The sequence below is a fragment of the Streptomyces sp. NPDC057900 genome, assembly GCF_042887885.1.
Lineage (GTDB): Bacteria > Actinomycetota > Actinomycetes > Streptomycetales > Streptomycetaceae > Streptomyces.
On the sequence record NZ_JBHVOI010000009.1, the window covers coordinates 172,239 to 264,868 of the forward strand.

At 71.1% G+C, this 92,630-nt stretch carries 70 protein-coding genes, 4 pseudogenes and 1 riboswitch (1 of these 75 only partly in view); of the genes and pseudogenes, 30 read left to right on the forward strand and 44 right to left on the reverse strand.

Features of this window, described 5'->3' with window-relative positions:
* Both ACFVQ0_RS28110 and ACFVQ0_RS28115 read right to left on the reverse strand, forming a co-directional pair.
* Positions 1-1,008, reverse strand: partial view of a hypothetical protein gene (locus ACFVQ0_RS28110; RefSeq protein ID WP_390091983.1) — the 5' portion only. Its footprint begins 75 nt before the window's first position; the window shows 1,008 of its 1,083 coding nt (coding positions 1-1,008); the start codon lies at positions 1,006-1,008; its stop codon lies beyond the left edge, outside the window.
* A 248-nt stretch (positions 1,009-1,256) separates the two neighbouring features.
* Entirely contained in the window at positions 1,257-1,529 is a 273-nt protein-coding gene (locus tag ACFVQ0_RS28115; protein ID WP_095710962.1) for a YrhB domain-containing protein, read from the reverse strand.
* Between the two features lie 58 nt (positions 1,530-1,587).
* On the opposite strand from ACFVQ0_RS28115, the gene ACFVQ0_RS28120 reads away from it, so the two are divergent.
* Positions 1,588-2,355: a transposase gene (locus tag ACFVQ0_RS28120; RefSeq protein WP_390091984.1), complete on the forward strand. Its 768-nt coding sequence runs from the start codon at positions 1,588-1,590 to the stop codon at positions 2,353-2,355.
* A 27-nt stretch (positions 2,356-2,382) separates the two neighbouring features.
* On the opposite strand, the gene ACFVQ0_RS28125 is transcribed toward ACFVQ0_RS28120, so the two are convergent.
* The 4 genes and pseudogenes from ACFVQ0_RS28125 to ACFVQ0_RS28140 form a co-directional block, all read right to left on the reverse strand.
* Entirely contained in the window at positions 2,383-3,030 is a 648-nt protein-coding gene (locus ACFVQ0_RS28125; RefSeq protein WP_356452001.1) for a hypothetical protein, read from the reverse strand.
* Positions 3,031-3,647: 617 nt separating this feature from the next.
* Positions 3,648-5,450 (reverse strand): annotated as a pseudogene (locus ACFVQ0_RS28130) (BTAD domain-containing putative transcriptional regulator); the annotation flags it as partial.
* Between the two features lie 393 nt (positions 5,451-5,843).
* A pseudogene (locus tag ACFVQ0_RS28135) lies at positions 5,844-6,059 on the reverse strand (multiprotein-bridging factor 1 family protein); the annotation flags it as partial.
* A 9-nt stretch (positions 6,060-6,068) separates the two neighbouring features.
* Positions 6,069-6,335, reverse strand: a complete 267-nt coding sequence (locus tag ACFVQ0_RS28140) for a hypothetical protein (RefSeq protein WP_390091985.1) — start codon at positions 6,333-6,335, stop codon at positions 6,069-6,071.
* Between the two features lie 477 nt (positions 6,336-6,812).
* On the opposite strand from ACFVQ0_RS28140, the gene ACFVQ0_RS28145 reads away from it, so the two are divergent.
* The 6 genes from ACFVQ0_RS28145 to ACFVQ0_RS28170 all read left to right on the forward strand — a co-directional run bounded on the left by ACFVQ0_RS28145 (position 6,813) and on the right by ACFVQ0_RS28170 (position 22,635).
* Positions 6,813-6,986 (forward strand): hypothetical protein, encoded by a 174-nt coding sequence (locus ACFVQ0_RS28145; RefSeq protein WP_390091986.1) that lies wholly within the window; start codon positions 6,813-6,815, stop codon positions 6,984-6,986.
* Positions 6,987-7,448: 462 nt separating this feature from the next.
* On the forward strand, positions 7,449-7,610 hold the full coding sequence (locus tag ACFVQ0_RS28150; protein WP_390091987.1) for a hypothetical protein: 162 nt from the start codon (positions 7,449-7,451) through the stop codon (positions 7,608-7,610).
* A 143-nt stretch (positions 7,611-7,753) separates the two neighbouring features.
* Complete coding sequence (locus tag ACFVQ0_RS28155) at positions 7,754-8,026, forward strand: hypothetical protein (protein WP_390091988.1); 273 nt, start codon at positions 7,754-7,756, stop codon at positions 8,024-8,026.
* Positions 8,027-8,184: 158 nt separating this feature from the next.
* Positions 8,185-14,733, forward strand: a complete 6,549-nt coding sequence (locus ACFVQ0_RS28160) for an SDR family NAD(P)-dependent oxidoreductase (RefSeq protein ID WP_390091989.1) — start codon at positions 8,185-8,187, stop codon at positions 14,731-14,733.
* A 64-nt stretch (positions 14,734-14,797) separates the two neighbouring features.
* Positions 14,798-20,959: a type I polyketide synthase gene (locus ACFVQ0_RS28165; RefSeq protein ID WP_390091990.1), complete on the forward strand. Its 6,162-nt coding sequence runs from the start codon at positions 14,798-14,800 to the stop codon at positions 20,957-20,959.
* Positions 20,960-21,051: 92 nt separating this feature from the next.
* Positions 21,052-22,635, forward strand: a complete 1,584-nt coding sequence (locus tag ACFVQ0_RS28170; protein ID WP_390091991.1) for a class I adenylate-forming enzyme family protein — start codon at positions 21,052-21,054, stop codon at positions 22,633-22,635.
* Between the two features lie 519 nt (positions 22,636-23,154).
* On the opposite strand, the gene ACFVQ0_RS28175 is transcribed toward ACFVQ0_RS28170, so the two are convergent.
* The 3 genes from ACFVQ0_RS28175 to ACFVQ0_RS28185 all read right to left on the reverse strand — a co-directional run bounded on the left by ACFVQ0_RS28175 (position 23,155) and on the right by ACFVQ0_RS28185 (position 25,083).
* The gene (locus ACFVQ0_RS28175; protein WP_390091992.1) at positions 23,155-23,667 is read right to left on the reverse strand and encodes an alcohol dehydrogenase catalytic domain-containing protein; all 513 of its coding nucleotides are present in this window, start codon (positions 23,665-23,667) and stop codon (positions 23,155-23,157) included.
* A 167-nt stretch (positions 23,668-23,834) separates the two neighbouring features.
* The gene (locus ACFVQ0_RS28180) at positions 23,835-23,990 is read right to left on the reverse strand and encodes a hypothetical protein (protein WP_390091993.1); all 156 of its coding nucleotides are present in this window, start codon (positions 23,988-23,990) and stop codon (positions 23,835-23,837) included.
* 46 nt (positions 23,991-24,036) lie between these two features.
* The gene (locus ACFVQ0_RS28185; protein ID WP_390091994.1) at positions 24,037-25,083 is read right to left on the reverse strand and encodes an NAD(P)-dependent alcohol dehydrogenase; all 1,047 of its coding nucleotides are present in this window, start codon (positions 25,081-25,083) and stop codon (positions 24,037-24,039) included.
* A gap of 149 nt (positions 25,084-25,232) precedes the next feature.
* On the opposite strand from ACFVQ0_RS28185, the gene ACFVQ0_RS28190 reads away from it, so the two are divergent.
* A complete protein-coding gene (locus ACFVQ0_RS28190; RefSeq protein WP_390091995.1) occupies positions 25,233-26,093 on the forward strand; it encodes a helix-turn-helix transcriptional regulator in 861 nt (286 codons plus the stop codon).
* Positions 26,094-26,185: 92 nt separating this feature from the next.
* Here ACFVQ0_RS28190 and ACFVQ0_RS28195 read toward each other — a convergent pair whose 3' ends face one another.
* The 4 genes from ACFVQ0_RS28195 to ACFVQ0_RS28210 form a co-directional block, all read right to left on the reverse strand.
* Positions 26,186-27,055: a carbohydrate ABC transporter permease gene (locus ACFVQ0_RS28195; RefSeq protein WP_390091996.1), complete on the reverse strand. Its 870-nt coding sequence runs from the start codon at positions 27,053-27,055 to the stop codon at positions 26,186-26,188.
* Positions 27,048-28,037, reverse strand: coding sequence for a carbohydrate ABC transporter permease (locus ACFVQ0_RS28200; RefSeq protein ID WP_024490181.1), 990 nt, complete (start codon positions 28,035-28,037; stop codon positions 27,048-27,050). The genes ACFVQ0_RS28195 and ACFVQ0_RS28200 overlap by 8 nt, the downstream gene beginning before the upstream one ends.
* Positions 28,037-29,335 (reverse strand): ABC transporter substrate-binding protein, encoded by a 1,299-nt coding sequence (locus tag ACFVQ0_RS28205; RefSeq protein ID WP_390091997.1) that lies wholly within the window; start codon positions 29,333-29,335, stop codon positions 28,037-28,039. The genes ACFVQ0_RS28200 and ACFVQ0_RS28205 overlap by 1 nt, the downstream gene beginning before the upstream one ends.
* 417 nt (positions 29,336-29,752) lie before the next feature.
* Positions 29,753-30,436, reverse strand: coding sequence for an alpha/beta fold hydrolase (locus tag ACFVQ0_RS28210; RefSeq protein WP_390091998.1), 684 nt, complete (start codon positions 30,434-30,436; stop codon positions 29,753-29,755).
* A 516-nt stretch (positions 30,437-30,952) separates the two neighbouring features.
* On the opposite strand from ACFVQ0_RS28210, the gene ACFVQ0_RS28215 reads away from it, so the two are divergent.
* From ACFVQ0_RS28215 to ACFVQ0_RS28230, 4 genes are all read left to right on the forward strand, one after another.
* Positions 30,953-33,997, forward strand: a complete 3,045-nt coding sequence (locus ACFVQ0_RS28215) for a tetratricopeptide repeat protein (protein WP_390091999.1) — start codon at positions 30,953-30,955, stop codon at positions 33,995-33,997.
* A gap of 119 nt (positions 33,998-34,116) precedes the next feature.
* Positions 34,117-34,308 carry a hypothetical protein gene (locus ACFVQ0_RS28220; protein WP_390092000.1) on the forward strand — a complete coding sequence of 64 codons (192 nt, stop codon included), beginning with the start codon at positions 34,117-34,119 and terminating at the stop codon, positions 34,306-34,308.
* Between the two features lie 109 nt (positions 34,309-34,417).
* Positions 34,418-35,185 (forward strand): proline hydroxylase, encoded by a 768-nt coding sequence (locus ACFVQ0_RS28225; RefSeq protein ID WP_390092001.1) that lies wholly within the window; start codon positions 34,418-34,420, stop codon positions 35,183-35,185.
* A 99-nt stretch (positions 35,186-35,284) separates the two neighbouring features.
* A complete protein-coding gene (locus ACFVQ0_RS28230; RefSeq protein WP_390092002.1) occupies positions 35,285-36,124 on the forward strand; it encodes a PhzF family phenazine biosynthesis protein in 840 nt (279 codons plus the stop codon).
* A 35-nt stretch (positions 36,125-36,159) separates the two neighbouring features.
* Here ACFVQ0_RS28230 and ACFVQ0_RS28235 read toward each other — a convergent pair whose 3' ends face one another.
* Positions 36,160-36,627 carry a RidA family protein gene (locus ACFVQ0_RS28235; RefSeq protein WP_390092051.1) on the reverse strand — a complete coding sequence of 156 codons (468 nt, stop codon included), beginning with the start codon at positions 36,625-36,627 and terminating at the stop codon, positions 36,160-36,162.
* A gap of 261 nt (positions 36,628-36,888) precedes the next feature.
* Positions 36,889-37,050: pseudogene (locus ACFVQ0_RS28240) on the reverse strand (DUF3696 domain-containing protein); the annotation flags it as partial.
* A gap of 111 nt (positions 37,051-37,161) precedes the next feature.
* On the opposite strand from ACFVQ0_RS28240, the gene ACFVQ0_RS28245 reads away from it, so the two are divergent.
* The 4 genes from ACFVQ0_RS28245 to ACFVQ0_RS28260 are packed head-to-tail and all read left to right on the forward strand — an operon-like array spanning position 37,162 to position 42,451.
* A complete protein-coding gene (locus ACFVQ0_RS28245) occupies positions 37,162-38,529 on the forward strand; it encodes an MFS transporter (RefSeq protein ID WP_390092003.1) in 1,368 nt (455 codons plus the stop codon).
* A 48-nt stretch (positions 38,530-38,577) separates the two neighbouring features.
* Positions 38,578-39,882 carry a hydantoinase/oxoprolinase family protein gene (locus tag ACFVQ0_RS28250; protein WP_390092004.1) on the forward strand — a complete coding sequence of 435 codons (1,305 nt, stop codon included), beginning with the start codon at positions 38,578-38,580 and terminating at the stop codon, positions 39,880-39,882.
* On the forward strand, positions 39,879-40,940 hold the full coding sequence (locus ACFVQ0_RS28255; RefSeq protein WP_390092005.1) for a DUF917 domain-containing protein: 1,062 nt from the start codon (positions 39,879-39,881) through the stop codon (positions 40,938-40,940). Before ACFVQ0_RS28250 ends, ACFVQ0_RS28255 begins: the two co-directional genes overlap by 4 nt.
* The gene (locus tag ACFVQ0_RS28260; protein ID WP_390092006.1) at positions 40,937-42,451 is read left to right on the forward strand and encodes a PucR family transcriptional regulator; all 1,515 of its coding nucleotides are present in this window, start codon (positions 40,937-40,939) and stop codon (positions 42,449-42,451) included. Before ACFVQ0_RS28255 ends, ACFVQ0_RS28260 begins: the two co-directional genes overlap by 4 nt.
* Before the next feature lie 70 nt (positions 42,452-42,521).
* Here ACFVQ0_RS28260 and ACFVQ0_RS28265 read toward each other — a convergent pair whose 3' ends face one another.
* From ACFVQ0_RS28265 to ACFVQ0_RS28300, 8 genes are all read right to left on the reverse strand, one after another.
* Positions 42,522-44,198, reverse strand: coding sequence for a hydantoinase B/oxoprolinase family protein (locus ACFVQ0_RS28265; RefSeq protein WP_390092007.1), 1,677 nt, complete (start codon positions 44,196-44,198; stop codon positions 42,522-42,524).
* Complete coding sequence (locus tag ACFVQ0_RS28270) at positions 44,195-46,240, reverse strand: hydantoinase/oxoprolinase family protein (protein ID WP_390092008.1); 2,046 nt, start codon at positions 46,238-46,240, stop codon at positions 44,195-44,197. Before ACFVQ0_RS28270 ends, ACFVQ0_RS28265 begins: the two co-directional genes overlap by 4 nt.
* A 116-nt stretch (positions 46,241-46,356) precedes the next feature.
* Entirely contained in the window at positions 46,357-46,872 is a 516-nt protein-coding gene (locus tag ACFVQ0_RS28275) for a nuclear transport factor 2 family protein (RefSeq protein WP_390092009.1), read from the reverse strand.
* A gap of 280 nt (positions 46,873-47,152) precedes the next feature.
* Positions 47,153-47,995, reverse strand: coding sequence for an endonuclease/exonuclease/phosphatase family protein (locus ACFVQ0_RS28280; RefSeq protein ID WP_390092010.1), 843 nt, complete (start codon positions 47,993-47,995; stop codon positions 47,153-47,155).
* Between the two features lie 119 nt (positions 47,996-48,114).
* On the reverse strand, positions 48,115-49,734 hold the full coding sequence (locus ACFVQ0_RS28285; protein ID WP_390092011.1) for an ABC transporter permease: 1,620 nt from the start codon (positions 49,732-49,734) through the stop codon (positions 48,115-48,117).
* Positions 49,734-50,648 (reverse strand): ABC transporter ATP-binding protein, encoded by a 915-nt coding sequence (locus ACFVQ0_RS28290; protein ID WP_390092012.1) that lies wholly within the window; start codon positions 50,646-50,648, stop codon positions 49,734-49,736. The genes ACFVQ0_RS28285 and ACFVQ0_RS28290 overlap by 1 nt, the downstream gene beginning before the upstream one ends.
* Before the next feature lie 166 nt (positions 50,649-50,814).
* Positions 50,815-52,032: a sensor histidine kinase gene (locus tag ACFVQ0_RS28295; protein WP_390092013.1), complete on the reverse strand. Its 1,218-nt coding sequence runs from the start codon at positions 52,030-52,032 to the stop codon at positions 50,815-50,817.
* 33 nt (positions 52,033-52,065) lie between these two features.
* Positions 52,066-52,755, reverse strand: coding sequence for a response regulator (locus ACFVQ0_RS28300; protein ID WP_390092014.1), 690 nt, complete (start codon positions 52,753-52,755; stop codon positions 52,066-52,068).
* A gap of 164 nt (positions 52,756-52,919) precedes the next feature.
* Between ACFVQ0_RS28300 and cbiE the strand changes: the two genes are divergently transcribed.
* Both cbiE and cobM read left to right on the forward strand, forming a co-directional pair.
* Positions 52,920-54,230, forward strand: a complete 1,311-nt coding sequence (cbiE, locus tag ACFVQ0_RS28305; RefSeq protein ID WP_390092015.1) for a precorrin-6y C5,15-methyltransferase (decarboxylating) subunit CbiE — start codon at positions 52,920-52,922, stop codon at positions 54,228-54,230.
* On the forward strand, positions 54,227-54,976 hold the full coding sequence (gene cobM, locus ACFVQ0_RS28310) for a precorrin-4 C(11)-methyltransferase (protein WP_390092016.1): 750 nt from the start codon (positions 54,227-54,229) through the stop codon (positions 54,974-54,976). The genes cbiE and cobM overlap by 4 nt, the downstream gene beginning before the upstream one ends.
* Positions 54,977-55,015: 39 nt before the next feature.
* Here cobM and ACFVQ0_RS28315 read toward each other — a convergent pair whose 3' ends face one another.
* Positions 55,016-56,131, reverse strand: coding sequence for a cobalt-precorrin-5B (C(1))-methyltransferase (locus ACFVQ0_RS28315; RefSeq protein WP_390092017.1), 1,116 nt, complete (start codon positions 56,129-56,131; stop codon positions 55,016-55,018).
* A gap of 11 nt (positions 56,132-56,142) precedes the next feature.
* Between ACFVQ0_RS28315 and ACFVQ0_RS28320 the strand changes: the two genes are divergently transcribed.
* Entirely contained in the window at positions 56,143-56,904 is a 762-nt protein-coding gene (locus ACFVQ0_RS28320) for a cobalt-precorrin-6A reductase (RefSeq protein ID WP_390092018.1), read from the forward strand.
* Here the strand turns inward: ACFVQ0_RS28320 and ACFVQ0_RS28325 are convergent.
* The 3 genes from ACFVQ0_RS28325 to cobG form a co-directional block, all read right to left on the reverse strand.
* The gene (locus tag ACFVQ0_RS28325) at positions 56,889-58,394 is read right to left on the reverse strand and encodes a precorrin-2 C(20)-methyltransferase (protein ID WP_390092019.1); all 1,506 of its coding nucleotides are present in this window, start codon (positions 58,392-58,394) and stop codon (positions 56,889-56,891) included. The two genes, ACFVQ0_RS28320 and ACFVQ0_RS28325, sit on opposite strands and share 16 nt — an antisense overlap.
* A 2-nt stretch (positions 58,395-58,396) precedes the next feature.
* Positions 58,397-59,023, reverse strand: a complete 627-nt coding sequence (locus tag ACFVQ0_RS28330; RefSeq protein WP_371630797.1) for a precorrin-8X methylmutase — start codon at positions 59,021-59,023, stop codon at positions 58,397-58,399.
* A 68-nt stretch (positions 59,024-59,091) separates the two neighbouring features.
* A complete protein-coding gene (gene cobG / locus ACFVQ0_RS28335; RefSeq protein WP_390092052.1) occupies positions 59,092-60,447 on the reverse strand; it encodes a precorrin-3B synthase in 1,356 nt (451 codons plus the stop codon).
* 209 nt (positions 60,448-60,656) lie between these two features.
* Positions 60,657-60,732: riboswitch (cobalamin riboswitch) on the forward strand.
* A 91-nt stretch (positions 60,733-60,823) separates the two neighbouring features.
* Here cobG and cobN point away from each other — a divergent pair.
* From cobN to ACFVQ0_RS28350, 3 genes are all read left to right on the forward strand, one after another.
* A complete protein-coding gene (gene cobN, locus ACFVQ0_RS28340) occupies positions 60,824-64,420 on the forward strand; it encodes a cobaltochelatase subunit CobN (RefSeq protein WP_390092020.1) in 3,597 nt (1,198 codons plus the stop codon).
* A 145-nt stretch (positions 64,421-64,565) separates the two neighbouring features.
* Positions 64,566-65,624, forward strand: coding sequence for a VWA domain-containing protein (locus ACFVQ0_RS28345; protein ID WP_390092021.1), 1,059 nt, complete (start codon positions 64,566-64,568; stop codon positions 65,622-65,624).
* Positions 65,625-65,735: 111 nt separating this feature from the next.
* Entirely contained in the window at positions 65,736-67,112 is a 1,377-nt protein-coding gene (locus ACFVQ0_RS28350) for a rhodanese-like domain-containing protein (RefSeq protein ID WP_390092022.1), read from the forward strand.
* 85 nt (positions 67,113-67,197) lie between these two features.
* Here ACFVQ0_RS28350 and ACFVQ0_RS28355 read toward each other — a convergent pair whose 3' ends face one another.
* Entirely contained in the window at positions 67,198-67,476 is a 279-nt protein-coding gene (locus ACFVQ0_RS28355; RefSeq protein ID WP_073737603.1) for a metal-sensitive transcriptional regulator, read from the reverse strand.
* A 96-nt stretch (positions 67,477-67,572) separates the two neighbouring features.
* On the opposite strand from ACFVQ0_RS28355, the gene ACFVQ0_RS28360 reads away from it, so the two are divergent.
* Entirely contained in the window at positions 67,573-68,154 is a 582-nt protein-coding gene (locus ACFVQ0_RS28360) for a rhodanese-like domain-containing protein (RefSeq protein WP_390092023.1), read from the forward strand.
* 128 nt (positions 68,155-68,282) lie between these two features.
* Here ACFVQ0_RS28360 and ACFVQ0_RS28365 read toward each other — a convergent pair whose 3' ends face one another.
* The 7 genes from ACFVQ0_RS28365 to ACFVQ0_RS28395 are packed head-to-tail and all read right to left on the reverse strand — an operon-like array spanning position 68,283 to position 73,700.
* Positions 68,283-69,515 (reverse strand): cytochrome P450, encoded by a 1,233-nt coding sequence (locus tag ACFVQ0_RS28365; protein WP_390092024.1) that lies wholly within the window; start codon positions 69,513-69,515, stop codon positions 68,283-68,285.
* 9 nt (positions 69,516-69,524) lie between these two features.
* The gene (locus ACFVQ0_RS28370; RefSeq protein WP_390092025.1) at positions 69,525-70,739 is read right to left on the reverse strand and encodes a cytochrome P450; all 1,215 of its coding nucleotides are present in this window, start codon (positions 70,737-70,739) and stop codon (positions 69,525-69,527) included.
* Positions 70,736-71,365 carry an ATP/GTP-binding protein gene (locus tag ACFVQ0_RS28375; RefSeq protein ID WP_390092026.1) on the reverse strand — a complete coding sequence of 210 codons (630 nt, stop codon included), beginning with the start codon at positions 71,363-71,365 and terminating at the stop codon, positions 70,736-70,738. Before ACFVQ0_RS28375 ends, ACFVQ0_RS28370 begins: the two co-directional genes overlap by 4 nt.
* Positions 71,343-71,696: a DUF742 domain-containing protein gene (locus ACFVQ0_RS28380; RefSeq protein WP_390092027.1), complete on the reverse strand. Its 354-nt coding sequence runs from the start codon at positions 71,694-71,696 to the stop codon at positions 71,343-71,345. The genes ACFVQ0_RS28375 and ACFVQ0_RS28380 overlap by 23 nt, the downstream gene beginning before the upstream one ends.
* Positions 71,693-72,115, reverse strand: coding sequence for a roadblock/LC7 domain-containing protein (locus ACFVQ0_RS28385; protein WP_390092028.1), 423 nt, complete (start codon positions 72,113-72,115; stop codon positions 71,693-71,695). Before ACFVQ0_RS28385 ends, ACFVQ0_RS28380 begins: the two co-directional genes overlap by 4 nt.
* 2 nt (positions 72,116-72,117) lie before the next feature.
* Complete coding sequence (locus tag ACFVQ0_RS28390; protein ID WP_390092029.1) at positions 72,118-73,551, reverse strand: ATP-binding protein; 1,434 nt, start codon at positions 73,549-73,551, stop codon at positions 72,118-72,120.
* Positions 73,539-73,700, reverse strand: a complete 162-nt coding sequence (locus ACFVQ0_RS28395) for a hypothetical protein (protein ID WP_390092030.1) — start codon at positions 73,698-73,700, stop codon at positions 73,539-73,541. The genes ACFVQ0_RS28390 and ACFVQ0_RS28395 overlap by 13 nt, the downstream gene beginning before the upstream one ends.
* A 468-nt stretch (positions 73,701-74,168) precedes the next feature.
* Between ACFVQ0_RS28395 and ACFVQ0_RS28400 the strand changes: the two genes are divergently transcribed.
* The 4 genes from ACFVQ0_RS28400 (at position 74,169) to ACFVQ0_RS28415 (ending at position 78,224) form a co-directional block, all read left to right on the forward strand.
* Entirely contained in the window at positions 74,169-75,074 is a 906-nt protein-coding gene (locus ACFVQ0_RS28400; RefSeq protein WP_390092031.1) for a helix-turn-helix domain-containing protein, read from the forward strand.
* Positions 75,075-75,087: 13 nt separating this feature from the next.
* Complete coding sequence (locus ACFVQ0_RS28405; protein WP_390092032.1) at positions 75,088-75,291, forward strand: DUF397 domain-containing protein; 204 nt, start codon at positions 75,088-75,090, stop codon at positions 75,289-75,291.
* Between the two features lie 221 nt (positions 75,292-75,512).
* Positions 75,513-76,817, forward strand: coding sequence for a helix-turn-helix domain-containing protein (locus ACFVQ0_RS28410; protein ID WP_390092033.1), 1,305 nt, complete (start codon positions 75,513-75,515; stop codon positions 76,815-76,817).
* A 189-nt stretch (positions 76,818-77,006) separates the two neighbouring features.
* Positions 77,007-78,224, forward strand: a complete 1,218-nt coding sequence (locus ACFVQ0_RS28415) for an FAD-dependent monooxygenase (protein ID WP_390092034.1) — start codon at positions 77,007-77,009, stop codon at positions 78,222-78,224.
* A 59-nt stretch (positions 78,225-78,283) separates the two neighbouring features.
* On the opposite strand, the gene ACFVQ0_RS28420 is transcribed toward ACFVQ0_RS28415, so the two are convergent.
* From ACFVQ0_RS28420 to ACFVQ0_RS28450, 7 genes are all read right to left on the reverse strand, one after another.
* Complete coding sequence (locus ACFVQ0_RS28420; RefSeq protein WP_390092035.1) at positions 78,284-79,012, reverse strand: ABC transporter ATP-binding protein; 729 nt, start codon at positions 79,010-79,012, stop codon at positions 78,284-78,286.
* An 11-nt stretch (positions 79,013-79,023) separates the two neighbouring features.
* Entirely contained in the window at positions 79,024-79,851 is an 828-nt protein-coding gene (locus ACFVQ0_RS28425; protein WP_390092036.1) for an ABC transporter ATP-binding protein, read from the reverse strand.
* On the reverse strand, positions 79,848-81,842 hold the full coding sequence (locus ACFVQ0_RS28430; protein ID WP_390092037.1) for a branched-chain amino acid ABC transporter permease: 1,995 nt from the start codon (positions 81,840-81,842) through the stop codon (positions 79,848-79,850). Before ACFVQ0_RS28430 ends, ACFVQ0_RS28425 begins: the two co-directional genes overlap by 4 nt.
* Position 81,843: 1 nt before the next feature.
* Positions 81,844-83,046: an ABC transporter substrate-binding protein gene (locus ACFVQ0_RS28435; protein WP_390092038.1), complete on the reverse strand. Its 1,203-nt coding sequence runs from the start codon at positions 83,044-83,046 to the stop codon at positions 81,844-81,846.
* Between the two features lie 89 nt (positions 83,047-83,135).
* Positions 83,136-83,540, reverse strand: coding sequence for a roadblock/LC7 domain-containing protein (locus ACFVQ0_RS28440; protein WP_390092039.1), 405 nt, complete (start codon positions 83,538-83,540; stop codon positions 83,136-83,138).
* Entirely contained in the window at positions 83,537-85,891 is a 2,355-nt protein-coding gene (locus ACFVQ0_RS28445) for a nitrate- and nitrite sensing domain-containing protein (protein ID WP_390092040.1), read from the reverse strand. The genes ACFVQ0_RS28440 and ACFVQ0_RS28445 overlap by 4 nt, the downstream gene beginning before the upstream one ends.
* A 706-nt stretch (positions 85,892-86,597) precedes the next feature.
* Positions 86,598-87,413 carry an SAM-dependent methyltransferase gene (locus ACFVQ0_RS28450; protein WP_390092041.1) on the reverse strand — a complete coding sequence of 272 codons (816 nt, stop codon included), beginning with the start codon at positions 87,411-87,413 and terminating at the stop codon, positions 86,598-86,600.
* A gap of 213 nt (positions 87,414-87,626) precedes the next feature.
* Between ACFVQ0_RS28450 and ACFVQ0_RS28455 the strand changes: the two genes are divergently transcribed.
* The 3 genes from ACFVQ0_RS28455 (at position 87,627) to ACFVQ0_RS28465 (ending at position 91,320) form a co-directional block, all read left to right on the forward strand.
* Positions 87,627-88,976: a lipase family protein gene (locus ACFVQ0_RS28455; RefSeq protein ID WP_390092042.1), complete on the forward strand. Its 1,350-nt coding sequence runs from the start codon at positions 87,627-87,629 to the stop codon at positions 88,974-88,976.
* A gap of 253 nt (positions 88,977-89,229) precedes the next feature.
* Positions 89,230-89,871: a CatB-related O-acetyltransferase gene (locus tag ACFVQ0_RS28460; protein ID WP_390092043.1), complete on the forward strand. Its 642-nt coding sequence runs from the start codon at positions 89,230-89,232 to the stop codon at positions 89,869-89,871.
* Between the two features lie 267 nt (positions 89,872-90,138).
* Complete coding sequence (locus ACFVQ0_RS28465) at positions 90,139-91,320, forward strand: macrolide family glycosyltransferase (RefSeq protein WP_390092044.1); 1,182 nt, start codon at positions 90,139-90,141, stop codon at positions 91,318-91,320.
* A gap of 71 nt (positions 91,321-91,391) precedes the next feature.
* On the opposite strand, the gene ACFVQ0_RS28470 is transcribed toward ACFVQ0_RS28465, so the two are convergent.
* Positions 91,392-92,354: an electron transfer flavoprotein subunit alpha/FixB family protein gene (locus tag ACFVQ0_RS28470; RefSeq protein WP_390092045.1), complete on the reverse strand. Its 963-nt coding sequence runs from the start codon at positions 92,352-92,354 to the stop codon at positions 91,392-91,394.
* A gap of 60 nt (positions 92,355-92,414) precedes the next feature.
* A pseudogene (locus ACFVQ0_RS28475) lies at positions 92,415-92,630 on the reverse strand (electron transfer flavoprotein subunit beta); the annotation flags it as partial.

Sequence of the window (92,630 nt, forward strand, 5' to 3'; positions counted from 1 at the left end):
GCCGCAGCCCAGGCACGTGGGCTGCGTGGGCGAGACGTCGGCGCAGAAGAAGCACAGCGCAACCAGAGCGCCGTCCTCATCGTCGTACGCCGCGGTCATGACCCCGTGCATCACGGTGTCGCAGCCGCAGTTGCCGCACCGCTCTCCCAGGCCGAGGCTCCCCGTCTGTAGATCGGAGAACGCAGCATCGACGACGCGCCGATTCAACTCGATCAGGGCGTGGTGAGCGAGAGCGTAGGCCACGGACGGGTTGTTCCAGCAGAAGTGACACCGCGGCCGGGGGCCACCGATGACGAGGGCGAACTGCCAGCACTCGCCGCACCGCACGGTGTGCGCGCGGACCGGATCGAGCTCGGCGCGCAGCCGCTGCATCCGTTTCTTCGCGAAACTCGTGATCGATTCGAGGCGGCTGCGGATCGCCGTCATCTCCCCCTGAACGGACCGGCGTTCGCCCGCAGTGAGCGCCGGCAGTAGCTCCTCGTCGAGGAACCGAATGAGGAAGTCGAGCACTGCCGCGGTGCGCGCCTCCACGGCGGGTGCCTCGGTCGACGGCCCGGTCAGGCCGTAGTGCTGCAGCGCGTTGCGGTGCTGCGCCAGCTGCGTCAGGGTCTTCGAGTCCTTGTCGCCGATGACCACGTCGGCGATGTCGCGCAGGCGCTGCAACGCCTCGCCGGGCGTGCAGCTGATCAGGGTGCCGCTCTCGAGAGCCTTGCGGGTGGCCTGGCCGGGGTCCTTGAACACCAACGACCAGTGCTCTAGCTGGAGGCGGGCCTTGAGGAGGACTTCGGCGCCGGCGGCGAGGTGAAGGATGGCGTACTTCAACGCGCGCTCTGTGACGGGGTCTTGGGCCAAGTGCTCGGTGGCGCTCAAGAGGTAGTCCAGGCCGTTGGTGATCGGAGGGAAGTGCACCCTGCCGACCGTCTCCACGGAGGCGACCCCTGCCGGCCGCTGCCAGCTCTCGGGCCCGCGCGCTGCGGGGATGCTCGCGGCCTCGGTGTGCTCAACCACCTGACACCTCCGCGCAGGCCACCGCGGCGGAAGCGTGCGCCTCGCGGTCAGCGGGAAGGAACGTATGGGTGCTGTCCCGGTGAGTGGTCATCATCCAAGGCTATCGGCATCACTCACCATAAGGGCCTCATAATACCTTCACGCTTTCGAAGCCTTTCGCGGAAATAAATCCGCACCTCCTCGGTGTTGATGAGCTCCGAGCCTAAGGGTTGTCCCGTAACTGTGATTGCGGGGCAGCCGCAGCCTCGTCAGGTGCTCGGCGTCCTCCAGAGATGCCGCTCGTCCAGGGTCCCGAACCGCACGTCTCCGCGTTCAAGGTCGACGAGGATGGGCCAGCAGTCCAACAGCTGCTGTCCCACATCGCGCGAGGCGAGGTACTGCACGGAGTTGTAGGGCACGATCAGGAGCCCGTTACTCTCACGGACCCGCTCTGCGTCGATGGCGAGAGGCGGCTCGTCATCGCGCTGGCTGCGCGCGAGAAACGCCACCGCGAGTTGCAGGGCCTCGTCCGGCTCCATCATCCGTCTCCAGTCCGTTGGCTCGGAGAAGGCACCCTAACCGGCCTGGGATGATCTTGGTGTGGTTGGTGTGATCACGGCGTCAGAGCCGTCTTGGATACGTCCGTTCACCGGGCTGAGCCCGCGCTCCTTCGGCAAGTTGGTGACCGCGGTGCAGCGCGAGAGTGCAGCCGAACCACGGACTGGTCGTCCGTGGGGCCTGTCGCTTGAAGACCGTATTCTCCTGGTCGCGGCCTACTGGCGAACCAACTTGACCATGCGCCAACTGGCCCTGCTATTCGGGGTTTCGAAGTCGGCGGCCGACCGGGTCATCGACCACATCGGCCCGCTGCTGGCCTTGCCGCCCCGACGCCGCTTCGCGAAGGGCACTGTGTTGATCGTGGACGGCACGTTGGTGCCCACCCGCGACCATGCGGTGGCCGAGCAGTCGAAGAACTATCGGTACTCCACCAATCACCAAGTCGTCATCGATGCCGACATCCGCCTGGTCGTTGTGGTCGGTCGGCCGCTGCCCGGCAACAGGAACGACTGCAAGGCGTGGGAGGAATCGGGGGCCAAGGCAGCGGTCGGCCGGACGACCGTGTTAGCTGATGGCGGCTATCCAGGGACCGGATTGATCATGCCTCACCGCCGCACCCAGGGCGAGGAACTGCCCGGCTGGAAACGGGAGCACAACCGCTCACACAAGCAGGTCCGTGCGCGAGTGGAGCACGTCTTTGCCCGGATGAAGACCTGGACAATCCTCCGCGACTGCCGGCTTAAGGGCGACGGTGTCCACCACGCCGTGCGCGGCATCGCCCGACTACACAATCTCAACCTTGCTGGATAGGGCCATGGCCGAACTCAGGCAGGTCTCTCACCCGCGTCCGCCAGCGGGGTGCGGCGTGTGCCGCGGCCACTGCGCGCCCACCTGTTCCACCACAGCGGCCCGGAACGCTTCCAAAAGGACGTATCCGGGATACGTCCCAAACGCTCCGTACTTCCAGCGGTAGTAGCACGACCAGTAGCTCACCACGCGCCGCTCAGTGCGAGCGAAGAAGGCCGGATTCCGAGCGATGAACTCCCCGTAGAGGCGGCGCTGGGCCGAGCCCGGGACGGCGAGTCCTGGAAGACCGCGGCCGATCGCCTCGATGATCTCCAGCACGTATTCGCCAGCCAACTGCACCACGAACGGCACCACCCACGGCTCGCCCGACGCCACAATCTGCTCAAGGTGCCGCTGGCGGACCCGGCCATCACTGTGCCGGGAGTACAGGCAGTGCAAAATCACCTGCTGAGTTCCGGCCAGGGGCGGCCGTTCCGAGTCAGGGCTCGGCTCCTCGTAGTAGATGCGCGACGGGATGGCGACGGTCTCGCCCTGCACCTCGACCTCGAAGGGCATCGTCGGCGCGATCCTGGCCTCCGGCATGACCGCCAGGACGCTCTTTACGTCACCGGCAAGACGGGTCGGAAACGCTGCCACCAGGGCATAGGCGACGTTCGACGGATCCCGAGGCAGCTGCACAACAGGAGGATAAGCGGCGGACCTCTCGGTCTCTCAACCGCCCGCCTCAACGTTGCGGGACAGCCCTTAGGGCCACTGCAGACGTTTCGTGTGCAGTGGTGCTTCGTACGGGTGAATCGGGCTGTCAACCACCACGGCCGTTACGACGGCGACGTATAAGGCCGCAGGGATCTTCCCCGCTTCGTTAATACGACGGTCGTGACGCTCATTTGACGCTCCAAGCCCCGTATGTCTCCGTGGGCGAGTCGAAAAACGACGTCTGACCTGCGGTTTCGTGCACGGTCGTCCAGGCCGACATTCTTCCGATGACGCATCATGTGGAGTGCGTGGCGATTCTGGAGCCGGCGAAGAAGGACGACTGACCTGCGGTTCTGTGGTCCAGGGAGCGGGTTGAGCGGACGGATCGGCCCTCGTGGGCCACGTGACCTCGGCATGGAGACCGAGCGACTCCTCTCGGCGGCGAGACCCGTCCTGGCGGGCAATCGGGCGTGCTGGGCAAGGGGGCTCACCCCTGATTCCAGCAGATGTGTCCATGGCCCGAACCCGGGCCCAGCACACCTCGACCCGGCTGTCTCCCCAGGCCGTTGGAGTCCGAGTCATGGAGAGCGGAGGGAGAACGCGAAGAGTCGTGCCAGAGCGTGTACTTGATAGTGCCCCGGCCCTACGGGCATGAGCAGACCGGCATCGATCAGTCCCTCCAGGAGAGCCTGTACCTGTAGGGGGTTCCGGTCGAGAAGACCTGCCGATTCGGACAGGGACAGGAAGACGCCGGTTGATGCGCTCAACAGCCGGAAGGCACGCGCCTGCTCGGCGTCCAGCTGGGCGTAACTCTGCTCCATGACAGGTCGCACGGCCAGGTCGCCGGCCTGTAGTTGAGCGAGCCGTCCGGACTCATCCGCGAGCAGCGCTGCCAGTCTCGCGATCGTCCAGGCGGGGCGGGCCGCCATTCGGGAGGCGGCAATGCGGATGGCCAGCGGCAGGAAGCCGCAAGCGGCGACCACATATCGGGCCGCGCCGCGTTCCGCGTCGACTCGTTCACGCCCCACGATCCTGGTGAAGTGCTTGAGCGCTTCCGCGGGGGACATCACGTCGAGGTCGACGAGGTGCGCGCCGGCCAGGTCGACCATCCGGACCCGGCTGGTGACCAGGCTGGCGCAGCCCGGCGTGCCGGGCAGCAGGGGGCGGATCTGCGCTGCGTCGTGGGCGTTGTCCAGGAGGACCAGGACGCGGCGGCCGTCCAATGCGGACCGGTAGAGCGCGGCGCGCTCGTCCAGTGAGTCAGGGACCACTGAATCCGGCACGCCGAGCGCCCGCAGGAACGCCCCGAGGACCGTCCTGGGCTCGGCGGACCGGGAGCCCGCGCCCTGGAGGTCTACGTAGAGCTGCCCGTCTGGAAAGTGCTGGCGTGCCCCGTGTGCCACGTGGATCGCCAGGGTCGTCTTGCCGACGCCGCCGATACCAGAGACGGCGGAGAGGCTCTCCGCGAAGGCGAGGCGATCGCCGAGCTCCCGGATGAGCGCGGTGCGGCCTGTGAAGTCGGGCACAGTTGCGGGAAGTTGTGCGGGACGGACCGGGAAAGCCGTCGGATCGGATTCGTCCGCAGGGCGGTTCAGTTCCTCGTCGGCGCGCAGGATGCTCTGCTGGAGCCGGGCCAGTTCGGGGCGCGGATCCACACCAAGCTCATCGGCGAGCAGCCGGCGGGTGTCCGCGTAGACGGCCAGTGCCTCCGCCTGCCGCCCACTGCGATACAGGGCCACCATCAGCAGTTCGCGCAGCCGCTCGCGCAGCGGGTGCGCTGCGGTGAGTGCGGTGAGTTCGGAGACCGTCTCCGCGTGCCCGCCGACCTCCAGATCCAGATCGAGACGGGTCTCGGTGAGCTGAAGCCGCCATTCCTCCAGCCGGGTGCGCTGGTTTTCGGCGTACGGACCGGGCAGTGAAGTCAGTGCTTCTCCACCCCAGAGGGCGAGCGCCCCGTTGAGGAGGGCCCTGGCCCGGTGACGGTCGCCGGAAGCCCGAACCTTCTCCGCCTCAGCCGCCAGGTCCTCAGCCATGGTCAGGTCGAGTGCCTCGCGTTCGATCCGCATCGTGTACCCGCCCGATTCGCTCGCCAGGACGAGCGGGCCAAGGGTCTTGCGGAGCCTGGAGGCGTAGGTACGTAGCGCCGCCAGAGCCTGGGAAGGCGGCTCCTCGCCCCAGATGGCGTCGATCAGTTCGGCGGCCGTGGCGGTACGCCCGTGCCTCATGAGCAGGGCCGCGAGCAGGGCACGCTGTTGCGGTGAGCCGGATGGCAGCGACTCCGTGCCGCGCCGGACCCGTACCGGACCGAGTACGGAGAACTGCAGGTTCGGCTGTGGCGCCGCGAGTCCCGCCGCCACTTCGACGGGCCCTTCACTGGCGCGTGTCCCGGATCGAATCGTCATGGCCGGCGATTCCGCACCGGCCGGTATCTGCGGCGGCAGAGGCGGCGCAGGGAGGACTTCCCCGCCGAGCACACGCTGCCATGCGTCGATCCACAACGGATGCTCCGCCGGTCCGATCGAGCAGGCCTTCAGAAAACCCGTCAACTGATGGACATCGCGTGGCACGGTCCGGCCCCGCACGATGCGGTGCGCAGTGCTGTGCGGAAGACAGCCCGTACCCGCCTGCTTCTCCATCTCACGCATCGACGGCCGGCCGGCCAGCTCGTACAAGGTACGCAGCCCGGCTTTGAACGAGCCGATGCCATCGATCGCCAGGGGATTCGGTGCACCTCGTGGCGGGCCGCCGGAGCCGCGGACACAGGCCAGCCGCCACAGTTCCACGGCCCTGTTCTCCGACGCACCGCAAGCCCGCGCGTACATCTCCACGCTCTGCTTCGTGGGGATCGACCGGCCCGATGCAGCCCGTTGAAGGGTTGTCGCATGGCATGCGGAACGTGCAGCCAGATCCGCATACGAGTATCCGCGAGCCGATCGTTGGTCGCGCAACCATTGGGCCAACGCGACCAGCGCCTTGTTCGACGAGGCGATCGGCCTCTCCGTACGTCCCACCAGCAATGCTCAGGCTGTGGTGAACACTTGCAGGACGCGGGCGAGTACGCGGCCGGGCGTCCGGCTTCCTCCCCGTACGGTCATCAGCGTGCCGGCAGCCACCACGCCGGCGCCGCTCAGTACGGACAGGACCGACGGCAGTCCCATGCCAGCAGTGGACAGCCCACACGCCAGCACGGCGATGACCACGATGACGACGGCATCGGCGGTGGTGAGCTGGTTGCGGCGGGGCTCACCGTGCACCACACAGAGGGCCGGAACGGACGGATGCGACATGGTCGTGTCTCCTGATATCGAGAGGCCCCCACGCGTCACGGCGCGAGAGCGATTGCGGGCTCCAAGTCCTGCTGTCCGAAGGGCGTTTGCCGACGCCGGTCGGACCTGCATCGTGCCATTGGGCCGACCGTTCGAGGGATACCCTTCAAGTCGGTTGATGCATGGGCGTCCACGCCGGTGCTTTCCGTTGACGCAGCAGTTCCGCAAGTTCTCGCAGACTTGACCAGCAGATTTGCGTCATGAACCGGAATCGCCGCCGAGTGGGCGGCGTTTAGATGCGGGGATCATCCCAATATCCTGGGCGCGAGTTCATCAATCATTCAGGGCCGGGCGGCACGCTTGCCCAGCGCAGATACACCCTCCTGACCGTTGCGGGCTCCACCGACGACAATCAGGAACCCCGGCGCGATCACGTTGCCGCGTGAGACCGTCTCCGGCCGGCGCCCTCAGCTGAGGGCGCCGACCGTGAAATCCGCTGTGATCACCTTCTACTCGCTCACCGAGCGGCGCGCGGCGCGCGTCACGGTGCTCGTTTCCGGGGCGCTGATTGCGGCAGGTGCCGCCGCCTCGGTGGCGCGGATCGCCGTCGAAGCCGTATCCGCAACGCCTCGGCGCAGCCTGTGGCCGCCCAGGGGACGGCGTCGGGCTTGACGCTCGTCTGATGCTCCGAGCCTTGAAAGTCTGCCCGCAGAGACGAGGAAGCCCACCTGACTTGCAGCTTCTCGCGCGTCAGGGCGTGGTGCATGCTTCCCATGACCCATCACGTGGAGTGCGTGGCGATTCTGGAGCCGGTCGCGAAGGCGGCCCGACCTGCTGTCTTGCGGGTGGGCTGGATGCGCGGTGTGGGCGTTTCGGGCGATGTCCTGACGCTGAGACGACGCTCGTGACGCTCATTCGGCGCTCGTTCTGACGGGGCGCCATATGTGTTGCGTCGCCCTTCAGCCAGTCCGCTGGAAGAGCGCGAAGCCATGATCCCGGGCGTGCTCAAGCGTGCCGCCGGGCGTGAACATCCTTGAGTCCCGAGATCGCCAACTGCTGCCCGAACCAGTAGACAGACGCTGCTGCTGAAAGGGAACGAAGCCACATCCCACCGAGCGGCAGATCGACGAGCTCATGGCCATCGTGCGGGTCGGCGGCCGACTGCTGGGCATCGAGGACAAGTGCAACCCGCAGACCATCGAGCGGGCCAACCAGGTCCTCGCCGACGCCGCCGCGCACCGCCGGCCCGCCTCCGACGAGGGCACCGACTGGCACGCAACATGCTGGACCGGATGATCTTTCCCGGTGCCGGCGCCATCGGAGCGCCCATGGTGCGGATGCCGGAGCGCGACGCGGGCTGCGGGTTCTCTCCCTCCCACGTGGCGGTGGCCCGCTCGACTGCCGCACGCGGCTCTTGGTCTGGGCCCGGTCGGGGCACTATGGCCACCGAGCCCTGGCCCGCCACCGAGAACCCGCGTATCGCTGAGGGCATCACCTCGCCGGGTATCGGCGGCACTTCGGGACACCGCGTCGGGACGCCCGTACTCGACGTGCTGGTCATGGAGGCGCCGCTCCCGCTGAACGGGAACACCGTCGTCCAGCACCGGGTCGTCGTCGGGCAGAGCGCGCCGGACGGCCGACGTGAAGTCACCCTCTACTCACGGTCTACTCACCCTCCGACGGCAGTGCGGAGGATGAGGGCCGCGAAGTGACCTGCCACGCCCGCGGAACCCTGCCCGGCGGAGACGTACGCCGTGCGGTTGCGAGGTTCGCTCCGGACGGTGGAGGGCGGCTCCGGTGGAGACGGCCTTGAGGTGGCGACCGACGACGAACTCCTTGCGGCACTCGACAATGAACTCGGTAGGTAGGCATGGACAACGAGCAGAAACTTCGCGACTACCTCAAGCGGGCGACGGTCGATCTGCGGGCGAGCCGTCAGCGGGTGCAGGAGCTTGAGGAGCGCGCTCATGAACCGATCGCGATCGTGGGCATGGCGTGCCGGCTCCCGGGTGGCGTTGCTTCCCCGGCTGACCTGTGGGAGTCGCTGGGTGCCGGACGGGACGCGGTCGGTCCGTTTCCGGAGGGCCGTGGCTGGGACCTGGAAGGTCTGTATGACCCGGACCCCGGGCACCTGGGGACTTCGTACTGCCGCGAGGGCGGATTCCTGTACGAGGCGGACCGGTTCGATGCCGAGTTCTTCGGCATCAGCCCCCGTGAGGCTGCTGCGATGGACCCTCAGCAGCGGCTGCTCCTTGAGTCGGCCTGGGAGGCCTTCGAGCACGCGGGTATCGACCCGACCGCGCTGCGGGGGACTCGTACGGGGGTGTACGCGGGTGTCATGTATGACGACTACGGGTCGCGGACCCCGAAGGAGCCCGAGGACTTCGAGGGCTACCTGCTGACCGGCAGCGCCGGCAGCATCGCGTCGGGCCGGTTGTCCTACACCTTCGGTTTCGAGGGGCCGGCGGTGACGGTTGATACGGCGTGTTCGTCGTCGTTGGTCGCGCTGCACCTCGCCGCGCAGTCGCTGCGTCATGGGGAGTGCTCGATGGCGCTCGCCGGCGGTGTGACGGTGATGGCGACGCCGGGTACGTTCGTGGAGTTCTCCCGGCAGCGCGGGCTGGCGCCGGACGGGCGCTGTAAGGCGTTCTCCGCTTCGGCGGACGGTACGGGCTGGGCCGAGGGTGTCGGTCTGCTGGTGCTTGAGCGGTTGTCGGACGCGCGGCGCGGCGGGCACCGGGTGCTGGCGGTGCTGCGTGGCTCCGCGGTGAACCAGGACGGTGCGAGCAGTCAGCTGACCGCGCCGAACGGGCCGTCGCAGGAGCGGGTCATCCGGGCTGCGCTGGCCGACGCGCGGCTGTCGGCGTCCGAGGTGGATGTGGTGGAGGCGCACGGTACGGGCACCAAGTTGGGGGATCCGATCGAGGCGCGGGCTCTGGTGTCCGCGTACGGGAAGGGTCGCGAGGAGCCGTTGTGGCTGGGCTCGCTGAAGTCGAATATCGGTCACACGCAGGCTGCGGCGGGTGTCGCGGGTGTCATCAAGATGGTTATGGCGATGCGTAACGGGGTCATGCCCGCGACGCTGCACGTGGACGAGCCGACCCCGGAGGCCGACTGGTCGGCGGGCACGGTGCGGCTGCTGACGCGAGCTCAGCAGTGGCCGGAGCTCAACCGTCCGCGGCGGGCGGGTGTGTCGTCGTTCGGGATCAGCGGGACCAACGCGCACGTCATCCTCGAAGAGCCCTCGGCGCTTCCGGAGCAGCCGGAGCCGGCGGGCACCGCCGGCACGGACACCGCTGCCGAAGCGGCCGCCGGGGCCCCGCGGGCTCCCGGCGCCCCTGTCCGCGAGCTGCCCGCCGCGCCCGTCCTGGTCTCCGCCCGCAGCGACGCCGCCCTGCGCGCCCAGGCCGACCGCCTGCGCGCCCACTTGATCGCCGAGCCCGGTCTCACCGTGACCGACGTCGCCTTCTCGCAGGCCACCACTCGCGCCCACCTGGAGCACCGAGCCGCCGTCGTCGCCACCGACCGGAGCGCGCTGCTGGCCGGCCTGGCCGCGCTGTCCGCGGCCGAGCCCGCCGCCCACGTCTTCCAGGGCCGCCCCGGTGGAGACGGGACCGTGTTCGTCTTCCCGGGTCAGGGTGCCCAGTGGGAGCGGATGGCCGTCGAACTCCTCGACTCCGCGCCCGTGTTCGCCGAGGAGATCGCCGCCTGCGGCGAGGCCCTCGCACGCTACGTGGACTGGGACCTTGAGGACGTCCTGCGCGGCGCACCCGGCGCGCCGACCCTGAAGCGCGTCGACGTCGTCCAGCCCGCGCTGTTCTCCGTGATGGTGTCCCTGGCGAAACTGTGGCGTTCCCACGGCGTCGAGCCCTCCGCCGTCGTCGGCCACTCCCAGGGCGAGATCGCCGCCGCCTACGTGGCGGGCGGCCTCAGCCTCGACGACGCCGCCCGTGTGGTCGCCCTGCGCAGCCGTCTCGTACGCGAACACCTCACCGGGCAGGGCGGGATGATGTCGGTTCTGCTGCCCCTGGATCGCGTCGAGAAGTATCTGGAGCGGTTCGACGGCCGGATCTCGGTAGCCGCCGTCAACAGCCCCGGTGCCGTCGTGGTCGCGGGTGAGCCCGCCGTACTCGACGAGCTCCAGTCGGTCTGCGAGCTGGACGGGGCCCGTGCCCGCCGCATCCCCGTGGACTACGCCAGCCACTCCGTGCAGGTCGAGAGCGTCCAGGAGGAGCTGCTGCGGCTCCTGGCCCCGATCACCCCGCGCAGCGGCACAATCCCCTTCTACTCCACCGCCCGCGGCGAGTTCCTCAACACCACAGAGCTCGACGCTGCGTACTGGTACGGCAACCTCCGCGGCCGGGTCGGCTTCGAACCCGCTGTCCGAGCCCTCGTCGGCAACGGCGCGAACCTCTTCGTCGAGCTCTCCCCGCACCCCGTCCTCACCATGGCCGTCGACGAGACCGTCCACGACCTCGACGCCACCGACCACGTCCGGTCCGTCGGCTCGCTGCGTCGCGGCGAGGGCGGCCCGGCCCGCTTCGCCACGTCCCTCGCCGAGGCCCACGTCGGCGGGGCCTCCATCGACTGGCACACCCTCTTCGCCGGTACGGGCGCGGAGCGTGTCCAGCTCCCCACCTACGCTTTCCAGCGCGAGCAGCACTGGGTGACCCCCAGCACCGGCACTGGCGACATCACCGCCACCGGACCCGGCTCCCTCGGCCATCCGCTGCTGTCCGCCACCGTCCAGGTCGGCGACCGTGACGAGTGGATCTTCACCGGTCGTCTCGCTCGTACCTCGCAGCCCTGGACCGAGGACCACGCCATCCTCGGTACGGTCCTGCTGCCCGGCGCTGCCCTGGTGGAGGCCGCCCTCACCACGGGCCGCCATGCGGGTACGCCCGTACTCGACGATCTCGTGCTGGAGGCGCCGCTCGTCCTCGACGAGGACTCCGCCCGGCAGCTCCAGATCACCGTGGGGCGCCTCGGCGAGGACGGCCGCCGTGAACTCGTCGTCTACTCGCGCCCCGAGACCTCCGATGAGGACGGGGACCGCCCGGCCACCCGTCACGCCCATGGCTGGCTCACCGCCGACGCCGAACCGGCACCCGCGTTCCCGGCCGCATGGCCGCCCACCGGAGCCCGGCCCGTCGCCGTGGACACCCTCTACGCCCGCCTCGCCGAGGCCGGTTACGACTACGGTCCGCTCTTCCAGGGCGTCCGCGCCGCCTGGAGGGTGGGCGACGACATCTGCACCGAGATCTCGCTGCCGCAGGACGCGCGCACCGAGGGCTTCACCTTCCACCCCGCCCTCTTGGACTCCGCCCTGCACGGCGGCCTCCTCGACAAGGAGCCCGGCGCCACCGCCGATCTGCCGTTCTCCTGGTCCGGCGTCCGTGCTGGCCCCGCTGCCGGCGGCACGCGGGCCCGGGTGCGGATCGGCCCCGCCGGGGACTCCGCACTGCGCATCGCCCTCGCCGACGAGGACGGTGTCCCGCTGCTGACCGTGGAGACCATGGCCGTCAGGCCCGTGGACCTGGCCCAGCTGGAGTCCGCCCGGCGCGGGGGCCGGAACTCCCTCTACCAACTCGACTGGCTGCCTGTACCGGCCGCCGCCGGGACTCCGGCCGCCGACCTGGCCGGTGTCGCCGTCCTCGGCGAGCTCGCCGCCGCCCCCGCGGAGTGGGACCGCCACCCCGACCTGACGGCCCTGGAGAAGGCCCTTGCCGAGGGCGCCCCGGTACCCGGGACGGTCCTCGCCGCCCTGGACGCCGAGCCGGTGGCCGACGAGGCGAGGACCGCGGAGTCGGTGCACGCGAGCGCCGCCCGCGCCCTCGTTCTGCTCCAGCAGTGGCTGGCGACGGAGGCCTTCGCCGACTCCCGGCTGGTCGTGGTCACCCGGAACGCCGTCGCCGCAGGCGGCAGGGCGCCCGAGCCGGCGCAGGCCCCCGTGTGGGGGCTGGTGCGCAGCGCGCAGTCCGAGCACTCGGGACGGTTCGGCCTCATAGACCTCGACTCCGACGGCGACCGGGCCGCCGGGAGCGAGGAGAACACCCTCGACTGGGCGGCGCTGGCCTCCCTGGACGAGCCGCAGATCGCGGTCCGGGCGGGCGAACTCCTCGTACCCCAGCTGGGCCGTGCAGAGCTCTCCGCCCTCGCCGGGGACACCTGGCGGCTGGGCGTGACGCGCAAAGGCTCGCTGGAGGGCCTGGCGCTGATGTCCTCGGACGCCGACCGGCCGCTCGGTGTCAACGAGGTGCGGGTCGGGGTCCGGGCCGCGGGCCTGAACTTCCGCGATGTACTGGTCGCCCTGGGCATGTACCCGGGTGAGGCCGCGCTCGGCAGCGAAGCCGCCGGCGTGGTCCTCGAAGTCGGCTCGGCCGTCACCGACCTGGCCCCCGGGGACCGGATCATGGGCCTGATTCCGGACTCCTTCGGACCCCGCGCGATCACCGAACGTCCCATGATCGTCCCCATGCCCGACGGGTTCACCTTCGCCCAAGCCGCAGCCGTACCCATCGTCTACCTGGCTGCCTACTACGGCCTCGTCGACCTGGCCGACCTGCGTGCTGGTGAGCGGCTGCTGGTCCACGCGGCCGCCGGTGACGTCGGCATGGCGGCCGTGCAGATCGCCCACCACCTCGGCGCCGAAGTCTTCGCCACCGCCTCCACACCGAAGTGGGACGCCGTGCGCGCCCTCGGTGTGACCGATGACCACATCGCCGACTCGGGTGACCTCGCCTTCCGCGAACACATCATCACCACGACGGACGGCAGCGGTGTGGACGTCGTACTCGACGCACTCGCAGGCGAGGTCGTCGATTCCACCCTCGACCTGCTGCCCCGCGGCGGCCGCTTCATCGAAGTGGGCAAGGCCGACATCCGGGACCCCGAGGTCATCGCCGAGCAGCAGCCCTCAGTCCGCTATCGCTCCTGCGACCTGTTCGAAGCGGGACCCGACCGCATCCAGGAAATGCTCCGCGAGATCGTCGCCCTCTTCGAACAGGGCGCCCTCGCCCACACGCCTGTCCGCACCTGGGACGTGCGCCGCGGACAAGACGCCTTCCGCCACCTCCACGAAGGCCGCAACACCGGAAAGATCGTCCTCACCGTCCCCACCCCCTTCGACCCCAACGGCACCGTCCTCATCACCGGCGGCACCGGCGGCCTCGGCGCCCTCTTCGCCAAGCACTACGCGAAGGCGTACGGAGCCAAGCACCTCCTGCTGCTCAGCCGCCGCGGCATGAACGCCCCTGGAGTCGCTGAACTCGCCGCGGAGCTCGCCGAACTCGGCGCCCAGGCCGACATCGTCGCCTGCGACGTCACCGACCGGGCCCAACTCGCCAAGGTAATAGGTGCGTTGGAGTATCCCCTGACCGCCGTAGTCCACGCCGCGGGCGTGCTCAGCGATGGGCTGGTGGAGGGACTCACCCCCGAACGGCTCGACCGTGTGATGCGGCCCAAGGTGGACGCGGCCCTGCACCTGCATGAGCTGACGGCCGGTCTGGAACTGTCCTCCTTCCTCCTGTTCTCCTCCGTGGCCGCCCTCATCGGCAGTCCCGGCCAGGGCAACTACGCCGCGGCCAACGCCACCCTCGACGCCCTCGCCGCCCACCGCCGAGCCCTCGGCCTGCCCGCCACCTCGCTCGCCTGGGGCCTGTGGGCCGACGCCACCGGCATGACCGGCGAGCTCGACGCCGCCGAACTGGCCCGCGTGGAGCGCATGGGATTCGGCGGCATCTCCAACGAACTCGGCCTTGAACTCTTCGACCAGGCCCAGAAGTCGGACGCCGCACTCGTGGTGCCCGTACGTTTCGAGCAGGCCGCGTTGCGCGCCCAGGCCCGGGCCGGCCTGCTGCCCGGACTGCTGCGCGGGCTCGCCAAGGTGCCCGCCCGCCGCTCCGACTCCGGCGCGGGCTCGCTTGCCCAGACCCTGGCCGCGGTACCGCAGGAGGAATGGGAGCGCGTCGTACTGGCCCTCGTACGCGGCCACGTCGCGGCCGTGCTCGGACACTCCTCACCCGAGGCCATCGAGCCCGAACGTGCCTTCAAGAGCCTCGGGTTCGACTCCCTTGCCGGTGTCGAACTGCGCAACCGCCTCACCCAGGCCACCGGGCTGCGGCTGCCCACCACCCTGGTGTTCGACCACCCGAACCCGACCGCCGTCACCCGCTACCTGGTCCCCCTGGCCACCGAAGGCGCCACCACCGGAAACCAGTCCTCCGAAGAGGACCGGATCCGCGAGGCCCTCGCCGCCATCCCGCTTGGCCGTCTGCGCTCCGCGGGCCTGCTCGACGCCCTCCTCGAACTCGCCGTCGGCGGCCCGGAGGAGACCGGGCAGAGCGCCGAGGTCTCCGAGTCCATCGACGAGATGGACGTCGAGGCCCTCATCCGCATGACCACGGTGGGCGCGGCGTGAGCGCCACGCCCATCACGGCCCGGGCGTCAGCCGCAGCACGACCGTACAAGGAGCGTTAGCACCCATGGCAGACCAGAACGACCTCATCGTGGCGCTCCGCAACTCCTTGAAGGAGACCGAGCGCCTCCGTCTCCAGAACCGGCGGCTCCTCGGCCAGTCCACGGAACCGCTGGCGATCGTGGGCATGAGCTGCCGCTACCCGGGCGGGGTCTCCTCGCCCGAGGAGCTGTGGCAGCTGGTCGCGGAAGGCCGCGACGCCATCACCCCGCTGCCGGACGACCGCGGCTGGGACCTGGCGAACCTGTACGACCCCGACCCCGAGCAGCGCGGCAAGGTGTACGCCACCGGCGGCGGCTTCGTCGACGGCGTCGGTGACTTCGACGCGGACTTCTTCGGGATCAGTCCTCGTGAGGCCCTCGCCATCGACCCGCAGCAGCGCCTCACCCTTGAGGCAGCCTGGGAAGCCCTGGAGGACGCGGGTATGGACCCCACCTCCCTGCGCGGTTCGAACACCGGTGTGTTCTGCGGCGCCCTGGCCTCCGACTACGGCGGCCGGATGCCGTCCGATCTGGAGGGGTTCCGCCTCACGGGCGGCGCTGCCAGCGTCCTTTCGGGCCGGGTGTCGTACACCCTGGGCCTGGAGGGCCCGGCCGTGTCCGTGGACACAGCCTGCTCCTCCTCGCTCGTCGCCCTGCACCTGGCGGCGCAGTCCCTGCGCTCGGGTGAGTGCTCCCTGGCCCTCGCCGGCGGCGTCACGGTCATGTCCGGCCCGTTCCTGCTCACCGAGTTCAGCCGCCAGCGCGGCCTCGCCGCCGACGGGCGCTGCAAATCGTACGCGGCCGGAGCGGACGGTACGGGCTTCTCGGACGGCCTGGGTCTGCTGGTCCTGGAGCGCCTCTCGGACGCCCGCCGCAACGGCCGCCGCATCCTCGGTGTCATCCGGGGCAGCGCCGTCAATCAGGACGGTGCCTCCAACGGCCTCACCGCTCCCAACGGTCCCTCGCAGGAACGCGTCATCCGCCAGGCTCTCGCCAACGCCGGGCTCGAAGCCAAGGACGTCGACCTCGTCGACGGTCACGGAACGGGCACCCGGCTCGGTGACCCGATCGAGGCGCAGGCGCTGCTGGCCACCTACGGACAGGGCCGCGAGCACGGCCCGCTGCGGCTGGGCTCCGTCAAGTCCAACATCGGCCACACCTCCGCCGCCGCCGGCGTCGCCGGCGTGATCAAGATGGTCATGGCGATGCGGAACGACACCATGCCCGCGACCCTCCACGTGGATGCCCCGTCCCGGCAGGTGGACTGGTCGGCGGGTGAGGTGCGCCTGCTGGCCGAGGCCGAGCCCTGGCCGGCCGCCGAGAGTCGTCCGCGCCGCGCGGGCGTCTCCTCCTTCGGCATCAGCGGCACGAACGCACACCTGATCCTTGAGGAGCCCCCGGCCCGCCCGCCAGCAGAGACCACGGGGACCACCGGGACCGGGCAGAGCCCGCCCGTCCTGCCGGTGATTGTGACCGGCCACGACGTGCCGGCGTTGCGTGCTCAGGCGGAACGCCTTCGGGGGCACCTGGCGGCCCGGCCCGAGTCCGGCCTGTTGGACACCGCGTACTCCGCCGCGACCACCCGAGCTCAACTGGAGCACCGTGGTGTGGTCGTTGCCGGTGGTAGGGAGGAATTGCTCGCGGGGCTCGCGGCGCTGGCTGCCGGGGAGTCCGGAGCCGGTGTGCTTCGGGGGCGGCCGGTAAGTGGCAAGACCGCCTTCCTGTTCACTGGGCAGGGTGCGCAGCGCGCCGGAATGGGTCTGGAACTCGCTGCCGCCTACCCGGTGTTCGACGCCGCGCTCGACGGGGTGTGCCGGGAGCTTGATCCGCTCCTGGGCCGTTCGCTGCGCGAGCTGCTCGCCGCGGAGGATTCGACGCTGGATGCCACCGAATACACCCAGGCCGCGCTCTTCGCCATCGAGGTTGCTCTGTTCCGGCTCGTGGAATCCTTCGGGATCCGGGCGGACTACCTGATGGGGCATTCGGTCGGTGAGATTGCTGCCGCGCATGTCGCGGGTGTTCTCTCCCTCGCGGATGCGTGTGTGCTGGTTGCCGCGCGTGGCCGTCTGATGGGCGCACTGCCTGCCGGTGGTGGTATGGCCGCTGTGCAAGCCGAAGAGTCCGAAGTTGTCGAGGCTCTGGCCGGGTGTGAGGGCCGTCTGGAGATCGCCGCGGTCAACGGACCCAATTCGGTAGTCGTTTCCGGTGATCTCGATGTTCTGGACCGGTGGCTTCCGCGCTGGGAGGATCTCGGCCGTAAGACCACCCGCCTGCGGGTCGGTCATGCTTTTCATTCTCCGCGTATGGAACCGATGCTCACCGAGTTCCGTAAGGTCGCCGAAGGGCTGGCCTTCAGTCGGCCGCGCATTGCGGTTGTCTCGAATGTCACGGGTGAGGTCGTCACCGACGCGCTGACCGACCCCGGGTACTGGGTCCAGCACATCCGCAGCGCCGTCCGCTACCACGACGGCGTACGCACCCTCCAGCGCGAGGGCGTCACCCGCTATCTGGAACTGGGCCCCGACGGCATCCTCACGGCGCTCACGCGTCAGTGTCTCGATGGCGAAGACAGTCTTGTTCTCGCCCCCGCGCTGCGCGCACGCCACTCCGAGGCCAGTGCCTTCGCCACCTTCCTCGGTCACGCCCACACCGCCGGTGTCCCCATCGACTGGAACGCCTACTACGTCGGCACCGGCGCCCGCCCCATTGACCTTCCCACCTATGCCTTCCAACACGAGCACTACTGGCTCTCGCCCGGCTCCGGCAGTGGCACGGGCGACGTCACGGGCGCCGGGCTCGGGCAGGTGGATCACCCGGTGCTCGCTGCCTGTGCGCAGATCGGTGACCGGGACGAGTGGCTCTTCACCGGCCGTGTCTCCAGCGAGACGCTGCCCTGGGTGGAAGACCACGTCGTCCTCGGGTCCGTCGTCGTCCCCGGCACCGCGCTGGTGGAGCTGGCGCTTGCCGCGGGACATCGCGTCGGGACGCCCGTACTCGACGAGCTGGTCATGGAGGCGCCGCTCCTGCTGGACGGGAACACCGGCGTTCAGCTCCAGGTCGTCGTCGGGCAGAGTGCGCCGGACGGCCGACGTGAAGTCACCCTCTTCTCACGTTCCGATGACAGTGCGGAGGACGAGGGCGGCGAAGTGACCTGCCACGCCCGCGGAACCCTGTCCGCCGCGACGGAGCAGCCGGTGGTCTGGGCGGCGCAGTGGCCGCCCGCCGGGGCCGAGCCCTTCACGGCCGAGGCACTGTATGACCGCCTCGCCGGTATCGGATTCGACTACGGACCGGTCTTCCAGGGCGTGCAGGCCGCCTGGCGTGCCGAGGACGCGGTGTACGCCGAGGTTGCCCTGCCCGCGGGGTATGCCGAGGTCGCGGGCGGATTCGGCATACACCCCGCTCTCTTCGACGCCTCTCTGCACAGCGGTCTGGACTGGCTGCTCCAGGGCGACGGACCCTCGGTTGGACTGCCGTTCTCGTGGGCGGGCATCCGGCTCGGCGAGACCGGCCGGGCCCGGGACCGGGTGCGGGTACGGATCAGCCCGGCCGGTGAGAACGCGCTCCGTGTCGACGTCGCGGGAGAGCAGGGCGAGCCCGTCGTCAGCGTGGCAGAACTCGCCTTCCGTCCAGCGGGCCGGGAACAGTTGGAGGCGGCCCAGGCCGGTCGTCAGAACTCTCTGTTCCGGATCGACTGGACGGCCGTACCCGCCTCCCGTGAGGTGGCGAGGACCGAAGTCGCCGTGCTGGGGGAGGAGTACGGGGATCTGGCCGCGCTCGGCACCGCGGTGGCGACGAGAGAGCTGGTGCCGGAGTTGGTGGTCACGGTGGTGGAGTCCACCGGTGCCACGGTCCGGGAGGTCACCCAGCGGACCCTCGCTCTGCTTCAGCAGTGGCTGGCGATGGAGGTTTTCGCCGACTCCCGGCTGGTCGTGGTCACCCGGAATGCCGTCACGACGGCCGAAGGCGAGGTCCCCGAGCTGGCACAGGCGCCGGTCTGGGGACTGGTCCGCAGCGCCCAGTCCGAACACCCTGACCGCTTCCTCCTTATCGACACCGAGGGCGGCACCGACACCACCACCCTCGACTGGGCCGCTCTCGCCGGCCTCGACGAACCCCAGCTCGCCGTCCGTGCCGGAGGACCCCTGGCCCCCGGCCTCGCCCGCGCTGACACGGCCGCGGTCACCCCACGCCCCACCCTGGATCCGGAGGGCACGGTCCTGATCACCGGTGGCACGGATGGTCTGGGCGCGCTGTTCGCCAAGCACTACGCGAAGGCGTACGGGGCCAAGCATCTGCTGCTGCTGAGCCGCCGCGGCACCACCGCGCCCGGGGTCACGGAACTCGTCGCGGAGCTCGCCGAACTCGGCGCCCAGGCCGACGCCGCCGCCTGCGACGTCACCGACCGCGCTCAACTCGCGTCCCTCATCGGCTCGCTGACACGCCCGCTCACCGCCGTCGTCCACGCCGCCGGGATCCTCGACGATGCCACCATCGAAACCCTCACCCCCGAACAGCTGGAACGAGTCTTCGCCCCGAAGGTGGACGCGGCCCTGCACCTGCATGAGCTGACGGCCGGTCTGGAACTCTCCTCCTTCGTCCTGTTCTCCTCCGTGGCCGCCCTCATCGGCAGTCCCGGCCAGGGCAACTACGCCGCGGCGACCGCCACCCTCGACGCCCTGGCCGCCCACCGCCACGCCCTCGGCCTGCCCGCCACCTCCCTCGCCTGGGGCCGGTGGGCCGACGCCACCGGCATGACCGGTGAGCCAGATGCCGCCGAACTGACCCGCATGGGCATCACCGCCCTCCCCACCGAACTCGGGCTCCGCCTCTTCGACCGGGCGCGGCGGATGGGGGCCGCCCTGCTGGCACCCGTTCTGTTCGACCGGTCGGTCCTGCGCGACCAGGCCCGCTCCGGACTGCTCCCCACCCTGCTGCGCGGACTCGTACGGATGCCCGCACGCCGCACCCAGGCCGCCGACGGCTCCCTCACCCAGCGCCTCGCCGACGTCGCGGAGGCGGACCGTTCGCATCTCGTCCTGGAGCTGGTCCGGACCCAGGCCGCCGCCGCACTCGGCCACACCTCAGCAGCCACGGTCGACCCCGGCCGGGCCTTCAAGGACCTGGGCCTCGACTCGCTCGGCGCCGTCGAACTCCGCACCCGCCTCACCCAGGCCAGCGGCATACGACTCCCCGCCACCCTCGTCTTCGACCACCCGACCCCCCAGGCAGTGGCCGAGTTCCTCCTCACCGAGGCCGACGACACCATCACTACCGCGGGCACCTCCGACGAGGTCCCGGTGTCCCTGGCGGCGGCCGGGCCGAGTGGTTCGGAAAGCCGGTCCGGCCTGGGCACCCTGGGTACCCTGATGTGCCGCGCACACACCTCGGGTTCGATCCAGCACACGGTGCCACTGCTGATCGAAGCCTCGCGCTTCCAGAGCTCGTTCGCCTCTGCGGCGGAGCTCGGGGACGCTCGTGGATACGTCGTCCAACTCGCAGCCCGCCAGGCCGTGGACAGCGCCGATGACGCGGACGGGAAACGGCTGAAGATCGTCTGCGTTCCGTCCTTCGTGGTCGGCTCGGGCCCGCACCAATTCATGCGGTTCGCGGCCCACTTCGAGGATCGGCGCGACGTTTACGTCTGCACCCTGCCCGGATTCCGCGGCGGAGAGCCCGTACCGGCCAGCTGGGAAGCGGCCACCGAGGTCCTTGAGCAGGCCATCCGGCAGGCGGTGGGCGAGGACCCCTTCGTCCTCGTCGGACATTCCGCCGGCGGAGTGGTCGCCCGCTCCCTCGCGGCCCGGTTCGAGGCCTCCGGGGACTCCCCGGTGCCCGTCGTGATGATCGATACCGCTACCCCGGACGGCGAGGAGGAGACCAACCGGGTCTTCTCGATGGTGATGACGGAAATCCTGGGCCGTGAGGACAAGGCCATCGTCGTCGACGACGCCAACTGGCTCTCCATGGGCACGTACCTGAGGCTCCTCGCAGAGCGCCCGACTGCCCGCATCACGTCCCGCAGCCTCCTCATCCGTGCCGGTGAACTCTTGGGTGACAGCGGCCGGCCCTGGCCGGCCTGGGAGATCGCGGACGATGAAGTAGAAGTCGCTGCCGACCATTTCACCCTGATCGAGTCGGCCGCCGCGGACACGGCAGACGTGACGGAAAAATGGATCAAGGCATGAGCCCGCACCGCACTACGGGCCGGCCAACTCCGGCCTGCTCTCAATTGCTTCGGCGAGTTCCGCCGCCTCCCGAAAAAACCAAAGGAGATCGAATGATTCCGCCCGAGAATTGGTGGCGCGCAAGTCAAGGATACGCCTCGGAGATCCTTACTCTGCTTGCGGATGCGCCTGACCGGGATGTCCTCTATTGGCGTGGCGAAACCTTCTCGCGTGGTGACTTGGTCCGTTCCGTGACCGAAGTGTTCTTGGCACTGCGTAAGCGCGGGGTGGGCAAGGGCGACGTTGTAGCGGTTCTTGTCGCATCCAACAGTCCTGAGATGCTCATCGTGCGGTACGCGGTGAATCTCCTCGGCGGCGCCGTGTGCTATCTGCGCACGACCAATCCCGGCACCGGCAGCACGGTCCTTCCTGTGAATCACCAGATCCAGATGCTCCAGGAAACCGAAGCCGTCACCGTCTACGCCGACGCCGAAGGTGCGGAGCGCGCGACAGAGCTCGCGGAGCGTACCGGGATACCGGTAACGCGGCTTCACCACATGGGCCGCACGGAAGCCGTCCTTGCCGACGTTGACGATGTTCCGGAATCCGCGGCATGGGACCCGGGCGCGCTGGCCGTCATCAACTTCACGAGTGGCAGCACCGGACGGCCCAAGGGCATCCGATTGTCCGGCCGTGCGTGGGAAGCCACGATGCGCGCATGGATAGACATCGCTCGTCAACACGACTGTGCCTCGATCCTGCTGTCGACCCCGCTGAGTCACACCGTCGGCGCGCTGGCAGACGCGGTCTTCGCCCTGGGCGGCACGATCCATCTCCAGGAGAGCTTCGACGCCGAGAAGTTCGTGGAAACGGTCTCCGCGGAGAAGGAGATCTCGTGGTCGTTCATGGCGACGGCCCACGTCTTCCAATTCGTCGACCATCTGCTTGAGCGGGGAATCCGTGACCCTGATGGAGTGGCAGCCGCAGGTCTGTCCGGGCTAAAAACCATTGCCTATGGCGGTAGCCCCGCCGCACCCGCCAGAATTGCCCAGGCCTTTGAGCTCCTCGGCCCGGTTCTGTCGCAGGGATATGGGACGAGTGAGTCCGGGCACATCGCGAACCTGGCACACATGGATCACGGCGACCCGAAGCTTGCGGGCACCGTCGGGCGGCCCTTCCCCGGGGTGGAAATCATGGTCTGCAACGCGGACTCGGGTGTGCAGCTGGCGGCAGGTGAGATCGGTGAGGTCCGCGCTCGCTCGGCCCAGATGATGGACGGCTACAACAAACTTCCGGAGTTGACCGCACAGGTCCTCCGGGACGGCTGGTATGTCACAGGAGATATCGGATACATCGACGAGAGAGGATATCTGACCCTCTTGGGGCGGGTGGCCGACGTCATCAAGGTGGGTGGCGTCAAGGTTCACCCCATCGTGCTGGAGGCGGAGATTCTTGCGCACCCGGGTGTCCGGCATGCCGCCGTATACGGCGTGCCGGACGAGGATGGCGGTGAGCATGTCCACGCGGCCATGGAATGCGACCCGGGTGCGGTGGTCGACGTGGAGGAGATCCGCGCGGGAATTGCTGAGTCGCTGTCTCCGATTCATGTGCCCGAGAAGATGCACGTGTTGGACGTGCTGCCGATGAACAGCAACGGAAAGCCCGATAAGGTGCTTCTGCGATCCAAGTACGTTTAAGGTGTTCAGCGTCCACCAGCGTCTCGCGCATGACCGGGCCCGCGCCGAGCCCTTCCTGCCACACGGCGAAGGCCGCGAACAGGCCGGCCATCAAGCCGGTCGCGAGGGCACTCAGTATCAGGGTGATCTGCTGGAGGCGCCGTCCCCACGGCATGTCGCCGATGCGTAGGCCGAGGTGGAAGGCCGGTCCTTCCGCAGGCACCCGGAAGATCTCCTCAGCGCTCAACAACTGCGTATAGAAGCCGAGCAGAACATCGCGATGGGCAGTCAGGATCACCGGCTGAATGGCGGACATGGCACTCCTGTCGGGAACGGTCGTGTCGCCGGACAGACCGTTCGAGGACGGGGAACTCATCGACGTCTCAGCCCTGCCGATCCCGAGCGGCGGGCAAGCGCCTCACATTGCCTGAACCCTGGCTGCACGGGTTGCACATGCCCACACAGCGGGGCGAAGTCCGGGCCGGGGTATTCCGAGCGGGATGGGCAGCTTCGGAATGCCCCGGCCCGTACGCTCGCCGACTATCTGATCTTGATGATCACCTTGCCGGACGGGCCGGCCGTTGCGTAGTACCCGTACGCCGCCGCGGCCTGTTCGAACGGGAACGTCCGGTCGAGGACTGGTCGGAGCCGATGCGCGGTGATGACGTCGTTCATCGCGATGAACTGCGCGCGGCTGCCGACGGCCAGTTCGGTCAGCATTCCGTCGAGCGAGCCACCCAGTTGCGGCAGGTAAGACGGTTCCAGCGGGCCGTCCAGCCACCGCGGGAACAGTGCGGCGGTGACGCGGTCGCCCGGGCGCACCCGCCGGACGTCCGGCCCGACGGCGACGACCTCACCGGCACCGTCCGAGACAGGTATGACGTCCGGTTCGACAGGCAGTACGTACTGTCCACGCAGCACCAGAAGTTCGCGGAAGCTGAGCGAGGCGGCATGGACCGCGACCTCCCCCGCCCCGGGGGCGCGGGGCGTGTGCGTACGCAGTGACAGGCCATCGATACCGCCGCCGGTGGTGAGGTGGTGGCTGCGCACCATCGACGGGCGCGCGGCCGTCGACGCGCATCCTCGACGGACAGTCCGCTCACGCGGCTCGTCGGGGGTGTTGCGAGGACGCCGTCCTGGGACCACCCTGTGCGCTGGGTCAAAAGAAACGGGCCCGTGGCCTTCGGCAATCATGTGCCGCAGGCCACGGGCCCGTCGCTTCACGATGTTTCGCGAGAGTTGTGACCGGTCAGGTCAGAAGAGGCCGAGCCGGGCGGACTGCCGTCGTTGCAGGCGCCTTCGATCTGCTCCGCGGTCTTCACGTCGCGGCTCTTGAAGCGGTCCGCCGACAGGACCTCGGCTGTGGTGTCGGCCAAGGCGGCGGCGATGAACCGGATGATGCGTCCGGCCGGGGGACGGACGTCAGATGGTGGCGGTGTCGATCACGAAGCGGTAGCGCACGTCGCTGGCGAGCACCCGCTCGTACGCCTCGTTGATCTGGTCGGCGCGGATCAGTTCGATCTCGGCGCCGAGGGAGTGCTCCGCGCAGAAGTCGAGCATCTCCTGCGTCTCACGGATGCCGCCGATGCCGGAGCCCGCAAGGGTCTTCCGGCCGCCGATGACGGAGAACAGGTTCAGCGAGACCGGCTCCTCCGGTGCGCCCACGTTGACCATCGCGCCGTCCGTCTTGAGGAGCGCGAGGTATGTGTCCAGCGGCAGCGGCGCGGAGACCGTGGAGATGATCAGGTCGAACGAGCCCTTGAGCTGCTCGAACGTCTTCGGGTCGCTGGTCGCGAAGTAGTGGTCCGCGCCCAGCTTCAGCCCGTCGGCCTCCTTGCGCAGCGTCTGGCTGAGCACGGTCACCTCGGCGCCGAGCGCGTGGGCGATCTTGACGCCCATGTGACCGAGACCACCCAGGCCGACGATGGCGACCTTCTTGCCGGGACCGGCGTTCCAGTGGGCGAGCGGGGAGTACGTGGTGATGCCGGCGCAGAGCAGCGGAGCGGCCTCGTCGAGGGCGATGCCCTCGGGTATGCGCAGGGTGTAGTTCTCGTCGACCACCACGTGGGTGGAGTACCCGCCGTAGGTGGGCTCGCCGTCCTTGCCGATGGCGTTGTACGTGCCTACGTTGCCCGCGGAGCAGTACTGCTCAAGGCCGGCCTCGCAGTTCTCGCACTCGCGGCACGAGTCGACCATGCAGCCGACGCCGACCCGGTCGCCGACGGCGAACTTCGTGACTCCGGGACCGACCTCGGCGACCACGCCGGCGATCTCGTGGCCGGGAACCATCGGGAAGATGCCTTCGCCCCAGCCGTTACGGGCCTGGTGGATGTCCGAGTGGCAGATCCCTGCGTACTTGATGTCGATCAGGACGTCGTGCTCGCCGACCGGGCGGCGCGGCACGGTCGTGCGCTCCAGCGGGGCCTTGGGGGTGGGGGCGGCGTATGCGGCGACGGTGGTGACAGTCATCCGGGAATGATCTCCTCAAAGGTGGGGTGGTTCTTCAACTGTGCCTCATGCCCCGACAAACGCCCAGGTCCCCGCTGTGCCTACGTCTGCTGTGCGTACTACTGGCAGGGTCACGGTGGGTACCATGCCGTACCCGGATACTGGAATACATGGACCAGCGCGCCGAACTCAGCGAATTCCTCCGCCTCCGGCGGGCCCGGCTCAAGCCGGAGGACGTGGGTCTGCCCAATGTGGGACGGACCCGGCGAGTACCGGGGCTGCGGCGCGAGGAGCTGGCCCAGCTCGCCGGCGTGTCCGTGGCCTACTACACACGTCTGGAACAGGGGAACAGCGGGAACGTCTCCGGTGAGGTGCTGGACGCGATCGCCCGTGCACTGCGGCTGTCGGACACCGAGCACGCACACCTCACGCATCTGGCGAACCCGAAGGCGAAGAAGAAGCGCGCCGCCGCCCGCCCGCAGCGGCTGCGGGCGGAGCTCCAGTACCTGATCGATGCCATGGACGGAGTGCCCGCGTACGTGCTGGGGCGGCGGATGGAGATCCTGGCGTCGAACCGGATGGCGCGGGCGTTGCTCGGCGACGAGACGACGCTGCCGCCCGAGGAGCGGAACATGGCGCGGATCGTCTTCCTCGACCCGAACTCGCGAGATCTGTACGTGGACTGGGAGTGCAAGGCCGTCGAGTTGGTGAGCGCCCTGCGGCTGTGCGCGGGCTGTTGGCCCGACGATCCGCTGCTCTCGGCTCTGGTGGGGGAGCTCTCGGTGAAGAGCGAGGAGTTCCGGACCCTGTGGGCCGCGCACACGGTCCAGGAGAAGGGGTACGGCACCAAGCGGCTGCACCATCCACTGGTGGGCGACCTCACCCTGTCCTACGAGACGCTCAAGCTGCCCGCCGACCAGGACATGTCCCTGATCACCTTCCACGCCGCGCCCGGCTCGGCCTCCGAGGAGTCGATGAGGCTGCTCGGCAGCTGGGGCCTCGACACCGACACCCGGACCGCACACCACTGACCGGGTGTCGGTGTCGAGGCCCCGCCCGTTGCCGCACAGTGGGAGGTCTCCAGCCGACCCTCCGTACGGACGGACGTGTCGGTCAGGCGTGCTCAGCCCTTCATGCCGGAGAAGGCGATGCCCTGGATGAACTGGCGCTGCATCGCGACGAACACGACGATCACCGGGAGAGTCGCCAGGAGGGAGCCGGCCATCAGTACCGGGTACTCGGTCAGGTGGGCGCCCTGGAGCGAGGCCAGGCCGGCCGACAACGGCATTTTGGCCGGGTCGGTGTTCACGATCAGCGGCCACATCAGGTCGTTCCAGGACCACAGGAACGTGAGGATGCCCAGCGCCAGGAGCCCGGGGCGGGCCAGCGGCAGGGCGATGCGCCAGAAGACGGTGAACGGATTGGCGCCGTCCAGGCGGGCCGCCTCCTCCAGCTCCTCCGGCAGCCCCATGAAGAACTGGCGCAGCAGGAAGGTGCCGAAGGCGGAGAACATGCCGGGCACCACGAGGGCCTGCATGGAGTCCAACCAGCCGAGGTTCTGCATGATCTGGTACTGCGGGAGCAGGAAGAGCTGTCCGGGCACCATCAGCACGGCGAGGAAGGCCAGGAAGATCGCCCCGCGCCCGGGGAAGCGGATCCGGGCGAAGGCGTAGGCCGCCATCGAGCAGAGCAGCAGCTGGGCCGCGGTGCGCAGCAGCGCCATCACGACGGTGTTGATGAACTGCCGGCCGAAGGGGATGCCGTCGAAGACCTTGCTGTAGTTCGACCAGTCCCAGTGCGCGGGCAGGATCGTCGGCGGCACCTGCACGGACTCACCGAAGCTCTTGAAGGAGGTGAGCAGCTCCCACACCAGGGGGAACACGGTGATGACCGCGCCGAGGGTGAGTAGGACGTGGGCGGGCCACATCCTGCCTTCGCGGCTCGCCCGCCGCGCCGGCTTACGCGCAGCGTCACGCACAGTCGCCTCACGCATAGTGGACCCACCTCTTCTGCAACCGGAACTGGACGGTGGTCAGCGCCATGATCAGGACGAACAGCACGCAGACGATGGCCGCGCCGTAGCCGCGCTGGTTGTCGAAGAACGCCTTCTGGAAGAAGAGCATCACGACGGTCTGGCCCTCGCCGTAGGCGGGGTTCTGGAGCGAGTTCGTCGTGTTGGCACCGATGATCAGGTACACGAGGTCGAAGACCTGCAGGGACTGGATGATCGAGAGCACGGTGGTGAAGAACAGGGTGGGACTCAGCAGCGGCAGGGTGACCGAGAAGAACTGCCGCACCCGTCCCGCGCCGTCGAGTGCCGCCGCCTCGTAGTAGTCGCCGGGGATGCTCTGGAGGCCGGCGAGCAGCAGGATCATGTTGTAGCCGACGGTCATCCACACGCCGACGACCGCTACCGCGAAGCGGATGGTGTGCGGATCGGACACCCAGTAGGTGCCGTCGATGCCGATCGAGGACAGCGCGTGGTTGAGGATGCCGACGTCGCCGTTGTAGAGCCAGCGCCAGACCACCGCGACGGCGGCTGGCATCGTGACCACCGGCAGGAAGTAGAGCGTGCGGTACACGCCGGTGCCGCGCAGGCCCTTGATGTTGAGCAGCACGGCGAGCGCCATCGACAGCGGAATGCCGAGCAGGACCAGCCCGGTGTAGATGCCCGTGTTGCCCAGCGAGTGCCAGAACTCCGGGTCGCCCACCAGCGTGCGGTAGTTGGACAGGCCGATCCAGGTGGTCCCGCCGAAGGCGCCCCACTCGGTGAAGCTGTAATAGAGCGTCTGCACCACCGGCCACAGGTAGAAGACCGCGAGGCCGAGGCCGGCCGGGGCGATCAGGGCGTAGCCCCACCACTTGTCCCGGTTCCTGAAGCGGCGCTCGCGCCGGCGCAGCTCCCGCTGGTCCAGGACGTCCGGCCCGGAGCGCTGCGCCGGTACGGCGGACCGCGTACGCACATCGAGGCTCATCAGGACCGGCCCTTCCTCTCCTGGGCGAGCAGCTGGTTCATCGCATCGGTCAGGGAGTCGGTGGCGCCCTTGAGGGTCGCGTCGCCGCTCCACGCCTTGGCGAGCCACATCTGTTCCTTGTGCTGCCAGGCGGCACTGTTGGCGGAGCCGGGGAAGGGCACCGCGTAGTCGAGCGCGTCCAGGTGCACCTGGAGGTCGAAGCGGGGCATTCCGGCCGCCCAGGGCTTCGCGGTGCCGTTGCGGGCAGGGATGGCGGTGCCGTACTTGCCCTGGAGGAGTGAGGCCTGCTCCCCGCCGAGGAACCGTACGAACTCACGGGCCAGCTCGGGCCGCGGGGTCCGGGCGTAGACGACGTTGGCCAGGCCGTGCAGGACGGTGGCACGGCGGCGGCCCTTGGGCATCGGCGCGACATCCACCTTGGCCCGCAGCTCGGGGTCGGCGTAGAACGTGGCCGCGTTGTACGACGCCTCGTAGGTCATGGCCAGCGTTCCCGACTGGAACATCTGGGTGGGGTCCGTGTCGGTCATCTGCTGCAGGGACGGGGCGGCGCGGTAGCGGTGGATCAGGTCGATCCACAGCTGCAGCCCCTCCCGCGTGCGGTCGTCGGAGTAGCCGGAGTGCTCCTTGTCCTGGGAGATGACCCAGCCGCCGGCCTGGGGTATCGAGTTGTAGTAGTTCTCCTGTGCGCGGACCGGGGCCCCGACGCCGTATATCCCGCGCTTGCGGTCGGTGAGCCGCTGGGCGGTGGCGATCAGGTCCTGCCAGGTCCAGGAGGCGTCCGGGTAGTCGGCCTTTGCCCGGTCGAAGATCTCCTTGTTGAACCACAGCGCGACCGTGTCGAAGTCCTTGGGGGCGCCGTACTGGGTGCCCTTCCAGCGGTAGAGGGAAACCAGGTCGGCCGGGAAGTCGGCGGGGCGCAGCACGGCGTCGGACCCCTCGGTCTCCAGCGGGAGGAGCTGCCCGGCATCGGCGTAGAGGCCGAAGTTGGGCCCGTTCATCCAGAAGACGTCCGGTGCGGCGCCGCCGGTGCAGGCCGTGCGCAGTTTGGTCCAGTACGTCCCGTTGGGGGTGAGCTGCACATCGACGGTGACGCCCGGCCGTGTGCGCTCGAACTCCCGCGCCGCCCGGTTCATGGCCGGTACCTGGTAGACGTCCCAGACGCCGTAGGTGAGATGGCCACGCCGGGAGCCGTCGCCAGAGGAGGGCGAGGGCGAAGAGGAGGAACTGCAGCCGGACGCGAGCGGGGCCGCCGCGAGCGTCGTGGCGGCAGCCGCCGTGAGGAGGGAACGTCTGCGCACGCGGAGCCTTCCTGGGGTGGGGGTCGCAGCCTCACCGCGCGGGAGAAGCCATGGGAACCGACAGGGTCCGTTCCGTGGGGGACGCTGCCCTAAAACCGGAACGCCAAGACGTTATTTGCTCAAAGTTGTTGGGTCAATGGTGTTTTGAATCATCTTTACGCACGTCTCGATCCTCTGTGAGCACTTTTCGCGGCATCGGAGCAGCGGCAGAGGCATCCGCGGAGGGTGGCGGCACACCGTTCGTCCGCGTGGATCCGTACGATCCCGACGCCGGCCGCACCCGCCGGCCCCGCCTCGGGCGGAGCTGAGCGGGTGGGAGGCCGTGGCCGGGCGCAGCGGCCAGGCGCGTGGCGACGGGATGCCGAGGACGTAGGCGCGGGCGAGGAGGGCGGGCCCGGTCGCGGCGCCGAGGCGCCGTTAGTAGCTGGCAGCCTTTGCCAGTACTTGGGCGAGTTCGCGGGGGCGGGTGGTCATCGGCCAGTGGCCCGAGTCGAGGTCCACGTACTCAAGGTGAGCAACGCGGGCGAGCTCAGGGCTCTCACCGGCGGCGATCCACTCCTCGGCCTGGGCGGGGGTGAACTCGGGACAGACAACTACAACGGGGACGTCGAAGCGGCGCTCGTCGGTCAGGCGGACGACTCCCCTGGCGACCGCCTCGGGGACAGGAACGGCGGCGGACGCGAAGCGGTCCCGGGCCTGCTGGTCCAGGTCAGCGGCGTCCGCGCCCTCGAAAGTACTCCAACCCGGAAAGGGCATGGCGCCGCCCTTGATCGCGAAGTGGTCGGCGTAGGCCCGCCCATCGGCGGCGGGGAAGCCGCCGATCAAGGCGACCTTGGCCACCTTCTCCGGCCGTGCGTCGCCAGCCATCCAGGCCAGGGTCGATGCTGCGGAGTGCCCTACAACCAGAGGCTTTCCGGGCGCCGCATCAACCGCGGCAAGCACTGCTGCGAGCTGGTCATCCAGCGTCGCGGAGTCGGCGCCGTCACCCTGGCCCGGGAGGGTGAGCGGCACGGGGCGGTGGCCGAGCGTGATGAGTTCGGGCACGACGTCGTCCCACGCGGATCCGTCGAGCCACAAGCCGGCGATGAGCAGGATGTCCACGGTGGTTCTCCCGGAGAGTGGTGAGATCTGGTTGCCGGCACGCTAGCGGGAGGCTCTGACACCGGGCTCCGGTCAGACTGCGATCTTTGAAGAGTGCGGCTGGGCGTGCGTGTCCGGATTCACGGTACGGGCGCAACACGCCGTGCGCTGGCGGGCCACCCGCGCCCGCCCCGCCGCCTGCCGCGCTTCAAGTGCCCCGAACAACGAGCCCATCCGGCACCGCCTCGCGGATCCCGCTCGTCGTTCAGCTCGCACACGGCTCCTTCGCCCACCGCCGGTGTCCCATGAGCGTGGTTTCGTCGGCGGTGTGTTCGGCCTTGGAAGAGCAGACGCGCGGCGGCCGGAGCCGGGGCCGGTCAAAAAATGAAGAGCCGCCGACGGCACCAGTGACGGAGGGCCGCCCCGTCTCGTTGTGGCCCGACCAGTCGCCCCTCGTGCATCATTGAGGCGACAACCAATCCATCTGTGACCGAACTTGCTCTGTTTCAGCATCCTCTCTGACTGCGGAGGTTCGCGATGGTGTCCACGCGCGTCGACCTCGTTCTGGTGCACGGGCTGTTCTCCTCCGCCAAGGTGTGGCAGGCGTTCGAGGCGCTCATCGCGGACGACCCGGAACTCGCCGGCTGGGTGAGCGTCCACACCTTCCAGTACGACTCCCCGTTGATTCGGCTGCGGCCCGACCGCCGGGTCGCCGAGACCGACGACGTCGCCGACCAGTTGGGGACGTTCCTGGAGAACGGGCTCCCTGACGCCGAACGGATCGTCCTGGTCACGCACAGCCAGGGCGGGTTGGTCGTGCAGCGGTTCCTGGCCCGGAAGCTGTGGCACGGGGAGGGACGGGAGCTCACCCGGATCAAGCACTTCACCATGTTCGCCTGCCCCAACACCGGGTCCGGGTTCTTCCTCACCGTCCGCAAGGCCCTGCCGCTGTGGCGCAACCCGCAGGAACGTCAACTGCGCCCCTTCGACCGCGCGGTGACCGAGGCGCAGCGGACCGTGCTCAGTTCGGTGGTGCATGCCCGCGAGTACTCGGACCAGGAGTGCCCGATCCCGGTGCTGGCCTACGGGGGCACCGCGGACGACGTCGTACCGCCGGTCGTGGCCCGTGGAGTCTTCCCCAAGGGCGGGGTGGTCACCGCCGACCACTTCAGCATCGTCCAGCCCGCCGACCGGAGCGCCGCCGCCTACCAGTCTGTGCGGCGCGCCCTGATCAAGGTGGCCGAGGAAGCCCGGCGGGAACCGGGGGAGCAGGTGGCGCGGGCGGCGGCGGACGAGCCCGGTCAGGACGGCGCCGCCACCCCAGAGGCTGCCCCCCGCTCCACCGGCGGACCCGGCCGGTCGCCCGCTCCGGGCGCCGGGTCCGTCCCGGAGCCCCGGCAGCAGGACGTGCCGGGGCCCCGCCCCGGCTCCGCCGTTCCCGCGACACCACTGCTCCCGGACTCCGTGGCCTTTCCCCCGCCGCCGTTCGGGCAGCTCGCCGACGGACAGCTGAAGGGCAGGGACCGGCTGGCCCTGGTCGCGCATCTGCTGTCCGAGGAGGCACGGCAGCACGTCCATGTGGTGGCCGGGCTCGGCGGTTCCGGAAAGAGCCGGATCGCACTGGAAGCGGCGGACCGGGCCCGGCGGGCCGGGTACCGGGTCTGGTGGGTGTCGCCGCCCGAACTCAACCTGCGCATGCGGATGATCGCCCGCGATCTCGGCGCCCCGTCGATCACCGTGGAGCGGGCCTGGCTCGTCGGAACGGCCATGGACCTCGTCTGGACCCTGCTCGACGACTGCCCCGATCCGTGGCTGCTGATCTTCGACAACGCCGACGACCCGGAACGGCTCGGCCCGCCCGACGGACCGGTGTCCCGGGGAACCGGCTGGCTGCGCACACCGAAGAACGCCAACGGGACGGTGCTCGTCACCAGCCGGGTGCGCAGCCGGAACGCCTGGGGTACCGCCGGCCGCATTCACCAGGTCCTGCCGCTCGATGAGGTAGACGGTGCCTCCATGCTGCTCGAACGGACAGGGGGCCTCGGCGGGACCAACGAGGACGCCCGTCGGCTCTCCCGGCAGCTCGGCGGACTCCCGCTCGCCCTCCGCCAGGCGGCCGACGTGATCAAGGCCGTCCACGAGAGCCGGATCCGGCTCGACAGCGACATCAGGGACTTCGATACCTTCCGCCGCGTCGTGGAGCCCGGGGCCTGCGCCGCCCCCGGCCAGGACGGGCCGCACCTCGGCGAACTCCTGGGCCGGGAGATCGTGGAGAAAGTCTGCGGCATCGGCATGGACCTCCTCACCCAGCACGACCTTCCGCAGGCGGCGACGCTGCTGAAGGTGTTCGCCTGCCTGAGCATCGCCCCGATCCCGTACCGCCATCTGCTCTCCGGACCCGCTCTCGCGGAGTCCCCTCTCTTTACCGGCGCGGCCGGGACGCTCAGCCCCGCCCTGAAAGGACTCGAAGAACTCGGCCTCGTGGACCCCTATGAACACGAGGACGTACCCGACCTTGATCTCGCCGGCCTGCTCACCCTGCACCCCGTCGTGCACGGTGTCCTGCGCGAGGACAAGGAGGTCCGTGAACGGCCTGGCGACTACTACGGTCTGGCCCTGCGTATGGTGCTCGCGGCCACGCACGCGCGGAACCCGGACCACCCCGCCAACTGGCCGCTGTGGGCCGCCCTTTCCCCGCACGCCCTTGAGGTGGCGCGGACCTGTCTGCTGGGCGACCTCAAGTTGAACGACCGCACTGTGCGCACCGACGCCCTCGAACTCGCCCGGCTGACCGCCCGCTACCTCATCGCCGCGGGGCTGCTCAGCCCCGCGTACGCGCTGGTGCTCCCGCTGATCGAGTGCTGCGACTCGTACGGCTTCGACTGCGACGACCGCGAGATCCTGGGCCTGCGCCACGAACATGGCCGCATACACCTCGACCGGGAGCAGCTCGGCGAGGCGGAGGAGGTCCTTGCCCTGGTCGTGGCGGCGCGTACCGCGATCCTCGGCGAGAACCACGCGGACACCCTTGCCAGCCGGCACAAGCTGGCCCGTGCCATCAACGAGCAGGCGGGACGCGAGGGCGAGGCGGAGGTCCTGCTGCGCTCCATTGTCGAGGCGGAGAACCAGGTCCGCGGACCCGAGCACTATGACACCCTCGTGGTGCGCCACACCCTGGCCCGGACGATGCTGTCCCTCGGCACCCACCGCGAGGCTGAGGCCGAGGCCCGGGAGATCCTCGCCATCAGCCGCCGCGACCACTGGCCGCCGGCCACGCCCGAGACTCTCCGGGTCCGGGAGACCCTGACGCACGCGCTGCTCGCACAGGACCGCGCCGTAGAGGCCGAGGAGGTCATCGTCGGCGCCTTGGACGACGCCTCTCAGCCGCAGGACTCCAACCTCGTAATGCGGCTGCGCTACACGTACGTTCTGGTCCTCCTGGGTATGCGCGGGCGTACCCCCGAGGCGGTGAACACGCTACGGGCCCTGGTGCACGACCTCGACCGGGTGGTGACCTCGGACCATCCCTTGTCGCTGCAGGCCAGGGCACTGCTCGACCGGCTGCGGGAGATGCCGACCTGAAACCTCCGCGCCCCGGTGGATGTCGGGAATCCCCACCGGCCCGGGCGGGCTTGCGCGTAGCCTGACGTTGCTTCACGCTGTGTGACGCGTCCCTTGCCGAAACGTTCGGAGGTCAGCTCATGACTTCTCACCCCGCCGACTCCTATGACGACGAGTCCCTGACGTGGGGTGCACCGGGGAGCGACCTGGAGGAGATGCAGGCCGAGTTCGGCCGACAGGTCGCGATGGAAGCTCTGGAAACCGGACGTCAGGCACTCGAACTCGACGCGAAGACCGCGTTCCGCACCACCAGTGGAGCTCATCCAGGATAGGCGCAGTCGTTTTCCGTTGCTTTCCAGAACGCCGGGGGGCCGACCAGTGACCACAGGGAACTTCACGCAGGACCCGCCGTCCGCGGCTTTGCATGATCCGTTCTTCCGCGTGGCCGGCGCGTCCGCGTTCACCCGCGAACTGCTCACCGATCTCGCCGCCGGCCGGTACGCGGCCGTACGCGTGCCCGGGTTCCTGTCCGGCGAGCGGTGCACGGAGGTGCTCACCTCCCTGGAGGAACAGGCCTTCGACTCGTACGGCAACGCCCGCGTCCAGCCGCGGGTGATGCGGTTCGGCGTCGGCATCAGCGATCACATGGTGGACGGCAGCGTCGCCGACAGCTACTGGACGGAGCTGGAACGTCATCACGAGGTCTGGCAGGGCCTCGGCCTCTCCTTCGACCCTTTTGCGCTCTGCCGGGAGGGGCTCGGCGCCCACTGGCCAGGTGGTGTGGAGGTCGGCCGGAGGGGAGGGCGCGAGCTGGGAGCCGGGGTGGCCAGGGAGCCGAACCAGGGCTTCCGGGTGCACTTCGACGACTCGCTGCGCGAGTACGAGCACGACCTCCTCGACACGCCCCTGATCGGCCAGTTCGCCTTCAACCTCTATCTCAGCGTGCCCCCTTCGGGCGGTGAGACGGTCCTGTGGCGGCACCGCTGGCAGCCGGAGGACGAGGCCTACCGGCTGCCCGCCTCCTACGGCTACGACGAGGAGGCCGTGCGGGACGCCGAGTCACTGGAGATCACCCCGAGGGTCGGCGAGGCCCTGCTCATCGACCCCCGCTACTTCCACGCGGTACGCCCGAGCCGGGGCGCACGCAGAATCGCACTGGGATTCGCGGTGGGCGTCGCGGTGACCGGGCAGCTGCTCACCTGGGCCTGAATCGCCCCTTCGGCGGGCCATTTGCATGTGACATGCCATCACTTCATCTACTCTGCCTCAGTTTTGACGCTCGCTCGGCGAAGCCGATACGTTCGCTCGATGGACATCCTGCGTTACGTGGCCTTCAGCGCCGACCCGCTCGGCGGGAACCCGGCGGGCGTGGTGCTGGACGCCGCAGGCATCGACGAGGCGACCATGGCCGCCACCGCGGCGGAGGTCGGCTACTCGGAGACGGCGTTCGCCGCCCCGCGCGTCGATGGGACGCTCGACATCCGCTACTTCAGCCCGCGGACCGAGGTCCCGTTCTGCGGTCACGCCACCATCGCCACTGCCGTCGCGCACGCGCACCGGCACGGAGTCGGCGAGCTGCTCCTGCACACCAAGGCCGGGCCGGTCCCGGTATCCACCTCGGCCCGCCCGGACGGCTCGATCGTCGCCACCTTGGTCAGCGTCGCACCGCGCACCGAGGAGATCGACGACGCGGACCTGGTCGAACTCCTGGCAGCCCTGCGCTGGTCCGAGGCCGACCTCGATCCGGCCCTGCCGCCCCGGGCGGCCTACGCCGGCGCCTGGCACCCCGTGATCGCTGCCGCCACTCGCGCCCGGCTCCGCGGTCTCGCCTACGACATGGCGGCGCTGGGTCTCCTGATGGCGCGCCGCGACTGGGCCACGGTCGCGCTCGTCCACCGCGAATCGGACACCGTCTTCCACGCCCGCAATCCCTTCCCGCCCGGCGGAGTCGTTGAGGACCCCGCGACGGGTGCCGCGGCCGCCGCGCTCGGGGGCTATCTGCGGACCCTCGGACTCGTGGACACACCCTCCGTCCTGACGGTGCACCAGGGCGTGGACATGGGCCGCCCGAGCCTCCTCACCGTGGGCGTCCCGGCGGAGGCGTCGAGTGGCATCGAGGTGACGGGCACAGCCGTCCTCATCGGCTGACGGAGCCGGGCGAGCGGGGTGCGCCATCTTTCACGTCATATGACTGCGGCCTCCAGCACGATCTCGATCTCGACGGGCGCGTCCAGCGGCAGCACGGCCATGCCGACGACGCTGCGTGCGTGCCGGCCGGCGTCGCCGAAGACATCGGTCAGCAACTCGCTCGCCCCGTCGACCACCGTCTGCTGCCCCCGGAAGTCAGGAGCGGAGGACACGTATCCGATCAGCTTCACCACCCTCGTCACCGCCTCCAGGGGTACCACCAAGTCCGCCGCCGCCAAGGCCGCCAGCGCGCACTGGCGGCTCAGCTCCTTCGCCGCTTCCGGCGACACTCCCGCGCCGACCTGCCCGGTCGCCGTCAACACGCCGTCAGTCAGCGGGATTTGGCCCGCTATGAAGATCAGAGTTCCACTGCGCACGGCGGGTACGTAGGCCCCCTTCGGGGCGCTCGCCACCGGCAGCGTCAGACCGAGCTCGGTGAGTCGCTCGCGGACGTTCTTACCCATGGGCCCTCCTGGTGGATGGTGACGCCCGATCGTCCCACCGGACCGGCCCCCGGGGGACGGCCGTCTGTACCTCAAGGCCTCGTACGAGCAGAGGAACGATGCAGAGCTCCCGGTCCGGGAGCCCAGTGGGACCAGGAGGCCCGACATCGATGGGTCGACGCGGCCAGGGCGAGAAGCGCCGCCCGTACCCCCATCACGGAAACACGCTTCCGGACTGACAGGCGGGCGGTCGGTCCAACAACTGGTCGAGGTGTTCTCCGACTCGTCGAAGAATCCCTCCGGCCATTCGGACAACAATCCTTCCTCGGTAACCGTCGGCGTCATGATCTTTACTCTGGCTCCGTTGCCCGGAAGAAGTGCACTGCGGTGCGGAGCCGCTGTCCTGCCCCCATCCGGCCGCACCCTGTGCGCCGCGCACCTCATGCTCACGCGGCGGCTGTGCAGCGTGCACCCGTGCGGGAGGCCGTCGGTGTCTATGGTGCCGCCACCCCTGATTCCGGGGGCCTTAGCCTGGTCAGGCCGGAAGGACAGCCGATGAGCACCATGAGAGAAGCGGACCGGGGCGCCATGCCCGGCGGGGTCGCGGCCGCGGTGGGGGCGGGGGACCGCCCCGTCGGCGCGTGGTTCGAGAGCATGCCCTTCGGGCGGGCGCACATCCTTGCGGCCGCCGCCCTTTTCATGGCCTTCGTGATCGAGTCATGGGAACAGCTGGCGCTGGTGTACGTGTCGGGTGACCTCGGCGGCGCCTTCGGGATCGACGAGTCGGCGATCGGCTGGGCCCTCTCCGCCGTGGCGCTCGGCATGATCCCGGGCAGCCTGGTGTGGGGGCCGGTGTCCGACCGGATCGGGCGGCGTTCGGTCTGCCTGTGGTCGCTCGCCGCGTACGGAGTCGTCGCGCTGGCCAGCGCCTTCTCGCCCAACTTCACCGTGCTCATGATCACCCGGTTCGTGTCCGGGCTGGCGCTCGCCGGCATCTACACGGTGACGTTCCCCTATTTCCTGGAACTGCTCCCGTCCCGGCTGCGCGGGCGTGCCGCCGTCTATCTGTCCATCGGCTGGCCCATCGGTGTCCTGCTCGCCGTCGGCGTGACCCAGGCCCTGGGCGGCCTCGGCTGGCACGTCGTCGCCCTCGCCAGCGGGCTCGCCGGGCTGTGGGTGTTCGCCATCAGGGCCTGGGTCCCGGAGTCCCCGTACTGGCTCGCGGAGCAGGGACGGTACAAGGAGGCGGCCGACGTGCTGCGCCGGCTGGGGGCGGATGTGCCCGAGGGCACCGTCTTCGCTTCCGCCCCGACGGAAGCGGCCCGCGCGGGCCGGCCGGTCGATCTGTTCCGTGGACCGCTGCTCCGCGTCAGCGTGCTCATGCTCATCGTCAACTTCGCCTTCAACTGGGGATACTGGGGGCTGCAGACCTGGCTGCCCACCCTGTTGCAGGACAAGGGGCTGAGCATGTCGGCGAGCCTCGGCTTCGTCGCGCTGAGCGCCGTGTTCATGATCCCCGGATACGTCTCGGCGTCCTGGCTCACGGGACGCTACGGCCGCAAGAAGGTCTTCCTGCCGTACGTGGCCCTGGCCGCGGCCTCCGGAGTGGCCTTCGCCTACGCGGACAGCCTCACGGCCATGTACGTGGCCAACTTCGCCCTGTCGTTCTTCTGCCTCGGCGCCTGGGGCGTGTGGAACACCTGGAACGGCGAGTTCTACCCGACCGCGCTGCGGGCCACCGGATACTCGTGGGCGACCGCGGCCCAGCTCGGAGCCACCTCGCTCGCGCCGTCCGTGGTCGGCTTCCTGCTCGCCCGCGCGACCGGGTACTCGTCCACGATCCTGTTCATCATGGCCTTCCTCGCCCTCGCCCTGATCTGCGCCGCTCCGCTGCCGGAGACCGAGGGCAGGGATCTGGAGTAGACGCGGCCCCGGCTCGCCGCCGGCGCGGCCGATGGAGAGGATGGCCGGGTGAGACTCGGAATCGATGTGGGACGGGCGACGACCGCCGCCGTCCTCACCGACGCCACCGGTCTGGTCGTCGGTGAGGCGCTGGCCGACAGCGCACCGACGACGGCGGTGAGCCTGCGCCGGGTACTGGCCGCGCTCGGCCCGCTCCCCGGCACGGTCCGGGCCGTCGCCGTGGTCACCGACCTGGCGCGCCGCCCGCACGTACCCCGCCGGGTCGCGGTGCTGCGGATCTCTCCCGTCTGCCACCCGGCGCTCGGCCCGTTCGTCGGGTGGCCCGGCCCGGCGCGCGCGGCCGTGGCCGGGCCGTTCCGGACTGTGGCCGGTGGCAGCTCCGTGACCGGACGGCCGCTGGCCGCGCTCGACCGCCGGGCCGTCGCCGAATTCGCGCACCGCGCCCGGCTGGCCGGGGTGATGGCCTTCGCCGTCTGCGCGGCGGGCGCCCCGACCACGCCCGGACCCGAACTGGAGGCCGCCGCGATCATCGCCGAGGCCGTCCCGGACGCCGCCCTCAGCCTCTCGTACGAAATCGGCTCCCCGGGCCTGCGCGAGCGGGAGAACGCGACGGTCCTGAACGCGGCGCTGGGCGGCTGGGCCGAGGAGCTCGCCCATGACTCGCAGCGGGCCCTGCACACCGCCGGGATCGACGCCCCGCTGCTGTTCGCCCGGGACAGCGGGGGACTGGTGTCCGCCGGCTACTTCCGTCGGCACCCCGTCATCGCGACCTCGCCCACCACCCCCTGCGCCGCCCGCGGCGCCGCCATCCGCACCGGCGACGAGCAGGCGGTCGTGGTGGACGCGAGCGGCGGCCCCGTGCGCTGTCTGACCCTTGTCGACGGTGAGCCCGCCCGGCACGAGCGGCCCTATCCGGGGCCGCTGGGCGTCCGGGTCCAGCTCGGCGCCCCCGACGTGACCGAGGTGGCGGCGGGGGCCGGCGCCGACGGGATCGACGCGGTCCTCGCGCGGCTGGCCGAACGGGTGCCGGGCGCGCCCGTCATCCACACCGGTGCGCGGGCCGGGGCCGCGGGGCACCCCGACGGCCGGTTCGACGCGGCCCGGCACGCCGCCCGCGCCGACTGCCGCGCCGAGATCGAGCACATCGTCTCCGCGGCCGGCCGCGCGGAGCTGGACCACCTGCTGGCCGCCTCCCGTGACCACGCGCTGTCACAGGCCATCGCCGCCGGCGCCGCGCCCGCCACCGTACGGGTGCGCACCCTCACCCACGCCCCGGTCGCCTACCTGCCCGCCGGAGTGCACCGGGTGACGGTCCAGGCCACCGGCGAACCCTTCACGGACGTGCACGCGTGACGGGCGGACAGGACCGGACGATCGGGCCGGACGAGCTTGAGCAGCTGGCCGTCGGCGCCCGCGTGCTCGCCGCCGGGACCGAGGAATCCGCGTACCAGGTGGCACTCGACTGGGCCGCCGCCGAACTGACCGAGCACGGCCCGGTGCGGCTGCTCGCCGCCGACCGGGTCGACCCCGCGGGCCTGTGCGTCGCCGTCACCCTGGCCGGGGCGTCCGCCGCCCTCGCCGAATCGCTGCCCACCGGCCTTGAACCGGTACGGGCCGTGCGCGCCGTGGAACGCGTCACCGGCCGTACCGCGGAGGCCGTGGCGCCGCTCAACACGGCGGCCGAGAACGCGCTGATCGCCCTCGCCACGGCCGCCCGCTGCGGTCTCCCCCTGGTCGACGGCGACGGGTGCGGACGCGTGCTCCCGCTTCTCGAACAGACCCTGTTCACCCTGGCCGGCGTCAAGGCCGCGCCACTCGCCGTGGCGACGCCCGGCGGCGACGTCATCACCGTCGAGTCGGCCCGCAGCAGTGTGGAGGAAGTGGTGCGTCCCCTGGTCATGGCCGCGGGAGGCTGGGCGGTCGTCGCCGGATACCCGATGGACGGCGCGGCCCTGGCGTCCTCCCTCGTCCCCGGCACGGTCAGCCGGGCGATCGAGGTCGGATCCCTGGAGGGGCCCGCGCGCTACGCGGCGTGGCGCCCACGCCGGCTGTGCCGGGGCCGGATCGCCGCCCTGGAACCGTCCCCGGGGCCCTACGGCCCGCGGGGCGCCGCCGTGCCCGTCCCCCTGCCGTCACGGCCGACCAGCGTCCTGGTGGACGAGGACGCCGGACTGCGGCGGCGGTTCCGTCTGGAGGCCCACAACGAAGTGCTGCTGGTTCTCGCCGACGGCGCGGTCGTCGCGGCCGCGCCCGATCACATCCTGCTCGTCACCGGTACCGACGGCCGCGTCCTCGACGTGGAACGAGCCGTACCCGGGCTCGCCGTCGAGGTGGTCGTGATCGAGGCGGCGGCCGCCTGGCACACACCCGCGGGCCGCGTGCTCGCCGGGGCGATCGGAGCGCTGCCATGAGCCGCCCGCTGACCCTGGTGGAGCTTCTGCGGCACGGCCCGCTGCCGGAGGCCACCGTGCACGGACCCACCGACCTGCCCACGGAGATCCTCTCCGTACGGATCGCGGACCGCGTCGAGTCGCTCGACACGCTGCAGCCCGGCACCGCCGTGGTGCTGGTGGGGCACGTCGCCTCGGCCGCCTGGACCGTGGAGATGGCGCTGCGCAAGGCGTGGGAGCACGCGGCGGCCTGTGTCGTCGTCCCACCGGAACCGGTGCGGGCGGGCTCGGTGGCCGAGCTGGCCAGCCGCCTCGGCGTTCCGCTCCTCGTGGTCGAGGGCGACCCGCTGGACACCGCCGTACTGCTCGCGTCGGCCGTCGCCCGGCCCGAGGCGGGCCGCACCGCTCTGATGGCGCGGGCCGCCCAGCGCATCGCCGGCGCGGGGCACCGGCCCGCCCCCGTGCTCGCCGCTCTGCACGATGTGCTGCCCCGTACCTCGGTGGCGCTCACCGGCCCGTCCGGTGCGGTCCTCGCCGGACGGGCGTCCGCCGCGCACACCGTGGACGCGTCGGTGAGCGTCCGGGTACCGGTGCCGGATCCCGGTGGCGGGCCGCTGGCCACCCTCGTGGCTCGGTCGCAGTCCCGTGCGCCGGACTGGGCCATGACCGTGACGGAGGTCCTCGGGCTGGCCGTCGCTCCGCTGACCGCCTGGGCGGCCGGTGAACGGCTCGTCGTGGAGCGCTCCGAACGTGCGGCCTCTTCACTGCTGCGCGTCCTCCTCGACCGGTACGCGGCCGGGGGAGGAGGCGGGGCAGAGGCAGAGGCCGTTGCGGATCCCGTCCTGAGCTCCGCGGTGGCGCTGGGGTGGGCGACGGACGGCCCCTTCGTCGCCTGCGCGCTGCGGCCCGGACCCGCTCCCTCGGCCGACGCCGGGCCACTGCTCGCGCCCTGGTGGGAGCGTGGCGGGACAGGCGGTCCGCTCGTGACGTACCGGGGTGTCCAGGTCGTCTGGCGCACGCTCACCGGCGAAGGTCCGCCGTCCGACGCGTTCGCGGCCGCCGAACGGCGGCTGGCCGGGGTCGTCGCCGGACCCGCGGGGCCCTGGCAGGTGGCCGCGGCCGTCGCGGGGCCCGTCGACTCGCTCGCCGGGCTGGAGGCCGCCCTCGACGACGCCGTCTCCGCCGTGGCCATCGCCCGGCCGGGAACGGTCGTACGCGCGGACCGTGCGGGCCCTGCTCAGCTGCTCGCCGCGCTGCCGACGGACTCCCTGCGCAGACCCGCCGCGGCGCTGCTGGCCCCGCTGCTCGCCGCCGACCGGGACGGCGTGCTGCTGCGGACCCTGGCCGTCCTGCTGGATGCCGGCGGCGCCCCGTCCCTGGCGGCCGCCCGGCTCGGGGTCCACCGCAACACGGTGACGGCGCGGCTGGAGCGGCTGCGCGCGTTGGGCTGTGATCTGGAGGACCCGGAGCTCCGGCTCCCGCTGCATCTCGCCTGTCAGGTACTGCTGGACGGGGTGGACGGGGGTACGTGACGAACGGCGGCGCCGTGCGGGGACTGCCTCCTCCCCGCACGGCGCCGCCTCTGCCCCCGCCCGCACACGGTCAGCGCGCGTACCGCTCCTGGACATGGTCCGCGGTGAGCACTCCCTGGCGTACGTCCTCCCGCACCGCCGCGGCGGCGCGCTCGGACACCGGTCCGTAACCGCCCCCGCCACCGCTCTCGCAGCGCAGGACGTCACCGGCGCGCACCGGCAGTGCGTTCGCCTTCAGGAGTGAACGGGCCTCCGGACGGCCCGGGTTGAGCGTCACGCGGGGAGTCGTTCCGTCCTGGCCGCCGAACAGTCCCCAGGCCGGTGTGACCGAGCGCTCCCACCACAGGGAGAGGTTCTGGTCCGCGGTGAAGAGGTATTCGCGCACCACGCCGTTCCCGCCCCGGGTGCGTCCGGGGCCGGCGGAGTCGGGACGTACGGCGTACTGCTCCACGCGTACCGGGAACAGCGTCTCCAGTACCTCCACGGGCATGTCCCGCAGGGACCCGTTGACGTTGTTGATCAGACAGCTCTCGCCGTCTCCGCTCTCCCAGGCACCCCAGCCGCCGACCGTGGCCTCCTGGGAGACGAACAGCTTGCCGCTGCGCGGGTCGAGGCCGGTGAACTGCACGATCATGGAGTCGCCGTACGAGGCCGCCGCCGCCCGGTCCGGCATCGCGGGGGCCAGCGCCTTGACCACCAGGTCGATGACGAGGCCGAGGTGCGAGTAGTAGTACTGACAGGCGGCGGGTTCGACGGCGGCCAGCATGGAGCCGGGCCGGGTCGCTACCTCAAGCGGATCGAACGAGCCTCCGTTGAGCGGCACTTCGCCGCTGACCAGGAGCTTGTACCCGACCCGGCAGGCGGCGACGGTCTGCGCCGCGCCGCAGTTGACCGGGCCGGTCGCCTGGTCGGCGCAGTCGGTGACGTCCATGACCATGCGGTCGCCGTCGATGGTGACGCGCACGGTGACGTGCAGCGGGGTGTCCAGGTCGATGCCGTCGTTGTCGAGCCGGCCCGTGGCCTCGTACACCCCGTCGGGGATCGCGGAGATCTGCGCGCGCTCCAGCCGCCGGGTCTGCTCGAAGATGGCGTCCCGGGCGGCGGCGAGCGTCGCGGTGCCCCACCGCTCGACGATCTCGGCGAGCCGCCGTGCCCCGGTGAGGGCGCAGGCCACCTGGGCCCTCATGTCACCGAGTGTGGGCTGCGGGAACCGTACCTGCCGGGCGATCAGATCCTGCGTCAGCACGCATGGTTCACCACCTTCGTAGATCTTCAACGGGCCCATGCGCAGGCCCTCCTGATAGATCGTGGTGGAGTCCATGGAGCCGCCCGGGTCCTTGGATCCCATGTCGATCCAGTGGGCGCGGGAGGCGGCGAAGCCGACGAGTTCACCGCCGACGTGAATGGGCGCGTAGACGGTCACGTCGTTGAGGTGCGTGCCGCCGATGTACGAGTCGTTGAGCACCCAGACGTCACCCTCGCGCCACACGTCCCGGCCGTACATCCGCTCGGTGGCGCGGGTGCACTCCTCCAGGTTGCCCAGGAAGATCGGCAGGCCCGACGACTGGCCCAGGACGTGGTGGTCCCGGTCGAGCAGGGCGACGGCGCAGTCCTTGGCCTCGTAGATCGTCGGGGTGTAGGCCGAACGGATCAGCGTGGTGTTCATGTCCTCCGCGGCCTGGAGCAGGGCGCAGCGGATGATCTCGGTGGTGATGGGGTCGATGACGATCCCGGTGGGGGAGCTCACGCGGCGCCTCCGAGCTTGATGACGAGGAAACCGTTCGCGTCGACGGTGACGAGCGCGTCCGGCGGGACGACGGTGGTGGAGGTGGCCTCAACGACGATCGCCGGGCCGGCGAACTGCTCACCCACGGGCAGGTGTTCGCGCCGGAGCACGGGGGTCTCGTACGTCTCCCCGCCGAAGACGACGGGCTTGGCGTGCCCGGCCCCCGGCGCGTCGCCCGCCTCCGGTGCGTACGGGCGGGTCTCCCGCACGGGCGGTGCGCCGAGCGCGGTCGTGCGCAGGGTGACGAACTCGACCGGTGCCTGTGGCGTGGCGTGACCGTAGCGTCGCTCGTGCTGAGCGGCGAAGCGGGCGGAGACCGTACCGAGGAAGCCGTCCGTGAGCGGCTCGTCCGCGCCGGTGAGTGGCACGGCGAGCGTGTAGTCCTGGCCCTCGTACCGCATGTCCACGGCATGCTCGACGGTCCGGCGCTCGGCGGGGACGCCCTGCTCGTCGAGCGCGGCCAGCCCCTGTGCCTCCAGACCGGCGAGGGCCGCCGCCATGGCGGCGGGGTCCAGCGCGTGGCCGGGGGTGAAGAACTGCCGGGTCAGGTCGCGGCGCACGGCGGTACCGAGCATGCCCCACGCGGAGAACGCCCCGGGGAACAGCGGCACCACGACTTCCTCGACTCCCAGCTCCCGCGCGATCTCCACGGCGTGCATGGGACCGGCCCCACCGAAGGCGAGGAGGGTGAACTCCCTCGGCTCACGCCCGTGTTCCACCGTCAGGGTGCGGATCGCCTGCGCCATCTTGGCGTTGGCCACGTCGCAGATGCCGCCGGCCAGGGCCACCGGGTCCAGGGCCAGTTCCGCGGCGAGTTCACCCATCGCGTTCCGGGCGGCCGCGACGTCGAGGGTCATGTGACCGCCGGCGAACCAGTCCGGGTCGACCCGGCCGAGTACCGCGTTGGCATCGGTCACGGTGGGGCGGGTGCCGCCGCGCCCGTAACAGGCTGGTCCGGGCACGGCTCCCGCCGACTCGGGGCCCACCCGCAGGCCGCCGGCCTCCGCGTAGGCGAGGGACCCGCCGCCGGCCCCGATGGTGTGCAGGTTCACCAGCGGGATCAGCACCGGGAAGCCGTCGGCGGCGCCCTCGTTGGAGATGTCCGGCCGCCCGTCGAGGACCAGCGACACATCGAAGGACGTGCCGCCCATGTCGACGCAGATGGCGTTCTTCCGGCCCAGCAGGTCCGCCGCCGCCACGCCGCCCATGGTGCCGCCCACGGGTCCGGACAGCAGTGTCTGGAGTGGGTGCGAGCGGGCGAACGAGGCGTTGACGACGCCGCCGGACGACTGCATGACCTGTACGGGGACGCCGAGGCCGCGCTCGGTGAAGCGCTCCTCGATACGGCCCAGGTAGCGGCGTACGACCGGGCCGGTGTACGCGTCGAGCACCGCGGACGAGGTCCGCTCGTACTCGCGCCACTCGCCCGCGACGTCGTGCGAGAGCACCACCATCACGTCGTCGCCGAGCTCCTCGCGCAGGATCTCCCCGGCCCGCAGCTCGTGACGGGCGTCGACATAGCTGAACAGGAAGGAGACGGCCACCGCCGTGTACCCCTCGGCGCGCACCCGCCGGGCGGCCGCGCGCACGGCGTCCTCGTCCAGCGGCCGCAGTTCGGCGCCCTGCCAGTCGAGCCGCCCGCCGGCCTCGGCGGTGGAGTACCGGTCGACCAGCGGGACGGGCTTGCGGTAGTGGAGGTCGAACATCCGGTCCCGGTTGCCGCGGGCGATGTGGTAGACGTCCCGCATCCCCTCGGACATCAGCAGCAGCACCTTGGCGCCCTTGCGTTCCAGGAGCGCGTTGAGGCCCTGCGTGGTGCCGTGCACGAAGAAGGAGATGGCGGCCGGATCGGACACGGCCCGCTCCAGTGACGTGAAGACGCCCTCCGCCAGGTCCCCCGGCGTGGTCGGGGCCTTCGCCGCGAAGTAGGTGCCGCGCGCCTCGTCGTACGCGACGACGTCGGTGAACGTGCCACCGATGTCCATGGCTACCCGGTATGTCATGCCGCCTCCCGGCTGTTTCAGGGGATGGACGGAAGCTAACCGGACGGATCGGGGCGGGGCTGTGCGCGGCGCACGGTGTGAGCGGCCGGGGAATGCGGCGCGCACAGTCGGCCGGGCTACCGGACCGGTTCGCCGCCCGCCTGCTGTACGTCCTCGTGCAGATGGACGATGCGCCAGACCTGGTCCTCGTACCGGCGCAGAGCCGCGGTATTGCGCACGATCTCGGGGACCAGCGGTGCGCCGCAGCCGTCCGGGGCGAAGTCGACGCGCAGCCAGTACCGGAGCAGCGCGAGGTCGCCGAAGATGTCGATCACCGGGTCGTACGCCTCCAGCCCCGTCTCCTGCGGGCCCTCTTCCGCCCCGGGCCGTTCGTCCCGGACGCGGTCGAGATCCGCCTTGCCGCACAGCAGCGGGGCGGCGGCGGAGTCCCAGATCGTCGCGTCCGGGGCGAGGCACGCGTCGATCGCCGCCCGGTCCTGTCGGGTGTAGGCCGCGTACATGCCGGTGATCACCGACCACACGGCCCGGACCTGAGCCTCCGACGCACCCGGGCGCGCGGACCCGACGGCATCGGTATCGGTATCGGCGTCCGGGTTGACGGGGAGGGAGGCGCTGGGCGGGTTGTTCGGCAAGGCGGAGACTCCGTGACGGTCGTAGGGGCCGCAGTGGTTCGAGCGGCGGCGGGGCTGATGCGCGACGGCCGACTGTGGCGGCCGTCCCCCGGGACCAACGGGGCGGCGCTCGGGCGGTGCGGCGTCAGTGAAGCCGACAGTGTCCGCCAGGGTCAACCGGGCCGGTCCGCGGGGTGTGCCGCCGGGGCGGCGAGCTCTTGTCACCTCGCCGCTGGAATCCGGCGTTGGCCGAAGACGCCCTTTCTGGTCCTCGACGCGCCCCTACGGGTGCCGGACCTCGCTACGACCGCATCAGATCGGCCCGCACCAGATCGTGATCCGAGTACGGGGTGGGGTGCACCTCTTGCTCCAGCGGGGCGAAGCCGCGCAGGAAGATGTAGTCGAACTTGCTGCGCCAGTCGGTGGTCGGCTCGCACGCACCGGACGCAGAGGGACCGCACGCGCCGTCCGCGTCCGTGGCCAGGCCCCACATCCCGGCGAGTTCGGCGGCGTCCGGCACCGCGTTGAAGTCACCGAGAACGATCGTGCGGTCGTACCGGGCTACGGCCTTCGCCAGTACGGCGGTCTGCTTCGCGCGATACGGCTCCTGACGCCGCTCCGCCAGGTGCGTGTTGAAGACGCGGACGGGCCGGCCGTCCACGAGGGTGGTGACGGCCAGGTACCCGCGGTCCTCCGAACCGCCCTCCGGGTACTCCACGTTCACCCGGTCGGTCATCGGAGCGGCCGAGAGGATCGCCTGGCCGAAGCCTCCCGGACTCCATGGCACTCCGCCGCAGCGGCTCCAGCTCCGCAGAACCGATCCGTACTCGACGTGGTAGACCAGCCCGTACATGTACCGCAGGTGATCCCGGATCCTCTCGACATCGCCCACGCACGCCTCTTGCAGGCCGATGACCTGAGGGGCGTACGTGGCGATCTCCGCCGCCCGGCCGATGTTCTGCCCGCTTCCCTTGCAGGGATTGCAGATGTTCCACGTCATGACACGGCCCGGCACGGGCTCTTCGGGAGCACCGGCCGGCAGTGGCTTCGCGATGTTGACACCGTTCGGTGCACTGGGGCCGACGAGCAGCACGCAGGCCGTGATCAGGGCGGCCGCGAGCCGGCGCGCGCCGGGTCCGGTCACTGTTGCCTCCTCGGAGTGGAGACCCACGTCGTCGTGTGAGGTCTCCTCGCCGAGGCTATGTGACGGCTTGTATGCGGAACATGAGGTGCGTGGATCTCACAAGCCGTCTCAGCGAGGCGTCAGGACGCGGCGCGCCGTGCCGTCCCCGTGCCGAGGACGAGGGCGAGCATGACCGCCGTGATGCCGAGTACGACGGGCGGAGCCATACCGGCGGCTGTCCCGTCGTCGAGGCGCAGTGAGCCCATGAAGTCCAGTGGCGCGATGCCGTTGACCGTGCCGTACCAGAGGGGCAGATAGACGGCCTGGAAGAGTCGGTGTGTGCGGCTCAGGGTGCCGAGTGCCAGGGCGAGGGAGGGGATGAACAGGGCGCCCAGGAGCCAGTGTGTGAGCCCCGTGCCGTCCTCGCCGGTGGCCATGCGGACGGCCGGGCCGATCCCCGCCACCGCCGTCAGCAGGAAGCCGGCGCCCCACTCGGCGAGCACCCGGCGCCGGGCCGAGGGGTAGGCGCCGAGGAGGGACTCCACGTCGGCCTCGTGGCGCTGGGTTCCGAGGCGGGACCAGATCAGGACGGGCCAGATCCAGGCCAGCGGGAGGAGGACGCGGCTCACGCCGCTCGCGGGCGTCACCAGTTGCGAGACCGGCGTCAGCAGCAGGACACCGGCCCACCACCATCGCGGGACGCCCTGGAGCAGTACGCGCACCTCGCCGTGCAGGAGACGCAGGGCCGGATTGCCGTACGCGACGTTCGTCGTCGGGAGGGCGCCGAAGGTGCCGGCGGGGGAGAGGGGACCGGGTGTGCCGGGCACCCCGGCCCCAGCCTCACCGCCGGCCCCGCCTCCGGCCCCGCCCCCGGCCCGTGTCCCGTTCGTCCTGCCGCGTGCGGGATCGAAGCGCGGGAACCACAGGAGCGGCAGGAGCGTGGCGGCGAGGGCGATGGCGATGACCGCGAGGCGTCCGAGGAGGTAGGCGGAGTCCGGGGCGAAGCCGTTCCAGTCGAATGTGGTGAGGGGCTTGTCGATCAGTGTGAGCCCCAGACTGAACTCGCCCGCCTGCCGGGGATCGATGCCTTGCCCGCGCATGGCGTCACCGAGCGACCGCACCACGGGGTGCACGCCGATGCCGCCGAGCGGCGCGTTCGGGGACTGGCCGCCGATCGCCACGAACGCCCAGACGAAGAACCAGACGATGTTGCCGAGACCGGCGCGCAGGAGCGGGACCGCCTCGAAGAGGAGAGCGGCGGCGGCGGTCAGGACCATCAGCGGGAAGGCGATGAGCACGAACGGGGCAAGGAGCTGGAGGGGGTTGACCGCGTAGCTCTCGCCGCGCGCCAGCTGCATGACGACGGCGGTGAGGGCCAGAACGCCCAGCATCGAGGAGAGGACCATCACGCTGGAGAGGAACTTCGAGAACAGGTAGCCCGCGTTGCTCAGGGGCGTCGAGGCCAGCAGTCGGCCCACGCCCGTGCTCTCGTCGCGTGACAGCCCGTTGCGGACCACGTAGAAACCGCCGAGCAGCAGCCACACGGTGCCCGCGAGGGCGACCACCGTGCCGATGTACGCGCTGTTGTACGTGCCCCGGTATGAGCCCACCTGCATCACGACCCAGCCGGAGCCCCGGGACGGTGTCGCGAGGTAGCCGAGGCCGACGGCGGCGAGCAGGATCGCGGCGTAGGCGGGCCTGCGCACGCGGTCGCGGAAGTCGGCGGCCGCCAGGCGGAGGAGGCGGAGGAGGAGCGTCATCACCGCGCGCCCCCGATCAGGGTCTGCTGTCCGGCCGGGGAGCCGCCGGGCGAGGCCTGGTGGACGACGGAGAGGTAGGCGTCCTCCAGGTCGGGGGTGGCCCGGCGCGCGGTGGCGTAGGGCGGAACGTGCGTCAGCAGCCGGACCTTGACCCCGTTCCCGGTGCGGATCGTCCGGCTCACCAGGTACCGCCGCTGGAGGCCGGGGACGTCGGCCCGGTCCACCTCCACCTCCCACACCCGGCCCTCGACCGAGGCGAGCATCTCCTCCGGCGTCCCCCGGCCCAGCAGCCTGCCGCCCGCCACCACCGCGATGTCGGCGGCGACCGACTCGACGTCGGAGACGATGTGGGTGGAGAGCATGACCACGCGCTCGGCGGAGAGTTCGCCGAGCAGGTTGCGGAAGCGCACCCGCTCCTCCGGGTCGAGACCGGCGGTGGGCTCGTCCACGATGATCACGCGCGGATCGGCGAGGAGCGCCTGGGCGATACCGACGCGGCGCATCATGCCGCCGGAGTACTTGCCCAGCGGACGCCTGACCGCCTCGGTGAGGTTGACCAGCTCCAGCAGCTCTTCGATGCGGGCCTTTGCCGAGCGCCGTGACAGCCCCTTCGCGGCGGCGAGGTAGGAGAGGAACTCCCGCGAGGTCAGATTGGGATAGACCCCGAAGTCCTGCGGCAGGTAACCCAGCGCGCGGCGCAGCGAATCGGGCTTCGCCACGACGTCCCGTCCCTCGAAGAGGACCTGTCCGCTCGTCGGTCTGGTGACGCCGGCGGCGATGCGCATGAGGGAGGACTTGCCGGCGCCGTTGGGGCCCAGCAGCCCCAGCAGGCCCCGGTCCAGGCGTAGCGTCATCCCGTCCACGGCGCGCTTGCCGCCTCGGTAGACCTTGGTGATGTCGACCAGTTCCAGCATGTCTGTCTCCGCCTGTTCCCGGTGGACGATGTCGGCCGTCGCGGAGCACCGGCTGCGATGCCCGACAGGCCTTGAGAGCCCAAGACTTCCGTCCACCGCGCCCCCGCACATCTGCCGTTCGGCAGAGATCGGGCGAGTGATTCCCCGGACGGCCGCCGGCCGCCGGTCAGAAACCCGCGGGGTGGTGGCCGCTGCTGGTACGGGCACGGGGTGCCCCCTCGGCGGGCAGCCAACCCGTGACGCGCCAGCCCTCGGCGCTGGGGCCGCTGGTCAGTTCGCCGTCGAGCAGCGCGAAACGCTCGCCGAGGCCGATGAGCCCCGTTCCCCCGCTGCCGCGGCCCCTGGACAGGGAGGCGCGCCCGCCGTCCGAGGTGTTGCTGACGCTCACCTCCACGCGGTCGCCCGCCCGCGCGAGGGTGACCGCGACGTGCGGGGCGCGCGGGGTGTGCCGGCGGATGTTGGTGAGCGCCTCCAGTACGAGGTCGTGCGCCGCCTGTTCACCGGCCGGGGAGAGCGCGCCCTCCAGGCCGGGCGGCAGATCGAGGGTGGCCGGGCGCCCGGTGGAGTGCGCGAAGCGCTCGACCAGCTCGGGAAGGCTCGTCAGGCCGCGGGACCGGGTCGCCGGTTCCCCGCCGCCGTCCGTGGTGCGCTCGTCGTCCGCGCGCAGGGTGTGCAGTGCGCGGTCCATATGGTCGAGCGCCCGCAGCCCGGAGTCCTCCAGCCGGGCGAGGAACGCGTCGTACTCCTCCGCTCCGTACGGCGCCGCGCGCGCCGCCTGCACCTCCACGACCATGCCCGTCAACTCGTGGGCGACATGGTCGTGGAGCATCCGGGCGAGGAAGTCCCGCTGCTCCTCCCTCGCCCGCCGTACGGCCCGGCTGCGGCGCGCGTCGGAGGCGCGCAGATAGCGGCCCGTGGCGATCGCGCAGAGGACCGGCAGCAGCGAGAGGACGAGGGCGGTCAGGGCGTCCCGGCCGTCCGAGGGCGGATTGCGCAGCGTGAACCGCAGCGGCAGCGCCGTCGTGACGAGTCCGGCGGCGAACCCCCAGGCCAGGACGTCGTCGCCGCGCCGCCGGATCAGGCGCCCCAGCAGGACGAGTAGCCCGGCGTACTCGAACGGCATCCACAACAGGGTCAGGCCCTGACCGCCCCGGTAGAGGAAGTCCGTGAGGACGGACACGGCCATGGCCGCGCCCGCTGCCATGGCCGGGGTGAACCGCCCCAGGGGCGCCGTCACCTGCGTGGCCAGCACGGCGGCGAGGGCGCTCGCGGCGAGCAGGAGGGCGCCAGGCGGTGCCAGCAGGGCGGGGGCTCCCAGGACGAGCACACTCGTCGCGCACACCAGCACGCGTTTCCGGCTGTATCGGCAAGCGGCGCGCAACATGGCCACAAGACTAGGCAGTTGACGCGTGTGTCCTCAGGCCCGGGAGGCGTACCCGAGTTCCCAGGAGCGGACGGCGATGCCGACCCGGTTGCGGACGCCCAGTTTGCGCTGGATGTTCGCCACGTGGGTCTTCACCGTTCCGGCGGAGATGAAGGTCTGGGCGGCGATGTCGGCGTTGGTCAGCCCCTCGGCGACCAGCGCGGCGATCTCCAGCTCCCGCTTGGTGAGCGGTTCGAACGGGACGGCGACGGGCCCGGCCGCGCGCCTCGCCGGTGCCGGGCGGGCCGGCGGAGCCGCCTCCGTCACATGGCGCAGGAGGCGCACGGTGATCGACGGGCTGATCAGGCTGTCACCCGCCATCGCCGCCCGCACCGCCTCCACCAGCAACGCCGGTCCCGAGCGTTTGAGCAGGAACCCGGAGGCCCCGTACCGCAGCGCCGGATACACGTACTCGTCCAGGTCGAACGTGGTGACGATGACGACGCGCGGGTTCGCCGCGGACTCCGGGGCGAGGAGGCGGCGGGTGACCTCCAGGCCGTCGAGCCGGGGCATCCGGATGTCGAGGAGGGCCACATCGGGCCGCAGGGCGTCGGCCGCCTCCAGGGCCGCGACACCGTCCGCCGCCTCGCCCACCACCTCCACGTCCGGCTGGTGCTCCAGGATGCGCCGCATGCCGCGGCGCACCATGTCCTGATCGTCGGCGAGAAGTACGCGAATCGTCACGACCGGCCATTCTTCCAGCCGGGGACCACGGGACCGTCCGCTCCGCCCGCGCGTACCGGCGGGGTGCCGCACCCCCGCCCGCCCCCGTCCACCTGGCCGGTGTCCTGACAAGGCCGGACAGTAGAGTTCGGGTGCGTCAGCCCCCGAACACCGAGGTATCGTCCGTGACTCCCGAACCCGCCGCACCCCCCGTTCCGCCGCCGGTGAGCGTCGTGGGGATCGGAGCCGACGGATGGTCCGGACTGCCCGACGCGTCGCGCTCCGCCCTCGTCGGCGCACAGGTCCTGATCGGCGGTGAGCGTCAGCTCGGCCTGCTCCCGCCGCAGTGCGCGGGACGGCGCGTGGCCTGGCCCTCGCCGCTGCGGCCCGCGGTTCCCGGCCTGCTCGCCGAGCACGCGGGGAGCAGGATCGCGGTGCTGGCCAGCGGTGACCCGATGTTCTACGGGATCGGCCGGGCCCTCACCGAAGTGCTCGGCGCCGAAGGGCTACGGGTCCTGCCGCACCCCTCGTCCGTGTCCTACGCCTGCGCCCGGCTCTGCTGGCCGCTGGAGGACACCGAGGTCGTCACGCTGGTCGGCAGGCCCGCCGCCCGGCTCGCGGCCGCCCTGCACGACGGACGCCGGCTGCTGGTCCTCAGCGCGGACGCGGGCACCCCCGCCGTGGTCGCCGCGCTGCTGCGGGAACACGGCTTCGGGCCGAGCACGTTGCGCGTACTGGAACAGCTCGGCGGCGAGAGCGAAGCGAGTACGGACGGCACCGCGGACACCTGGGCGCACCCGCCGGGCGATCCGCTGAACGTGATCGCCGTCGAATGCCGCCGGGCCCCCGGCACCCCGCACCTCGGCGCCGTACCCGGTCTGCCCGACGACGCGTACGAGCACGACGGACAGCTCACCAAGCGCCACATCCGGGCCGCGACCCTCGGCGCGCTCGCACCGGCACCGGGCGAACTGCTCTGGGACGTCGGCGGCGGCTCCGGGTCCGTGGCGATCGAGTGGATGCGCGTCCACCCCTCGTGCCGCGCGATCAGCGTGGAGCGCGACCCCGTGCGGGCGGAGCGCATCGCCCGCAACGCCGGACGGCTCGGGGTTCCCGCCCTCCGCGTGATCACCGGCAGAGCCCCGGACAGCCTGGCCGGACTGCCTTCGCCCGACGCCGTGTTCATCGGTGGCGGGCTGACCGTGCCCGGACTGCTCGACGCCTGCTGGGAAGCGCTGCCGGACGGCGGCCGGCTGGTCGCCAACACCGTCACGCTGGAATCCGAGGCGTTGCTCACCGAGTGGTACCGCCGGCACGGGGGCGAACTCGTCCGCCTCGCCGTCGCGCACGCCGTGCCGGTCGGCGGCTTCACCGGCTGGCGGCAGGCGATGCCGGTGACCCAGTGGTCGGTCCGCAAGCCCCCGGCGGACGCGGGCGCGGGATCCGTGGCACACACCCGTACAGAACATTCAGCACATTCAGGAGACAACAGATGACCGTGTACTTCATCGGCGCGGGTCCGGGCGCGGCCGACCTGATCACCGTGCGCGGCGCGCGGACGCTCGCCGCCTGCCGGGTGTGCCTGTACGCGGGCAGCCTGGTGCCCGCCGAACTCCTCGCCGAATGCCCCCCGGACGCCAGGCTGGTGGACACCGCGCAGCTCGACATCGACCGGATCACGGCCGAGCTGATCGGCGCGCACGAGGCCGGTCACGACGTGGCGCGGCTGCACTCGGGCGATCCCTCGGTGTTCAGCGCGGTCAACGAGCAGATGCGGCGCCTCGACGAGGCGGGCGTGCCCTACGAGGTGATCCCGGGCGTGCCCGCGTTCGCGGCCGCCGCGGCGGCACTCAAGCGGGAGCTGACCGTCCCCACGGTCGGCCAGACCGTCATCCTCACCCGGATCGCCCACCGGGCCACGGCGATGCCGGAAGGGGAGGACCTCGCGACGCTGGGCCGCAGCGGGGCCCTGATCGTCCTGCACCTCGCCGCCAGGTACGTGGACCGGGTCGTCGAGGAACTGCTGCCGCACTACGGGGCCGACTGCCCCACCGCCGTCGTCGCCCTCGCCTCCCGCCCCGACGAACTCATCCTGCGCGGACCGCTCGACGGCATCGCGGAACAGGTGAAGGCGGCGGGCGTGATTCGTACCGCCGTCATCATGGTCGGCCGCACGCTCGGCGCCGACCAGTTCCGCGACAGCCACCTCTACTCGCCCGGACGCGACCGGCACGCCTGCTGACGCATCCCCGGCCCCTCTTCGGCACCGTACGGCGGCGGGTCAGCGCACCGCGCTGCGCCCGACGACCGTGCCCGCCCGGTCGATGCAGATGACGTCGACGGAGACCGGCGAGCCCCGCAGTACCGTCAGCGCCTCGTCGCGGGCGGCCACCGCCACCAGGTCCCCGAGGGGGACGCCGGCCGCCTGGCAGGACCGGAGCGCCGCCAGGCCCGTGTTCGCGGTGGCCACCTCCGCGGCCAGGGCCTCGTCCGCGCCGCCCCGCCGGGCCAGTCCGGCCAGGAAGGGCTTGTCGACCTGGGAACGGGCCGAGTGCAGGTCGAGATGGCCGGCGGCGAGCTTGGACAGCTTGGCGAACCCGCCGCAGATGGTCAGCCGGTCCACGGGGTGACGGCGCACGTACTTCAGGACCGCACCCGCGAAGTCCCCCATGTCCAGGAGGGCGATCTCCGGCAGCCCGTACTCGGCCACCACGGTCTTCTCCGACGTCGAGCCCGTGCAGCCCGCCACATGGGTGTGGCCGGCCGCGCGGGCCACGTCCACGCCCCGGCGGATCGAGTCGATCCACGCAGAGCAGGAGTACGGCACCACGACACCGGTCGTGCCCAGGATCGACAGGCCGCCCAGAATGCCCAGGCGCGGGTTCCAGGTCGAGCGGGCGATCTCCTCGCCGTGGTCGACGGAGACGGTCACCTCGACGTCGCCCGTGCCCCGGTGCGCCTCGGCGACCCGCGCGAGGTGGTCGCGGATCATCTGGCGGGGCACCGGGTTGATGGCGGGCTCGCCCACATCGAGTGGGAGCCCCGGCAGGGTGACCGTGCCCACCCCTGGCCCCGCCCTGAACACCACGCCGGAGCCCGGCGGCAGCCGCCGTACGGTGACGCGCACGAGGGCGCCGTGGGTGACGTCCGGATCGTCCCCGGCGTCCTTGACCACACCGGCCGTCGCCCGTTCCCCGGCCAGCTCCTCCACCGCCAGCGCGAACGCCGGGGTCTGGCCCCGGGGAAGGGTGATCGTCACCGGGTCGGGGAAATCGCCGGTCAGCAGGGCGGTGTACGCGGCCGTGGCCGCCGCGGTCGCGCAGGCACCGGTCGTCCAGCCGGGCCGCAGACCGGTGTGTTTGAGTTGGGCGCTGCGCCCGCCCTTCGCCTCACCCACGGATGGACCTCATGCACGTACTCGTACTCGGCGGGACCACGGAGGCCCGCCGCCTCGCCGAGCTGCTGGCGGCACAACTGCCCGGCGCCCGGGTGACCAGCTCGCTCGCGGGGCGGGTGGCCAGTCCCAGGCTTCCGCCGGGCGAGGTGCGCGTCGGCGGGTTCGGCGGCGCCGACGGCCTTGCCGCGTGGCTGCGTACGCACCAGGTGGACGCGCTCATCGACGCCACCCATCCTTTCGCCGGGACGATCAGTTTCAACGCGGCGGCAGCCGCCTCGGCTGCCCATGTTCCCCTGCTGGCACTGCGCCGCCCCGGCTGGGTGCCCGGCCGTGGCGACGACTGGCACCCGGTCGGCTCCCTGGAGGAGGCGGCGCGGACGCTGCCCGCGCTGGGGCGGCGGGTGTTCCTCACCACCGGACGCATGGGACTGGCCGCCTTCGCCGGGCTGGACGACCTGTGGTTCCTGATGCGCTCGGTCGACGCACCCGAGCCGCCGTACCCCGCCCGGATGGAGGTCCTGCTCGACCGGGGGCCGTTCACCGCGGAGGGGGAGCGGGAGCTGATCCGCCGCCACCACGTCGACGTCCTCGTCACGAAGGACAGCGGCGGCGCCGCCACCGCCCCCAAGCTCGCCGCCGCCCGCGAGGCGGGGATCCCGGTGGTCGTGGTGCGCCGCCCACCGGTCCCCGAAGGGGTCGCGGTGGCCGACACTCCTGACGGGGCCCTCGCCTGGCTGCGCAGGACGGAGACCTGGGCTCAGCCCTCCGGGTAGCGGCGCGGCGTCCAGACGATCTGCCGCCCGTCACCGCGCCGCACCCACCGCGTCTGCGAGGACCCGACGATCAGGATCGTGCGCATGTCGACCTCGGCCGGGTCGAGATCGGCCAGCCGCACGGTGCGTACGCTCTCGGCCGGTCCGCCGACGTCCCGGCCCAGCACCACCGGGGTGTCCGGTGAGCGGTGCTCCAGGAGCAGGTCGCGCGCCTTGCCGACCTGCCAGGTCCGGCTGCGTGAGCCCGGGTTGTACAGCGCGAGCACCAGGTCCGCACAGGCCGCGGCGCGCAACCGCTCCGCGATGACCTCCCACGGCTTGAGCCGGTCGGAGAGCGAGATCGTGGCGTAGTCGTGGCCCAGCGGCGCACCCGCCCGCGCGGCCGCTGCGTTGGCCGCCGTCACGCCCGGCAGCACCCGCACCGGCACGTCCGCGTACCGGTCCTGGGAGGCCGCCTCCAGGACGGCCGTCGCCATGGCGAAGACCCCCGGGTCCCCGCCGGACACCACGGCCACGCGCCGTCCGCGCCGCGCCAGGTCCAGGGCGAACTCTGCGCGCTCCGCCTCGACCTTGTTGTCGGAGCCGTGCCGGGACTGCCCCGGCCGGACCGGCACCCGGTCCAGATAGGTGGTGTAGCCGACCACGTCGTCGGCGGCGGCCAGCACCCCGCGCGTCTCGGGCGTCAGCCACAGCGGCCCGGCGGGTCCGGTGCCGACCACGGCGACCTCACCGCGCCCCGGAGTGCCCTCCGGTCGCGGCGCGTCGATCCTGCTGGGCAGCACCGCGACCGCGAAGTACGGCACGGATCCGGCGTCGATCCCGGCCAGCTCGCCCGTGCGTTCCCCGGCCATCGTGGCGCGTTCCACGTATCGGGCCTCCGGCAGCCGCCCCGACGCCTCGAAGGCGCGGCGCACCGCAGGGAACGTCCGGCCCAGCTTCATCACCACCGCGGTGTCCGTGGCGGCCAGCCGGGCGGTCAGCTCCTCCTCCGGCAGGGTGCCGGGCAGGATGGTCAGCACCTCCTCGCCCTCGACGAGCGGGGTGCCGAGCCGGGCGGCCGCCGCGCTGACCGAGGTGACACCGGGGATCACCTCGGTCGGGTAGCGGTCTGCGAGCCGCTTGTGCATGTGCATGTAAGAGCCGTAGAACAGCGGGTCGCCCTCGGCGAGCACGGCGACCGTGCGCCCCGCGTCGAGATGGACCGCGAGGCGGGCCGCCGCCTCCGTGTAGAAGTCGTCCAGCGCGCCCCGGTAACCGCCCGGATGGTCCGTGGTCTCCGTCGTGACGGGGTAGACCAGGGCCTCCTCGATGTGGTCGGGGCGGATGTGCCCGGCCGCGATGGACCGGGCGATCGACCGTCCGTGCCGGGCGCTGTGATAGGCGACGACATCGGCCTCGGCGATGACCTGCACGGCGCGTACGGTCATCAGGGCCGGATCGCCGGGGCCGAGCCCGACTCCGTACAGCCGGCCGCTCTTCTGCTCGCTCACGCTTACTCTTCCTCGCTGGCGATCGCGTTGAGGGCGGCGGCCGCCATGGCGCTGCCGCCCCGCCGGCCGCGCACGATCAGATGGTCGAGCCCGGACGCGTGTGCGGCCAGGGCGTCCTTGGACTCGGCCGCGCCGATGAAGCCGACCGGCACACCGATGACGGCGGCGGGGCGCGGCGCGCCCTCCTCGATCAGTTCGAGCAGCCGGAACAGGGCGGTGGGCGCGTTGCCGACGGCGACGACCGCGCCGTCCAGCCGGTCGCGCCACAGCTCCAGGGCCGCCGCGCTCCGGGTGGTGCCGAGTTCCGCCGCGAGAGCGGGCACCGCCGGGTCCGACAGGGTGCACACGACCTCGTTGCCGGCGGGCAGCCGCTTGCGGGTGACCCCACTGGCGACCATGGCCACGTCGCACAGGATCGGCGCGCCGGCCCGCAGCGCCTCGCGGGCGCGGGCCACCACGTCAGGGGTGAAGGCCAGATCGCGTACGAGATCGACCATGCCGCAGGCGTGGATCATCCGGACCGCCACCTGGCTCACATCGGCGGGCAGTCCCGACAGATCGGCCTCCGCGCGGATCGTGGCGAAGGACTGGCGATAGATGGCCGGTCCGTCCTTCTCGTACTGGTGCACAGTGCTGTCGCTCTCTTCATCGGGCATGGAAAGGGTCGGTCGGGTCCGGGAACGGCCGTGGGGAAAGGTCAGGTGCCGGGGCACGGGGCGGGGCGCCGCTCGTCCAGGCCGCCCCGGGCCCCGGCAACCGCCGCCGCGAGTGCGGCCGGGCTGTCGGGGACGGGCTGGGGGGCGTGCCGTTCACCGTCGCGCACCAGGGAGACCCGGTAGCCGTCGGGGGCGGCGACGACGTCGACCCAGGAGCCCCGTGGATGACCGCACCGGCGTTCGCACCCCGACCAGTACACCGGCAGCGTGCCCACGGGCCCGAGGGCCGCCGTCGCCCCGGCCCGGACATCGGCGAGGGACTTGGCGCAGCCGGGACGCCCGATACAGGCACCCACCCCGGCCCAGGGGGAGCGGACCCCGGTGATCAGGCCGGCGGCCTCCAGCGCGTCGAGTGTCTCGGCGGCCCGTGCACGCTCCACGCCCGGTACGACGACACCGCGCCAGGGGGTCAGCCGCAGTTCGCCGCCGCCATCCTCCCGTTGTCGGGCGGCGCGGGTCAGCGCCCGCCACTGTTCCGCGCCGACGCGCCCCAGGGGTACGCCGACGGACAGCGCGACTGTCCCGTACGGGCCGTCCACGATGCCGGGGGAGGGAGCCGCGGACCGGGCGGGGCGCACGGGTCCGGGGGTGCGCGTGGCGGGGATTCCGGCCTGTCGCAGCCGCCGGACCACCTGGTCCAGCAGGACCCCGCCGTCCGCGCGCAGTTCCGCGACCCGCCAGACGCCGGAGCCGCGCGCGGTGTCCAGGAAGGTCTCCGCGGCGATCAGCGCGGCCCGGGGAGCGTGCTCATCGGGTATCCGCAGCACGGTCCCGGCCTGGCCGATCCGCAGCGCGGCGTCCCCGTCGGCCGGCGTCAGCAGCGTCACATCGGCGCCGAGCGCGTCCACGTCGCCTCTGCCGTCGTCGAGCGCGAACAGGAACCGGCCCGACAGTTCGGTCGTCAGGTCACTCGCGCACACCAGCTCGTCCAGCGTGGCCAGCCACGGGCGGATGTCCCGCCGCCCCAGGCCGTCGAGCCCGGACAGCGGGGAGGCCACGATGTTGCGGACGCGTTCGTGGCGCTCCGAGGGCAGCAGCCCCGACTCACCCAGGCGGGAGGCCAGTTCGCCGCCGCAGTCAGGCCGCAGACCGCGCAGCTGCACATTGCCGCGCGAAGTGAGATGCAGCTCACCATCGCCGAGCCGCTCCGCCAACTCCCGCACCACGTCGGCCTGCGCCGCGCTCAGTACCCCCCCGGGGATCCGGATCCGTGCCAGCGCACCGTCGTCCGCCCGGTGCAGCCGCAGCGTGCCGGGGCAGGCGTCACCGCGGTCACGGACGGACGCGGCTCCTGTGGGCACGGGCAAAGTGGCTGGCGGGGGCATGGCGGCGAGCATACCGACCATCTCATCAGATCCGTATGCCTCCCAGTTCTTGACCGCCCCTTACTATGTCTAGGGTCTTTCGTTTGGATCAGGCCGGACCCCGCGGGTCCGGCCTGATCCAAACGAAAGACCCTAGTGCCGCGTCAGCACGGGAAAACCCTGGCCGAGGCGGTGTACGGACGGGCCAGCCGGTCCGTCGTCGCCACCGACGGCGACAAGGGGAGGAAGCCCGGTGCGATTCCGGCGCGGTCCCGCCACTGTGATCCCGGCCCCACCGGCCGGGTGAGTCAGGAACTCCCTTCCCCGTGCCACTCGGCCCGTCCGAGCAGGGGAGTCCCATTCCGACACCGCCCGGGGCGTGGATACCCCGAGGAAGGCCAGACGCCGCATGATCCTGCTCCTGTCGACGTCAGACACCGACCTGCTCAGCGCCCGCGCCTCCGACGGCCCGGTCGCCTACCGCTACGCGAACCCCTCCCGGCTCCCGCTCCAGGACCTCCCGCAGCTCCTGGACGGCACGGACCTGGTCGTCGTACGCCTGCTCGGCGGGGTCCGCGCCTGGCAGGACGGCCTCGACCAGGTGCTGGCCACCGGCCGTCCCGTCGTCGTCCTCACCGGCGAACAGGCCCCCGACGCCCAGCTGATGGCCGCCTCCACCGTCCCGATCGGCATCGCCGCGGAGGCCCACGCCTACCTCGCGCACGGCGGCCCCGGCAACCTGGAGCAGCTCGCCCGCTTCCTCTCCGACACCGTCCTGCTCACCGGCCACGGCTTCGAACCGCCCGCCCCGGCCCCCTCCTGGGGCCCGCTGGAGCGCACGCCCCGCGCGACGGACGGCCCCACCATCGCGGTGCTCTACTACCGCGCCCACCACATGAGCGGCAACACCGCGTTCATCGACGCGCTGTGCGGCGCCGTCGAGGACGCGGGCGGCCGCGCCCTGCCGCTGTTCGTCGCCTCGCTGCGCACACCGGAGCCCGAGCTGATCGACGCCCTGCGGGCCGCCGACGCGATCGTGACCACGGTGCTCGCCGCGGGCGGCACCCGGCCCGCCGAGGCGTCGGCCGGCGGTGACGACGAGTCCTGGGACGCAGGCGCCCTGACCGGCCTCGACGTGCCCATCCTCCAGGCCCTCTGCCTCACATCCTCCCGGTCCGACTGGGAGGACAACGACGAGGGCGTCTCGCCGCTGGACGCCGCGAGCCAGATCGCCGTCCCCGAGTTCGACGGCCGCCTGATCACCGTCCCGTTCTCGTTCAAGGAGATCGACGAGGAGGGCCTCCCGGCCTACGTGGCCGACGCCGAGCGCGCCGCCCGGGTCGCCGGGACCGCCGTGCGCCACGCACGGCTCCGGCACATCCCGAACGCGGAGAAGCGCCTCGCCCTGGTGCTGTCCGCGTACCCGACCAAGCACTCCCGGATCGGCAACGCCGTCGGACTCGACACCCCGGCGAGCGCCGTCGCCCTGCTGCGCCGGCTCCGGGCCGAGGGGTACGACTTCGGTGCCGAGGAGGTGCCGGGCCTCGCCTCCGGTGACGGCGACGAGCTGATCTACGCGCTGATCGAGGCGGGTGGCCACGACCAGGAGTGGCTCACCGAGGAGCAGTTGGCCCGCAACCCGGTCCGCATCCCGGCCGCCGACTACCGGCGCTGGTACGCGACGCTGCCGGCCGAACTCCGCGAGGCCGTCGAGGAGCACTGGGGCCCCGCTCCCGGCGAGATGTTCGTGGACCGCTCGCGCAACCCGGAGGGCGACATCGTCCTGGCCGCCCTGCGCCGGGGCAATCTGCTCATCCTCATCCAGCCGCCGCGCGGCTTCGGCGAGAACCCGATCGCGATCTACCACGACCCCGACCTGCCGCCCTCGCACCACTACCTGGCCGCCTACCGCTGGATCGCCGCCGCAGCGGACGACAACGGTTTCGGCGCCGACGCGATGATCCACCTCGGCAAGCACGGCAACCTGGAGTGGCTGCCCGGGAAGAACGCCGGGCTGTCCGCCGCCTGCGGACCCGACGCGGCGCTGGGCGACCTCCCGCTCGTCTACCCCTTCCTGGTCAACGACCCCGGCGAGGGCACCCAGGCCAAGCGCCGCGTCCACGCCACCCTGGTGGACCACCTCGTACCGCCGATGGCCCGCGCGGAGAGCTACGGCGATGTGGCCCGGCTGGAACAGCTCCTGGACGAGCACGCCCAGATCGCGGCGATGGACCCGGCGAAGCTCCCGGCGATCAGGGCCCAGATCTGGACCCTGATCCAGGCAGCGAAGCTCGACCACGACCTGGGCCTCGAAGACCGCCCCGAGGACGAGGGCTTCGACGAGTTCATCATGCATCTCGACGGCTGGCTCTGTGAGATCAAGGACGCCCAGATCCGCGACGGCCTGCACGTCCTGGGCGGCGCGCCCGCCGGCGCCGACCGGGTCAACCTGGTCCTGGCGATCCTGCGCGCCCGCCAGATCTGGGGCGGCACCTCCTCCCTGCCCGGTCTGCGCGAGGCGCTCGGCCTCGACGAGTCGGCGGCCACCCGCACCGCCGCCGACGAGGTGGAGGAGCGGGCGCGCACCCTGGTCCAGGCGATGGAGGACGCCGCGTGGGCGCCGGACGCCGTCGCCGGGGTCGCGGCCGGGCACCCGCGGGCCGTGGCCGACATCCTGGACTTCGCGGCCCGCGAGGTCGTACCGCGCCTGGCGGCCACCACCGACGAACTCGACCACACCGTGCACGCGCTGAACGGCGGCTTCGTCCCCGCCGGGCCCTCGGGCTCCCCGCTCCGCGGTCTGGTCAACGTCCTGCCGACCGGCCGCAACTTCTACTCCGTCGACCCCAAGGCGGTGCCCTCCCGGCTGGCCTGGGAGACCGGACAGGCGCTGGCCGACTCCCTGCTGGAGCGCTACCGGACCGACAACGGCGACTGGCCCACCTCGGTCGGCCTGTCCCTGTGGGGCACCAGCGCGATGCGTACCGCGGGCGACGACGTCGCGGAGGCCTTCGCGCTGCTCGGCGTCCGCCCGGTCTGGGACGACGCCTCGCGCCGGGTCACCGGCCTGGAGGCGGTCCCGGCCGCCGAACTGGGGCGCCCGCGCATCGATGTGACGCTCCGCATCAGCGGCTTCTTCCGCGACGCGTTCCCGCACACCATCGGCCTCCTGGACGACGCGGTCCGCCTCGCGGCCTCGCTGGACGAGCCCGACGAGCAGAACTACGTACGGGCGCACACCCGGGCGGACCTGGCCGCGCACGGCGACGAACGCCGCGCCACCACCCGTATCTTCGGCTCCCGCCCCGGTACCTACGGAGCCGGACTGCTCCAGCTCATCGACTCGCGGGACTGGCGCACCGACGCGGATCTGGCCGAGGTCTACACCGTCTGGGGCGGCTACGCCTACGGCCGCGAACTCGACGGACGCCCGGCCCGCGAGGAGATGGAGACGGCGTACAAGCGCATCGAGGTCGCGGCCAAGAACACCGACACCCGCGAACACGACATCGCGGACTCGGACGACTACTTCCAGTACCACGGCGGCATGGTGGCCACGGTGCGCGCGCTCAAGGGCACCGCCCCCGAGGCGTACATCGGGGACTCCACCCGGCCCGAGACCGTCCGGACCCGCACCCTGGTCGAGGAGACCTCGCGCGTCTTCCGGGCCCGCGTCGTCAACCCCAAGTGGATCGAGGCGATGCGCCGCCACGGCTACAAGGGCGCCTTCGAACTGGCCGCCACCGTCGACTACCTCTTCGGCTACGACGCCACGACGGGGGTGGTCGCCGACTGGATGTACGACAAGCTCACCGAGACGTACGTCCTGGACCCGGCCAACCGCGAGTTCCTCCAGCGGGCCAACCCCTGGGCCCTCCACGGCATCGCGGAACGCCTCCTGGAGGCCGAGTCGCGCGGTATGTGGGAGAAGCCGGACCCGGAGATCCTCGCCGGTCTGCGCCAGGTCTTCCTGGAGACCGAGGGTGATCTGGAGGGCGAGGACTGAGCCACCGGCCGCACCGGCCACCGTACGGATGAAGGGCCCCGGCCGCTCGCGCGGCCGGGGCCCTTATTCGCGTCCAACTCCGTTGTCAGTGCCTCCCCATAGAGTTCAGGTATCACTCGGGGAGCTTCGGAGAAGGAGCAGAAACGTGTCCGCCAACAGGATTCAGCACAAGGTGAATCACGTCGCGCTGGTCGTGGACTGTTCGGGTTCCATGCGGCCGCACCAGGGCCAGCTCATTCGTGTCGTGGACGAGTTCGTGGCCGGTCTGAAGGCCGAATCGGACAGCCTCGGCCATGAGACCCGGATCAGTCTCTATTCCTTCGATCACCGGGTGGAGAACCTGGTCTGGGACATGGACGTGAAGCATCTGCCGTCCATGCGCGGTCTGTACAGGGTCAACAACGGCGCCACGGCGCTCATCGAGGCCTCCTTGAAGTCCCTGGACGATCTGGGCCATATCTGGGAGGAGTACGGCGAGCACAGCTTCCTGCAGATCGTGGTGACGGACGGCGAGGAGAACGCCTCCGGCGGCGACCGGCGGCACGACGGCGACATGGCCGTCCTCGGCCCCTGGCTCGACAGGATCACGGCGAAGATGGGCGGGCTCCCGGGCCACTGGACGTCCGCGATCCTGGTGCCGAACTCGCTGGCGAAGCGCACCGCCCAGAACTACGGCTTCCCCGCGGGGAACATCGCCATCTGGGACGCGGACTCCCAGGAGGGTGTCGAGGAGGCGATCGGCACCGTGCGCGCCGCCGCCACCAGCTTCCTGCGGGGCCGCGAGCAGGGTGTGCGCGGCACAAAGAATCTGTTCGCCGTGGGGCAGGACATATCCGTTGACGAGGTAAGGGCGAATCTCGAACCGATACCCGCCGACAAATACCGTCTCCTGAAGGTCGACAAGGAGATCGAGATCCGGCCCTTCGTGAATTCGCATCCGGGTGTGACGTACGAACGCGGCTCCTGCTATTACCAATTGGGCGCCCGGGTCCAGGTCCAGCCCGACAAGGAAGTCGTCGTGGTCGAGAAGGACACCGATCGCGCCTATACGGGCGACGCGGCGCGCAGCCTTCTCTTCGGTACGGGTATCCACGGGACGGTCTCGGTGAAGGCGGGGAACAATCCGGAGCTGGAGGTCTATGTGCAGAGCCGCTCCGTGAACAGGAAGCTCAAGCCGAAGACGCGTCTGCTCATCATGCTCTGAGATTCTCGTCCGGCTCGGGCGGCCCAGGCCTGTGGAATACCCCGGGGGGTATCACTGTTACAGTGAGATGAAGATACCCCCCGGGGTACATCGCTATGGAGGGAGACGGCCGTGTTCTTCGTGGACACCCTGGAGACCGAGGGTCTGGGCAACCGCAGCTATCTCGCGGGCGGTGCGGTGACGGCGGTGGCCGTCGACCCGCCGCGCGATGTGGAGCGGGTCCTGGCCGCGGCCGCCGGGCGCGGGGTGCGGATCGGGTACGTGGTGGAGACCCACATACACAACGACTACGTCACCGGCGGCCTGGAGCTGGCCCGGCTGACCGGTGCGCGGTATCTGGTGCCCGCGGCGGCCCGGGTCTCCTTCGACCGGGTGCCGGTCGAGGACGGCGACAGCTTCGCCGTCGACACCGGCCTTGAGCTGCGGGCGCTGGCCACCCCCGGTCACACCCCGCACCACACCGCCTATGTGCTGGCCGAGGAGGGGCGGGAAGTGGCGGCGTTCACCGGCGGGTCGCTGCTGATCGGCACGGTGGGCCGTCCCGACCTGGTCGAGCCGAGGCTGACCGAGCAGCTGGCCCGCGCCCAGCACGCCTCCGCCCACCGGCTGGCCGGGGAGCTCCACGACGACGTGCGGGTGCTGCCCACCCATGGATTCGGCAGCTTCTGCTCGGCCTCCGGGGCCGGTGCCGGGGGCGATGTCACCACCATCGGCGAGGAGCGGGCCGGGAACGACGCCCTGAACCAGGACGTCGACGTCTTCGTCGCGCAGATGCTCGCCGGGCTGGAGGACGTGCCCGCCTACTACGCGCACATGGGTCCGGTGAACGCGGAAGGGCCCGCGCCGGTGGACCTGACCCCGCCCCGGACGGCCGACGGCGAGGAGATCGCGCAGCGCCTGGCCGCCGGGGAGTGGGTGGTCGACCTGCGCAGCCGTACCGCGTTCTCGCGGGGCCATGTGGCCGGGACGTTCAACTTCGAGGCCGGGGGCAGCCTCGCCACGTATCTCGCCTGGCTGATCCCGTGGGGCAAGCCCGTCACCCTCCTCGCCGCGTCCCCCGGTCAGCTCGCGGCGGCCCAGCGGGAGCTGGTGCGGGTCGGCATCGAACGGCCGACCGCCGCCGCCACGGGCGAGCCGTCCTCCTGGCTGCGCACGGGGCAGAGTCTGCGTTCCTTCCCCCGCGCGGACTTCGCCGCCCTGGAGCGGGCGCTCGACGCCGGGCAGGACATCGTGGTGCTCGATGTGCGCCGCGACTCCGAACGGGCCGGTGAGTACGTACGGGGATCGGTCCACGTTCCCCTGCACGAACTGCGCGAGCGGGCCGCGGAGGTCCCGGCCGGAGTGGTGTGGGTGCACTGCGCGGGCGGGATGCGCGCCGCCATCGCCGCGTCCCTGCTCGACGCCGAAGGCCGTGACGTGGTCGCCGTCGACGACGGCTTCGATGCCGCCCGGAGCGCCGGCCTGACCGTCGCGGACGTACCGGCCTGACCCGCGTGCGTCCGCACGGCCGGCCGGTCGTGCGCTCGTATCGAGCCGCTCGTAGCGAGGCCGGTTGTCGCCGGGCCGGTCGTCGTCAGGCGAGGGAGAGGAAGAGCTTCTCCAGACGGGCCCGCATCTGGTCCCGGTCCCCGGCCGCCTGACCACCGTCCGCCATGCACTGCTGGAGGCCCGTCGCGATGATCGCGAACCCGGCCCGGTCCAGGGCGCGGGAGACCGCGGCCAGCTGTGTGATCACGTCCTCGCAGTCCCGGCCGTCCTCGATCATCTTGACGATCCCGGCGATCTGCCCCTGGGCCCGCTTCAGCCGGTTGAGCACCGACTTCAGCTCGGCGGCCGCCATGTCCAGCTCCACGATTCTTCCTCCGTAAACAACCCTGAATACCCCTAGGGGTATCCTACCGTGTCCGGGGCCGACGGCCCCGGCCCGCACAGAAACGGAACACCGCACATGACCGCCCCCGCCTCCACCCCGGCCGCCGTCCTCCCCGTCCAGGCGGCGGCCCGGCTCGGCCAGTACGCCGTCATCGACGTCCGTACCCCCGGCGAATACGCCTCCGGACATCTTCCAGGGGCCCACAACATCCCCCTGGACCGCATAGCCGAGGCACTGCCCGCGCTGCGTGCCGCCGCCGCCCGCGGCGAACTGCTGGTGGTCTGCGCCTCCGGCGGCCGGTCCGCCACCGCCTGCCAGGAACTGGCCGCGGCCGGTATCGCCGCGGCCGCCCTCACCGGCGGCACCACCGCCTGGGCGGAGCAGGGCCACGCGCTGGACCGGCCCGCGGGCACCTCACGGACCTGGGCCATGGAACGCCAGGTCCGGCTCGCCGCCGGGTCCCTCGTCGTGCTGGGTCTCGCGGTCGGCACCCGCTACCGCCCTGCCCGCGCCCTCTCCGCCGCCGTCGGCGGCGGCCTGGTCTTCTCCGCCCTGACCAACACCTGCGGCATGGCCGCCGTCCTGGCCCGGCTGCCGCACAACCGTCCGCGCCGCGCAGAGCTCGACGCCACCCTCGCCGCGCTGCGTCAGCGGTAGCCGGGGAGCGGACACGGTCGCGTCGGGCCGGGGCCTCGGCTCAGTACCGACGGGCACCCGGCGCTCGGCCGGCAGAAGCGCCCCCGTCCAGGTCCGCAGTCAGAGGGGCAGAGGCCCCGGCGCGCCGGTCAGGCGGTGGCCGGCCGCAGCCTGACCGGCAGCGTCTGGTGGCCGTTGCTGATGAGGGAGCGCAGCGGCTTCAGCTCGGCGGCCGGCACGGCGAGTTCGAGGTAGGGGAAGCGCTCGAACAGCTGACGCAGCGCTGCGGCGATCTCCATACGGGCGAGCGGTGCGCCGAGGCAGAAGTGCACTCCGTGCCCGAAAGCGAGGTGCTCGGAGGACGGCCTGGTGATGTCGAAGCGGTCGGCGGACTCGCCGTGCCAGTCGGGGTGGCGGTTGGCCGCCGCGTAGGAGACGAGGATCGCCTCTCCGGCCCGGATCGTCTGTCCGTCGGGCAGCGGCAGGTCCTCCAGCGCGCAGCGCAGCGGGAGGTGCTTGACGGCGGGTTCGTGCCGCAGGGTCTCCTCGACGACATCGCCCCAGCCGGCCCGGCCGGCCCGGACGTGGGCGAGCTGCTCGGGGTTGGTGAGCAGGGCCGTGATGCCGTGATCGATCCCGTTGACCGTCGTCTCGTACCCGGCGCTGATCATCAGCAGCAGTGTGTCGCGCAGTTCGTCGTCGGCCATCGCGCTGCCGTCGCCCTCGGTGTCGCGTGTGGCGATGAGGAGCGAGGTCATGTCGTCGCCCGGTGCGGCGCGCTTGGCATCGATCAGGTCGTCGAGCAGCTTGTACAGGGCAGCCGTGTTCGCCGCGGCCTCGTCGGCGGCGAGCGCGGTGGAGAAGACTCCGTCGACCACGCTGCGGAAGCCCTGGCGATGGTCGTCGGGGACGCCCATGAGCCGTCCGATCACGGCGATCGGCAGGGGATAGGCGAGCTCCTCGCGCAGGTCGACGATCTCCCCGGCCGGCCGGGACTCGATGGAGTCGAGGAGGCCCGTGACGATCGCCTCGACGGTGGCCTCCATGGTCTGGACCCGGCGGGCGCTGAACGCCGGGGCGACCATGCGCCTGAGCCGCCGGTGGTCACCGCCGTAGGCGGTGAACATGTTGTTCACCGCGATCCACAGGGCCAGCGGCCAGGTGGCGACGGTGTCGGCGAAGGCCGGCCAGTGAGCGCGCGTGTCCTTGGAGACCCGGGCGTCCGTCAGGAGTTCCTTGAGGAGAGCGGGGTCGGTGACGGACCAGGCGGTGACGCCGAGGATGTCGACACGGGCGGCCGGTCCGCGGGAGCGCAGGGCCTCGTGTTCGGCGTGGTGGTCCGCCGCGGAGGGGTCCAGAACGAGGATCGGGTGTTCGGGCACGGGTGCTCCTCAGCGAGTGGCAGGGAAGACGACAGGGAGGGATTCCAGGGCACGGTGGAAGGGGCCGGGCCGCCAGCGCACCTCGTCGGCCGGTACCGCGAGGTCCATCTCCGGAAAGGCATCGGCGAGAAAGCTGATGGCCGTCTCGGCGATGAGGTAGGCGTGGGAGCGGGCCGGGCAGGTGTGCGGTCCGGTGCTCCAGGACAGATGGGCCCGGTTTCCGACGAAGGCGTCCGGCGGGAGTCCGCCCGTGAGCACCGGGTCGTTGTTGCAGGCGGCCATGGAGATGACGACCGGCTGGTGGGCCGGCAGCAGGGTGCCGTCCACGTCCGCGTCGTAACGCGGATAGCTGATGCAGTAGTTCGCCATGGGCGGGTCCGTGTACAGGACGGTGTCGAGGGCGTCGCGGATCGTGGACTCGGCGGAGTGCAGCGTGGCCGAGAACTCCTCGTCGGTGAGGATCCTCCACCAGGTGTTGACGATGAGGTTGGTCAGCGGTTCGATGCCGGCACCGTACAGCGTGACGATCTGGTGGCCCATCTCCTCGTCGCTCAGCTCCGCCGGGTGGGCGATCAGACGGGACGTCACGTCGTCCGCCGGATGGTGCCTGCGCAGGCTCACGAGGTCGGCGACCGCCGTGGCGAGGATCTCGTTGCCACGGACGGCGTCGGTGGTCTCGAAGATGCGGGACATGCCGTCGGCGATCCGGGCGCCGATCTCGTCGGGGCAGCCCAGCATCGAGCTCAGGACCCGGAAGGCGATCGGGAAGGCGTACTGAGTGGCGAGATCCGCCCGGCCGGTGGAGCCGAAGCCGTTCACCGCGTCGGCGGCGACCTTCTCCACCAGAGCCCGCAGTTCGTGCTGGTCGATCGCGTCGATGCTCGCGGTGTTGGCCGAGCGGTAACGGGAGTGCTCGGTGCCACCGCTGCGCAGGGCGTTGGGCCGCCACTCCATCATCGGCCGCACCGGGCACGACGCCGGCACCGCCTGCTCCCACACTCGGGGATCGGCGGGGAAACGCAGCGGATCGTTGAGGATGCTGCGCGCCTGGAAGTAGCCGATCACCAGGGTGGCGGGAATTCCGGGCGACAGCTCGACGGGCACGAACGGGCCGAAGGTGCCGCGCATCCGCTCGTACGCGGCGTGCGGGTCGGCGGCGAACTCGGGCCCGTACAGGGGAAACCGCGCCGACCCGGACAGTGGCTCTGTGCCGATGGGGTTCATCGCAGGGGCTCCAGGGGCTCCAGTGGTGCGGCCGGTGGCTGCTCCACGAGGTGGTCCATCAGGGCTACGAGTGCGTGGAGCGAAGAGGTGCGGTCGCGGGCGTCGCAGGTGATGAGCGGGGTGGTGGCGTCCAGGGCGAGGGCCTGGCGGAGTTCGCCCAGGTCGTAGGCGGGGGCACCGGGGAAGGTGTTGATCGCGACGGCGTAGGGGATGCCCTGGGCCTCCAGGAGGCCGAGGGCGCCGTGGCAGGCGTCGAGGTCGCGGGTGTCGGCCAGGACCAGGCATCCGAGCGCGCCTTCGGCCATGTCCTCCCAGAGCAGGTGGAAACGCTCCTGTCCGGGCAGCCCGAACAGATAGAGGACCAGGTGGCCGGCGGCCAGATGGATGCGGCCGAAGTCCATGCCCACGGTCGTCGTGGTCTTCGCAGGCGCCCCGCTGAGGTCGTCCACATCCGCGCTGTCGACGGTGATGGGCTCTTCCATACGCAGCGGAGTCACCTCGGACACGCTGCCGATGAGGGTCGTCTTGCCCACGCCGAAGCCCCCGGCGACCACGATCTTGGCGGACTCGGTCACCCCGGCCGGTACAAAGGTGACGTCGGTGTCAGACCAGGTCTCGGAGGCCATCGCGCACCCTTCGCAGGAGATCGGATTCGGGTCGGTCGGAGTCGGCCGCGACCGGGCTGGTCAGATGGCCGCTGTCCATCAGGGTGGAGACGAGGATGCGCACCGTGGAGGGCGGCATCTGCAACGCGGCGGCGATGTCCGCGACCGCGAGGCCGCCGTGACCGCCGGCGAACAGACTCATTAACCTCTGGGCATCGGGGCCGAGGGCGTTCGTCCGGCCGGTCGCGGCGATGACCACGCTCTCCAGGCGCACGTCCTGTCGCGGACGGACCCGCCCCCCGGTGCGTACGTACGGCCTGACCAGATCCGCGTCACGCCGTGGCCCGCTCATGCCGCGGAGCCGCCGTCCGTCTGCGACGGAACCCGTTCAGCGGTGCTCAGCTGCCTGCCCACCTTCACCGCGAGCTGCGCCATCTCACGGCTGATCAGGCCCACGTCCGCGTGCGGATGCGTGGTACAGACCGACAGCATGGTGTTGTCCCCGGCAGCCGTCGTCAGGCCTATGTTGTCGATGCACTCGATCATCTGCTGGCGGACTCCGCCACCACCGGTGAAGTCGTCCCATGCCTTTCCGGCGGCACGCATCGCGGCCGTCAGCGCGGCGAACTTCTCGCCCTCCTCCTGGCTCATCGTTCTCGTGCGTGCCTTCAGCAGGCCGTCGCTGCTCATCAGCACGGCGAAGCGGACGCCCTCGATCTCACCGAGGTGTTCGTCCAGCAGCCAGCCAAGGGAGTTGATGGTGGTCGACATGGTCAACGTCCTTCGGTCTCAGGGGGAGCGCTCGGCGTGTCGCGGACGCTGCGGGCACCGTTCAGCCAGGCGGTGGCCACCTCGGGCCGACCGGGTTCCACCGGCACCGCGGTGGCGGCGTGGCGGCGGGAGGGCGGCGCGGACCGCCGGCGGACCGTGAGTCCGCTCACCGTGGTCGAGGGCTGCCCCCGCTCCGGCACGGCCGCCTGCTCCGGGGCAGCGGCGGCGGCCGGAACCGGCGCCTCGGCGGCGGCCGGCCGGGCGACGGGAGCCGGCTGGGCGAAGGCGGCCGGCTGGGCGACGGGAGCCGGGGCGGCAGCGGCGGCCGGGGCCTGCCGGCGACGGGGCGCGGGCGGGGTGGCCGGTACCGCGGGCTGCGGGGCGGGAGGTGCGGTGAGCAGCTTCTGCGGCAGGACGATGAAGGCGCGGGTGCCGCCGTACACGTTGGGGGCTGTCACCTCGACGCGGTATCCGTAGGCCGCGGCGAGGACACCGGCCACGCGCAGGCCGGTCTGCGGGTAGGCACCCAGTTTCGTGATGTCGTCCCGCTCCTCGCTGGACATCACCCGGCGGGCCCACTCCAGCCGCTCGTCCTCCATGCGCAGCCCCGCGTCGTCCACGATCAGGAAGACCGCGTCGTTGCCGTGCTCCAGGGAGACGTGCACCCGGGTGTTCGGCGCCGAATAGCGCAGAGCGTTGTCGAGCAGGATCGCCAGTGTGTGGATCACCGCTTCCACGGCCCGGCTCTCCACGGCGAAGGTGTTCATGTCCGCGTGCTGCACCCGCTGGAAGCCCTCGACCCGGCCCATCGCGGCGCGCACGATCTCGCCGAGCGCGGTCACCGGATGGCGCCGAGAGAGCTTCTCGCCCGCCAGCACCGCGTACCCGCTCGCCGTCAGCAGCATCTGCTGGGCCAGGTGGTCGATCTCGACGAGGGTCTCGTACGCGTCGTCGGAGACGTGCTGACGTACACCGGCGCTGACCTTGGTGCCCAGCTTCGACGCGCGGTGGACCGTGCCCGCGGCGAAGGACCGCACCGCCGCGCGTGCGACGTCGACGGCCTCCTTGCGTACGTGGGCGATCTGTTCGTCGGCTTCGCGGCGGGCCAGTGCCACTTGTTCCTCGGCCGTTCTCCCCGCCGCGGTGACGGCGCGGGAGAACTGCCCGGCCAGTGCTCCGACGGCCTCGGCGACGGGGCTGCCCGCCAGCTGAGGCGGAACAGTCACGTCGATCACGCCTGCCGGGCCCGGCCCGGGGCTGGTCGCCAGGTGTCTCACGAAGTACTCGGTCATCTGTATTTGGTGCGTGAGGCGCTCGGAGTGCTCCCGCAGCTGGTCGGCTCGTTGTTCCGCCCGGCGTGCCGAGCGGCGGAACCGGACCGCCAGCACCGATCCGGCTACTGCCAGCAGCGCGAGAACCAGCGTCAGCGCGAGCATCGGGCCTCCGAGATCGTGACGGAAACGGCCGCCCGGCCGGAGCCCCGGCGGCGGAGCCGGCCGGCCCGGACGCCGTCACGGACGGGCACTCCGGTCCGCGGGTCACCGGTCAGGAAGTGCTGCTCGATACGCGGGAGATGGCGTTTCATGATGTCCGTACTCCGTAGTGCCGGGATTACCGGGTCTGTGGGCAGGGGCCGTCGGGAGGGCCCGCGGATGGCAAGGTGCCGAGGCGCGCCTCGGTGGCCGGCTTCCTCGCACTCGCGGCCGTCGGGAGACGTCCGGGCTCCGCGCCCCGAGGGCCCGGAGGCAAGACCTCACAGCGGAGAGCCGCTGCGCGGTCGCTCGTAGGGTGGCCCATCGCGGAAGTCCTTGTGGTGGAGACAATCGACACCAGATCACTCGAACAGGGTCATATCCAAGTGGCCTGTGCTTCTACCGAATTGGAGTATGGGCCTGGATCTCTCTCGGTGTAACGCTCACCGGGTAAGTGTCCGCATGAGCGTTGCGTACACGGGCGCGGCGACAGCGAAATCCCGGTGCCGCACGGTAACTTCCTTGTGGCTGCAACGCGTCGGCGGGGAGATCCGGGGCGGCATGTCCAAGGGGGTAGTGCCATGACCGAAGGGCTGAAGGTGCCTGCGGCTGCGGAGCCTTCCGACGGAATGGGCCCGATAACGCGGCGTCGCCAGTTGGGTGTCCGGCTGCTCGCCCTGCGCGATTCATGCGGACTGTCGGCCGAGGAGGCCGGCGAGCGTGCCGGGGTGTCCAAGGCGACCGTCAGCCGGTACGAGCGGGCCAAGGGGAACGTGCGGTGGAACCAGGTCGACCAGCTCTGCCGCGCGTACGGTGCCTCCGACGAGGAGCGGCACCGGCTCGTCGAACTGGCCAAGAACAGCAGGGACAACGAGGTCTGGTGGGTTCCGTTCGCCGGGAAGCTGCCCGATCAGATGCGGATGCTGCTGGCCCTGGAGAACGAGGCCCCGTGCATCAGCCACCACACCGTGGGAGTGGTGCCCGGCCTGCTCCAGACGCTGGGGTACGCCCAGGAGATCAAAGCCACCCCGGGGAACGCCCTTCCGCCGCAGGAGCTGCGGGAGTTCCTCCGGATGCGCATGCTGCGTCAGCGGATTCTGGACCGTGCGGCGCCGCCGGTGTACCACGTCATCCTGGACGAAGCGGTTGTCCGGCGCAGGGTCGGGAGCGGTGAGGTCATGTCCGCTCAGCTCGACCACCTGCTCGCCCGGGGCCGGGAACCGAGCATCAGCATCCAGGTGCTGCCGTTCTCGCGGGGAGCGTACAGCGCCGGTCTCAGCACGTTCATCGTCTTCGGCGGCCCCGACCCGTCTCTGGATGTCGTCTTTCTGGAGAATCAGACCGGCTCCCTGTTCCTGGAGGAACCCCTGGCGCTGAAGCGCTACACCGAGGCCATGGCCTTCCTGCGCCAGGAGGCACTGGACACGACCGCCTCCGCCGAACTGATCGCCGAGGCGAGCAGTACGCACCTGCGAAACCGGAAGTAGCGAGGAATTGCGCATGGCACGACAGATCCGGCCCGAGTTCTTCAAGAGCAGCTACAGCGCCAATGCCAACGGCGAGTGCGTCGAGTGCGCGGAGCTGCGGCACGCGCTCCTCGTGCGCGACTCGAAGACGGCCGACGGCGCCGTCCTCAGCTTCACGCACCTGGCGTGGGGGAAGTTCACCGCGTCCCTGCGCGGCGACGGCACCGAACGCCGCTGACCTGATCCGACCCGGCTCGCCGGGGCGTGCCTGTTCAACGCCTGCTCCACCCTTCCGCGTTCACTCCGCTCCTGCGGGAAACACCTTGTGCGGTCGCCTGGTTACAGTATTCAGTCCCAGGAGGACATGGCCGGGGCAGAGGAAACCGCATCGGCCGATGACGATGCAGACAGTCCGCAGCCGCGACAGCTGTCCGCATCAAGGCGCCGATGGAAGAGGAAATGCCGCAGAAGCCGAAGTGCCTGGACGACACCAAGTCCGCACGCGCCTGGTGGGGCAAGGAGCTCCGCAACTGGCGCAACGTCAGATCGCTGTCCTCGAAGGAACTGGGGAAGAGAGTCCACCTCAGTGGCACGATGATCGAGCGCATCGAGAAGGATGAGCGCCCCTGCGACGCCGGGCTGGCCCGAAGGCTGGACGACGCCCTGGACGCGGGTGGGGCGCTGCGGCGACTGTGGCGACTGGTCGAGGAAGAGGCGGCCGGGCAGTCCGGTGATGCGGACAGCCCGGCTCCGGACCGGCGGCCCGCCGGAAAGGCCGTCCGGGTCACGTGGGAACTCGACGAACATCCGCCGGGCCTCATCGACCCGGCACGGGCCGAACCCCCCACCGTAGTCCGCCCCGGGGACATCGCCCAGGTACTCGGCGCCGCCACGGTCATCGCCGAGTGGGGCAACCGCTACGGGGGCGGCGGCATTGTGCGCAGCTCCCTGTACGGCCAGCTGCTCTGGGCGCGGCGCCTGCTCGCCGCGCAGTACCCACCCGCGCTGGAAGCGGACCTGTTCGCTGCGGTCGGGCGCCTGTCCATTGTGATGGGGGCGAGCGCCTTCGACGCGTACGAGCACGAGGACGCGACCCGGCTCCTGCGCTTCGGCCGCTGGTGTGCCGAGCGGGCAGATGACTGGCACCTGAGGGCCGCCGCTCTCAACTGGCTGGCCCGGCAGTCCATTTGGTGCGGCATGCCGGACGAAGGGCTCACCCACGCGGAGGACGGGCTAGTGCGTGCGGACCGCCTCACGCCCCGCGAACAGGCGATGCTGCACAACGCCCGTGCCAGGGCGTGGGCGAGGATGGGGCGACCCGGCCAGGCCCTGACGGCCATCGGCCGGTCAGACGAGGTCTTCGGCCGGGCCAAGGGGGACGAGGACACGGTCTGGATGAGCTTCTACGACGATGCCCAGCATCACGGCGACACCGGGCACGCCGCCTTCGATCTGGCGCTGCTCTCCGGGCGGTCACCCGCGGTGGCGACGGCCAGACTCACGAAGGCCGTTGACGGGTACACCGACGTCTATGTGCGCTCGCGCGCCCTCTCCGGAACGAAGCTCGCCACACTGATCATGGCGACCGGGGACCCGGAGGAGGCCCTGCCGGTGGCTCACCGGGCCCTGGACGAGGTGGCGCGCCTCCGCTCCAACCGCGCGGTCGAGGACGTGATGAACCTGTCCAAGGAGTGCCGGCGGTACGCCGACGACGCGGAAGTCGCCGCGCTGCGCGAACGGATCGCGTCCACCGTGCGTTTATGACCGTCCCGCACACCGTCCCCGGGTGCGCGCGGCTCACCGGCCGACAGCCCCTGGATAGGATTCCGTCCGTGCCCTGACCTACCTGAACGGCACGACGAGCCCCAGTGCTTGTGGATTTTCGACCGGTCGAGCCGACGTGGCGGAGCCCGCGAACGGCGACCGGAAAACCAAGTGAGCGGAGAACCAGTCATGCGCGGAGGCAGCATAGCCGTGGTCGGCGGCAGCATAGCGGGGTGTGCCGCGGCCCTGGCCGCGTCGCGCGGGGGAGCCGCCGAGATCACCGTCTTCGAGCGCGCCGACGCCGAACTCCGGGACCGCGGCGTGGGCATCGCGCTGCACAGCGACCGCTACGACGAGCTGAGGGACGCCGGTTATGTGGCGCCCGAGATGCCCTGGGCGCCGCTGAACCAGCGGGTGTGGAGCGTGCGGCACGGCGACGCCGAGCACGGCCGGGCCATCGGCGAGCAGCCGTTCCCCTTCCGCGCTTACAACTGGGGTTCGTTGTGGAGCGAGTTGCGCCGCCGGGTGCCCGAGGGGGTCACGTACCGCTCGGGCGCCGTCGTCACCGCCGTGGAACCGGACGACGACGGGGTGACGCTGCGGCTGGCCGACGGGTACGAGAAGCACTTCGACGTCGTGATCGGCGCCGACGGCTACCGCTCGGTCGTCCGCGAGGCCATGTTCCCCGGCATCACGCCCTCGTACGCCGGGTACATCGGCTGGCGCGGCACCTCTTCCGACGTCGAGGGGCTCCCTTCGGACGGCCAGTCCGCGCACAACATCGTCTTCCCCGGTGGCCACTGCATGATCTACCGCATCCCGGACGGCGACGGCGGGCACCGGCTCAACTGGGTGCTCTACACCGCGCCCCCGCAGGTCGACGGTCTTCACCCCGATCTGCGGACCCCGACCTCGCTTCCGCCGGGCAGGCTCAACGCCGAACTCACCGAGCATCTGCGCGCACTTGTGGCCGAGAACTTTCCCTCGTACTGGGCGGCCCGAGTCCTGCGCACCCCCGCCGAGACCACTTTCATCCAGCCGATCTACGACCTGGAGGTCCCGCACTACACCTCGGGGCGGATGGCGCTCGTCGGCGACGCGGCGAGCGTGGCCCGGCCGCACATCGGCGGCGGCAGCGTGAAGGCGCTCCAGGACGCCACCGCGCTGGAGGCCGCCTGGGCGGCGGGGGAGAGCTGGAAAGAGGTTCTGGAGCGGTACGACTCCGGCCGTGGTGCGGTCGGGGCGGCCATGGTCGCGCTCGCCCGCCGCATGGGCAGCGCCCAGGTCGAGAACACACCGGACTGGTCCGCCATGGAGCAGGCGGAGTTCGACGCCTGGTGGCAGGACCAGAACAGCGGCTCCGACCGGCGCAGCGGCTTCGGCGGCCACAGCCTGAAGGTCAGGTAGGACGCGACACGGCGGGGCGGCGACCCATTTCAGGTCGCCCTCCGCCGTGTCGCGTGCGCTCAGCGGCCCGTCGGCGCGAGTTCGAGCGCGGCGTGCAGGGCGGTGGCGTCGGTACGGGCCTCCGCGCCGTCCTGCCGCAGCGCCACCCGCCCCGAGGTCAGCACCGTGATCGTGTCGGCGCACTCGGCCGCCCGGTCCGGGCTCGGGGAGACCAGCAGGACGGCGATGCCCTCGTCGGCCAGCGTCGTCACCAGCTCGTGGACCTGACGGACCAGGGCGGGCGCGAGGCCCTCGGTCGGCTCGTCGAGCAGCAGCACGCTGGGGGAGCCGAGCAGTGCGCGGGCCAGGGCCAGCATCTGCTGCTCGCCGCCGGACAGATCCGTCCCCCGGTTGCCCCGGCGCTCGCCCAGCCTGGGCAGCAGCTCCAGAACGCGCGCGGGCGTCCACACACTGGGGCGCTCGGTGTCGCCCCGGCGCGGCGGGCGGTGTGACAGCCGCAGGTGTTCGGCGACGGTGAGGCCCGCGAAGACCCGGCGGCCCTGCGGGACGAGACCGATGCCGGCGCGCGCGATCCGGTGCGCGGGCCGCCCCGTCACCTCCCGGCCGGCCAGCCGTACGGTGCCGGTGTCGGGGCGCATCAGTCCGGCGACGGTGTGCACGAGGGTCGTCTTGCCCGCGCCGTTGTGGCCGACGACGGCGTGGACCGTACCGGCGGGAACGGACAGGTCGAGACCGTGGAGGACGGTGCCGCCGTGGTAGCCCGCGGTCAGGCCGGTGATTTCGAGCATCGTGGGCCGGGTCATCCTCTCGTGTCGGTGGGGGACGGGCCGGTGACGGCGGGTTCGGCACCGGACGCCGCGCCGTTCGTGTGGTAGGCGTCGCGGACCTCGGGGTGGGCGAGCGCCTCCCCGGTCGGGCCGGTCACCAGGACCCGCCCGGCGGCCAGCACGGTGACCGACGTGGCGAGTTGGGCGACGACCTCGACATGGTGCTCGACCAGGATGACCGCCATGCTGTCCGGCAGACCGCCGAGGATGGCGAGCAGCCGGCCGATGTCGCCGTCGGTCAGCCCGGCCGCGGGCTCGTCCAGGAGCAGCAGCCGGGGCTCGCCGGCCAGCGCGGCGGCGAGGTCCAGCATGCGCCGCCGTCCGTGGGAGAGCGTGCCGGCCGGCCGGTGGGCGAGGTCCGCGAGCCCGACCGTCTCCAGATGGCGGGCCGCGGACTCCTCGTGCAGCCGGTAGCGCGCCGGGCTGCGCCAGGCACCCCGGCGCTTGGGGTGGTGCGGCCAGCCCGCCAGGACGACGTTGTCCAGCACCGTCAGTTCTGAGATCACCGAAGGCTGCTGGAAGCTGCGGGCGATACCGAGCCGGCTGCGCTTCGCGGTGGCCGTCCGGCTGATGTCCGTGCCGTTCAGCGCGATGGTGCCCCGGTCGGGCCGGTCGGTGCCCGCGATCAGGTTGAGCAGGGTGGTCTTGCCGGCGCCGTTGGGGCCGATGACGGCGTGCCGGGCGCCCGCGGGGAGCCGCAGGCTGACGTCGTCGACGGCGGTGAGGCTGCCGTACCGGCGGGTGAGGTGATCGAGGACCAGCACGGGCGGTGCCGGTGCCTCGGTGTGCGCGGGCGTCATGGGGCGGCCTTCCCGGTGGGCAGGGGCAGGGGTGCGGCCGGGCGCGGCGCGCCGCGCAGACCGGCCAGGCCGCGCGGCAGCAGATACACGGCGGCGATGAACAGCGCCCCGAGCAGCAGCGGTCCGTGTCCGGGCCAGGAGCCGGCGACCCAGTCCCGGGTGAAGACGATGAGCCCGGCGCCCAGCAGGGCGCCGATCACGGACGTCGTGCCGCCGATGACGGCCGCCAGCAGCGCGAACGCGGCGATCTCGAAGCCGACGTCGGCGGGTGAGAGGTACTGCTGCACGCTGACCATCAGCGAGCCGCCGACCCCGGCCAGCGCTCCGGCGCAGATGTGTGCCACCAGCAGATAGCGCCCCACCGGATGCCCCGAGGCGCGCATCCGCGCCTCCGCGCCCCGAGTGCCGGTCAACAGCTTCCCGGCCGGGGAGCGCAGCACCAGCAGGGTCAGGGCGACGGCTACGACGGCGACGACGAGCGCGTAGGTGTAGAGCTCGCTCTCGTCGGTCATCCCCTCGCCGCCCCACAGCGCCTGGGTGGCGGGGAAGCCGACGAGGCCGTCGGCGCCGCCGGTGACGGACTTGAACTGGTTGATCACCGCACTGGCCAGCTCACCGACCGCGAGCGTGATCATCAGCACGGTGGTGCCGCGGGCCCGGATCACGGCGGGCCCGGTCACCGCGGAGAACACGGCGGCCGCGAGCGCCGACAGGACGATCTGGACCGGGCCCACCGTCCAGCCGGCGTCCGCCAGATTGGCGGTGGCGTACGCGCCGACGGCGAACGGCGCGGTCTGCCCGAGCGTGGGCAGCCCCGCGTAGCCGGTGAGGATCGTGACGCTGACCGCGAGGAGTCCGAGGGCCAGGGCGGAGCCGGCCAGCGAGATGCTGTACGAGTCGAGCAGCCCCGGCAGCGCGATCAGCACCAGGAGCAGGACGAGCAGCGGGGCCGCCCGACGCCACGCCGCCCCCCGAGCCCACGCCCCGAACCTGCCGGAGGACTGTGCGGGGGCCTTCTGCGTGCGGGCCTCGCCGGTACGCGCTCCGAGGCGCGTCCCCAGCCGCGCCCCGAGGAGGCGGCGGAGCCGGGCCACCGGGTCGGCCGACGGCTCCTCGGGACCGTGCGCCGCCGTCGGTTCCGCGAAGCGGGAGCGGAACACCAGCACCGCCGCCATCGCGGCGAACAACAGATACGGCGCCAGTTCCGGCAGCACCGAGACGCCCAGTGTCTGGACCTCGCCCACGGCGACCGCCGCAGCGAGCGTGGCCCACAGCGAGCGCAGCCCGCCCAGGACCACCACGACGAGGGAGAGCATCAGGACGTTCTCGGACGTGCCGGGGCCGGGTCCGATGATGGGTGCCCCGAGTACCCCCGCGGCACCGGCCAGCGCCCCCGCCGCCGCGAGGACGCCGGTGTGCACCGCCCGGGGGTTGTGACCGGTGGCCGCGAGCATCTGCGGATCGTCGGCGGAGGCTCGAACCGCCGCCCCCACCCGGGTGCGGGTGAGCACCCAGGTGCCGAACCCCGCCAGCAGCACGGCCATCACGATGAAGCCGAGCCGGTAGGCGGGGTAGCGGTGGCCCAGCAGGTGGACCGAGGTGTCGAGCGCCCCGGGGACGCGTACCGGCAGCTCGTCCGCCCCGAAGAGCTGGATGAGCAGATCACCGCCGACCAGGGCGATCCCGAAGGTGAGCAGTGCCTGAGCGAGATGCCCACGCCGGGCGAGCGGAACCGTCGCGGCGGACAGCCCCGCCCCGGCGAGGGCGGCCGCGGCGGTACCCGCGGCCAGCCCGAGGGCGAGGCCGCCCCAGGTTCCGTCGCTCAGCTCGGCGCCGGTGTAGGCGCCGATCGCGTACAGCGTGCCGTGCGAGAGGTTCAGCACGCCGGCCGTACCGAACGCGAGACTCAGGCCGGCGGCGACCACGAACAGCAGCAGCCCGTAGGCCACTCCGTCCACCGCCGGCACGAGGTGGGCATCGAGGAGCTCCATGTCAGCCGCCGAGGGTCGCCAGGTCCTGGACCATGACGTTGGCGAGCTGGTTGCCGTCGGGACGCACCTGGCGCAGGTACCAGCTCTGCACCGGGGAGTGCGCCTTTTCGCCGAACTCCCAGGCACCGCGCGGGCTGTCGATCTGGCCCAGGCCCGCGATGGCCGTGTTGATGGTCTCCGGCGTCACGTCGCCCTTCTTCGCGGCGTCGGCGATCGCCTTGTCCAGCACGGCGGCCGCGTCGTACGACGACATCGCGTACGTCGTCGGCTGGGAGTCGTGCGCGGCCGTCCAGTCGGCGGCGAACTTGCGGTTGGCCGTGTTGTCGAGGTCGGGGGCGTAGTTCAGGACCGAGTAGATGTCCTTCGCCGCGTCACCCTGGGCCTGGAGCACGCTGCCCTCGGTGACGAAGGCCGTGTACAGCGGCAGGTCGGCGACGTCGGACTGCGCGTACTGCTTGGCGAAGTCGATCGCGGCCTTGCCGGCGTAGAAGGAGTACACCGCCTTCGCGTCCGTCTTGGCGATGTCGGCGAAGTACGGCATGAAGTTCGTGGTCTTCGGGAACGGCGTCCAGGTCGTCTTGCCGTTCGGGTTGGCGAGCTTCCCCTTGATGCGCTTGAACTCGTCGGTGAAGCCGCGCAGTTCGTCGTAGCCGCCCTGGTAGTCCGGGCCGATCGCGTAGACCGGGCCGTTCACCTTCTTCTTGACGTACGGGGCGATGGCCTTGCCCGGCTCGTCGGACATGAAGCTCGTCGTCCAGACGTACTTGAGGTCCTTGACCGGCGGACGGGCGTTCGACCCGAGGAAGGGGATTTTGGCCTGGTTGACCAGCGGCATCACCGCGGCGACCGAGCCACCGCTGACGAGGCCCGTCAACACGTCGACCTTGTCCTTCTTGACCAGCTTGGTGGTGGCGGGGACGGCGGTGGGGGGACCGTCGCCCTCGTCCGCGACGATCAACTCGACCTTGCGGCCGCCGAGCTTGTTGCCGTGCGTCTTCAGGTACAGCTCGAAGCCGGCACGCAGGTCCGTACCCACCGGCTTGTAGGTGCCGGACAGGGAGGCCACCAGGCCGACCTTCACGGTCTCGTCGCCGGTGCCGCTGTCGCTGCTGCACCCGGTGACGGCTGCCAGCCCGAGGGCGAGGGCGGCAGCGCCCACCGGCCGGATTCTGCGGTGGCGTGGACGGGATATGTCGAAGAACATGAGGGCTCTCATCGGGGGAGTGATGGGCGGAACGGGATGACCCGGCAGCCGAGGGGGACGGCCGCCGGGCCGGGGGGAACGGCCGGCGGTCAGTGGGCGGGCGGGCCGCTGGGGGTGCGGACCTGAGGGGACAGCGAGTCACCGACCTGGTTGATCAGTTCGGACATCATGTAGCTGACCTCGCCGATGTCCGCGTCCCTGGTGGTGGTCACCAGGAGCGAGGCACCGCTGGAAACCGCCATCGAGAACATGTAGCCGCCCTCCATCGCGGTGAGGCTGTGCTCGACGGGGTCTGTGTTCGTCAACTGGGCGGCCGCGGACAGCAGGTTGACGACCCCGGAGGCGATGGCCGCCAGCCGGTCGGCGTCGTCGCGCTCCACACCGGTGTATGCCAGCGCGAGTCCGTCCACGGACACGGCTATCGCCTGGGTGACCTCCGGAATGCGTCCGGCGAAGTCGCTCAGGATCCAGCTCAGGTCGGTGGGTGAGGTCATTTCTTGGTCCGTTCGGTGTTGTCGTCGGTAGCGGAACGCCCACGGGTGTTCGTGCTCCGGTTGATCCCCTGGGCGTAGGCCGCGAGGACGTCGGAGACCTGCCGGGAGTCCCGGCGGCGGGGCGACGGCCTCGGTGCGGTGGCGCCGGACCGCTGATCGGTGTTGCCCCGCTTGCCCAGGGTGGGCCACTGCTGGGGCGCGTTGCGCTGCCTCAGGGGCAGACCCGAGGAGCTGACTCCGGCCACGCGTGAGACCTGTTCGTCGTGCGCGGGGTGCGGAGCCGCGGTGGTGGCGTGCTCCCGGCCTCCGGTGACGGGGCCCGCCACGTGGGCGCTGCCGGACGGGGTGTCTCCGCGGCCCGGCTGCCTGCGGACGGACTGTCCGCGTGCCGTGACGGGGCGGGGCGTCTCGTAGCGGACATCGTTGCCATGTTCCCCGCCGGGCGCGCCCGGCGAGGTCTCCTGCGGGATCTCGGTCAGTACGCCGGCCGGCAGGGTGACCTCGGCGATGGTGCCGGGGCCGGAGGAGTCACGCAGTTCGACAACGATGCCGTGGCGTGCGGAGAGCCGGGCCACCACGTGCAGACCCATGGAGCGGACGTCCCCGATGCCCCCCTTCGGCTCGCGCAGCGCGGCGTTGTGGACGGCGCGGCGTTCGGGCGCGATCCCCACTCCCTCGTCGACGATCTGCACGACGGCCCGGTCCCGCAGCCGCCACAGGGCGACCCCGACCTGAGCGTCGGGAGGCGAGAACCGGGTGGCGTTGTCGAGGAGTTCCGCCAGGATGTGCGCCACGTCGTGCACGGCGCGTGCGGCGATGCCGATGCCCGATTCGATGACGCCGAGGGACACGCGGTCGAAGCGCTCGATCTGCTGGGCTGCCGCCACGATGACCGTGGAGCAGCCGATGTCGGCGGAACGCACCCGGGCGTTGCCGTAACCACCCAGTACCAAGAGGTTGTTGGTGTTGCGCTCCATGCGGATGGCGAGGTGGTCGAGGGCGAACAGCGTCTGCATGCGGTCGGGGTCGGCCTCGTCGCGCTGTACGGCGTCGAGCTCGGACACCATGACGCTGGTCAGCTGAGCGCCCCTCCGGGCGACCCGGACCAGGGTCTCGGCGAACTGCTCGTGCACTCGCGCCTGTTGTGCGGCCAGGCGGACGGCCTCGTGATGGACGGCGTTGAACGCCTCGCCCACCTCGCCGATCTCGTCCCCGCCCGTGGTTTTGACCGGGTTGCCCGACTGTTCCGCGACCTGTTCGGGTGTGGAGCCGCTCAGCCCGCCCGGCTGCGACAACTCGCTCATCACGGCAGGGAGTCCGGTGTGGGCGACCTCGTGCGCGGCGTTGCGCAGATCGCGCAGCCGCCGGATTATGACGCGCCCCAGGCGGACGGCGAGGACGACAGCGCCCACGAGGGTCAGCAGCACCAGGGCGACCTCGGCGCCCGCCGTCCACATGAGGCGGGTGCGCTCCTGGGAGACCGTCACGATGACGGAGGCGTCGATCTTCTTCTCCACGGCGTGCAGCAGCGTCTGACGGTCATCGGAGGCCTTCAGCCACTCCTGCGCGGAGACGTCGATGCTCTCGCCGGTGCCCGTACGCCCGATCCTGTCCTCCAGCTGCCGGGCCGCCAGGGCCTTCGGGCCGGAGAGGGTGCGCTCCAGCCAGGTCCGCCACTCGGCGGGACCGAGGCCGAACATGACACCGGTCGACTCCGTGTAGCCCAGCCGGCTGGCGTCAAAAGTGCGCTGCGAGGCGATGGTGAAGCCGCCCGCGGCTTGCGCTCTCGCCACCGTGACCTGCTGCTGAGCCGTGTGCTCCGTGGCCTCTGACAGGGCGGCCGCGGCGCGGATGCGGTCCGCGATGTCGGCGTCGACTCCGTCGGCCAGCGCGATGCCGTCGCGGTAGCCGTTGAGGTCGGCGATGACGATCCGGTAGCCGAAGGCGAGCGCGGAGATGGTGCTGCTGCCCGAGCGTACCTGGGCGCGCAGGGTCGGCAGCTCCTCGGTGAACCGCTGGATACGGGTCAGCGCGGTCCGCGCGCTGCCGGGTACTTCGGAGAGGTGGGACGTTCTGCTGTTGAAGGCGGCGATGCTCTTGTCGGTCGCGTTGGAACTCGTGAGGAAGGCGTCGGGAGTTCCCTGCTTGGAGACCAGCGCGGTGGCGGTGGCCCGCTCGCGTTGCAGCTGGTAGGTCAGATCACCAGCGGCCGCGGCGACATCGACCATCTTCGTCAGCCGGTGGGCCTGGAGGGCCTGGCTGGTCGCGGGTGCGAGGGCGAGAACCGAGAAGGTGACCGCGACCGTGAGGGGTGCGCTGACGAGCAGGACGAGACGGCGATTGATTTTCACTGCACGGCTCCATCACCAGAACCGGCGCTGAGTATCGGTGACACACAGATACCTGTTAACGGGGTGGGGGGTGTCGGTACGGACATGAGTGCATTGTGTGCACAGTTGCAGATGGGACAGGAGGGGCGGTCGGGACCCCGGTTGTGCGGCCTGATCCTATGCCGTGCCACGCAACTACCGATGCGTAGATCGGTGAAAGGTTACGCGCAGGAAGCGATGTTGAACCGGTCGAACTCGATCGATACTGCTCGGACAGAGCGGCTCAAGAGGTTAAGCGGAATCTCAAGAGTGACCCGGCCGGTACGCCGTTGCTGGTATGGCGTACATATATGACTGGCCGTCATATCCATATGTGGAACGCGTATGTGCCAAATCCCGCCCGACGTACGGCCGTTCGAGCAAGGCTGCCGATCGCCGTTGCGGAATGGTTAGATCCGATGAGCGATGGTGGCCGTTTCGGACAGTCTTCGCGCCGTCGGACGTGTGTGGCGGGCCGACACCCGACACGGGTGGGGCCGGCCGAAGGCAAGTCGCTTATGGCAAAGGGTTGGTGTTGATGCGCCAGGTTCGGTGACTCATCGTGAGCGATGCCGTGCGCGCCTGGAGTGATCCCTCCGCCGGGTGTTCCCGGGCGTTGTGGCCGATCGTTGCCGGGCTCCGTCGCCCCCGGACGGCGGAGATGACGGAGCCCGGTGAGGCGCGGGCCCTACGGCTTGCGGCCCACCGCCACGTATCCCGCGCTGACGATGTCGTCCTGGCCGGGGACCGGTTCGCCGAGCTCGGGGTGCCACGCCTCGGCGGCCACGATGCCGGGCTCGACGATCTCCAGTCCGTCGAAGAAGGCGGCGAACTGCTGACGGTTGCGCGGGGCCAGCGTAAGGGTGTTGGCCTTGTACATCTCGTCGACCTTCCGGGCCTCCTCCGGGTGGAAGTCGGCGGTGAGGTGCGAGATCACCATGTGGCTGCCCGGCGCCAGCACGTCGCAGAGCCTGCTGGTCAGCTCGTACGCGCCGTCCTCGTCGCTCACGAAGTGCAGCAGCGAGATCAGCGAGAGCGCGACCGGCTCGCTGAAGTCCAGCGTCTTTCCCGCGTGTTCGAGGATGGCTTCGACATCGCGCGCGTCGGCCTGTACGTAGTCGATCGCGCCCTGCGGGGTGCCGCTCAGCAGGGCTTCGGCGTGGGCCAGCACGATCGGGTCGTTGTCGCAGTAGACGACCCGGGTGGCGGGCTCGGAACTCTGGGCCACCTGATGCAGGTTCGGCTCGGTGGGTATGCCCGTACCGATGTCGAGGAACTGCCGGATGCCCTGGCCCGAGAGCCAGCGGGTGGCGCGGTGCATGAAGGCCCGGTTCACCTTCGCCATCACCGGGATGCTCGGTTCGAGCGCCAGCATCTGGCGCCCCATCGCCTCGTCCACCGGGTAGTTGTCCTTGCCGCCGAGGAACCAGTCGTACATCCGCGCGGGATGCGGCTTGCTGGTGTCGATGTGCAGGGAGGTGGCGTCGTTCCCCGGTACGGACATCGTGAACTCCAGAGTGCGTGAGGCGTCGGGCGGTCGGCTGGCCCCAAGAATAGGCAACGCGCGCGCCGGACAAGCCCAGTTCATCCGCGCACCGGCCCCACCGCCGCGCGCGGGAATGGTTACCGCAGCGTAACTTACTGACGGGTTACCCCTGGTAAGTTCCGCTGCTAGCTTGCGCTCACCCGTATATCGGAGCAGAGCGAGGAGTGAGCTGTGAGCCGCAAGAGCACCCGTTCGCGTTCCACCCGTGCGCTGGCCGTCGCCGTGACCGCGGCCGCCTGCGCGATCACGTACGCCGTACCCGCCACGGCCGCCGACGGGACGGAGCCCGTGGTGTCCCGGGGCGTGACGATCCCCGACTTCTACACCCCGCCCACGGAACTTCCGTCGGCCAATGGTGCGTTGATCCGCCATGAGCCGCTCCCTCTGGGGCTGAGCATTCCGGGCCTCGACGGCCGCCCGATGCCCGGCACGGCCACCCGGCTGATGTACAGGTCGACCGACTCCAACGGGCAGCCGGTCGCGGTGACCGGCGCCTACATCGAGCCGTCCGCCGCCTGGAAGCGCGGCGGCCCCCGGCCGCTGGTGGCGGTGGCCGCGGGCACGATGGGCCAGGGCGACCAGTGCGCGCCCTCGATGGCGCTCCAGTACCCGCTGACCCTGAACGGCGAGACGGTGTCGGTCGGTTACGAGGCCCTGGCCATCTACCGTCTGCTCGCCGCCGGTACCGCGGTCGTCGTCACCGACTACGTCGGACTCGGCACGACCGACCGGCTGCACACCTACGTCAACCGGGTCGACGAGGGCCACGCGCTGCTGGACGCCGCCCGCGCCGCGCACGCCGTGCCCGGTGCGTCCATCACGACCGGCTCGCGCACGGGCCTGTACGGATACAGCCAGGGCGGCGGGGCCAGCGCCTCCGCCGCCGAACTCCAGCCCTCCTACGCACCCGACGTCGAACTGTCCGGCACCTACTCGGGGGCGCCGCCCGCGGATCTGACCGCCGTCATGAAGGGCATCGACGGCAGCGCCCTGGCCGGTGCGCTGGCCTGGTCGATCAACGGCTTCGCCCAGGCCGACCCGGATGTCCGGGACGTCGTCGCGGCCAACATCAACGCCGCGGGCAAGGCGGCGCTGAAGGACGCCTCGACCATGTGCGTGGGCGACGCGATCCTCGGCTACGGCTTCGCCAAGAGCAGCAAGTGGACCAACAGCGGCGCATCCATAGGTGAGGTCATCGCTGCCGAACCCCGCGCGCAGGCCGCCCTCGACAAGCAGCGCATCGGCAACCTCAAGCCGGCCGGGCCGGTGCGCCTGGCGACCGGCGTCCAGGACGACATCGTCCCCCACGGACAGGCCCGGCAACTGGCCGTGGACTGGTGCCGCAAGGGCGCCGCTGTCACGTACGACGCCATCATCCTGCCCAACCTGGGCGACAAGCTCCTCACCAACCACGTGGTGCCGCTCATCACCGACCAGGGCAACGCGATCTCCTGGCTGACCGACCGGCTCGCGGGCCGGCCGGCCACGTCCAACTGCTGGAGCATGCCGATCCAGCCCTGACCCGGCTCCCCGGTCCCGAAGTGCCGTCGCGGGTCGGCTCGGCCAGGGCGCCGAGGACGCTGTCGACCACCTCGGCGTCCTCGGTGGCCCCGGCGGTCGCTTCGGCTCCGGCGGTCTCGGCGGCGCCGGGCGCGCCGGGGTGTCGTCCTTAACCGTTGCGCGTCACGCGCGGTGCCGGAAAGTGCGTTGTCCCGGCGGGGCGGCGGCCACGATCATGGGGCCCGTCCTGTCCCTCTCCCGCAAGGAGTCGCGCATGTCAGTGCCGGCCGACCCGACAGTGCTCCACCCGATGCCCGGCCAGCCGCGGGTGGTGCAGCTGCGGCCACTGGTGAAGTCCCCGCTGATCGAGGTGGGGGAGTACTCGTACTACGACGACCCGGACGACCCCACCGCGTTCGAGACACGCAATGTGCTCTACCACTACGGCCCGGAGAAGCTGGTCATCGGCAGGTTCTGCGCGCTCGGCACCGGGGTGCGGTTCATCATGAACGGCGCCAACCACCGGATGGACGGCCCCTCCACCTTCCCGTTCCCGACCATGGGCGGATCGTGGGCGGACCACTTCGACCTGCTGACCGGACTGCCGAGCCGGGGGGACACCGTCGTCGGCAACGACGTCTGGTTCGGGCACAGCGCCACCGTGCTCCCCGGGGTGCGCATCGGGCACGGCGCGATCATCGGCAGCGGCTCGGTGGTCACCAAGGACGTGCCCGACTACGGGATCGTCGGCGGCAACCCGGCGCGTCTCCTGCGCAGTCGCTACAGCGAACGGGACATCGAGCGGCTGCTCGCGGTGGCCTGGTGGGACTGGCCGGCGGAGCACATCACCGAGCATGTCCGGACCCTGATGTCGGGCAGTGTCGACGAACTGGAGGCCGCGGCCCCGCCCGTGTGACACCCGGAGCGTTCCCTCTGCCGTGGCACCGCCGAGCGGCGGCGGACGGCGACACGGGGGATATCCGTGTGCGGGGGGCCGGGGACGCGAGCTACAGTTCGCGGCATGCACATCGTTCAGATCTACGGCTGACGCCGACGGGGCAGTGCCCCGCCCGCGTCCGGCACGACCGTTGCGCGCGTCCACGACCCGGCATATCCGCCGGGGTGGCCGACGTGCCGGTCTGTCGTGTCCCTTCCGCCGTAGAGCCGAAATGAGTGATCCACCATGTCCCGTCCCCGCTCCCGCGCGCACATCGCGATGGTCGGTGTCTCCGCCGTCAGCCACGTGCTGCCGAGCCTTGAGGTCATCCGCGAACTGGTGGCCCGCGGCCACCGGGTGACCTACGCCAACGGCCCGATGGTGGCCGAGCGGATCGAGGCCACCGGCGCCGAGCTGGTCCCGTGCGGGACCGTACTGCCGGTCGCCGACAACAACTGGCCCGACGACCAGATCGCCGCGATGGGCCTCTTCCTCGAAGATGCCGTCCAGGCCCTCCCGCAGCTGCGGGCCTTCTACGACGAGGACCCCGCAGACCTCTACCTGTACGACATCGGCGCGTATGCCGCGCGTGCGCTGGCCGAATCGCAGAACCGCCCCCTCATGCAGCTGTCCCCGACCATCGTCGGCTGGGAGAGCTACGGGGAGGAGGTGGCGGCGCAGCTCTGGAAGCTGCCCGGCGCCGACGCGTACCGGGCGCGGTTCAGCGGGTGGCTCGCCGAGTGCGGTGCCACCACCACCGATATGGACGTCTTCTGCAGCCGCCCCGCGAACACCCTCGCTCTGATCCCCCGGGCGATGCAGCCGCACGGCGACGACGTCGACATGGACACGGTGACGTTCGTCGGCTCGTGCACCGGCCTGCGGGACGGCGAGCAGTCCTGGACCCGTCCCGCGGACGCGGAACGCGTCCTGCTGGTGTCGCTGGGTTCGGCGTACACCGACCGGCCCGAGTTCTACCGGCAGTGCCTGGCCGCCTACGGCGACCTGCCCGGCTGGCACGTGGTGCTCCAGGTCGGCAGGCACACCGACCGGCGCGAGCTCGGTGACATCCCGTCCAACGTCGAAGTGCACTCCTGGGTGCCCCAGCCGGCGATCCTGGAGCAGGCCGATGCCTTCGTGACCCACGCGGGCATGGGCGGCAGCTCCGAGGGGCTCTTCGCCGGCGTCCCGATGATCGCCGTCCCCCAGGCCGTCGATCAGTTCATGAACGCCGACCGGCTCGTGGAGCTCGGCGTGGCCCGCCGTATCGACACGGAGGAGGCCACGGCGGAGGCGCTGCGGACCGCCCTCATCGAGCTCGTCGACGACCCGGCGGTCGCGCGTCGTTCGGCGCGGCTGCGCGAGGAGGCGCGGGCCGAGGGCGGCACGATGAGGGCCGCAGACCTCATCGAGGAGCTGCTGACCTGATCCCTTTACCCGTCCGCCCCGTTCCCCCGCTGTTCGTCGTCGCGGGGGAACGGGGCGTGGTGCGGTGGGGGTCAGCCCTTGCGGGCGGTGACCTCGTCGGTGAGCTGGGGCACGACGTTGAAGAGGTCGCCCACGACGCCGTAGTCGACGAGGTCGAAGATCGGCGCTTCCGCGTCCTTGTTGATCGCGACGATCGTCTTCGACGTCTGCATCCCCGCCCGGTGCTGGATCGCACCCGAGATACCCGACGCGATGTACAGCTGCGGCGAGACCGACTTACCGGTCTGGCCGACCTGGTTGGTGTGCGGGTACCAGCCCGCGTCGACCGCGGCCCGCGAAGCACCGACCGCCGCACCCAGCGAGTCCGCGAGCGCCTCGATCACCGCGAAGTTCTCCGCACCATTGACACCCCGGCCACCCGAGACCACGATCGCGGCCTCCGTCAGCTCAGGGCGCCCCGTCGACTCACGCGGCGTACGGGAAACAACCTTCGTCCCCGTGGCCTGCGCCGAGAACGACACCGCCAGAGCCTCCACAGCACCAGCGGCAGCAGCCGCCTCCACCGGAGCCGAGTTCGGCTTCACCGTGACAACCGGAACACCCTTGGAAACACGGGACTTCGTGGTGTACGAAGCGGCGAACGCGGCCTGCGTGGCCACCGGACCCTGCTCACCGGCCTCCAGATCCACCGCGTCGGTGATGATGCCCGACCCGATCCGGACCGCGAGACGGGCCGCGATCTCCTTGGCCTCCGCGGAGGAAGGCAGCAGCACGGCCACCGGGGACACCGCGTCGAACGCGGCCTGCAACGCGTCCACCTTCGGCACGACCAGGTACTCGGCGAACTCCGGGGCATCAGCCGTCAGCACCCTGACCGCACCGTGCTCACCCAGCACGGCAGCCGTCTCCGCGGCACCCTTGCCCAGGGCGACGGCGACGGGCTCGCCGATACGACGGGCGAGCGTCAGCAGCTCCAGAGTGGGCTTGCGGACGGCACCGTCCACATGGTCGACATAGACAAGAACTTCAGTCATGACTCTTCAATCTCCTGCGATTGAGACGAACGACGAAACGGGGATGAACAGCGCGACGGCTCAGATGAACTTCTGGCCGGCCAGGAACTCCGCCAGCGCCTTGCCGCCCTCGCCCTCGTCCTTCACGATCGTGCCCGCCGTACGGGCCGGACGCGCCGCCGCGGAATCCACCGCCGTCCACGAACCACCCAGACCCACCTCGTCCGCCTCGATCCCCAGATCATCCAGATCCAAAGACTCCACCGGCTTCTTCTTCGCCGCCATGATCCCCTTGAA

Coding starts and splice junctions, on each gene's coding strand:
- ACFVQ0_RS28115 (WP_095710962.1), bottom strand. CDS start 1,529: ATGATGGAGCCGGACGAGGCCCTGCAACTCGCGGTGGCGTTTCTCGCG.
- ACFVQ0_RS28140 (WP_390091985.1), bottom strand. CDS start 6,335: ATGTCGCATCCGTCCGTTCCGGCCCTCTGTGTGGTGCACGGTGAGCCC.
- ACFVQ0_RS28150 (WP_390091987.1), top strand. CDS start 7,449: ATGGCCATCGTGCGGGTCGGCGGCCGACTGCTGGGCATCGAGGACAAG.
- ACFVQ0_RS28155 (WP_390091988.1), top strand. CDS start 7,754: ATGGCCACCGAGCCCTGGCCCGCCACCGAGAACCCGCGTATCGCTGAG.
- ACFVQ0_RS28160 (WP_390091989.1), top strand. CDS start 8,185: ATGGACAACGAGCAGAAACTTCGCGACTACCTCAAGCGGGCGACGGTC.
- ACFVQ0_RS28165 (WP_390091990.1), top strand. CDS start 14,798: ATGGCAGACCAGAACGACCTCATCGTGGCGCTCCGCAACTCCTTGAAG.
- ACFVQ0_RS28170 (WP_390091991.1), top strand. CDS start 21,052: ATGATTCCGCCCGAGAATTGGTGGCGCGCAAGTCAAGGATACGCCTCG.
- ACFVQ0_RS28175 (WP_390091992.1), bottom strand. CDS start 23,667: ATGGTGCGCAGCCACCACCTCACCACCGGCGGCGGTATCGATGGCCTG.
- ACFVQ0_RS28185 (WP_390091994.1), bottom strand. CDS start 25,083: ATGACTGTCACCACCGTCGCCGCATACGCCGCCCCCACCCCCAAGGCC.
- ACFVQ0_RS28190 (WP_390091995.1), top strand. CDS start 25,233: ATGGACCAGCGCGCCGAACTCAGCGAATTCCTCCGCCTCCGGCGGGCC.
- ACFVQ0_RS28195 (WP_390091996.1), bottom strand. CDS start 27,055: ATGCGTGAGGCGACTGTGCGTGACGCTGCGCGTAAGCCGGCGCGGCGG.
- ACFVQ0_RS28200 (WP_024490181.1), bottom strand. CDS start 28,037: ATGAGCCTCGATGTGCGTACGCGGTCCGCCGTACCGGCGCAGCGCTCC.
- ACFVQ0_RS28215 (WP_390091999.1), top strand. CDS start 30,953: ATGGTGTCCACGCGCGTCGACCTCGTTCTGGTGCACGGGCTGTTCTCC.
- ACFVQ0_RS28220 (WP_390092000.1), top strand. CDS start 34,117: ATGACTTCTCACCCCGCCGACTCCTATGACGACGAGTCCCTGACGTGG.
- ACFVQ0_RS28230 (WP_390092002.1), top strand. CDS start 35,285: ATGGACATCCTGCGTTACGTGGCCTTCAGCGCCGACCCGCTCGGCGGG.
- ACFVQ0_RS28235 (WP_390092051.1), bottom strand. CDS start 36,627: ATGGGTAAGAACGTCCGCGAGCGACTCACCGAGCTCGGTCTGACGCTG.
- ACFVQ0_RS28245 (WP_390092003.1), top strand. CDS start 37,162: ATGAGCACCATGAGAGAAGCGGACCGGGGCGCCATGCCCGGCGGGGTC.
- ACFVQ0_RS28260 (WP_390092006.1), top strand. CDS start 40,937: ATGAGCCGCCCGCTGACCCTGGTGGAGCTTCTGCGGCACGGCCCGCTG.
- ACFVQ0_RS28270 (WP_390092008.1), bottom strand. CDS start 46,240: ATGACATACCGGGTAGCCATGGACATCGGTGGCACGTTCACCGACGTC.
- ACFVQ0_RS28285 (WP_390092011.1), bottom strand. CDS start 49,734: ATGACGCTCCTCCTCCGCCTCCTCCGCCTGGCGGCCGCCGACTTCCGC.
- ACFVQ0_RS28290 (WP_390092012.1), bottom strand. CDS start 50,648: ATGCTGGAACTGGTCGACATCACCAAGGTCTACCGAGGCGGCAAGCGC.
- ACFVQ0_RS28295 (WP_390092013.1), bottom strand. CDS start 52,032: ATGTTGCGCGCCGCTTGCCGATACAGCCGGAAACGCGTGCTGGTGTGC.
- cobM (WP_390092016.1), top strand. CDS start 54,227: ATGACCGTGTACTTCATCGGCGCGGGTCCGGGCGCGGCCGACCTGATC.
- ACFVQ0_RS28320 (WP_390092018.1), top strand. CDS start 56,143: ATGCACGTACTCGTACTCGGCGGGACCACGGAGGCCCGCCGCCTCGCC.
- cobG (WP_390092052.1), bottom strand. CDS start 60,447: ATGCTCGCCGCCATGCCCCCGCCAGCCACTTTGCCCGTGCCCACAGGA.
- cobN (WP_390092020.1), top strand. CDS start 60,824: ATGATCCTGCTCCTGTCGACGTCAGACACCGACCTGCTCAGCGCCCGC.
- ACFVQ0_RS28360 (WP_390092023.1), top strand. CDS start 67,573: ATGACCGCCCCCGCCTCCACCCCGGCCGCCGTCCTCCCCGTCCAGGCG.
- ACFVQ0_RS28370 (WP_390092025.1), bottom strand. CDS start 70,739: ATGAACCCCATCGGCACAGAGCCACTGTCCGGGTCGGCGCGGTTTCCC.
- ACFVQ0_RS28375 (WP_390092026.1), bottom strand. CDS start 71,365: ATGGCCTCCGAGACCTGGTCTGACACCGACGTCACCTTTGTACCGGCC.
- ACFVQ0_RS28380 (WP_390092027.1), bottom strand. CDS start 71,696: ATGAGCGGGCCACGGCGTGACGCGGATCTGGTCAGGCCGTACGTACGC.
- ACFVQ0_RS28385 (WP_390092028.1), bottom strand. CDS start 72,115: ATGTCGACCACCATCAACTCCCTTGGCTGGCTGCTGGACGAACACCTC.
- ACFVQ0_RS28390 (WP_390092029.1), bottom strand. CDS start 73,551: ATGCTCGCGCTGACGCTGGTTCTCGCGCTGCTGGCAGTAGCCGGATCG.
- ACFVQ0_RS28395 (WP_390092030.1), bottom strand. CDS start 73,700: ATGAAACGCCATCTCCCGCGTATCGAGCAGCACTTCCTGACCGGTGAC.
- ACFVQ0_RS28400 (WP_390092031.1), top strand. CDS start 74,169: ATGACCGAAGGGCTGAAGGTGCCTGCGGCTGCGGAGCCTTCCGACGGA.
- ACFVQ0_RS28405 (WP_390092032.1), top strand. CDS start 75,088: ATGGCACGACAGATCCGGCCCGAGTTCTTCAAGAGCAGCTACAGCGCC.
- ACFVQ0_RS28410 (WP_390092033.1), top strand. CDS start 75,513: ATGCCGCAGAAGCCGAAGTGCCTGGACGACACCAAGTCCGCACGCGCC.
- ACFVQ0_RS28415 (WP_390092034.1), top strand. CDS start 77,007: ATGCGCGGAGGCAGCATAGCCGTGGTCGGCGGCAGCATAGCGGGGTGT.
- ACFVQ0_RS28420 (WP_390092035.1), bottom strand. CDS start 79,012: ATGCTCGAAATCACCGGCCTGACCGCGGGCTACCACGGCGGCACCGTC.
- ACFVQ0_RS28425 (WP_390092036.1), bottom strand. CDS start 79,851: ATGACGCCCGCGCACACCGAGGCACCGGCACCGCCCGTGCTGGTCCTC.
- ACFVQ0_RS28430 (WP_390092037.1), bottom strand. CDS start 81,842: ATGGAGCTCCTCGATGCCCACCTCGTGCCGGCGGTGGACGGAGTGGCC.
- ACFVQ0_RS28435 (WP_390092038.1), bottom strand. CDS start 83,046: ATGTTCTTCGACATATCCCGTCCACGCCACCGCAGAATCCGGCCGGTG.
- ACFVQ0_RS28440 (WP_390092039.1), bottom strand. CDS start 83,540: ATGACCTCACCCACCGACCTGAGCTGGATCCTGAGCGACTTCGCCGGA.
- ACFVQ0_RS28450 (WP_390092041.1), bottom strand. CDS start 87,413: ATGTCCGTACCGGGGAACGACGCCACCTCCCTGCACATCGACACCAGC.
- ACFVQ0_RS28460 (WP_390092043.1), top strand. CDS start 89,230: ATGTCAGTGCCGGCCGACCCGACAGTGCTCCACCCGATGCCCGGCCAG.
- ACFVQ0_RS28465 (WP_390092044.1), top strand. CDS start 90,139: ATGTCCCGTCCCCGCTCCCGCGCGCACATCGCGATGGTCGGTGTCTCC.
- ACFVQ0_RS28470 (WP_390092045.1), bottom strand. CDS start 92,354: ATGACTGAAGTTCTTGTCTATGTCGACCATGTGGACGGTGCCGTCCGC.